Origin of the sequence: Yeguia hominis (assembly GCF_014384705.1) — a bacterium.
Classification (GTDB): Bacteria; Bacillota; Clostridia; order Oscillospirales; family Acutalibacteraceae; genus Yeguia; species Yeguia hominis.
The window spans coordinates 57,672-159,408 of the sequence record NZ_JACRSN010000005.1 but is presented as its reverse complement, the minus strand read 5'-3'; the positions used below and the strand labels follow the sequence as shown (position 1 = coordinate 159,408).

Annotated in this window: 113 protein-coding genes, 1 pseudogene and 1 other annotated feature (1 of these 115 running past the window's edge); of the genes and pseudogenes, 42 read left to right on the top strand and 72 right to left on the bottom strand. The window is 51.5% G+C overall.

The features are described from left to right. Positions 1-179: 179 nt before the first annotated feature. A complete protein-coding gene (locus IAG03_RS05045) occupies positions 180-881 on the bottom strand; it encodes an ABC transporter ATP-binding protein (protein ID WP_249318739.1) in 702 nt (233 codons plus the stop codon). Positions 882-1,131: 250 nt separating this feature from the next. Here IAG03_RS05045 and fba point away from each other — a divergent pair, with 250 nt between their 5' ends. From fba to spoVAD, 3 genes are all read left to right on the top strand, one after another. After that, a complete protein-coding gene (gene fba / locus IAG03_RS05040; RefSeq protein ID WP_249318738.1) occupies positions 1,132-2,067 on the top strand; it encodes a class II fructose-1,6-bisphosphate aldolase in 936 nt (311 codons plus the stop codon). Positions 2,068-2,450: 383 nt separating this feature from the next. Continuing rightward, a complete protein-coding gene (spoVAC, locus tag IAG03_RS05035; RefSeq protein ID WP_249318736.1) occupies positions 2,451-2,903 on the top strand; it encodes a stage V sporulation protein AC in 453 nt (150 codons plus the stop codon). Positions 2,904-2,920: 17 nt separating this feature from the next. Further along, positions 2,921-3,937 carry a stage V sporulation protein AD gene (gene spoVAD / locus IAG03_RS05030; protein ID WP_249318734.1) on the top strand — a complete coding sequence of 339 codons (1,017 nt, stop codon included), beginning with the start codon at positions 2,921-2,923 and terminating at the stop codon, positions 3,935-3,937. Between the two features lie 397 nt (positions 3,938-4,334). Here spoVAD and IAG03_RS05025 read toward each other — a convergent pair whose 3' ends face one another. From IAG03_RS05025 to nifJ, 3 genes and pseudogenes are all read right to left on the bottom strand, one after another. Then, a complete protein-coding gene (locus IAG03_RS05025) occupies positions 4,335-5,987 on the bottom strand; it encodes an alpha,alpha-phosphotrehalase (RefSeq protein WP_249318731.1) in 1,653 nt (550 codons plus the stop codon). A 223-nt stretch (positions 5,988-6,210) separates the two neighbouring features. Then, a pseudogene (locus IAG03_RS05020) lies at positions 6,211-7,402 on the bottom strand (IS256 family transposase). A gap of 233 nt (positions 7,403-7,635) precedes the next feature. Continuing rightward, positions 7,636-11,190: a pyruvate:ferredoxin (flavodoxin) oxidoreductase gene (gene nifJ, locus IAG03_RS05015; RefSeq protein WP_249318729.1), complete on the bottom strand. Its 3,555-nt coding sequence runs from the start codon at positions 11,188-11,190 to the stop codon at positions 7,636-7,638. 456 nt (positions 11,191-11,646) lie between these two features. On the opposite strand from nifJ, the gene IAG03_RS05010 reads away from it, so the two are divergent. Together IAG03_RS05010 and IAG03_RS05005 are read left to right on the top strand one after the other, a co-directional pair. After that, the gene (locus tag IAG03_RS05010; protein WP_249318728.1) at positions 11,647-13,101 is read left to right on the top strand and encodes a hemolysin family protein; all 1,455 of its coding nucleotides are present in this window, start codon (positions 11,647-11,649) and stop codon (positions 13,099-13,101) included. 7 nt (positions 13,102-13,108) lie between these two features. Beyond that, entirely contained in the window at positions 13,109-13,786 is a 678-nt protein-coding gene (locus IAG03_RS05005; RefSeq protein WP_249318726.1) for an HAD family hydrolase, read from the top strand. A gap of 354 nt (positions 13,787-14,140) precedes the next feature. Here the strand turns inward: IAG03_RS05005 and IAG03_RS05000 are convergent, their stop codons facing one another. Next, the gene (locus IAG03_RS05000) at positions 14,141-15,538 is read right to left on the bottom strand and encodes a D-alanyl-D-alanine carboxypeptidase family protein (protein ID WP_249318725.1); all 1,398 of its coding nucleotides are present in this window, start codon (positions 15,536-15,538) and stop codon (positions 14,141-14,143) included. Between the two features lie 155 nt (positions 15,539-15,693). Between IAG03_RS05000 and IAG03_RS04995 the strand changes: the two genes are divergently transcribed. Continuing rightward, positions 15,694-16,353, top strand: coding sequence for a metallophosphoesterase (locus IAG03_RS04995; RefSeq protein ID WP_249318724.1), 660 nt, complete (start codon positions 15,694-15,696; stop codon positions 16,351-16,353). A 6-nt stretch (positions 16,354-16,359) separates the two neighbouring features. Here the strand turns inward: IAG03_RS04995 and IAG03_RS04990 are convergent, their stop codons facing one another. Both IAG03_RS04990 and rsmA read right to left on the bottom strand, forming a co-directional pair. Next, positions 16,360-16,551 carry a hypothetical protein gene (locus tag IAG03_RS04990; protein WP_249318723.1) on the bottom strand — a complete coding sequence of 64 codons (192 nt, stop codon included), beginning with the start codon at positions 16,549-16,551 and terminating at the stop codon, positions 16,360-16,362. Between the two features lie 58 nt (positions 16,552-16,609). Continuing rightward, a complete protein-coding gene (rsmA, locus tag IAG03_RS04985; RefSeq protein WP_249318722.1) occupies positions 16,610-17,491 on the bottom strand; it encodes a 16S rRNA (adenine(1518)-N(6)/adenine(1519)-N(6))-dimethyltransferase RsmA in 882 nt (293 codons plus the stop codon). A gap of 191 nt (positions 17,492-17,682) precedes the next feature. On the opposite strand from rsmA, the gene IAG03_RS04980 reads away from it, so the two are divergent. Then, a complete protein-coding gene (locus tag IAG03_RS04980; RefSeq protein ID WP_249318721.1) occupies positions 17,683-18,177 on the top strand; it encodes a deoxycytidylate deaminase in 495 nt (164 codons plus the stop codon). Here IAG03_RS04980 and gnd read toward each other — a convergent pair whose 3' ends face one another. Continuing rightward, positions 18,178-19,629 (bottom strand): decarboxylating NADP(+)-dependent phosphogluconate dehydrogenase, encoded by a 1,452-nt coding sequence (gnd, locus tag IAG03_RS04975; RefSeq protein ID WP_249318720.1) that lies wholly within the window; start codon positions 19,627-19,629, stop codon positions 18,178-18,180. Positions 19,630-19,818: 189 nt separating this feature from the next. On the opposite strand from gnd, the gene IAG03_RS04970 reads away from it, so the two are divergent. The 6 genes from IAG03_RS04970 to IAG03_RS04945 all read left to right on the top strand — a co-directional run bounded on the left by IAG03_RS04970 (position 19,819) and on the right by IAG03_RS04945 (position 23,008). Further along, complete coding sequence (locus tag IAG03_RS04970) at positions 19,819-20,265, top strand: YaiI/YqxD family protein (protein WP_249318719.1); 447 nt, start codon at positions 19,819-19,821, stop codon at positions 20,263-20,265. Then, on the top strand, positions 20,262-20,753 hold the full coding sequence (locus IAG03_RS04965; RefSeq protein WP_249318718.1) for a SprT-like domain-containing protein: 492 nt from the start codon (positions 20,262-20,264) through the stop codon (positions 20,751-20,753). The genes IAG03_RS04970 and IAG03_RS04965 overlap by 4 nt, the downstream gene beginning before the upstream one ends. After that, entirely contained in the window at positions 20,750-20,977 is a 228-nt protein-coding gene (locus IAG03_RS04960; protein ID WP_249318717.1) for a DUF1653 domain-containing protein, read from the top strand. Before IAG03_RS04965 ends, IAG03_RS04960 begins: the two co-directional genes overlap by 4 nt. Beyond that, positions 20,974-21,576 carry a prolyl-tRNA synthetase associated domain-containing protein gene (locus IAG03_RS04955; RefSeq protein WP_249318716.1) on the top strand — a complete coding sequence of 201 codons (603 nt, stop codon included), beginning with the start codon at positions 20,974-20,976 and terminating at the stop codon, positions 21,574-21,576. The genes IAG03_RS04960 and IAG03_RS04955 overlap by 4 nt, the downstream gene beginning before the upstream one ends. After that, positions 21,573-22,142, top strand: a complete 570-nt coding sequence (locus tag IAG03_RS04950) for an HDIG domain-containing metalloprotein (protein ID WP_249318714.1) — start codon at positions 21,573-21,575, stop codon at positions 22,140-22,142. The genes IAG03_RS04955 and IAG03_RS04950 overlap by 4 nt, the downstream gene beginning before the upstream one ends. 125 nt (positions 22,143-22,267) lie before the next feature. Then, the gene (locus IAG03_RS04945; RefSeq protein ID WP_249318713.1) at positions 22,268-23,008 is read left to right on the top strand and encodes a MerR family transcriptional regulator; all 741 of its coding nucleotides are present in this window, start codon (positions 22,268-22,270) and stop codon (positions 23,006-23,008) included. Positions 23,009-23,245: 237 nt separating this feature from the next. Here IAG03_RS04945 and asnA read toward each other — a convergent pair whose 3' ends face one another. The 10 genes from asnA to IAG03_RS04895 all read right to left on the bottom strand — a co-directional run bounded on the left by asnA (position 23,246) and on the right by IAG03_RS04895 (position 34,012). Then, the gene (gene asnA, locus IAG03_RS04940; protein ID WP_249318742.1) at positions 23,246-24,259 is read right to left on the bottom strand and encodes an aspartate--ammonia ligase; all 1,014 of its coding nucleotides are present in this window, start codon (positions 24,257-24,259) and stop codon (positions 23,246-23,248) included. After that, positions 24,259-25,695 (bottom strand): sugar transferase, encoded by a 1,437-nt coding sequence (locus IAG03_RS04935; RefSeq protein ID WP_249318711.1) that lies wholly within the window; start codon positions 25,693-25,695, stop codon positions 24,259-24,261. Before IAG03_RS04935 ends, asnA begins: the two co-directional genes overlap by 1 nt. A 15-nt stretch (positions 25,696-25,710) precedes the next feature. Further along, positions 25,711-25,896: a hypothetical protein gene (locus tag IAG03_RS04930; protein WP_249318710.1), complete on the bottom strand. Its 186-nt coding sequence runs from the start codon at positions 25,894-25,896 to the stop codon at positions 25,711-25,713. A gap of 75 nt (positions 25,897-25,971) precedes the next feature. Then, the gene (argF, locus tag IAG03_RS04925; protein WP_249318709.1) at positions 25,972-26,877 is read right to left on the bottom strand and encodes an ornithine carbamoyltransferase; all 906 of its coding nucleotides are present in this window, start codon (positions 26,875-26,877) and stop codon (positions 25,972-25,974) included. A 12-nt stretch (positions 26,878-26,889) separates the two neighbouring features. Further along, a complete protein-coding gene (locus IAG03_RS04920) occupies positions 26,890-28,065 on the bottom strand; it encodes an aspartate aminotransferase family protein (protein WP_249318708.1) in 1,176 nt (391 codons plus the stop codon). A 94-nt stretch (positions 28,066-28,159) separates the two neighbouring features. Beyond that, on the bottom strand, positions 28,160-29,017 hold the full coding sequence (argB, locus tag IAG03_RS04915) for an acetylglutamate kinase (protein ID WP_249318707.1): 858 nt from the start codon (positions 29,015-29,017) through the stop codon (positions 28,160-28,162). A gap of 32 nt (positions 29,018-29,049) precedes the next feature. After that, complete coding sequence (gene argJ, locus IAG03_RS04910; RefSeq protein WP_249318706.1) at positions 29,050-30,267, bottom strand: bifunctional glutamate N-acetyltransferase/amino-acid acetyltransferase ArgJ; 1,218 nt, start codon at positions 30,265-30,267, stop codon at positions 29,050-29,052. A 16-nt stretch (positions 30,268-30,283) separates the two neighbouring features. Then, positions 30,284-31,327: an N-acetyl-gamma-glutamyl-phosphate reductase gene (gene argC, locus IAG03_RS04905; protein WP_249318705.1), complete on the bottom strand. Its 1,044-nt coding sequence runs from the start codon at positions 31,325-31,327 to the stop codon at positions 30,284-30,286. Next, on the bottom strand, positions 31,311-32,696 hold the full coding sequence (gene argH / locus IAG03_RS04900; RefSeq protein WP_249318703.1) for an argininosuccinate lyase: 1,386 nt from the start codon (positions 32,694-32,696) through the stop codon (positions 31,311-31,313). Before argH ends, argC begins: the two co-directional genes overlap by 17 nt. Before the next feature lie 89 nt (positions 32,697-32,785). Further along, on the bottom strand, positions 32,786-34,012 hold the full coding sequence (locus IAG03_RS04895; RefSeq protein WP_249318702.1) for an argininosuccinate synthase: 1,227 nt from the start codon (positions 34,010-34,012) through the stop codon (positions 32,786-32,788). 393 nt (positions 34,013-34,405) lie between these two features. Between IAG03_RS04895 and IAG03_RS04890 the strand changes: the two genes are divergently transcribed. Next, a complete protein-coding gene (locus IAG03_RS04890) occupies positions 34,406-34,915 on the top strand; it encodes a flavin reductase family protein (protein ID WP_249318701.1) in 510 nt (169 codons plus the stop codon). 88 nt (positions 34,916-35,003) lie between these two features. After that, the gene (locus IAG03_RS04885; protein WP_249318700.1) at positions 35,004-35,879 is read left to right on the top strand and encodes a PHP domain-containing protein; all 876 of its coding nucleotides are present in this window, start codon (positions 35,004-35,006) and stop codon (positions 35,877-35,879) included. Between the two features lie 100 nt (positions 35,880-35,979). Here the strand turns inward: IAG03_RS04885 and hflX are convergent, their stop codons facing one another. From hflX to IAG03_RS04720, 33 genes are all read right to left on the bottom strand, one after another. Continuing rightward, entirely contained in the window at positions 35,980-37,218 is a 1,239-nt protein-coding gene (gene hflX, locus IAG03_RS04880) for a GTPase HflX (RefSeq protein ID WP_249318699.1), read from the bottom strand. Between the two features lie 750 nt (positions 37,219-37,968). Continuing rightward, positions 37,969-38,313: a 50S ribosomal protein L17 gene (gene rplQ / locus IAG03_RS04875; RefSeq protein WP_249318698.1), complete on the bottom strand. Its 345-nt coding sequence runs from the start codon at positions 38,311-38,313 to the stop codon at positions 37,969-37,971. Positions 38,314-38,362: 49 nt separating this feature from the next. Continuing rightward, on the bottom strand, positions 38,363-39,316 hold the full coding sequence (locus IAG03_RS04870; protein WP_249318697.1) for a DNA-directed RNA polymerase subunit alpha: 954 nt from the start codon (positions 39,314-39,316) through the stop codon (positions 38,363-38,365). 66 nt (positions 39,317-39,382) lie between these two features. Continuing rightward, positions 39,383-40,009: a 30S ribosomal protein S4 gene (gene rpsD / locus IAG03_RS04865; protein WP_249318696.1), complete on the bottom strand. Its 627-nt coding sequence runs from the start codon at positions 40,007-40,009 to the stop codon at positions 39,383-39,385. Between the two features lie 29 nt (positions 40,010-40,038). Further along, positions 40,039-40,446 (bottom strand): 30S ribosomal protein S11, encoded by a 408-nt coding sequence (rpsK, locus tag IAG03_RS04860; protein WP_249318695.1) that lies wholly within the window; start codon positions 40,444-40,446, stop codon positions 40,039-40,041. Between the two features lie 19 nt (positions 40,447-40,465). Continuing rightward, positions 40,466-40,834 carry a 30S ribosomal protein S13 gene (rpsM, locus tag IAG03_RS04855; RefSeq protein WP_249318694.1) on the bottom strand — a complete coding sequence of 123 codons (369 nt, stop codon included), beginning with the start codon at positions 40,832-40,834 and terminating at the stop codon, positions 40,466-40,468. A 195-nt stretch (positions 40,835-41,029) separates the two neighbouring features. Next, positions 41,030-41,143: a 50S ribosomal protein L36 gene (rpmJ, locus tag IAG03_RS04850; RefSeq protein ID WP_068749336.1), complete on the bottom strand. Its 114-nt coding sequence runs from the start codon at positions 41,141-41,143 to the stop codon at positions 41,030-41,032. 88 nt (positions 41,144-41,231) lie between these two features. Beyond that, on the bottom strand, positions 41,232-41,450 hold the full coding sequence (gene infA, locus IAG03_RS04845) for a translation initiation factor IF-1 (RefSeq protein ID WP_249318693.1): 219 nt from the start codon (positions 41,448-41,450) through the stop codon (positions 41,232-41,234). 296 nt (positions 41,451-41,746) lie between these two features. Continuing rightward, positions 41,747-42,499: a type I methionyl aminopeptidase gene (map, locus tag IAG03_RS04840; RefSeq protein WP_249318692.1), complete on the bottom strand. Its 753-nt coding sequence runs from the start codon at positions 42,497-42,499 to the stop codon at positions 41,747-41,749. Next, the gene (locus tag IAG03_RS04835; protein WP_249318691.1) at positions 42,499-43,137 is read right to left on the bottom strand and encodes an adenylate kinase; all 639 of its coding nucleotides are present in this window, start codon (positions 43,135-43,137) and stop codon (positions 42,499-42,501) included. Before IAG03_RS04835 ends, map begins: the two co-directional genes overlap by 1 nt. Positions 43,138-43,165: 28 nt before the next feature. Further along, positions 43,166-44,488 (bottom strand): preprotein translocase subunit SecY, encoded by a 1,323-nt coding sequence (gene secY, locus IAG03_RS04830; protein WP_249318690.1) that lies wholly within the window; start codon positions 44,486-44,488, stop codon positions 43,166-43,168. Between the two features lies 1 nt (position 44,489). Beyond that, a complete protein-coding gene (gene rplO / locus IAG03_RS04825) occupies positions 44,490-44,930 on the bottom strand; it encodes a 50S ribosomal protein L15 (protein WP_249318688.1) in 441 nt (146 codons plus the stop codon). A 19-nt stretch (positions 44,931-44,949) separates the two neighbouring features. Further along, the gene (gene rpmD, locus IAG03_RS04820; protein ID WP_249318687.1) at positions 44,950-45,129 is read right to left on the bottom strand and encodes a 50S ribosomal protein L30; all 180 of its coding nucleotides are present in this window, start codon (positions 45,127-45,129) and stop codon (positions 44,950-44,952) included. A gap of 12 nt (positions 45,130-45,141) precedes the next feature. Beyond that, complete coding sequence (rpsE, locus tag IAG03_RS04815) at positions 45,142-45,639, bottom strand: 30S ribosomal protein S5 (RefSeq protein WP_249318685.1); 498 nt, start codon at positions 45,637-45,639, stop codon at positions 45,142-45,144. Between the two features lie 14 nt (positions 45,640-45,653). Continuing rightward, positions 45,654-46,013, bottom strand: a complete 360-nt coding sequence (gene rplR / locus IAG03_RS04810) for a 50S ribosomal protein L18 (protein ID WP_249318684.1) — start codon at positions 46,011-46,013, stop codon at positions 45,654-45,656. Positions 46,014-46,026: 13 nt separating this feature from the next. Beyond that, complete coding sequence (gene rplF, locus IAG03_RS04805) at positions 46,027-46,572, bottom strand: 50S ribosomal protein L6 (protein WP_249318683.1); 546 nt, start codon at positions 46,570-46,572, stop codon at positions 46,027-46,029. 17 nt (positions 46,573-46,589) lie between these two features. After that, the gene (rpsH, locus tag IAG03_RS04800) at positions 46,590-46,988 is read right to left on the bottom strand and encodes a 30S ribosomal protein S8 (RefSeq protein WP_249318682.1); all 399 of its coding nucleotides are present in this window, start codon (positions 46,986-46,988) and stop codon (positions 46,590-46,592) included. A gap of 26 nt (positions 46,989-47,014) precedes the next feature. After that, positions 47,015-47,200: a type Z 30S ribosomal protein S14 gene (locus tag IAG03_RS04795; RefSeq protein ID WP_249318681.1), complete on the bottom strand. Its 186-nt coding sequence runs from the start codon at positions 47,198-47,200 to the stop codon at positions 47,015-47,017. Positions 47,201-47,214: 14 nt separating this feature from the next. Further along, on the bottom strand, positions 47,215-47,754 hold the full coding sequence (gene rplE, locus IAG03_RS04790; RefSeq protein WP_249318680.1) for a 50S ribosomal protein L5: 540 nt from the start codon (positions 47,752-47,754) through the stop codon (positions 47,215-47,217). A 13-nt stretch (positions 47,755-47,767) separates the two neighbouring features. Next, the gene (rplX, locus tag IAG03_RS04785) at positions 47,768-48,088 is read right to left on the bottom strand and encodes a 50S ribosomal protein L24 (protein WP_346726103.1); all 321 of its coding nucleotides are present in this window, start codon (positions 48,086-48,088) and stop codon (positions 47,768-47,770) included. 15 nt (positions 48,089-48,103) lie between these two features. After that, entirely contained in the window at positions 48,104-48,472 is a 369-nt protein-coding gene (gene rplN / locus IAG03_RS04780) for a 50S ribosomal protein L14 (RefSeq protein WP_249318679.1), read from the bottom strand. Between the two features lie 13 nt (positions 48,473-48,485). Then, positions 48,486-48,743 (bottom strand): 30S ribosomal protein S17, encoded by a 258-nt coding sequence (rpsQ, locus tag IAG03_RS04775; protein WP_249318677.1) that lies wholly within the window; start codon positions 48,741-48,743, stop codon positions 48,486-48,488. Positions 48,744-48,761: 18 nt separating this feature from the next. Continuing rightward, on the bottom strand, positions 48,762-48,968 hold the full coding sequence (rpmC, locus tag IAG03_RS04770; RefSeq protein WP_249318676.1) for a 50S ribosomal protein L29: 207 nt from the start codon (positions 48,966-48,968) through the stop codon (positions 48,762-48,764). Further along, positions 48,968-49,393: a 50S ribosomal protein L16 gene (gene rplP, locus IAG03_RS04765; protein ID WP_249318675.1), complete on the bottom strand. Its 426-nt coding sequence runs from the start codon at positions 49,391-49,393 to the stop codon at positions 48,968-48,970. The genes rpmC and rplP overlap by 1 nt, the downstream gene beginning before the upstream one ends. A gap of 2 nt (positions 49,394-49,395) precedes the next feature. Beyond that, complete coding sequence (gene rpsC, locus IAG03_RS04760) at positions 49,396-50,061, bottom strand: 30S ribosomal protein S3 (protein WP_249318674.1); 666 nt, start codon at positions 50,059-50,061, stop codon at positions 49,396-49,398. 16 nt (positions 50,062-50,077) lie between these two features. Beyond that, the gene (rplV, locus tag IAG03_RS04755; protein WP_249318672.1) at positions 50,078-50,413 is read right to left on the bottom strand and encodes a 50S ribosomal protein L22; all 336 of its coding nucleotides are present in this window, start codon (positions 50,411-50,413) and stop codon (positions 50,078-50,080) included. A 23-nt stretch (positions 50,414-50,436) separates the two neighbouring features. Further along, the gene (gene rpsS / locus IAG03_RS04750) at positions 50,437-50,712 is read right to left on the bottom strand and encodes a 30S ribosomal protein S19 (RefSeq protein WP_249318671.1); all 276 of its coding nucleotides are present in this window, start codon (positions 50,710-50,712) and stop codon (positions 50,437-50,439) included. 25 nt (positions 50,713-50,737) lie between these two features. Then, positions 50,738-51,571 (bottom strand): 50S ribosomal protein L2, encoded by an 834-nt coding sequence (rplB, locus tag IAG03_RS04745; RefSeq protein ID WP_249318670.1) that lies wholly within the window; start codon positions 51,569-51,571, stop codon positions 50,738-50,740. 34 nt (positions 51,572-51,605) lie between these two features. Next, entirely contained in the window at positions 51,606-51,896 is a 291-nt protein-coding gene (rplW, locus tag IAG03_RS04740; protein WP_249318668.1) for a 50S ribosomal protein L23, read from the bottom strand. Further along, positions 51,896-52,519, bottom strand: a complete 624-nt coding sequence (gene rplD, locus IAG03_RS04735; RefSeq protein WP_249318667.1) for a 50S ribosomal protein L4 — start codon at positions 52,517-52,519, stop codon at positions 51,896-51,898. Before rplD ends, rplW begins: the two co-directional genes overlap by 1 nt. An 18-nt stretch (positions 52,520-52,537) precedes the next feature. Further along, positions 52,538-53,170, bottom strand: coding sequence for a 50S ribosomal protein L3 (gene rplC / locus IAG03_RS04730; RefSeq protein ID WP_249318666.1), 633 nt, complete (start codon positions 53,168-53,170; stop codon positions 52,538-52,540). 72 nt (positions 53,171-53,242) lie between these two features. Next, entirely contained in the window at positions 53,243-53,554 is a 312-nt protein-coding gene (rpsJ, locus tag IAG03_RS04725; RefSeq protein ID WP_249318665.1) for a 30S ribosomal protein S10, read from the bottom strand. 419 nt (positions 53,555-53,973) lie between these two features. Further along, a complete protein-coding gene (locus IAG03_RS04720; protein WP_249318664.1) occupies positions 53,974-54,966 on the bottom strand; it encodes a Gfo/Idh/MocA family protein in 993 nt (330 codons plus the stop codon). Positions 54,967-55,213: 247 nt separating this feature from the next. Here IAG03_RS04720 and IAG03_RS04715 point away from each other — a divergent pair, with 247 nt between their 5' ends. Together IAG03_RS04715 and IAG03_RS04710 are read left to right on the top strand one after the other, a co-directional pair. Beyond that, complete coding sequence (locus IAG03_RS04715) at positions 55,214-55,894, top strand: response regulator (protein WP_249318662.1); 681 nt, start codon at positions 55,214-55,216, stop codon at positions 55,892-55,894. Beyond that, the gene (locus tag IAG03_RS04710; RefSeq protein ID WP_249318661.1) at positions 55,884-57,344 is read left to right on the top strand and encodes a sensor histidine kinase; all 1,461 of its coding nucleotides are present in this window, start codon (positions 55,884-55,886) and stop codon (positions 57,342-57,344) included. The genes IAG03_RS04715 and IAG03_RS04710 overlap by 11 nt, the downstream gene beginning before the upstream one ends. A gap of 151 nt (positions 57,345-57,495) precedes the next feature. Here IAG03_RS04710 and IAG03_RS04705 read toward each other — a convergent pair whose 3' ends face one another. Further along, positions 57,496-58,458 (bottom strand): carbohydrate kinase family protein, encoded by a 963-nt coding sequence (locus tag IAG03_RS04705; RefSeq protein ID WP_249318660.1) that lies wholly within the window; start codon positions 58,456-58,458, stop codon positions 57,496-57,498. Positions 58,459-58,701: 243 nt separating this feature from the next. On the opposite strand from IAG03_RS04705, the gene IAG03_RS04700 reads away from it, so the two are divergent. Genes IAG03_RS04700 through mscL form a run of 10 tightly spaced genes read left to right on the top strand, consistent with a single transcriptional unit; the run spans position 58,702 to position 66,139 of the window. Continuing rightward, positions 58,702-59,772, top strand: a complete 1,071-nt coding sequence (locus tag IAG03_RS04700) for an FAD:protein FMN transferase (protein ID WP_249318659.1) — start codon at positions 58,702-58,704, stop codon at positions 59,770-59,772. Between the two features lie 3 nt (positions 59,773-59,775). After that, positions 59,776-60,153 carry a NusG domain II-containing protein gene (locus IAG03_RS04695; protein ID WP_249318658.1) on the top strand — a complete coding sequence of 126 codons (378 nt, stop codon included), beginning with the start codon at positions 59,776-59,778 and terminating at the stop codon, positions 60,151-60,153. A gap of 12 nt (positions 60,154-60,165) precedes the next feature. Then, complete coding sequence (locus IAG03_RS04690; RefSeq protein WP_249318657.1) at positions 60,166-60,687, top strand: Gx transporter family protein; 522 nt, start codon at positions 60,166-60,168, stop codon at positions 60,685-60,687. A 14-nt stretch (positions 60,688-60,701) separates the two neighbouring features. Next, positions 60,702-62,051, top strand: coding sequence for an electron transport complex subunit RsxC (rsxC, locus tag IAG03_RS04685; RefSeq protein ID WP_249318656.1), 1,350 nt, complete (start codon positions 60,702-60,704; stop codon positions 62,049-62,051). Positions 62,052-62,061: 10 nt separating this feature from the next. Further along, positions 62,062-63,012: an RnfABCDGE type electron transport complex subunit D gene (locus tag IAG03_RS04680; protein WP_249318655.1), complete on the top strand. Its 951-nt coding sequence runs from the start codon at positions 62,062-62,064 to the stop codon at positions 63,010-63,012. After that, positions 63,002-63,553 carry an RnfABCDGE type electron transport complex subunit G gene (locus IAG03_RS04675; RefSeq protein WP_249318654.1) on the top strand — a complete coding sequence of 184 codons (552 nt, stop codon included), beginning with the start codon at positions 63,002-63,004 and terminating at the stop codon, positions 63,551-63,553. The genes IAG03_RS04680 and IAG03_RS04675 overlap by 11 nt, the downstream gene beginning before the upstream one ends. Position 63,554: 1 nt before the next feature. Then, on the top strand, positions 63,555-64,253 hold the full coding sequence (gene rsxE, locus IAG03_RS04670; protein ID WP_249318653.1) for an electron transport complex subunit RsxE: 699 nt from the start codon (positions 63,555-63,557) through the stop codon (positions 64,251-64,253). Continuing rightward, positions 64,250-64,843 carry an electron transport complex protein RnfA gene (locus IAG03_RS04665; RefSeq protein WP_249318652.1) on the top strand — a complete coding sequence of 198 codons (594 nt, stop codon included), beginning with the start codon at positions 64,250-64,252 and terminating at the stop codon, positions 64,841-64,843. The genes rsxE and IAG03_RS04665 overlap by 4 nt, the downstream gene beginning before the upstream one ends. 16 nt (positions 64,844-64,859) lie before the next feature. Further along, positions 64,860-65,693: an RnfABCDGE type electron transport complex subunit B gene (locus tag IAG03_RS04660; protein WP_249318651.1), complete on the top strand. Its 834-nt coding sequence runs from the start codon at positions 64,860-64,862 to the stop codon at positions 65,691-65,693. Beyond that, positions 65,690-66,139 (top strand): large-conductance mechanosensitive channel protein MscL, encoded by a 450-nt coding sequence (gene mscL, locus IAG03_RS04655; protein WP_249318650.1) that lies wholly within the window; start codon positions 65,690-65,692, stop codon positions 66,137-66,139. The genes IAG03_RS04660 and mscL overlap by 4 nt, the downstream gene beginning before the upstream one ends. Positions 66,140-66,428: 289 nt before the next feature. On the opposite strand, the gene IAG03_RS04650 is transcribed toward mscL, so the two are convergent. The 14 genes from IAG03_RS04650 to IAG03_RS04585 form a co-directional block, all read right to left on the bottom strand. Beyond that, positions 66,429-67,184: an exodeoxyribonuclease III gene (locus IAG03_RS04650; protein WP_249318649.1), complete on the bottom strand. Its 756-nt coding sequence runs from the start codon at positions 67,182-67,184 to the stop codon at positions 66,429-66,431. A 57-nt stretch (positions 67,185-67,241) separates the two neighbouring features. After that, a complete protein-coding gene (locus IAG03_RS04645) occupies positions 67,242-68,555 on the bottom strand; it encodes a pyrimidine-nucleoside phosphorylase (RefSeq protein ID WP_249318648.1) in 1,314 nt (437 codons plus the stop codon). Then, positions 68,542-68,976: a cytidine deaminase gene (locus tag IAG03_RS04640; RefSeq protein ID WP_249318647.1), complete on the bottom strand. Its 435-nt coding sequence runs from the start codon at positions 68,974-68,976 to the stop codon at positions 68,542-68,544. The genes IAG03_RS04645 and IAG03_RS04640 overlap by 14 nt, the downstream gene beginning before the upstream one ends. A gap of 4 nt (positions 68,977-68,980) precedes the next feature. Continuing rightward, entirely contained in the window at positions 68,981-69,703 is a 723-nt protein-coding gene (gene deoD / locus IAG03_RS04635) for a purine-nucleoside phosphorylase (RefSeq protein WP_249318646.1), read from the bottom strand. 714 nt (positions 69,704-70,417) lie between these two features. Then, on the bottom strand, positions 70,418-70,684 hold the full coding sequence (locus IAG03_RS04630) for a spore coat protein (RefSeq protein ID WP_249318645.1): 267 nt from the start codon (positions 70,682-70,684) through the stop codon (positions 70,418-70,420). Positions 70,685-70,696: 12 nt separating this feature from the next. Beyond that, the gene (locus tag IAG03_RS04625; protein ID WP_249318644.1) at positions 70,697-70,885 is read right to left on the bottom strand and encodes a spore coat protein; all 189 of its coding nucleotides are present in this window, start codon (positions 70,883-70,885) and stop codon (positions 70,697-70,699) included. Between the two features lie 85 nt (positions 70,886-70,970). Next, positions 70,971-71,342 carry a type II toxin-antitoxin system PemK/MazF family toxin gene (locus IAG03_RS04620; protein WP_249318643.1) on the bottom strand — a complete coding sequence of 124 codons (372 nt, stop codon included), beginning with the start codon at positions 71,340-71,342 and terminating at the stop codon, positions 70,971-70,973. 217 nt (positions 71,343-71,559) lie between these two features. Next, on the bottom strand, positions 71,560-71,982 hold the full coding sequence (locus IAG03_RS04615; RefSeq protein ID WP_249318642.1) for a hypothetical protein: 423 nt from the start codon (positions 71,980-71,982) through the stop codon (positions 71,560-71,562). Between the two features lie 103 nt (positions 71,983-72,085). Continuing rightward, positions 72,086-73,618 (bottom strand): NAD(P)H-hydrate dehydratase, encoded by a 1,533-nt coding sequence (locus tag IAG03_RS04610; RefSeq protein ID WP_249318641.1) that lies wholly within the window; start codon positions 73,616-73,618, stop codon positions 72,086-72,088. 101 nt (positions 73,619-73,719) lie between these two features. Beyond that, a complete protein-coding gene (locus IAG03_RS04605; RefSeq protein ID WP_249318640.1) occupies positions 73,720-74,244 on the bottom strand; it encodes a DUF6106 family protein in 525 nt (174 codons plus the stop codon). Between the two features lie 107 nt (positions 74,245-74,351). After that, a complete protein-coding gene (argS, locus tag IAG03_RS04600) occupies positions 74,352-76,043 on the bottom strand; it encodes an arginine--tRNA ligase (RefSeq protein ID WP_249318639.1) in 1,692 nt (563 codons plus the stop codon). Next, positions 76,031-76,471 carry a YwiB family protein gene (locus tag IAG03_RS04595; RefSeq protein ID WP_249318638.1) on the bottom strand — a complete coding sequence of 147 codons (441 nt, stop codon included), beginning with the start codon at positions 76,469-76,471 and terminating at the stop codon, positions 76,031-76,033. Before IAG03_RS04595 ends, argS begins: the two co-directional genes overlap by 13 nt. A 20-nt stretch (positions 76,472-76,491) precedes the next feature. Continuing rightward, on the bottom strand, positions 76,492-77,322 hold the full coding sequence (murI, locus tag IAG03_RS04590) for a glutamate racemase (protein ID WP_249318637.1): 831 nt from the start codon (positions 77,320-77,322) through the stop codon (positions 76,492-76,494). A gap of 98 nt (positions 77,323-77,420) precedes the next feature. Further along, the gene (locus tag IAG03_RS04585) at positions 77,421-78,491 is read right to left on the bottom strand and encodes a D-alanine--D-alanine ligase family protein (RefSeq protein ID WP_249318636.1); all 1,071 of its coding nucleotides are present in this window, start codon (positions 78,489-78,491) and stop codon (positions 77,421-77,423) included. A 329-nt stretch (positions 78,492-78,820) separates the two neighbouring features. On the opposite strand from IAG03_RS04585, the gene IAG03_RS04580 reads away from it, so the two are divergent. From IAG03_RS04580 to IAG03_RS04515, 14 genes are all read left to right on the top strand, one after another. Next, a complete protein-coding gene (locus IAG03_RS04580) occupies positions 78,821-79,612 on the top strand; it encodes a DUF7674 family protein (RefSeq protein ID WP_249318635.1) in 792 nt (263 codons plus the stop codon). A gap of 414 nt (positions 79,613-80,026) precedes the next feature. Continuing rightward, complete coding sequence (rpmG, locus tag IAG03_RS04575; protein ID WP_249318634.1) at positions 80,027-80,176, top strand: 50S ribosomal protein L33; 150 nt, start codon at positions 80,027-80,029, stop codon at positions 80,174-80,176. Positions 80,177-80,190: 14 nt separating this feature from the next. Continuing rightward, a complete protein-coding gene (secE, locus tag IAG03_RS04570; protein WP_249318633.1) occupies positions 80,191-80,421 on the top strand; it encodes a preprotein translocase subunit SecE in 231 nt (76 codons plus the stop codon). Positions 80,422-80,481: 60 nt separating this feature from the next. After that, positions 80,482-81,003 carry a transcription termination/antitermination protein NusG gene (nusG, locus tag IAG03_RS04565; RefSeq protein ID WP_249318632.1) on the top strand — a complete coding sequence of 174 codons (522 nt, stop codon included), beginning with the start codon at positions 80,482-80,484 and terminating at the stop codon, positions 81,001-81,003. Between the two features lie 251 nt (positions 81,004-81,254). Then, positions 81,255-81,680 (top strand): 50S ribosomal protein L11, encoded by a 426-nt coding sequence (gene rplK / locus IAG03_RS04560; protein ID WP_249318631.1) that lies wholly within the window; start codon positions 81,255-81,257, stop codon positions 81,678-81,680. Positions 81,681-81,742: 62 nt separating this feature from the next. Beyond that, on the top strand, positions 81,743-82,438 hold the full coding sequence (gene rplA, locus IAG03_RS04555; RefSeq protein WP_249318630.1) for a 50S ribosomal protein L1: 696 nt from the start codon (positions 81,743-81,745) through the stop codon (positions 82,436-82,438). A 46-nt stretch (positions 82,439-82,484) separates the two neighbouring features. Continuing rightward, positions 82,485-82,630: a sequence feature (ribosomal protein L10 leader region), on the top strand. Between the two features lie 42 nt (positions 82,631-82,672). Further along, complete coding sequence (rplJ, locus tag IAG03_RS04550; protein WP_249318629.1) at positions 82,673-83,209, top strand: 50S ribosomal protein L10; 537 nt, start codon at positions 82,673-82,675, stop codon at positions 83,207-83,209. Positions 83,210-83,246: 37 nt separating this feature from the next. Then, positions 83,247-83,627, top strand: a complete 381-nt coding sequence (gene rplL, locus IAG03_RS04545) for a 50S ribosomal protein L7/L12 (protein ID WP_249318628.1) — start codon at positions 83,247-83,249, stop codon at positions 83,625-83,627. Between the two features lie 499 nt (positions 83,628-84,126). Next, positions 84,127-85,533 carry an MBOAT family O-acyltransferase gene (locus IAG03_RS04540; RefSeq protein WP_249318627.1) on the top strand — a complete coding sequence of 469 codons (1,407 nt, stop codon included), beginning with the start codon at positions 84,127-84,129 and terminating at the stop codon, positions 85,531-85,533. Positions 85,534-85,558: 25 nt separating this feature from the next. Next, a complete protein-coding gene (locus IAG03_RS04535; protein ID WP_249318626.1) occupies positions 85,559-86,953 on the top strand; it encodes a DHHW family protein in 1,395 nt (464 codons plus the stop codon). 30 nt (positions 86,954-86,983) lie between these two features. Continuing rightward, positions 86,984-88,771 carry an HAD-IIIC family phosphatase gene (locus IAG03_RS04530; RefSeq protein ID WP_249318625.1) on the top strand — a complete coding sequence of 596 codons (1,788 nt, stop codon included), beginning with the start codon at positions 86,984-86,986 and terminating at the stop codon, positions 88,769-88,771. A gap of 3 nt (positions 88,772-88,774) precedes the next feature. Then, positions 88,775-89,044, top strand: coding sequence for an acyl carrier protein (locus tag IAG03_RS04525; protein ID WP_249318624.1), 270 nt, complete (start codon positions 88,775-88,777; stop codon positions 89,042-89,044). Positions 89,045-89,056: 12 nt separating this feature from the next. Then, positions 89,057-90,274 carry a cofactor-independent phosphoglycerate mutase gene (locus IAG03_RS04520; RefSeq protein WP_249318623.1) on the top strand — a complete coding sequence of 406 codons (1,218 nt, stop codon included), beginning with the start codon at positions 89,057-89,059 and terminating at the stop codon, positions 90,272-90,274. A 359-nt stretch (positions 90,275-90,633) separates the two neighbouring features. Continuing rightward, positions 90,634-91,824 carry an IS256 family transposase gene (locus tag IAG03_RS04515; protein WP_249318622.1) on the top strand — a complete coding sequence of 397 codons (1,191 nt, stop codon included), beginning with the start codon at positions 90,634-90,636 and terminating at the stop codon, positions 91,822-91,824. Positions 91,825-92,329: 505 nt separating this feature from the next. Here the strand turns inward: IAG03_RS04515 and IAG03_RS04510 are convergent. From IAG03_RS04510 to IAG03_RS04490, 5 genes are all read right to left on the bottom strand, one after another. After that, positions 92,330-95,191, bottom strand: a complete 2,862-nt coding sequence (locus IAG03_RS04510) for an alpha-mannosidase (protein WP_249318621.1) — start codon at positions 95,189-95,191, stop codon at positions 92,330-92,332. Positions 95,192-95,223: 32 nt separating this feature from the next. Continuing rightward, positions 95,224-95,898: a D-lyxose/D-mannose family sugar isomerase gene (locus tag IAG03_RS04505; RefSeq protein ID WP_249318620.1), complete on the bottom strand. Its 675-nt coding sequence runs from the start codon at positions 95,896-95,898 to the stop codon at positions 95,224-95,226. Between the two features lie 98 nt (positions 95,899-95,996). Beyond that, on the bottom strand, positions 95,997-96,839 hold the full coding sequence (locus IAG03_RS04500) for a carbohydrate ABC transporter permease (RefSeq protein ID WP_249318619.1): 843 nt from the start codon (positions 96,837-96,839) through the stop codon (positions 95,997-95,999). 3 nt (positions 96,840-96,842) lie between these two features. Next, positions 96,843-97,760, bottom strand: a complete 918-nt coding sequence (locus tag IAG03_RS04495; protein ID WP_249318618.1) for a carbohydrate ABC transporter permease — start codon at positions 97,758-97,760, stop codon at positions 96,843-96,845. A gap of 47 nt (positions 97,761-97,807) precedes the next feature. Further along, positions 97,808-99,196 carry an extracellular solute-binding protein gene (locus tag IAG03_RS04490; RefSeq protein ID WP_249318617.1) on the bottom strand — a complete coding sequence of 463 codons (1,389 nt, stop codon included), beginning with the start codon at positions 99,194-99,196 and terminating at the stop codon, positions 97,808-97,810. Positions 99,197-99,571: 375 nt separating this feature from the next. Between IAG03_RS04490 and IAG03_RS04485 the strand changes: the two genes are divergently transcribed. Continuing rightward, positions 99,572-100,849: an ROK family protein gene (locus tag IAG03_RS04485; RefSeq protein ID WP_249318616.1), complete on the top strand. Its 1,278-nt coding sequence runs from the start codon at positions 99,572-99,574 to the stop codon at positions 100,847-100,849. Positions 100,850-100,894: 45 nt separating this feature from the next. Here the strand turns inward: IAG03_RS04485 and IAG03_RS04480 are convergent, their stop codons facing one another. Continuing rightward, positions 100,895-101,737, bottom strand: partial view of a glycoside hydrolase family 38 N-terminal domain-containing protein gene (locus IAG03_RS04480; protein WP_249318615.1) — the 3' portion only. It continues 1,986 nt past the right edge of the window; the window shows 843 of its 2,829 coding nt (coding positions 1,987-2,829); its start codon lies beyond the right edge, outside the window — the gene reads right to left on this strand; it ends in the stop codon at positions 100,895-100,897.

Here is a 101,737-nt window from a genome sequence, read left to right as displayed (position 1 = left end):
CCGCAGAATCAAGGCAAAGCTAAAGGGCTTGCCGCCTGCAATTCACAGACAGCAAGCCCTTTCGGCTGCTTGAACATTTTTTACTTCAGAATATTGTCTAACTTTTTGGGGTCACTTCACTTTGCGCTTTTGCCGGGTTTTCTTTGATTTTAAGGGGCCATGCTGACCGCTATTCCGGTTCACAGGGAAACCGCCTCCAGCTTCCCATCACAGATCCGCACCATTCGGGACGCACGCGCCGCCACTTTGGGATCGTGCGTAATCATGACGATCGTATGCCCTCCCCGATGAAACGTTTCCAACATTTGCATGACATCTTCCCCGGTTTTGGAGTCGAGATTTCCCGTCGGTTCGTCTGCAAGCAGGATTTTGGGCTGCGCCGCTACCGCGCGTGCAATGGCAACCCGCTGCTGCTGACCGCCGCTCATCTGATTCGGGTAATGTTCCATTCGGCTTTCCAGGCCAACTGCCGCCAGCGCCTCCTGTGCCAGGCGTCTTCGTTCCCGACGCGGTGTTCCCCGATAAAGAAGCGGAAGCTCTACATTTTCCTCTGCACTGAGTTCCTGCACCAGATTAAATCCCTGAAAAATGAACCCGATTTCCCGGTTTCGGATTTCTGAGAGCTGTCGTTCTGTCAGATCCGCCACACAATGTCCCTCCAGCCAATACTCCCCTTCGTCCGGCACATCCAGACATCCAAGCAGATTCATCAGCGTCGATTTTCCGCTGCCAGACGGCCCGATGATTGCCAAAAATTCCCCTTCTGCAATCTGCAGGCTGACTTCGTCAAGCGCGCGAATCACCTCATTGCCAACCATATATTGTTTTACCAAATCTTTCATCTCAATCAGCGCCATCCACACACCCTTGCTTTCCTTCATTTTCTAGTGTTACCATCTCCCAAAACGCCGCATTCTATACCGGATTTGTCCTGTCTTTCCGCTCAGAACGCCCAGATGTGTCCGCCGCGTATTCTGCATTCTGTATATTTTTACGGATTTTTTGGGAATGCTTGATTTTACCATGAATCGTGCTATAATAAGGGCGATGGATATCTATTTTTATACATGATAACCGATTCGGTTACATGTTCCATGCGTTCTGCGCATAAAAAGAAAGGAGATCGACATTATGCCACTGGTAAACACCACAGAAATGTTCAAAAAGGCATACGAAGGCGGGTACGCGATCGGCGCGTTCAACGTCAACAACATGGAAATCATCCAGGGAATCACCGAGGCTGCAAAAGAGCTGAATGCCCCGCTGATTCTGCAGGTTTCCGCTGGCGCCCGGAAGTATGCAAACCAGACCTATCTGCGTAAACTTGTGGAAGCCGCTCTGGAAGAAACCGGCCTTCCGATCGCACTGCACCTTGACCACGGCGACAGCTTTGAGCTCTGCAAAAGCTGCATCGACGGCGGTTTCTCTTCTGTCATGATCGACGGTTCTCACCTCAGTTTTGAGGAGAACATTGCGTTGACCGCTAAGGTTGTGGAATATGCACATCCCCGCGGAATCACCGTTGAAGGCGAACTCGGACGTCTTGCCGGTATCGAGGATGCCGTCAACGTTTCTGCGGAAGACGCTTCTTACACCAATCCTGCTCAGGTTCAGGAATTCGTTGAGAAAACGAACGTTGACTCTCTCGCAATTGCAATCGGCACCAGCCACGGCGCTTACAAATTCAAACCCGGCCAGAAACCGCAGCTCCGCTTTGACATTCTGGAAGAAGTCTCCAAGCGTCTGCCTGGCTTCCCGATCGTTCTGCACGGTGCTTCCTCTGTTCCGCAGAACTTCGTCAAGATCATCAACGAGAACGGCGGCAAAATGCCGGATGCAATCGGCATTCCGGAGGACATGCTCCGTCAGGCAGCTCGTATGGCCGTCTGCAAAATCAACATCGACTCCGACCTGCGTCTTGCAATGACCGCTTCGATCCGTCAGCACTTTGTGGAGCATCCGGATCACTTCGATCCGCGTCAGTATCTTGCTCCGGGCCGCGCTGCGATCAAAGAGCTTGTTAAGCACAAGATCGTGGATGTTCTCGGCTGCGACGGCAAAGCCTAATCGCACGGAACAATCTTTTTGCATTTCAAAACCGCCCGTCCCTTTTACAGGGTCGGGCGGTTTTTTCATGCTGTCTTGCAGGTTCTTTGCCTTTTCGGACTTTTCCAAACGCGAGGAAGAAATTCACAGTTCGAAAAAATTTTCCTTTGCAGCTTAACATTTGACGGCACCCCCCACATGTACAAAAAATTAAAGTCCGGGAACATATCCAGACATGTTAAAAACGAACATTATTCTGGCAACTGTACAAAAATCGATTCCGGATTGTCAAAAAGTGCTTGCGCAAAAATGAATGAAAAAAGTCTGCCCATCAAACAGCTTGTAAGCCCGGAATAAGCGCTGCTATTTTTAGCAATAATAAGGACAGATCTTTTGCAAAGGAGATGCATCACTTGAACGTAACACAGCGCGAATATGCGGAAATGACAAAACAGGCCTCCCCAAACTCTTCTGTCCTGAAAGACTGTCTGATGGCCTTTCTGTTTGGCGGCGCAATCTGTACCCTTGGGCAGGCGCTTTTCACTCTGTATCAGCAAACCGGACTGGATGAAAAAAGCGCACGGGGCGCTGTTTCCATCAGTTTAATTTTGATTGCAGCCGTTCTCACGGCGCTGAATATCTTCGACAATATCGCAAAATACGCCGGTGCCGGTACGCTGGTGCCGATCACCGGATTCGCCAACGCGATGGTTGCTCCGGCAATCGAATTCAAAACCGAAGGCTTCATTCTTGGAGTCGGCGCGAAGATGTTTGCCATTGCCGGACCGGTTCTCGTGTACGGAATTTCCGCCTCCGTCGTATATGGCATTATCTTGTACGTGATCAGCCTGTTTTAAGGGAAGGAGGAGCCAATTTGCCGAAACGACAGGGAAAATATACCCTTCTGCTGCCTTCCAAGCCTTCTATCATTGGTTCCGCTGCCGTTGCAGGAAAAAAGGAAAAAGAAGGCCCCATGGGCACCTATTTTGATTTGTGTTTTCAGGACACCACTTTAGGAGAAGAAAGCTGGGAAAAAGCGGAAGCGCGGATGCAAACTGAAGCGGTCAACCTCGCCATCCAGAAGGCCGGCCTGACCAATGCTGCAATCCAGTATATTTTTGCAGGCGATCTTCTGAACCAGTGCATTTCTTCCTCCTTTGGGCTTCGCGGGCTGGGAATTCCCTTTCTTGGCCAGTACGGCGCCTGCTCGACCATGGCGCAAACCATTTCCCTTGCTGCGCTGCTGGTTGACTGCGGCGCCGCCAATCACTGCGCTGCCGTCACTTCCTCGCACTTCTGCTCCGCTGAACGGCAATTTCGATTTCCGCTTGAATACGGCGGGCAGCGCACGCCTACCGCGCAATGGACGGCAACCGCTTCCGGGTCCGCCATTTTAGGGGCACATCAGACGGACACGCCTTTCGTTGCCGCAATGACCATCGGCAAAATTACAGATCTCGGGATTAAAGATGCCGCTAACATGGGAGCCGCCATGGCGCCCGCTGCCATGCAGACGCTGCTTGACTTTTTGAATGACACGCATACAACGCCCGACGACTACGATCTGATTCTCACCGGAGACCTCGGTTCTGTCGGCGCCGCGCTGCTCAAAGAGCTTCTTACAAAAGAAGGCGTTTCCCTCTCCTCGAACTACAATGACTGCGGTATCCTGATTTATGATGCACAAAAGCAGGATGTCCATGCAGGCGGTTCCGGGTGCGGCTGTTCTGCCGCAATTGTCTGTTCCTATTTGTTTCAAAAAATGCGTGAAGGCGCTTTCCGCAACGTTTTATTTTTGGGAACCGGCGCATTGATGTCCCCAACCTCCTCCCAGCAGGGAGAGAGCATTCCCGGAATTGCACACCTTCTGCAGTTCCGGATGCCTTCCTGAATCATCACGGAAATCGGGCAGCTAATCTCAAAATTTTGGCACCCGAACCCATTGCAACCATACGCCGCAGGTCTGCGAAATCTCTTCTCCCACACCCAGGTGCGAAGCTTCCACATCTGGGTGTGGTTTTTGCATTCTAAAAGTTAAGTCGGCTAATTTCGGCAAGCCGGCCGCTATAGCGGTCGGTTTCGGAATATTTTGTATCACGTCTATGCGTTTATGCCCCCCAGCTTACGCCGGGTTCCAGCCCTGCCTTTTTCGCGGCTGTCACCGCTTCTGTGTCCAAAACAGTCCGGTGTACTCGCCTCTTATACCGGATGTCCGGTTTTATGCCGCACCCGGTTTTAGTTCCATAAAAAATTCCGGAGACAGCAGGTTCTGTCTCCGGAATAAGCGTTTATTGCTTTTTGTAAACCAGTGCCTGATAAGGCTGCAGATTCATTTGCGGCGTCAGCGGGACCTCCGGATAGTTGGAGATGAGCAGATCCCAACTGCCATCCTCCGGAACCGAATACGCAACCGGCTCTGCGGTCAGATTCAGGATGACCAACAGTTTTTCCGCATCCGTTGTCCGTGTATAGCAGTACACCTGCGGATGCTCCGGATCCAAATCTTTGAACTCGCCGTATACAATCGCCTCATGTGCATGGCGGTTGCGGATCAGCTGTTTATAATAGGATAAAATGGAATCCGGATCGTGAAGCTGTGCCTCCACATTGATTTCTTTGTAATTGGGATTGACCATAATCCACGGGTCGCCCTCGGTAAATCCGGCATTTTTGCCTGCCGTCCACTGCATCGGCGTACGCGCGTTATCCCGCGTAATTTCAAGAAGCAGCGGGAATTTTTCCGCAACATCCACGCCTTCTTCTTCGAATTCCTTGATCTGATTGACTACTTCGATATCGCGCAGATCTTCCCGGCGGAACGGGCAGTTTGTCATGCCGATTTCTTCGCCTTCGTAGATATACGGCGTTCCCTGCATGGTGTGCAGCATGGTCGCCAGCATTTTCGCGCTTTCTTTCCAGTATTTCCCGTCATCGCCAAACCGCGAGACCTGCCTTGGCTGGTCGTGGTTATTGAGGTACAAACTGTTCCAGCCGCGATTTGCAAGGCCGTACTGCCATTCATCCAACGATTTTTTCATTTTTTTCCAGTCGAGCGGCACGCGGGACGCGTACTTGCCATTCGGGTCGCGATCCAGACGCATATGGTCGAACTGGAATACCATATTCAGTTCTCCGCGATCCTCTCCGACATACAGCGCTGCCTGATCAGGCCCGATACCCGGCGCCTCACCGACGGTCATGATATCGTATTTCGAGAGAACCTCTCGGTTCATTTCCTGCAGATAATCGTGCATTTTGGGACCATCAATAAAATATTCTTCCGCGAGTTTATTTTTAATTCCGGTATTCGGGAACCCCGGTACCTTGGAATACATATTGACAGTGTCCATCCGGAATCCGTCGATCCCCAAATCGCACCACCAACGCATATTTTTAAAGACTTCCCCGCGTACAACCGGATTTTCCCAGTTGAGGTCGGGCTGTTTTTTGGAAAACAGATGCAGATAATACTGCCCTGTCTCAGCATCATACTCCCACGCCGAGCCAGAAAAATGGGAACCCCAATCCGAAGGCGGACCGCCGTTGACCGGATCTCTCCAGATATAATAATCCCGATACGGATTGTCCTTGGATTTCCGGGACTCCACAAACCACGGATGCTCATCGGAGCTGTGATTGACTACCAGATCCATCAGCACCTTGATTCCGCGCTCGTGCGCCATGTTCAGAAATTCTTTAAACTCCTCCAACGTGCCAAATTCCGGATTGATATCATAATAGTCGGAAATGTCATACCCGTTATCATCCATCGGAGACCGATAAATCGGGCTGAACCAGATCACATCAATTCCGAGATCTTTGAGATAATCCAGATGCTGCATAACCCCTTTGCAGTCACCCAGGCCGTCTCCATTGCCGTCCGCAAAGCTGCGCGGATAAATTTGATAAACAACCGCTTCTTTCCACCAGGCCTTTTTCACGTCGAGAACCTCCTTTGCAGTTTCAAATGAAATGTTGATACTTGAATTATAATGCATCTGTTATGATAGTTCTTGCATCATTCTCTGAATTTATTGCACAATTCTATCAATATCAAGATTCTATGTGATAAATGCGGACTTTCCTGGAGATCGGCATTCCCTATCGGATGGGTACTGTCAAGAATTATGCGCAAAAAGGTTTGCAGACTCCGGCTGAATGAAGTCAGCCGGCAATAGGGACGTCGTTCAAAGCCGCCTCTAAGTGCTTCATATTCATGTATTTCTTGTTGCCCCGCTGCGTTCCCGCCGCATGACGCAGCCTTGCACAGACCAGCATCAGCGCAGAGTTCCCATCGGGGAACATTCCCGCCACACGCGTCCTACGGCGGATCTCACGGTTCAGCCGTTCGATCACATTGTTGGTGCGGATACGCGTCCAGTGCTCGCTGGGAAAATCACAGCAGGTCAGCGTTTCCTCGATGCCGTCCTCGACCTTCTTGGCAGCCTCCTTCAGCTTCATTGTTTTAACTCGGCAACAACAGCCTTTGCCTTCTCGCGGGAGGCTTTCTTGCCCTCCTGGGCGCGGATCGCCTTGAGCATTTTCGCTGCAATTTTGACCTTTGATTTTGGCACAACAGAGAAAACATTGCGGTAGAAATGCACGATGCAGCGCTGGTATTTGGCATCTGGAAATACTTCGCCCACGGCCTCCAGTATCCCCATGCATTTGTCGCCGACGAGGAGCTTTACGCCGTCTAGACCCCGCCCGCGCAGCCACTGGAAGAAGCTGACCCAGCTGGCCTTGTCCTCTTTCATCCCCTCGGCAGCGCCCAGAACCTCACGAAACCCGTCCTCATTCACGGCAATTGCCGCCAGAATGGCGACATTTTCGTATTCTCCGCCCCAGTTGCGGCGCAGGCAGATGCCGTCCACGTAGACATACGGATACCGTCCGCCCTGCAGTGGCCGGTTCCGCCAGTCCTCAATGTGGACGTAGGCTTTCTTGTTCAGTTCGCTGACGGTGGCATGCGAGACCTTGCTGTCCCACAGAGCCTCGGTGATGTTCTCCACACGGCGCACGGAAACGCCTGCCGGGTACATCTCAATGAGGGCCTCCTCCACGCTGCTCTCCCGGCGGCGATACCGCTCGATGATGGCCGTCTCGAAGGACACGCCCTTGCGCCGCGGCATATGGAGCGTGACATCGCCGGAGGTCGTGGTGAGGCAGCGGTCATAGTGGCCGCTGCGATAGCCTTGACGGACCTCGCTGCGCTCGCAGCGGGCCGCCTGCGTCAGAGACTCCGCCTCCTTTTCCAGTAGCTCATTCAGGGTTTCTTCCGCGCTGCTTCGGACCAATTCCTTGATCTGACCCTTGATTAGAGTTCCTCATTTAGCTGTACAATTTTCTCGGACATCGTTTGCTGTCTCCTTTCGAATGTTTGTGTTGTGACTTCATTCTGCCAGAGCCTGCAAGCGATGTCTTCTTTTATCCTCTTTTCAATTTGCGCAACTTTTCTTACCTTATCATCAGATGTGATCGGGTTTCGGCAACCGCCTCGCCGTGCTGCCTATGGGTACGCGAAACCGTTTTGCGCGCAAAAAAGCGGCTGTCCACACAGGGACAGCCGCTTTTGCTTGTAAAGAACTCTTATTCGCTTGCCTTCTGGACAAGTTCTTCGTACCGCTCTGCAGCCACTTTCTCGGCCTTTTCGAACAGCTTCTCTGCACGCTCGGGGAACGAACGGGTCAGAGAGTTGTAACGGACTTCGCCCATGATGAAATCACGATAGCTTGCCGTCGGCGCCTTGCTGTCGAGCTGGAACGGATTGAGACCTTCGTCCTTACGGCGCGGATCGTAACGATAGTTGTTCCAATATCCTGCCGCAACAGCCTTCTTCTCTTCTGCCATGGAGATGCCCATGCCGCCCTTGATACCGTGGTTGATGCACGGTGCATAAGCGATGATGATGGACGGGCCATTGTAGCTTTCTGCCTCATGGAAGGCCTTGATGCACTGATTCATGTCTGCGCCCATTGCAACATGTGCAACATAGACATAACCGTACGTCATGGCGATTCCGGCCAGATCCTTTTTCTTGATGCTCTTACCGGTTGCTGCAAACTGTGCAACAGAGCCGATCGGCGTAGACTTAGAAGCCTGTCCGCCTGTATTGGAGTAAACCTCTGTATCGAACACGAGAATGTTGATGTTCTCGCCGGAAGCCAGCGCATGGTCCACGCCGCCGAAGCCGATATCATATGCCCAGCCGTCGCCGCCGAGGATCCACATGGACTTCTTCGCAAGATAATCTTTGTCAGCCAGCGTCTTCTTCGCAAGCGCGCCAACCTCGCAGCTGCAATCTGCAACCTTCTCGAGCGCTTCAATGAGTGCCTTTGCCGGTTCGCGGTTTGCCGTGCTGTCGGTCATGGTTGCAAGATAGTTCTCGCAAGCTGCCTTCAGATCTTCTTTGTCTGTTTTTTCAACGATTTCCTTGATATAGTCAGCCAGTCTTGCGCGGATTGCATTCTGTGCAAGCGTCATACCGAGGCCGTACTCTGCGTTATCCTCAAAGAGGGAGTTTGCCCAAGCAGGACCATGGCCTTCTTTATTTACGGTGTACGGTGTTGCCGGAGCGGAACCAGCCCAGATAGAGGAGCATCCGGTTGCGTTGGCAATATACATCCGATCGCCGAACAGCTGCGTTGCCAGCTTTGCATACGGAGTTTCACCGCATCCGCCGCAAGCGCCGGAGAATTCAAGCAGCGGCTGCTTGAACTGGCTGCCCTTGACCGTCGTCTCTTTGAACTTCTCGTTGACTTCCGGTTTGACCGGGAGCTTGTAACCATAATCGAAAACATCCTGCTCGCCGCGCTGCGAATCAAGCGGTTTCATGACGAGCGCTTTCGCACCCTTCTTGCCCGGGCAGACCTGTGCGCAGGAACCGCAGCCGGTGCAGTCGAGCGCCGATACGGTCATCGCAAACTTCATGCCCGGCATACCGGTCATGTTGGTTGCCTTCGTGCCTGCCGGCGCTGCCGCCAGCTCTTCCTCTGTCATTGCAACCGGGCGGATAACCGCATGCGGGCAGACATAGGAGCAGAAGTTACACTGGATGCAGTTTTCAGGCTGCCATTCCGGAACGTCAACCGCGATACCGCGTTTCTCATAAGCAGCCGAGCCTTGCGGCGTCGTGCCGTCCACATAATCCTTGAATGCAGAAACCGGCAGATCCTTGCCCTTGAAGGAGTTGACCGGATTGAGCACGTTGTTCACGTAATCAACCACATCCTGACGGTCGCCGGTTGCTTTCACAACGACGTCGTCATCCGTGCAGTCTTTCCAGGATGCCGGAACATCGACTTTTACGAATCCGGAAATTCCGCGGTCGATTGCAGCGTGGTTCATCGCAACGATCTTCTCGCCCTTCTTGCTGTAGGACTTCGTTGCTGCTTCCTTCATGAAGCGAACTGCATCGTCAACCGGAATGATGTTGGCAATTTTGAAGAATGCAGCCTGCAGAATCGTGTTGATACGACCGCCGAGGCCGATTTCCTTACCAATTTTAATACCGTCGATCGTGTAGAAGTTGATATCGTTCTCTGCGATATACTTCTTCATTTTGCCGGGCAGGTGCTTGTCGAGTTCTTCCAGATCCCAAGCGCAGTTGAGCAGGAAGCTGCCGCCCTTTTTGAGGTCTTCAACCATATCGTATTTGCCGATGTATGCCGGGTTGTGACAGGCGACAAAGTCCGCATGGTTGATATAATAGGTGGATTTAATCGGCTTATTGCCAAAACGGAGGTGAGAAATCGTCAGACCGCCGGATTTCTTCGAGTCATAATCGAAGTAGCCCTGTGCGTACATATCGGTGTGGTCGCCGATGATCTTGATGGAGTTCTTGTTCGCACCGACCGTACCGTCTGCGCCGAGTCCCCAGAATTTGCAGGAATGCGTGCCTGCCGGGATGGTGTTCGGCTCATGATCGACATGCAAGGAAAGATTCGTAACGTCGTCGACGATACCGATCGTGAAGCGCTTCTTGGCATCTGCAGCACCCATGTTGTCGAAAACCGCAACGATCTGTCCCGGTGTGGTATCTTTCGAGGAGAGGCCGTAACGTCCGGTGTAAACCGGGCATGCGCCAAACTTCGTGCCGTTGAGCGCTGCCAGTACATCGAGGTACAGCGGCTCACCGATGGAACCGGGTTCCTTTGTACGATCCAGTACGGAAATGTACTTGACGGTATCCGGCATGACATCGAGCAGGTACTGTGCAACAAACGGACGATACAGACGGACCTTGATCAGGCCGACCTTCTGTCCGGCTGCATTCATGAAGTCAATTGCTTCTTCTGCGCAATCGCAGACGGAACCCATCGCGATGATCACTTTTTCCGCGTCGGGTGCGCCGTAGTAGTTGAAGGGTTTATAGTCTGTCCCAATTTTCGCGTTGATCTTGTTCATGTAATCGACGACAACGCCGGGAATTGCATCATAATAGCTGTTGCAGGCTTCACGTGCCTGGAAGAAAATATCACCGTTCTGAGCAGAACCGCGCAGCACCGGATGCTCCGGATTGAGCGCGCGGCGGCGGAATGCATCCACTGCATCCCAATCGAGCAGCTCGCCGAGATCTTCATAATCCCAAGTTTCAATTTTCTGAATTTCATGCGAGGTACGGAAACCGTCGAAGAAATGCAGGAACGGCACACGGCCCTTGATGGCTGCAAGGTGTGCGACCGCGCCGAGATCCATAACTTCTTGCGGGCTGTTTGCACACAGCATCGCATATCCGGTCTGCCGACATGCATAAATATCGGAGTGATCTCCGAAAATGGAAAGTGCATGGCTTGCAAGCGCACGAGCAGAAACGTGAATGACGCTCGGCAGCAGCTCACCGGCCATTTTATACATATTCGGAATCATCAGGAGCAAGCCCTGAGACGCCGTGTACGTTGTCGTCAACGCACCGGCTGCGAGAGAACCGTGAACCGCACCGGCGGCACCCGCTTCAGACTGCATTTCCGTCACGCGGACTTCTCTGCCAAACAGGTTCTTTCTTCCGGCAGCAGCATACTTGTCGGTTTCATCTGCCATCACAGAAGACGGCGTGATGGGGTAGATCGCAGCAACGTCCGTAAACGCATAAGAAACATGCGCGGCGGCGCTGTTACCATCCATGGTTTTCATTTTCCTAGCCATTATGATAGTTCCTCCTTTTGGGATGAATGATGGGTGAAACTCCGCACAGACCACATCGTTTTTAATCGTTTTTAGACGTGCGGGGCATTTTTGTACCACTGAATATATTAACACTTTTTCTTAAAACTGTAAAGCAAAACCGCGTATTTTCTCCCTGTACATTTTATGCTTTCTTTGACCGCCCAAAGACCGCCCAAATTCTATCGCTTTCGATCGCTGCTTCAGAATCGGCTTTTCCGGACAAAAGTCGGCGGATAGAACGGCTTGTGCCCGTTTAAAACGCGCGCACGCCGCCGGATCCTTTCGTACTGCTTCAGAAAAGAGCGCACAGATTTGACATTCCTATGGCAGTTACGATATAATGGCATCATTCAGATTGGCTGCGGTTTACCAGCCTTTTCGCGCCTTTTCAAGGCATGAATTCCGCAACAGTAATTTTTGAAAGGGGAACACCAAATGTCATCCGATCCTGACGGCAGTATGTGTCTCATGCTGCACACCCTGCGCAACCAAACAACCTCGGCCGCGTCCGGTGAAGGCACAAACCTTCTGCTCTCGATCCTTCTGCTCATCCTGCTCATTTTTCTCAATGCCTTCTTTGCCTCTTCGGAAATCGCCATTATTACGCTCAACGATAGCAAAATCCGAAAAATGGCCGAAGACGGAGACAAGCGGGCCGCAAAAGTTTTAAAGCTCACAAAAAACTCCAGCCGGTTCCTCTCCACCATTCAAATCGGCGTCACGCTCTCCGGATTTCTGGCTTCGGCCTCGGCTTCGCAGAGTTTTGCCGAAATGCTGGCTGACACGCTCACGTTTTTGCCCTTCAGCCGCTCTACCGTGATGGGCGTTTCTACCGTCATCATCACCATTTTACTCTCCTACTTTTCTCTTGTTCTGGGGGAACTGGTCCCCAAAAAAATTGCCATGCAGAAAGCAGAGGCGCTTTCTTTCCGGGTTGCCGGAGTTTTAAACGGCCTCGCCGCCGTGTTGCGTCCCTTCATCGGACTGCTGTCTGCCTCAACGAATTTTGTGCTGCGTCTGCTCGGAATTGATCCGAATGCATCGGAACAAACCGTTACAGAGGAAGAAATCCTCATGATGGTCGATGTCGGAGAAGAAAAAGGGGTTATCGGTGAAAGCACAAAGGACATGATTGAAAACATTTTTGACTTTCATGATACCACTGCCGACGAAATTATGACGCATCGTACCGATGTCACGGCAATTGAAGATACCGGAACCATCGAAGAGGCTGTACAGCTTGCCATCGACGGCGGATATTCCCGGATTCCGGTCTTCCACGAAGATCTCGACAATATTCTCGGCATCGTTTATGTCAAAGATCTGCTCAAATATATCGGACATCCTGTTGATGAAAACATTCGCCTAACCGATGTCATGCGCAAAGCCTATTTCATTCCGGAAAGCAAGCGCTGCAGCGAGTTGTTTACCGAGATGACCGAACACAAGGTTCAAATTGCAATTATTGTCGACGAATACGGCGGGACAGAAGGCATTATCACGATGGAAGACCTGCTCGAATCGATTGTCGGCAACATCCAGGATGAATACGACAACGAGGAAGAAGAAATTCGGCAGGTCAACGAAAACGAGTTTACCGTCGAAGGCACTACGCCGATCGACGAGGTTTCCGATCTGCTCGATACAGAATTGCCGGAAGGCGACTACGACACGATCGCCGGACTTGTCGTGGAAACGCTCGGAAGGATCCCGCTTCCCGATGAACACCCCTCCGTGACGTGGGAAAATCTCACCTTCACGGTCGAAGAAGTCGAAGATCGCCGCGTTTCCAAAATTCACATTGTTGTAACCCCCATAGAATCGGAAGACAACCCGGAAGATCGTTCCAAAGAGGATCGGGATACCCGTTCCGGAAAGAAAAAAGGATGAACCATTCATGATAAAAGCCGTTGCATTTGATATGGATGGTCTGATGTTCGACACAGAAGCGCTGATGATGAACGCGTGGCACGCTGTCGGAAAACGGGCCGGATATGAGATCCCGCCGAGAGTCGTCAAAAAGACGATCGGCCTGAACGCCGAAACCACCCGGTTGATTTTCCGGGACGAATACGGGCCGGACTTCGATTATACCGGGCTGCGAAACCAGCGGATTGAATGGGTCGCGGCATATATTGCAGAGAATGGGATTCCGGTAAAACAGGGACTTCCGGAGCTGCTCCAATATCTGCAAGACGCAAATATTCCCTTTACGGTAACAACCTCCAGCTCGCAAAGCCGGACAGAATACAATCTGGAGATCGCCGGACTGCGCGCCTATTTTACGAAGCCCCTTGTCTGTAACGACGCTGTCAAAAACGGTAAACCCGCTCCGGACATTTACCTCAAAGCCGCTGAAGTCTTACAGGTCTCTCCGGAAGACTGTATCGCGTTGGAGGATTCCCCCATGGGAATCCTGTCGGCACACCGTGCAGGACTCAAACCGATCATGATTCCGGATCTTGTACAGCCAAATGCCGAAACCCAAAGTCTTTTATACCGGCAGTTTGCTTCCCTTTCGGAAGTGATTCCCTTTTTGGAGTCCGAAACTGCAAAACCACAGCTCCGATTTTAAAATCGGAGGACATCAAAGAGGCGCCCTATAGCCCGCTTCTTCTTTGATCCTGCAGGAAGCACATGACCGGCGGACTTTCCTGGACATTTTAACTGTACCGCAGACATCCTACATCACAAAATTGAGACGGACGCCACATGGAAACACTCCTTGGCGTCCGTCTTTTTTGGTTTCCAACCGATCTGGGTTCTTCCCCTTTTCTTTCAAACAAATTATTTGCTGCCATGAATCTCAAAAAAATGCAGTACACAGGCGGAAAACATCCGCCCTTATTCTGCTTCATTCCTATCCGTTTCTCACTCCCATAAAAAATTTCAGCCCTAAATCCTATCCGGATTCAGGGCTGAAAATTTCTTACCGGCGCGGCTGTCCCGGCGGATTCCGACGTCCGGAAACCGGCTCGTCATGATACCGCCGCATGCTGCGCATCCGCTTCTTTTTGCGGTTATAGAGCAGCGCAAGGACAACATAAAGCAGCAGCAGGAAAATAACAATGGCGATAATACTGACAAACCAGTTGGAGGAAAGAATGTCCCGCCCGATATCCAGTGTGTGCAAAAGCTCGCTGCGCTCCACCGATTCGGTTGCAACCAGATTTACCGTTGCCAGCGTCTGGTCGGCATATTGCATGGTCAGCGTCCCGAGGACCTCTCCCTTTTTAATCGGTGCCTCCACGCTCTCCGGAAGATCGACCGTGTACAAAATGCTGCTGTCCTCTACGGACGAGGGCATAATGGCGGAATACCCTTCCTCTGCCGCAACCAGCATCGAATCTGTGTTCCAGGCAAAGTCGACCTTGACTTCGCCCTTTGCCTCTCCGGTTTTGACAAGGGTTTTCAGTTCCAGATTTTCAAACGCCCACTGATACAGCGCTTTGGAATCAATCATTTCTCCGTGTTTTGAAATGCTGTTTCCGTCAGCGTCCACGCTGGGTGCGCCAAGCGCCACGCACAGATAGCTGTATCCGCCCTGCACCGCTGTCGAAACGAGACAGTAGCCCGCCTGGTCATGAGAACCGGTTTTGATTCCCTTTGTGTACGGATAATAGTATTCGCCGCCGTCTGCGTTTTGATCCAGCATCCGGTTTGTCGTGTACACGGTACGAGCTTCCGAAAGGTTGGTTGCCGGCAGCGTGTAGGTCACCTGATCGGTAATCTCAGAAAAATACGGCAAATTCATCGCATACTGCGTAATGACCGCCAGATCCCGCGCGGTTGTATAGTGATTTTCGTCGTGCAGGCCATGCGGGTTCATAAAATGCGTATTTTCACAGCCCAATTCCGCCGCCTTTTCGTTCATCAGATTGACGAATTTCTGCGGATCGCCGTCACCGACATAATAGGCAAACGTCAGTGCCGCATCGTTTCCGCTCGGCACCATCATCATATTCAGCAGCTGAAGCGCCGTCAGCTTTTCCCCAACCAAAACGCCGCTCATAGAACTGCCGGTCCCCAGCAGATCGTCCTCAACCTGCTGCGGAATGGTAATCACGGTTCCCTCGACATCGCGAATCTGTTCATATGCGACGATATACGTCATAACTTTGGTAATCGAAGCCGGTTCCATTTTTTTATCCGGGTCTTTTTCGCTGACCAACGTACCGGTATCCAGATTGATTAGCAAATACGATTGGCTATAGGTATCGATTCCGGTTTCGAACCCGGCGGCATGTACCGGAGCCGAATCCGCCAAAAACCATCCAGCGCACAGGCAAAAAAGCAGGATAAAACTCAAAAATCGTCTTTTTCTCATGGAACTTTTCCTCCAAATATGGTATGATCATTCTAATACAAAGAAATTCAGTGCTTTTGAAACAACGTTCAATGGCATGCCCTATAAAAACATCTGCGCCAATACGCCTGCAATCGCATTTTGGGATCTGCATACAGGGAAAGGGGTCGTTTTTCTTGATTCATGTAACAGGAGATCTGCACGGAGATATCCGCCGGTTCGACGCACCGGCTGTCCGCCGGTTGAAAAGCGGAGACAGCCTGATTGTCTGCGGAGATTTCGGCTTCATTTGGAACGGCGACGAGGCCGAACAAAAAGTTTTGCAAAAGCTGCAAAAGAAAAAATATCAGATTTTATTCGTCGACGGGCCGCATGAAAATTTCGACCTGCTGGAGCAGTACCCTGTTGAAGAATGGAACGGCGGAAAAGTCCACCGGATTGCCGAAAACATCCTGCATTTGATGCGCGGAGAGGTCTTTCGGATCGAAGGACGCCTGATCTTCGCATTTGGCGGCGGCGAAAGCCAAGAAAAACATTTCCGGATTGATGCCGGAAAATGGTGGGCGCACGAAATGCCGTCGCTGGCAGAAATGAAAAACGGTGTGGAAAATCTGCAGAAAAACAACTTTGCCGTAGATTATATCATCACACACAGTCCCTGTCCGGGCGTAGGCGGGTTCCAGTTCAAGCAGAATGAGTCCACGCTGGATCTGTACTTCGAAGAAATCGAAAAATCCGTGCGGCACCGCAAGTGGTTTTTCGGATCCACCCACATCAACCGCCACTATACCGCCCGCTGCGAAAGCGTCTTTGATGCGGTAATTCCGCTGCAATAATCCGAACTATGCATCCTTTCCCCAAAAATGGAGCGCCGCGATCAGGCCGCAGACAGAAAGCACAATCGCAGCCGCAGAAAATGCCACGCTGATTTTTTCATACCCGAACGGTCCAAATGCCATTCCGACCAAGGAAAGAATCAGGATCAGCGCAAACAGAAACAACAAGATTTTCAGCATCAGCTCTTTGATTTGCATATCGGATTTGCCCTCAATTCTTTTTCAAATTCCATGCTTTTCAGCCGGGCGCAGCCCATCACACCGCGCCGTTTTGCGAACGAAACGCCGGGGCCAATGCATTGGCAAGTGCGGCAAACTGTTCCAGCGAAAGCTGTTCCGCCCGGGCGCCGGCCGGAATTTCCGCTTCGGCAAGCGCCTTGGAAACCGGCTCTTTGGCAAGCGCCAGCCCTGCTGAAACCGCATTGAGCGCCGTTTTTCTGCGCTGCCCGAACGCCGCTTTGACTACGCGGAAAAAAAGCTGCTCACTGACAACCTGTACCGGCGGCGTTTTCCGAATTGCCAGGCGAATCACCGCCGAGTCCACATTTGGCGCAGGACAAAAGCTGCCCCGGGATACCGAAAATAAAATTTCAGGCTCCGCATAATACCGCACTGCAGCGCTCACTGCGCCGCACGCACGCTCTCCTGGCGCCGCACAAAGCCGGGCCGCCGCTTCTTTTTGTACCATTACGGTAATGGAATCGATGGGAAGCCGCTCTTCCAAAAGCCGCATAATCACCGGAGATGTAATATAGTACGGCAAATTTGCACAGACAACTGCCCGCATTCCCGGAAATTCCGATGCAAACAACGCTTTGAGATCCAGTTTCAGGATATCTCCTTCGATCACCTTGATATTTTCCTGTCCTGCAAGCGTCTCTTCGAGGACCGGAAACAGCCGGCGATCCAACTCCACTGCAACCACTTTGCGGGAAACCTTGCCGAGTTCTTTTGTTAAAACGCCAATTCCAGGCCCGACCTCCAGCACACCGGTCTCCATGTCCGCGCCGCATTGTTGTGCCATTCGCGGACAGACTGAAGGGTTCACCAGAAAATTCTGGCCCAGCGCATGCGAAAACTGAAATCCATGCCGCTGCAATACTTCTCTGATGACGGATCTGTCTGAAAGTCGGTCCATAAAATGCCTCCCGCTGCCGATGCAGTTTCTGCCTTTCAGTATACCATCAAGCCCGGAAAAAGTAAAGGACGGCGCTGCTGTACCCGAACAGAACGTTGACTTCCTTCCCAAAATTTTTTATGATAGTTTTTTAAGCGGTTACCGCTTTTTTGATGCATATCCATTTTAACCCCCTGAAAGGAGCATTCTCCATGAGCCTTACCAGAAGAGATAAAGAAAATTACTACCTGGACATCGCAGAAACCGTTTCCGAACGCGGAACATGCTTACGCCGCAATTTCGGCGCCATTATCGTCAATCACGATGAGGTGATTTCCTCGGGATACAACGGCGCGCCGCGCGGACGGAAGAATTGTATCGACCTCGGCCGGTGCATCCGGGTCGAACTGAAAATTCCGCGCGGAGAGCGATACGAGGTCTGTCGCTCTGTACACGCGGAGGCCAATGCCATCATCAGTGCCGCACGCAATGACATGATCGGTGCAACGCTGTACCTGGTTGGGATTGATTGCGAAACAGGAGAATACGTCGAAGACGCATCCTCCTGTTCCATGTGCAAGCGTCAGATTATCAACGCCGGAATTGACCGCGTGATCGTTCGCCTGAATAAAAATGATTTCAAATCCATCTCTGTTTCGGAATGGGTTGAACATGATGAATCCCTGGACGGTGTTTTCGGCTATTGATTACGCATTATACGTCGACGAAACCGCACCCTGCGCGCTCTCGCCCGTCCAGTCTGTGTGAAACGCTTTTCCGCGCGGCGCATCGATGCGTTCATAGGTATGGGCGCCGAAGTAGTCGCGCTGTGCCTGTAAAAGATTGGCCGGAAGCCGTTCGGAGCGATATCCGTCGTAATAGCTGAGCGCTACGGTCATCGCCGGAGCCGGAACACCCTGCAGCATCGCTGCTGCACAGACTCTGCGCCAGCCGTCCTGCGCCGCTTCAATCCGCGCCCGGAAAGAATCATCCAGCAGTAGGTTTTCCAGCTCCGGATTGCGGTCGAACGCCGCCTTGATATCTCCCAGAAACGCACTGCGAATGATACACCCGCCGCGCCACATCAGCGCGATATTGCCATAGTGCAGATTCCAGCCGTATGCCTTTGCAGCGGCGCGCATCAGCGTGTAGCCCTGCGCATAGGAAATCAGCTTTGCGGCATACAAAGCATCCTTTAAATCCCGAACAAACGCTTCCCTGTCCTGGGGAGGCGTTTTTTTCGGCCCGGAAAGCACCTTCGACGCCCGGACCCGCTCTTCTTTCATTGCGCTCAGGCAACGGGCAAAAACCGCTTCTCCGATCAGCGTCAGCGGCACGCCTTCTTCCAGTGCGGCAATTCCTGTCCATTTTCCGGTTCCCTTCTGACCTGCCGCATCCAAAATATGGTCGAGCAGCGGTGCCCCGTCCGTATCTTTCTTTTGCAGAATGTCTGCAGTAATTTCAATCAGGTAGCTGTTCAGGTCTCCGCGGTTCCACTCCGCAAATACGGCCTGCATCTCTTCCGGCGTCATGCCGAGCCAATCCTTCATCAGGGCATACACTTCGCAAATCAGCTGCATATCTCCATATTCAATTCCATTGTGCACCATCTTTACAAAATGGCCCGCACCGCCTTCTCCGACCCATTCGCAGCAGGGCGCGCCGTCGGCTTTGGCACAAATGGCCTGCAAAATCGGACGAACCGCCGGCCATGCTTCCGGAGAACCGCCCGGCATGAGAGAGGGACCCTTCAGCGCGCCTTCTCCGCCGCCTGAAACGCCGGTTCCAATATAGAGCAGCCCCCGGCTTTCCAGCGCTTTTACCCGCCGTTCTGTGTCCGGAAAATGGGAATTCCCGCCATCGATCAGAATATCTCCGGCGTCAAGATACGGCAGCAGCTTTTCAATGGTCTCATCGACCGGCGAACCTGCTTTAATCATCATCATGATCTTCCGCGGCCGCTTCAGCAGAGAGGTCAGCTCTTCGAGGGAATGTGCGCCCAAAAAACGCTTCCCATTTCCGCGTCCGCTGAGAAAACGATCCACGGCGCCTTCCGCAATATCATACACTGCAACCGAAAATCCCCGGCTCTCGATGTTCAGGGCCAGATTTTCGCCCATCACGGCGAGGCCGATCATCGCAATATCTGCGTTCCCCATGTCTTTCCTCCTTGACATTTTGATCCATTTGGTTTTTTACGGCTTTTCCTCTTTTGGAAAACCATCATTCAGCTATTTATTATAACATTCCCGCCCGGATTTGCAAATGTACAATCTTTTCTTTATAATAAGGACAAGCGGGTTCGTGGTTTCCTTCCTAGACCTGTCCGAAGAAGGGGTGAACTTTTCATGCAGCTTTTGATTGATGCGGACGGCTGCCCTGTAGTGGATCTTGCAATTACGGAAGCAGTTCGCTTGCAGATTCCCTGTACGCTTGTCTGCGACACCGCGCATCAGTTTGATCGCCCGGGCGTCCGAACGATCGTCGTCTCCAAAGGCGCCGACAGCGCCGACTTTATGCTGGTCAATCTCGTGCATCGCGGAGATCTTGTCGTCACACAGGACTATGGGCTTGCCGCCATGTGCCTTGCGCGCGGTGCGTTCGTAATCAATCAGGACGGTATGCGGTATGATGACCAGAACATCGACGCGCTTCTTTTGGCGCGGCATACAGCGAAAAAAATCCGCATGTCCGGCGGACGGCTGAAAGGTCCGAAAAAACGCACGCCGGAGCAGAATGTACGGTTCCGGGAAGCACTGGTCCGGATGCTCTCCGAAACGAAGCGCACGCCATGAACCAACCGGATGCCCTTCTTGCCCTGGTCATCCGGCAGGCCCGAAGTCTCGGGATTCCGCTTGCCGCCAAAATCGACCCGCATGTTCAAATCAACACCCGTGCACTCCGGCGATTCGGCCGCTGTCTGCGGGAGGGAAACTATTATCGGATCGAACTTTCTGCGAGACTGCTCTCCGGATCCGAAGCGGCCTGCTGCACCGTGCTTGCACATGAACTGCTGCACACCTGCTATGGATGCATGAATCACGGAACGCGCTGGAAACGATATGCCGCACGAATGCAAGCGGCATTCGGCTATCCGATTTCCTGTACCACTACGGATCTCGCGCTTGGGACAAAAGCCCCAGCCGCCAAATACATCGTCCGCTGCACAGTCTGCGGAAAAAGCATTCCCCGTTACCGGTCATCCCCTTTGACCCGGCATCCGGAGCGCTATCGCTGTGCGTGCGGCGGGACACTTTCTGTAACGAAAGAAGGATCTTTATGAGCCAGATCACGCCGGGGATTTACCGGCATTTCAAAGGCGGCATGTACCGTGTGCTCGGTATGGCCCGCCATTCCGAAACCTTGGAAGAGCTGGTCGTTTACCAGTCGCTTGCCGACGGCGCGTTTTGGGTACGTCCGGCAAACATGTGGGACGAATTTCTGGAGCGGGACGGCGTCCGCCTGCAGCGGTTTACCAGAATTGCAGAAGGAGATGACGCGCGATGAGCGATTTTTTTCTTGATCCGGTCTTATATACCGGCCGCCCGGCATCCAACGCCGGACGCCTCCCAAAAGAGCTCCGCTGCTATGATCTTCTGGAACAGCTGCACATTCCTTTTCAGCGGGCGGATCATTCTCCGGCTGACACCATCGCCGAATGTGCGGCAGTGGAACAGGTCATCGGGCATGGAATCTGTAAAAATCTCTTTCTGTGCAACCGGCAGAAAACCGCCTTTTATCTGCTGGTCATGCCTGGCGAAAAACCTTTTCGCACCAAACAGCTCAGCCACCAAATTCAGTCCGCACGCCTTTCCTTTGCAAGTGCGGAAGCGCTGCTGCAATATCTTGACCTGACACCCGGATCCGTCAGCATTCTGGGCCTGATGAACGATCCCGACCACCGCGTTCAGCTGTTAATGGATCGTGACGTCGCACAGGCGGCATATTTTCGCTGTCATCCCTGTATCAACACCTCGTCTCTCGTGATGCGAACCTCTGACCTTCTTGACCGATTTTTGCCTTATACCGGGCATCGCCCGATTTTTGTAAATCTGACCGCCGAACCCGATTCCGGCGAGCCTGAAAAAAGGAGTCCTGAAAAATGAATCTCAACATGGAAACCGCAAAAACCATTCTCGCAAAGTACACCACAGAACCGCACCTCTTCACCCATGCCATCGCTGTCAGCGGTGCGATGGGCGCAATGGCCCGCCATTTTGGGGAAGATGAAGAGCTCTGGCGCGCTGTCGGCTATTTGCACGATGTCGACTATGAACAGTATCCTGAAGAGCATTTGCAGCACACGGAAGAAATGCTGTCAAAGGAGGGCATTGCGCCGGAATTCATCCGCGCCATTCTTTCCCACGGCTATTCCATCTGCACAGACGTGCTGCCCGAAACCAATTTGGAGAAAAGTCTCTTCATCGTGGATGAGCTGACCGGTATCATCCACGCCTGCGCGCGGATGCGCCCGCTCGGCATCACAGATCTGACTGTAAAAAGCGTGATGAAGAAATTCAAGGATAAAAAATTTGCTGCCGGCTGCGACCGGGCTCTGATTACCAAAGGCGCTGAAATGCTCGGCATGGATGTTCCTGAAGTGACCGGCCTGTGCATCGAAGGCATGAAACCTTTTGCGGCAGAACTGGGACTGCTTCCCAAAGCGGAATAAATCCGGTAAATTTCTGGCATCCGCCTTTCTGAAAATTTTTTCAAAAAAAGGATTGACTCTGACGTTACGGCATCGTGTATGGTAATGGTAAGGACAGAGAGAACCAAAAAAGGAACGTGCCGGATATGAAACTAACCGTAAGTGAAGTCGCCAAACAGATGGGCGTCAGCGTGCGCACCCTGCACTACTATGATGAGATCGGCCTTCTGAACCCCGCTGGGACAACAGCTGCCGGATATCGATATTATGGCAGCGCAGAACTGGCCCGTCTGCAGCAGATTTTGTTTTACCGCGAGCTTGCGTTTCCGCTCAAAGAAATTGCCCATATTCTCTCTCGTCCCGATTATGACAGCCGGCAGGCACTTCGGCAGCACCGGGAGCTTCTCCTGCTTCAGCGCCGCCACATTGACAGCCTGCTGCGTCTTGTCGATGAAACATTAGGAGAGATCGAGATGCATCCAATGAAAACAACCGCGGAATCGCTTTCCGCCGTCAAAAAAGCCTATGCTGAAGAAGCCCGGCAGCGCTGGGGAAACACAGACGCCTACCGTAAAAGTGAAGAAAAGCGGCGCGGAAGAACCGCAGAGGAAGAATCCCGTGTCAGCGCCGAAGCAGACGCGATTTTCGCCGCATTTGCCAAAGCTGCAAAAGCGGGCGTATCGCCGGACACGCCGGCTGCACAGGAGCTGGCCGCACGCTGGCAGGCGCATATCACACAGTACGAATATCCCTGCACAAAGGAGATTCTAGTCTGCCTTGCAGACATGTACACCGGAGACGAACGGTTTCGGCAAATGCTGGACCGTTACGGAAAAGGGACTGCTGATTTCATGGCCGCCGCGCTTCATGCTTACTGCGGTCAATAACCTCTTTGCCTGATTTAGGGGCATCCGCAACGTTCATTTCCTATCTCAGGGTGTGTGGATTTGTCCGGCGGCGCGTTTGGCGGCTCTTTTTACAATTCCGCGACCCCTTTGGGTGACGTCCGCCCAGAAGGTGATCTTTTTCTTTTTCTGCATATCCTGCCCTATTGCAGCAAAAAAGCTGTGTTCTGGAAGCAACCAGAGCACAGCTTTTCTTTATTATTTTTTGGCAGAAAGCATTTACAGCAGCACCACGCCGACCTTCTCACAGGCTGAACGGGTTTCTGCATCCCAGACAGAGGCCTGCACCTGCCCGATATGCGCTTTTCCGAGCAGCAGCATGCACAGGCGGGACTGGCCGATTCCGCCGCCGATGGTAAGCGGCAGTTTTCCCTCCAGAAGCATTTTGTGGAACGGCAATTCCCGACGATGGTCGCAACCGGCAATATGAAGCTGACGGTCCATTGCCGCCTCGTCTACCCGGATCCCCATCGAAGAGACCTCAAATGCCTGACCTAAAACATCGTTCCAAAAGAGAATGTCTCCGTTGAGTGTCCAATCGTCGTAGTCCGGTGCGCGTCCGTCGTGCGGAATGCCGGAGTGCAGTTTCCCGCCGATTTGCATCAGGAATGTTGTCCGGTGTTCCCGAAGATAGGCGTTTTCCCGCTCCTTCGGAGAAAGCGCGGGATAAAGATCCTCCAGCTCCTGCGTGGTAATAAAAGAGATTTCCCGGTCAACCGGCTTGACAAAAGACAGCTGCGGAAACACCGCACACAAGGTCTCCTGCGTGCTGCAAATTGCATCCACGATTGCGCGGACTGTTTTTTTTAGATATTCCGCGTTGCGCTCCTCCCGCGTGATGACCTTTTCCCAGTCCCACTGATCCACATATACCGAATGCAGATTGTCCAGTGCTTCATCCCGGCGGATGGCATTCATATCCGTATAAAGGCCATGTCCGGGGAAGAAATCATACCGGTAAAGCGCCATGCGCTTCCATTTTGCAAGTGAGTGTACGACCTGCGCGTTGCCGCCGGTTGCCGGAATATCGAAGGAAACCGGACGCTCCACGCCGTTCAGATCGTCGTTTAAACCGGTGGCCGCATCGACAAACAGCGGCGCAGACACCCGGCGCAAATGCAGCGCACCGCCAAGCTTATCCTCAAACAGACGTTTTAAAAGGCCGATCGCCTTCTGCGTTTCATAAAGGCTTAAATTGTCCCGATAGCCCTCCGGGATGACAGTATGGTTCATCATTGTCCCCTCCGTTCCGATGGTGTTTCTTCCGCATGTTCTGATTGTTCGCTTTGCTGCCGATCCTTTGCGATTTCCGCCTGAACCTGCTTGATTTCTTTCACGCTTTCCTGATCAAATCCCTCTGTACTTTCCTTGATAAACATGACCTTTAACGTGGAAAGCAGCAACCGGAAATCCATCAGCAGCGATGCATTTTCGATATACAGCATATCCATCTTGACCTTTTCTTCAAAGGTCGTGTTGTACTTGCCGTAAATCTGCGCATATCCGGTAAGTCCGGCCTTTACGCGCATCCGGTAGCTGAATTCCGGCATCAGACGGCAGTATGCGTCCACATTTTCAATCCGCTCCGGACGCGGTCCGACCAGCGACATGTCGCCTTTTAAAATATTAAAGAGCTGCGGCAGCTCGTCAATCCGGGTACTGCGCAAAAATTTCCCGACCGGCGTAATCCGGCTGTCGTTCGGGGAAGAAAACTCCGCGCCGTTCTTTTCCGCATCCACAACCATACTGCGAAATTTGATCAGCGTAAATACCTTTTGATTGCGCGTGTAGCGTTTCTGCCGGAAGAATACCGGACCGCCGTCGTGCGCTTTGATTAAAATCGCAGCCAACAGCATCAGCGGAGAAGAAAGGATAATACCCAGCAAGGAAACCAAGATATCCATCAGCCGCTTCATCGCAAGCTGCTCAATCGTAAACGTCCGGTTTTTGCAGAGATAGACGAGCGAATCGCCGATCTGTGTTTCATGCGCTTTGTTGAGCATAATATCCTGCATTGTCGGCACAATAAACAGGCGCTTGCTGTGCTCAAAGCAATACGTCATCAGCTGCAGCCGCAGGATCGGATCGATGTTGCCGATAATCACCGCCGAGTACCGGTCAATCCGCTCTACCAGCAACTCATACCCGAGCGATTCGCTGCAAACCGAGCAAATCTTGTAACGCTCTTTGACCCGGCCAAATTTTTTGACAATGGAAAGTTCCTTCTCCGTGCCGGCGCAGATTACAATGCACTCGCGTGCCGGATACAGAATGAAATAGACCTTGTTGGCCTGCAGATAAATCAGCATGCACAGAAGGGACTGCACCAGCGTCAGCAACAACATCGGGATCGGGTTCATCATTCCGCGCACAATCAGCGAAACGACAAAATAGGAGATCACATTCGTAAACGTGGCAGAGAGAATATAGGAAAAAACCAGTTCCCGAAGCCGGAGAATTCCAATCCGAAAGCCGCCGTAGGTCACGGTAAAGGCCAGGAACGTAAAGACATAGAGAAGCGCCAGAATATAATTCCCTTTATAGTGATAGATGGACTTTTCATAATACTGCATCAACGTGAGCATATAGGTAATCAGCGTAATTGCAATAATCAAAACTTTGTGAAGAAAGATAATTCCTTTTCGAAAGTTTCGGAATAAACGTTTCATGGTTTTCCGTCCTTTTTATAAAAAGCGAACAGGAAGTCCGCAGAGATAGAAACATTGTATCACTTGCGCTCTTTTTTGTAAACTAAAATCCGGGATTTCACCTGCTTTTCTGGAAAAAGCATCCCATTGCCCGTGTTTTTCTGGAGATTTTTGGATTTTCAAAGCGTCACCCGCTTCTAAAAAAGCCGGAAACCCCAACATGCAGACGCTCTGCAAATGGAAGTTTCCGGCAGCTGTTTTCGGGTTGCCAACTTTTTTAATTTGTTTCGTCTCCGTTTAGTCGCGCATCAGTTTTACAAGAACTGCTTTTTGCGCGTGGAGACGGTTTTCCGCTTCTTCAAAGATCTCATCTGCATGTGCTTCAAAGACCTCTGCCGTGATTTCTTCCCCACGGTGCGCCGGCAAACAATGCAGCACCATCGCATCTTTTTTCGCCGCCTGCATAATTGTGTCGTTGATCTGGTACCCTGCAAATGCAATTTTCCGTTTTTGCGCCTCTTCCTCTTGCCCCATGGAGGCCCAGACGTCCGTCACAACAACGTCTGCATCCTTCGCAGCTTCTACAGGAGAATCCGTTATTGCAAAGCCCGGCATCGACTCTGCGAAAGAGAGAATCGACGTATCCGGCCGATATCCTTCCGGACACGCCACGGAAACCCGCATTCCCGTTTTCAGTCCGCCGACAATCAGGGAGTGCATCATATTGTTGCCGTCCCCGATGAAGCACATTTTCAGTCCCTCGAGGCTTCCCTTAAATTCCCGAATCGTCATCAGATCTGCAAGCACCTGGCACGGGTGGCAAAAATCTGTCAATCCGTTGATGATCGGGATACTTCCGTACTGCGCAAGCGCCTCTACTTCTTCCTGCGCAAAGGTGCGGATCATAATACCGTCGAGATACCGCGAAAGCACACGCGCCGTATCCTGCACCGGCTCTCCGCGTCCGATCTGCATGTCCCCAGCCGAAAGGAACAGTGCCATTCCGCCGAGCTGATACATTCCGGTCTCGAAAGAAACCCGCGTACGGGTGGATGATTTTTCAAAAATCATGCCCAGCGTTTTACCTTTGAGGTAATGGTGTTCAATATTATGCTTTTTTTCGTATTTCAGCTGGTCCGAAAGATTTAAAATATTCAGGATTTCTTCTTTCGACAGATCCAGCAGCTTGAGTAAATGCTTCATGACAACGCCCTCCTAGTTTTTTAAAACAGATTCCAAAATTGTGAGGCCGCGGCAAAGCTCTTCATCAGAAATTGTCAGCGGCGGCAGGAAGCGCAATTTATCTTTTGCCGTTAAGAGAAGCAAGCCCTGTGCTGCACACTGCGCAACTACCGTTTTGGCCTCTTTGGTTTTCAACACCGCGCCCAGCATCATACCCATTCCGCGCACGTCGGCAATTTCGTCCATAGCTTCCAGCTTTTCTCGCAGAAACGCGCCTTTTTCTTCAACCTGCCGGAGAAACGCCGGATTGGAAACCCTCGCGAGCACTTCCAGTGCGCCTGCGCAGACCACCGGGTTTCCGCCGAATGTTGAGCCGTGCGTACCGCCGGTCATCACCGCATCCAACTTTTCTCCGCAAAGGCAGGCGCCGATAGGCAATCCGCCGCCAAGGCCTTTTGCAGAAGTGAGAATATCCGGTGTCACGCCGAATTTCTGAAATGCATAAAGCGCGCCGGTCCGCCCCACACCGGTTTGTACCTCATCGGCGATCAAAAGCAGCTCGTTTTCCGTGCAATATGCGTGTAAAGACTCCACAAATGCCTGCGAAAGCGGAATCACACCGCCTTCGCCCTGAATAAACTCGATCATCACCGCGCAGGTATTTTCTGTCACACAGGCCGAAACCGCTTCCATAGTGGGCGCTTCTGCGTACCGAAAGCCTTCTGTAAACGGTGCGAAATTCGTATGCAGGCCGTCTTGTCCGGTTGCCGCAAGCGTCGTCACAGTGCGTCCATGGAAGGAATTGCGGAGCGTTACAATTTCCCCCCGTTCGGCGCCGTAGGTGTCATGGCTGTATTTTCGCGCGAGTTTAATGGCACATTCATTTGCCTCTGCACCGGAATTGCCGAAAAACACTTTGGAAAATCCGGTCAGCTGACACAGCTTTTCGGCAAGCGCTGTCTGAACCGGGCTATAATAAAGATTCGAAATATGCTGAAGCGTCGCCGCCTGCTGTGATACCGCCTTTACCCAGCCTTCATCACAATAGCCCAGCGAATTGACGCCGATTCCGCTTGTAAAATCCACGTATTCCTTGCCGTCGCAATCCTTTGCCACTGCGCCTTTTCCCGAAACCAGCGCCACCGGAAACCGACCGTACGTCGGCATAATATTGGCGGCCTCCTGCTGTTTGATTTCCTCGAACCGCATGTCTTTTCCCTCCTTGAAGATTCACTGGGACAAATTCTTTGATTCTGCAGGGCAACCCTGCCCTTATCGTTTCCCGCTTCTGTGAAAATCTGATTCAGCAGAGCATGGTTCCGATTCCTTCATCTGAAAACAGCTCGATCAGAATGGAATGCGGAATTCTGCCGTCCAGAATATGCGCCCGGCTGACACCGCGGCGCACCGCTTCCACACAGCAGTCTATTTTCGGAATCATGCCGCCGCTGATGATTTTCTGACGTTGCAAGGCCGGAACCTCGCTGACATTGACAACCGAAATCAAGGTGTTTTCGTCCTCCTTTTCCCGGAGCAGTCCGCGGACATCCGTCATGAGAATCAGCTTTTCCGCACCGAGCGCCGCCGCAATCTGAGCCGCCGCAATGTCGGCGTTTACATTGTAAACCTCACCCTGATCCCCGCCTGCAACCGTCGCAATCACCGGCACATAGCCGTTCGCCGTTGCATCGCTGATGATCTGGGTGTCCACTGCTGCAATCTCTCCCACGTAGCCGAGATCCTGTTCTGCCTGCAGTTTTTGCGCTTTCAGCATTCCGCCGTCAAGGCCGCAAAGCCCGATTGCCCGGCCTCCATGGCTCTCCAAAAGCTGCACCAGTGCTTTATTGACCTTTCCGGCCAACACCTGCTGGACAATCTCCACGGTTTCTTCGTCTGTATAGCGCATTCCTGCAATAAATTTCGGCTCCTTGCCGATCCGTCGGAGCATCTCGCTGATTTCCGGCCCGCCGCCGTGTACCAGGACCACATTGATCCCGACAAGCTGCATCAGCACGATATCGCGCATAACGGCATCCTTGAGTTCCTTGTTGATCATCGCATTGCCGCCGTATTTTACGACAATGGTTTTTCCTGCGTATTTCTGAATGTATGGCAGCGCCTGCACCAAAATATTGGCTCTGTCAATATTGGAAATCTGCATGACATCCTCCTGCTTTCCGTTTCCATTCCGGATCAGGTCCGGTAATCGCCGTTGATCTTGACATAATCGTACGTTAAATCGCACCCAAACGCTGCCGCGCGAGCCTCCCCGTCATGCAGCGTAACCAGAATATCAATTTCGTCTTCTGAAAGAATTTTTTTCGCAACATCCTCATCAAACGGAATTCCCGCGCCGTCCTGACAGACCTGCAAAGCGCCTGCCTCAGAACGGAACGCAACATCCACACCCGAAACATCAACCGGCGCGCCGGAATATCCAATTGCGCACAACACCCTACCCCAGTTGGCGTCGGAGCCAAACATCGCCGCCTTGACAAGGCTCGATGCAATCACCGCCTTCGAAACCGTAACCGCAGCTGCATGGTCTTTCGCGCCGGTTACCCGGCACACCAAAAGCTTTGTCGCGCCTTCCCCGTCTTTTGCAACCATTCTCGCAAGCCGGATGCACAGCAGCCGCAGCGCATCTACAAAAATGGCATACGCCTCTCCGGGTTCGGAAATTTCCGGATTCTCCGCCATTCCGGAGGCCAAAATCGACACCATGTCGTTCGTCGAAGTGTCGCCGTCGATACTGACCATATTAAAACTCTCATCCACCGCATGGTGCAGTGCCTTGTCCAGCATTTCAGGCGAAATCGCAGCGTCCGTCGTCAGGAAGCAAAGCATCGTCGCCATGTTTGGATGAATCATGCCGGAGCCCTTCGCAATTCCGCCGATTCGCACCTTTTTTCCGTCAATATCCGCTTCTACCGCAGCCTCTTTCAGCATGGTGTCCGTCGTCATAATCGCACGTGCCGCCAGAGAAGATCCGTCCGCAGAAAGCTGCGCCGCAAGCGGCCCGACTGCCCTCACAATCGGCTCAATGGGTAAAATCTCTCCGATGACGCCCGTCGATGCAACAATGACGTCCTCCGGCGCAATTTTGAGCGCCTGCGCCGCAAGCTCGCACATCTTCCACGCCTTTTCTTCGCCGTCCGCATTACAGGTATTCGCGTTTCCACTGTTGCAAATTACCGCCCGCGCTTTTCCGTCGGCAATGTTTTTCCGGGTCACCGCAATCGGCGCGCCCTTGACAAGGTTCTGCGTATAAACTGCAGCAGCTGCACATTCCTTCTCCGCCAAAATCATCGCCAGATCGGGTTTTTCCTTGTTTTTCCGGATTCCGCAGTGAATTCCGGACGCTTTAAAGCCTTTTGCGGTTGTGACACCGCCCGAAATCGTTGCAATCATGTTTCTTGCCTCCCCGTTAAAATGCCGGCGGAACAAGCTGTAAGCCCGCCGTTTCTTCGATTCCCATTGCGAGGTTCATATTCTGAATTGCCTGTCCGGCCGCACCCTTGACCATATTGTCAATTGCAGAAACCGCAATCAGCAGCCCTGCACGCAGGTCGAGGTGCAGCGAAAGGTCACAGTAATTGGAGTACCAGACGTTCCGGATGTTGGCGACGCTTCCCTCCGGCAACAGGCGAAGAAAGGTCTCGCCGCCGTACGCCTGCGTATACACCTCGCGAAGGGTTTCCATCGTAACCCCGGGGGCCAAGCGCGCATAGCAAGTTGCCAGGATTCCGCGGTTCACAGGCAGCAAATGCGGCACAAACGTCATCGTAATTTTCTGTCCGCTGATTTTGGAGAGCGTCTGCTCAATTTCAGGGGTATGCCGGTGCGCCGCTACCTTGTATGCCGTAAACGACCCACTACACTCCGCATAATGCAAATTCTGGGCAAGACCGCGTCCTGCGCCGGTCACGCCGGACTTGCAGTCCGCAATGATGCCATCGGGCTGAATGAGGCCGTTCTGCAGTGCCGGAACCAGTGCAAGCGGCACCGCAGTGGTATAGCAGCCCGGATTGGCAATAATCCGCTTTCCGCGGATTTCTTCCCGAAACAGTTCAGGAAGGCCGTATACCGCGCGGGCATGAAGTTCCGGGAACCGGTAATCCCCGCCATACCAGGCGTGATACTCCGATTCTTCCTGTAAACGGAAATCCGCACCGAGATCGATAAATAATTTTCCAGCCTGGTCGCATTTCTCCGCAATATCCTGTGAAAGCCCATGCGGCAGTGCTGCAAAGACCGCGTCGCTCTCTTCAATTACCGCATCCTGCTGCATACATGTCAGGTCACACAGGCCGCGGTATGCCGGATAGACCTCGCTGAGTTTTTTTCCTTCAAAGCTCACCGAACCGACTGCCGAAACCTTCGCCATCGGATGTCCTGCAAGCAAACGAACCAGTTCCGCACCTGCGTACCCGGTTGCACCTAAAATTCCAACTTTAATCGGTGTTTTCAACGTTGAGCACCTCCTGTACCCGTTTTATCTGCTGCCGAACCTTTTGCGGTGCGGGACCGCCTTCCGACGTCCGCCCCGTCACACAAGTTTCCAGTGAGATTGCATCGTAGACATCCGGCCCAAACTGCGGGCAAAGCGCCTGATATTCTGCAAGCGGCAGCGTTTCAAGTGTCTCACCCGATGCAATACACATCGCGACCAGCTTTCCGGTAATCTTATAAGCATCGCGGAACGGAATTCCTTTTCCGACGAGATAATCCGCGCAATCTGTCGCATTGATAAAGCCCTTTGCGGCCGCTGCGCGCATCGTTTTCGGGTGCACTCTCATCGTCGCTACCATCGGAATAAACGCGGTCAGGCACATCCGAAGCGTGTCCACTGCGTCAAAAATGGCCTCTTTATCCTCCTGCATATCCTTGTTATAAGCAAGCGGAAGCCCTTTGAGCATGGTCAAAAGTCCCATCAGGTCCCCGAATACCCGTCCGGATTTCCCGCGTACCAGTTCGGCAATATCCGGATTTTTCTTTTGCGGCATGATGCTCGATCCGGTCGAGAAGGCATCGTCCAGTTCAATAAACCGGAATTCCCAGGAGCACCACAAAATGATTTCTTCTGAAAAACGGGACAAATGCACCATCGCAAGCGAAATTGCAGCCGCCAGTTCCACACAGAAATCCCGGTCTGCAACGCCGTCGAGGCTGTTTTGCGTAACGCCCGAAAATCCAAGCAGACGCGCCGTCATACCGCGATCAATCGGATAGGTTGTCCCTGCAAGTGCGCAGGATCCGAGCGGAAGCTGATCCATCCGTTTTACCGCATCCTGCAGACGTCCGATATCCCGCAGGAACATTTCTGCGTACGCCATCAGGTGATGCCCAAATGTGATCGGTTGTGCGCGCTGCAAATGCGTGTATCCCGGCATTACCGCATCCGCATAGGTCTCTGCCTGGTTGCAAAGCACGCCGATCAATTCACGAAGTTGGGAAATCAGCCCGGCCGCCTCTTTTTTCAGTGTCAGACGGACATCCAGCGCCACCTGATCGTTCCGGCTGCGCGCCGTATGCAGCCGTTTTCCGGCGTCTCCGATACGCGCCGTCAGTTCCCCTTCCAGAAAGGTGTGGATATCCTCGGCTTCCGGATCTATTTGCAGCGTACCGGCGTTCAGATCTTTCAAAATTTCCTCGAGACCTGTGCAAATCTGTTCCGCTTCTGCTTCTGTGATGATCCCGCACGCACCGAGCATCGTCGCGTGCGCAACACTGCCCTGAATATCCTCTGCATACATCCGGCTGTCAAAGGAAATGGAGGAATTAAAATCATTGGTCGTCTTGTCGAGTCCTTTTTGGAACCGTCCTTCCCACAACTTCACGTCGGATTTCCCCTTTTTTCAATCAATTCAAAGTACCACAATTCGCGCGCCCCGTTTCCGGAGCACGCGAATAAGCGTTTGGTTCGGTTTTATTTTTGATTCTGCTGCTTTTTCTGGGCCTGCACCTTGATCGGCAGTCCAAAGAGGTTGATAAAGCCGCCTGCATCCTTCTGATCGTAGACCTCATCCTCATCGAATGTCGCAATTTCTTCATCATAGAGCGAATACGGCGAGGTCACGCCTGCGTCGATGATGTTGCCCTTATAAAGCTTGAGTGTTACATCGCCGGTAACGGTCTCCTGCGTGCTGTCCACAAACGCAGAGAGTGCTTCCCGGAGCTGCGTGAACCACTGCCCAAAATAGACCAGCTCTGCAAATTTAAGTCCAATCTGCTGTTTATAGTGATAGGTGTCGCGATCCAGGCAGAGCTCTTCGAGCTTATTGTGCGCATGATAGAGGATCGTGCCGCCCGGGGTCTCATAAACGCCACGGGATTTCATGCCGACCAGCCGGTTTTCTACGATATCTGCCAGACCGATGCCGTTTTCTCCGCCGAGTTTGTTCAGGGCTTCCACCATCTCTACGCCGCTGAGCTTTTTGCCGTCAAGCATGGTCGGAACGCCCTTTTCAAAATGCAGGGTGATGTAAGTCGGCTTGTCCGGCGCTTGTTCCGGAGAAACGCCGAGTTCCAAAAAGCCTTCCTTGTTGTACTGCGGCTCATTTGCCGGATTCTCAAGATCCAGCCCTTCGTGCGAAAGATGCCACAGGTTCTTATCCTTCGAGTAATTGGTCTCCCGATTGATTTTAAGCGGAATTTGATGCGCTTCCGCGTATTCAATTTCTTCCTCACGAGACTTCAGATCCCAAATTCTCCACGGTGCAATGATTTCCATATCCGGCGCAAACGCCTTGATCGTCAGTTCAAACCGTACCTGGTCGTTGCCTTTTCCTGTGCAGCCGTGGCAGATTGCATCCGCGCCCTCTTTCTTTGCGATTTCCACAATCCGCTTTGCGATAATCGGACGTGCAAAGGAGGTTCCCAGAAGGTATTTGTTTTCATAGACCGCGCCGGCTTTTACAGTCGGATAGACATAGTCCTGTACAAATTCTTCCTTCAGATCTTCGATGTAAAGCTTGGACGCACCGGTTTTAATTGCCTTTTCTTCCAGACCTTCCAGCTCCGTGCCCTGTCCAACATCTCCGGAAACTGCGATGACCTCGCAGCCGGGATAGGTTTCCTTCAGCCACGGAATAATAATGGAAGTATCCAGTCCGCCGGAATACGCCAAAACAACTTTTTTAATCTCTTTTTTCATCGCATATATCCTCCTATCAAATTCTGATTTGTCGTATGTGATAAGTATATTATACACTCATTTCTCCTAAAATCAAGTGTTTTGTGAATATTTATTCATTTTAATCGTTTCTCATAAAAACGCGGGGTCTTTTTTTTGATTCTTGTGCCGTTTCTATTTTTACCGCAGAAATTCTCTGCCGCACTGTACATTTCTGCATGAAAATCTTTTAAAAATCATCCTTTTTTGCCGCTTTGGTATTTATGAATATACAGAATATTCACATCTGCAAATTTCTTTTATCGGGAGCGGTTGCCGCACACTCTTGTAAATTCCGCTTTTTTGTATTATGATGAAACTAGATTTTGAAGGCTCGTTTTCTTGATATCATTTTGAAATATGCAGGCGGTTTTTATGTCATCCTTTCAAAGTATTCCCGCCGATTCTCTTTCCTTAAATCCATTCACTTCTATTGGAAAAGACTGGATGCTGATCACAGCCGGAGACGCTGCACAGTACAATACGATGACCGCCTCCTGGGGCGGTCTGGGCTTTCTGTGGAATAAACCGGTTTCCTATATTTTTATCCGGCCACAGCGCTACACCAAAGAATTTGTCGACACGCAGCCGCGGTATTCTCTTTGCTTTTTCGATGACAGCTGGCGCGACATGCTCAATCTCTGCGGCACAAAATCCGGGCGTGAGATCGACAAAGCCAAGGAAACCGGCATCACGCCTGTCTTCACGCAGTCTGCCCCTTATTTTGCGGAAGCACGTTTGGTGCTGATCTGCAAAAAACTCTTCTGCCAACCGATGGAGGAACAGGCTTTTTTGGATCAAAATCTTCTTCCGCGCTTTTATCCGGAACACGACTTGCATACGCTCTATGTCGGTGAAATTGAAACAATCCTGGTACGGAAGTAATTGCGTATCCCCGGTTTTGACTCCATAATTCCGCTTGTTTTCGAAACATGATTTATACGCGCATTGCCGAGGAAGGAAGGCGCCTATTATGAAACAGCTCTTATTTGACGAAACATTGCCACGTTACAAAGGCAATTTGCACACCCATACCAACCGCTCCGACGGCGTCAAAACACCGGACGAAGCGATTTTCGCCTATCGGAAAGCCGGTTATGATTTTTTAGCCATTACCGATCACCGTCTCTATTCTCCCGGCTGTGAACTGGACGGGTTTACGCTGCTCGGCGGAACCGAACTCGACTGCAATGATTTTTCCACCCGGCGTGCCTGGCACATCATCGGAATCGGAATCAAAGAGCCGGTTTCCATCGTAGATGGAACGCCTCCTGACGTCCTCGTCCAGAAAATTCACTCTGCCGGCGGGCTCGCTGTTCTGGGGCACCCCGCATGGTCCCTGCTTTCGCCGCAGGATCTGCTTTCTCTGCCCGGATGCTTTGCCACTGAGCTGTACAGCGGCATTTCCGAAGCCTACGGCGGACGCGGTGATTCTTCTATTCTCTGTGATATCGCTGCAGCACACGGCTACCGCGGCTTCCTACTCGGCGTTGACGACGCACATTTCTATGACCGCGACGCATTTCAAAGCTGGATCGTTCTCTCTTCCCCTTCTTTAAAAACTGCCGATCTTTTGGAAAGCCTCCGCGCAGGCCGTTTTTACGCCTCGGAGGGACCGGATATTCGAAGCATTTCCATTGAGGATCACGTGATTACTGCGGAAACTTCCCCCTGTACACGAATTGCTTTCTTTACGGATACATTTTGGAAAGCCGATCGCCTGACACTGGGGCAAAATCTTCAAAGCGCTTCCTGCGTGCTCACACCGCGCGACCGCTATGTCCGCGTCGAATGTACCGATGCAAACGGCAAGCGTGCATCCAGTCAGTATTTTGCGCTGACAGAATAACGGATCAAACCGCGATCCCGATCGTCATATTATATCGTCAAATTTCGCAAACAAAACGCACAAGGCCTGCAGATGGTTTTCCGCCATCCGCAGGCCTTGTTTATTGTCGATAGGCTTCCGTCTCTTCTGCCAGCTGCGGCGGCAGCTGTGCTTTCATCCAAAGACCGTCCGCCCGGTATTCTTCCTGTAAAATCACGCCGATTTCTCGAATTTTGGCCGCAAGACCACTTTTCGAAAACGGCAGCAGCAGTTCTGCCTGCACGGGACCAAGCTGCAAAATTCGCTCGACTTCTTCCAAAAGAGCCGGAATTCCGTCTCCGGTAGCGGCACTGATGCGCACACCGTTTCCAATCATCGGAAGCGTCTCAAGTTCCGGAACCAAATCACATTTGTTCAGCACCGGCACTACCGGCGCCGTACAACCCAGTTCGATCAGCAAATCTTTTGTAACCTCCAAATGCAGCTGCGCCTCTCCGCTGGCCGCATCGCATACATTCAAGATCAGGTCTGCCTGCGCGGCCTGTTCCAATGTGGAACGGAATGCGGCAACCAGATGGTGCGGCAGCCTGCGAACCAGTCCGACTGTGTCGATCAGCATGACTTCTGCACCGTGCGGCAGGCGAAGCGCACGCGCGGTGGGATCCAATGTCGCAAACAGCATATTTTCCGCCAGAACGCCCGCATCGGTCAGCGCGTTCATAAGCGTACTCTTCCCGGCATTGGTGTAGCCCACGAGCGCCACCGTCCGGACGCCGTCTTTCTTTCGTCTTTGTACGGCGCGTCCCCGGCGCTCTTCGACCTCGCGCAATTTTTCCCGCAGTGCCGCAATCCGGCGGCGGACATGACGCCGGTCTGTCTCCAGCTTTGTTTCGCCCGGTCCGCGCGTTCCAATTCCACCGCCCAGTCTGGATAAGGCTGTCCCTTTTCCGGAAAGGCGCGGCAGCAAATATTGCAGCTGTGCCAGTTCCACCTGTAACCGGCCTTCACGGGAACGCGCACGCAGCGCAAAAATGTCCAGAATCAGCATCGTGCGGTCAATCACCCGCACGCCTGTCGCCTTCTCGATGTTTCGGATCTGTGTCGGCGACAATTCACAATCAAAAATCACCAAATCCAAATGATGCGCCTGCACCAATCCCGCGACATCATCGAGGAATCCCGACCCCACACAGGTTGCTGCATCCTTCGACGGCCGTTTTTGCAGCATCGAGCCAAATGGCACTGCACCGGCACTGCGCGTCAGCTCATAAAGCTCCGCAAGCGACGCTTCCGCATCAAATTCTCCAGTATCCACGGTAACTAGCAGCGCGCGCTCCTGTTCCTCTCGATTCTCGTACAATCCGTTCCACCATTCCTCTCCCTGTTTTCCTTCGCGATTGCTCTTGTACTATCTATCTTTGCACGAATCCTTCTGAAATACCCGGTCTGGTTTTCTGTTGACCGCTTTTCCGCGTCACGTCCAACATCTGCATTTCCTGCGCATCAGCGCGCGGAAGTCCGATCCGCTTTTGCAAATCTTTGTCTCATGGTTTGTTTCTTGCATTTCGATCGATCTTATTCGGCACCCTCTCGGCGCACATCCAAAAATTGTGCCGTTTCGCTTAGGGGCCAACGGCACCGTAGCATGCTTCGCTCCTACATCCATGCCGAGAAACACCTGAATCGGCCTTCGAAAATCGCGAATTAATTTCCGCAGCTGTATCTGTTTTATGCGCGTTCACGCCATGAGATCCTTCCTGCTTCTCATTGTATTTGCGAATTTCGATTCTGTCAAGATTGTTCCTTGCCCGTCCACAGCAACCACATATTTTCCACCACATGATGGTCCAAGATGCGCTTCGCTGTATCAAGTCTTCGGCTAAAAGGTGTCAGACCAGACACCGCCTCGTAAAAAACATTCATTTTTCCGCACCGCCTTTCAAGGAAGCGATAGAAATACATTTGCTCTGCGGTTTGCCGCATTACAAAGCCGCAACGCCGACTGCAACTTACTTTCCCCCGCGGTTCCGCCGTCCTGTTTTGTTCGGATATAAAAAACTCCGCCCGCTGCATAACACAGCGGACGGAGAAAAACGATTCCATCTGAAAATCAGTCGACCAGTTCGATGATTGCCATTTCAGCAGCATCGCCGCGGCGCGGTCCGATTTTGGTGATGCGGGTATAACCGCCGGTGCGGTCCGCATACTTCGGCGCAATTTCCTTAAAGAGTTTGACAACAACGCTCTCTTTGGTCACAAACGCCATGACCAGCCGCTTATTGTGGAGGGTATCCTCCTTCGCAATTGTAATCATTTTTTCCGCAAGGGAACGGACTTCCTTCGCGCGAGTGACGGTCGTTTCGATTTTACCATTCTCTAAGAGAAATGTTACCATCGCTCTGAGCATGGCCGTCCGGTGCGCGGTGTCCCTTCCGAGTTTTCTCGTTCCGGGCATTTCTATCACTCCATTCGGTTAAATCAATCTGGTTTACGAATAAGCGTGCTTATTCGTCATCCTTGCGCAGGTTGAACCCCAGCGACGCCATCTTGCAAATGACTTCTTCGAGGGATTTTCTGCCCAGGTTACGGACCTTCATCATATCGTCTTCCGTCTTATTGATGAGATCCTGAACCGTACTGATTCCAGCACGCTTCAAGCAGTTAAACGAGCGGACCGAAAGATCCATCTCCTCAATGGTCATCTCCAGGGCCTTTTCCTTGCTCTTGTCGTCCTTTTCCACCATAATCTCTGTGCTGCTGCCCTTGTCGGACAAGTCCACAAAGAGATTCAGATGTTCTGTCAGAACCTTTGCAGCAAGGGAAACGGATTCCTGGGCGCTGATGACGCCGTTTGTCCATACTTCCAGCGTCAGTCGGTCATAATCAATGCTCTGGCCGACACGAGTGTTTTCCACATTGAAATTCACCTTGAGCACCGGGGTATAGATCGAATCCACCGGCAATTCGCCGATAATTCCGGCAGGCATGTTTTCCTTATTGCGCTCTCCCGAAACATAACCGCGCCCGCGGTTGAGCGTAATTTCCATATACAGTTTTGCGCCCTCGCCGAGTGTCGCAATATGCAAATCGGGATTTAGGATTTCGACCTCACTGTCGCACTTTATGGAGGCTGCCGTTACATCGCAGGGACCTTCCGCGGCGATTTCCACCGTCTTTGGGCCATCGCAATGCAGTTTTGCAATGAGCCCCTTGATATTCAGAACGATCTCCGTAACGTCTTCCTTGACACCCGGAATTGTGGAAAATTCGTGCAACACGCCGTCAATCTTGATGGACTGAACGGCAACGCCGGGAAGGCTGGAAATCAGGACACGGCGCAGACTGTTTCCCAACGTCGTACCGAATCCCCGCTCAAGCGGTTCCACGACAAATTTTCCATACGTTCCATCCTGCGAAAGCTCTTCCGTTTCAATTTTCGGCTTTTCTATCTCAATCATTCGCGAACCTCCTTCACACAATCATGCAAAGCATCTTGGTGTTATGCTGCCATTTACAGTCAGGCATTACTTGGAGTACAACTCGACGATGAGCGTCTCATCCACTTCAAGATCAACATCCTCACGTACAGGAGACGCGATGATCTTTCCCGCGAACGCGTCGCGGTTTACTTCGAGCCACTTCGGAACCGGACGGGAAGCATTCTCTTCCAGAACAGCCTTAAACTTCTCAGAAGAACGGCTGTTTTCCTTAATTCCGATGACATCGCCTTCCTTGGTCAGGTAAGACGGAATGTCCACACGGCGGCCGTTTACGGTGAAATGTCCGTGTACAACAAGCTGGCGTGCTTCTGCACGGGAGCTTGCCCAACCCAGACGATAGACAACGTTGTCCAGACGGCTCTCCAGAATGAACAGGAGCTCATCACCCGTTTTGCCGGGCTTCTTCGTTGCCATCTCATAATATTTGTGGAATTGGCTTTCCAAAACGCCATAGTAACGTCTGGTCATCTGCTTTGCACGCAGCTGAAGTCCATATTCCGAAGTCTTCTTGCGGCCCTGGCCATGCTGTCCCGGAGCATAGGCACGACGGGTAACTGCGCATTTGTCCGTATAGCATCTTGCACCCTTCAGGAACAACTTTTTGCCCTCGCGGCGGCACAGTTTGCATACAGCATCCGTATATCTTGCCATAATAGATGGTACCTCCTAATCAACTAAAATCAGACACGTCTTCTCTTCGGAGGACGGCATCCGTTATGCGGAATCGGCGTTACGTCTTTGATCATGCTGACTTCAAGACCAGCAGCCTGCAGTGCACGAATCGCAGCTTCACGACCGGCGCCCGGACCCTTGACGAAGACTTCAACGCTCTTCATACCATGCTCCATTGCAGCCTTTGCTGCGGTTTCTGCAGCAGTCTGTGCGGCAAACGGCGTGGATTTTCTGGAGCCGCGGAAGCCGAGCTCTCCGGCGCTTGCCCAGGAAACTGCGTTGCCCTGTGTATCCGTGATGGTCACAATGGTGTTGTTAAACGTGGACTGGATGTGCGCAGCACCGCGTTCAATATTTTTACGCTCGCGGCGTCTGCGGACTGCGGTTGTTTTCTTACCGCCTTTTTGTGCTGCCATTTGTCAAATCCCCTCCTGCTTACTTCTTCTTGTTGGCCATCGTCTTTCTCGGGCCTTTGCGTGTACGAGCGTTCGTCTTAGAGCGCTGTCCGCGAACGGGCAGTCCCTTGCGATGACGCACACCGCGATAGCAGCCGATTTCGATGAGCCGCTTGATGTCAAACGCGATGTCGCGGCGGAGATCGCCTTCCACGTTGCAGTTGTGGTCGATATATTCTCTCAGCTTTGATGCGTCGTCTTCAGAAAGGTCGCGGACACGGATGTCCGGGTTGACGCCCGTTGCCTTGCAGATGTCGCTGGCAGTCTTTCTTCCAATTCCGAAGATATAGGTTAATGCGATTTCGATCCGTTTATCCCTTGGCAGGTCGATACCTGAAATACGCGCCATATCTGGCTGCACCTCCAAAATTTCAGTGTTAGCGCCACAAAGTGGCCTGTTTGAAACCTAAACATGTGCTGCAGAAGCTTTTTTAAGGTTTTCCGGAACCCTCTTTGCAAAACACAGGATATTCGCTGTTTCGGAAGGTCCGTCCTCATTTCCCATTTCGGAAAATTCAAAACGCCCGCAGCACGGACGCAGGACTCAGCCCTGGCGCTGCTTGTGTTTCGGGTTCTCGCAAATCACCATAATTCTGCCTTTACGCTTGATGATTTTGCATTTCTCGCAGATTTTCTTTACAGAAGGTCTGACTTTCATGTGGATGTCCCTCCTTTGAGAAGTTTAAATCCGTTCGATGGCCGAACCGGTCCGAAATGAACCGATTGGCCGGGAATTGTTGTTGTTCTTACTTGGAACGCCAAGTGATTCGGCCTCTTGTCAGGTCGTACGGCGACATTTCCACCGTAACTTTATCTCCGGGAAGGATGCGGATAAAATTCATACGCAGCTTTCCGGAAATATGTGCCAGAATCGAATGGCCGTTTGGAAGCTCTACCGTAAACATCGCGTTCGGCAACGCTTCCTTGACGATGCCCTCAAGTTCAATTACGTCCTGTTTTGACATTGGAAAACCCCCTTTTCCGTTGGATCGTTCTGCCCGCAATACGCACGCAATGCGCGACGCACTGCACGGTTTGTTTGAATCTCTTCCTGCGGCAGAACCGTATTCGTTGCTGAAAGGTGGATGTATTTCTTTCGTTTCGGGTGTTCCATCGGCCTGCGTTTTCCATCGCAAATTACTGCATAGGGAAATTCAGACCGGAGCACGACGAAGAAACATCCTTTGTCACGCCCTGCTTTCGACCGGACGATCTGTCCGCTTGCAAACTCCATTTTCTGCTCCTTTGCAAATTGCCGTTCTCAGTCCGGCAAGGTCATAATCACCGGGCCGTCTGCGGTAATTGCTACCGTATGCTCAAAATGGGCGGATAATGCGCCGTCCGTTGTCACAGTCGTCCAACCGTCGGACAGTACTTTTACCTTGTGACTGCCTGCGTTCACCATCGGCTCGATGGCGATCGTCATTCCCGGTAACAGGCGCACACCTCTTCCGGGTGTGCCGTAATTGGGTACGCTGGGCTCCTCGTGTAGCTTCGCGCCTACTCCGTGGCCGACAAAATCGCGTACCACCGAGTAACCGCGCGCTTCGACATACCGCTGTACTGCGCTTCCGATATCTCCAATCCGATTTCCCGCCTTCGCCTGCGCAATGCCTTCATAAAGACTCTCTTCCGTTGCCTTTAAAAGCCGCTGCGCGTTTTCAGAGATATCCCCGCAAGGAAATGTTCTCGCATTATCGCCGTGAAACCCTTCAAAGAAAGCACCGACGTCTACGCTGACAATATCGCCTTGCTTCAGCTTTGTTTTGTGATCCGGTATGCCATGGATGACCACCTGGTTGACCGAAATGCAAGCGCTTGCCGGAAACCCGCCGTATCCGAGGAAAGAAGGAGTGGCTCCTTCTCCCTCGATATAGCGCCGGATCAGGCGATCGATCTCCCCGGTGGTCACGCCGGGCTCAACCGCCTCTCCCGCGAGCTTCAGCGCTCTTGCTGATATTCTCGTTGCCAGTCTCATTGCTTGAAGCTCCCGACTGGTTTTGATTACAATCATCATTCCGCCTCAACCGCAGCAATAATCTGCGCCGTGATCGCAGCGATTTCTCCGCGACCGTCTACAGAAAAGAGTTTCCCCTGTTTCTCGTAGTAGGCTTTCAGCGGCTCTGTCTGTTCGTGATAGACGTTCAAACGAGCCTTTACGGTATCCGGATGATCATCCTTGCGCTGAACAAGGGTGCCTGCACAGAGGTCGCATTTGCCTTCTACCGCCGGCTTTTTATAAAGAAGGTGGTAAGAGGCGCCGCAGCTTTCGCAGACACGGCGGCCGGACATCCGGTTGACGATCGATTCGTCCGGAACATCAATGTCGATGACCTTGTCGATACGAACGCCCATGCTGTCCAGCGCCTCGGCCTGCGGGATGGTTCTCGGGAATCCGTCCAGGATAAACCCGTTCTGGCAATCGTCCTTTGCGAGCCGCTCGCGGATAATCCCGATCACAACGTCATCGGGAACGAGTTTGCCCGCATCCGTATACGCTTTTGCCTTAAGACCCATCTCGGTGCCGCTTTTCAGCGCTTCGCGGATAATATTACCCGTGGAAATTGCGGGAATGGAAAAATGCTTGCAGATTTGCTCTGCCTGTGTGCCTTTGCCGGCGCCAGGTGCGCCAAGCAAAATCAGATTCTTCATGTTTGCGCTCCCTTTCCTGCTTCCGGAATTAATCCAAGAAGCCCTTGTAATGGCGCATCATCATCTGAGATTCGATCTGCTTTGTGGTTTCCAAAGCAACACCAACCAAAATGATGATCGAGGTTCCGCCCAGCATCAGGCCGTGCATGCCGGTGATGTTGCTGTAAATAATCGGAAGCAGTGCGATAAACGCAAGGAAGAGTGCTCCGATCAGCGTAATCCTCGAAAGAATCTTCGCGATGAAATCCGAAGTCGGACGGCCCGGACGAATACCCGGAATCGTACCATTATTCTGACGAAGATTATTGGCCATTTCTACCGGATTATACTGAATCATAATATAGAAATATGCAAACAGGATAATCAGGATGAAATACAGCACGGAATACAGCCATCCGGTGGTGGAGAACGCGTCAAAAAAGCCTTTCCAGAATCCCTGCTGCACCTTGTAGCCCATGAAGAACTCGATGGTGCTCGGGATAGACAGGATCGAACTTGCGAAAATAATGGGCAGCACACCGCTCATTCCGACCTTGATCGGAATATGGCTGCTCTGGCCGCCATACATTTTGCGCCCGACAACACGTTTTGCGTATTGTACGGGAATCCGGCGTTCGGAATCGTTCATAAATACGATTACCCAGATCACGACAAGGAAGATGATCACAAACAGCGGCACGAGGAAATAGAACTTGCCGTAGTTTGTCGGATCGCTTGCCGCTGCATTCAGGTACGAGCCGAGCTGACCGATTGTGGTCGGCATGCGGGCGATGATACCTGCAAAGAGAAGGATCGAAATTCCGTTTCCAATGCCCTTCTCATTGATCTGTTCGCCGAGCCACATCAGAAGTGCGGTTCCGGCGGTGAACACCGCAATGATTACAATTGCGGAGAATACCATCGAAAATCCATTGTTAAAGAGCGTGATATCGCTGTTCTTCAAATAGAAGTAATAAGCGGTACCCTGAATCAGGCCGAGGACAACGGTCGAATACCGCGTAATCGCAGCAAGTTTCTTCCGGCCTTCTTCGCCTTCCTTGCTCAACCGCTCCAGCGGCGGAATCGCCACAGTAAGCAGCTGGATAATGATGGAGGCATTGATGTACGGCGTAACACCCATCGCAAAGAGCGTCGCCTGCGAGAACGCGCCACCGGTGAGCATATTCAGATAGCTGAGCATGCCGCCGCCGTCGCCGTTCACCGTTTCCATCAGCTGCCGCAATGACTCGACATCCAGGAACGGAACCGGAATTACGGAACCGAACCGGAAAATGACGATAATCAAAAGGGTGAAAAGGATCTTTTTTCTCAGATCCGGGATCTTCCAGGCATTCCGTATTGTTTTAAACAATTCAGATCACCTCAGCCTTCCCGCCCGCAGCTTCAATTTTTTGTTTCGCAGCTTTGGAGAAAGCACTCGCTTTCACGGTCAGGCTTTTGGAAAGGTTGCCGTTTGCCAGAATTTTTACGCCGTCTCCGGCCTTTTTGATGATTTTTGCGTCGAGAAGCGCCTGTACGTCGACAACAGCACCGTTCTCAAACTTCTCAAGCGAACCGAGGTTCACTGCGACGATCTCAGAAGCAAAGATGTTGTTGAATCCACGCTTCGGGAGACGTCTCTGCAGCGGCATCTGGCCGCCTTCAAAGCCCGGACGCATGCCGTGTCCGGCTCTGGCTTTCTGACCCTTGTGGCCCTTTCCAGCGGTTTTTCCCCAACCGGAGCCGTGGCCTCTGCCAATCCGTTTTCTGTCCTTTACGGAACCCGGGGTTGCAGTCAGTTCATGCAGTTTCATTTTTGTTGCACCTCCTTGTTTACGCTTTTGTGACCTCAACAAGGTGACTGATTTTGTTAATCTTCCCCAGTGTCGGGGCGTTGTCCGGCTGAACGGACGCATCACCTATTTTGAAAAGACCAAGTGCATGCGCGGTTGCAATCTGATCCTTTTTCGAACCAATCAGGCTTTTTACAAGCTTTACATTGAGCTTCTCCATGTTGCAACCTCCTTACAGAATCTCTTTGACGGACTTTCCGCGGATCGCGGCAACTTCTTCTGCTGTACGCAGCCGAGAAAGTCCTTCCAGAGTCGCACGGACAACATTGCACGGGTTATTGGAGCGCAACGCCTTTGTCCGGATATCGCGGATTCCGGCACTCTCAACAACCGCACGAACCGGGCCGCCGGCGATAACACCGGTACCAGGAGCAGCCGGCTTCAGGAGCACACGGCCTGCGCCGAAAGCACCAATAATTTCATGCGGGATCGTGCTGCCGCGCAGCGCAACCTTCATGAGGTTTTTCTTCGCGTCCTCAATTCCCTTGCGGATCGCATCGGGAACCTCGCCCGCTTTTCCGATTCCAAACCCGACGGTGCCGTTTCCGTCTCCAACAACAACCAGCGCCGCAAACTTAAAGATACGGCCGCCCTTGACGGTTTTGGAAACACGGTTGATCGCGACCACGCGTTCTTTTAAATCCATAACGGATGCGTCAATCTTCGGCAAAAGTATTCCTCCTCTCAGAACTTGAGGCCGCCCTCACGGGCGCCTTCGGCCAATTCTTTGACACGGCCGTGGAAAATATATCCGCCGCGGTCAAATACGACCTCTGTGATTCCTTTGTCGGCCGCGCGCTTCGCGATCATTTTGCCGATTTCGCGGGCTGCGTCCTTGTTTCCGCCATTGCCGTCAAACTCTTTGTCCAGCGTAGAAGCCGAGCAGATCGTTACGCCCTTGACATCATCGATCAGCTGAGCGTAAATGTTCTTGGCGGAGCGGAATACGTTCAGGCGGGGACGCGCTGTTGTCCCGGAAATCTTTCCGCGGACTCTGCGGTGACGTCTCAGCCTTGCTTTGTTTGTATCAGCTTTATTCACCATAATTTCTCACTCCTTATTTCGATCCCTTGCCGGCCTTGCCTTCCTTGCGGCGGATAACTTCGTCAACATACTTAATACCCTTGCCCTTATACGGCTCCGGCGGACGTTTCTCGCGCACCTGCGCAGCATACTGTCCAACCTTCTGCTTGTCGGGTCCGAGAATCACGATCTTGTTCGGATTCGGGCACTCGATGGTGATGCCGTCGATTTCGCTCATCACAACCTGGTGCGAATAACCGAGGTTCATGACAAGATCCTTGCCCTGCTTCTGTACACGATAGCCGACGCCGTTGACATCCAGCTCTTTTTTGAAGCCTTCTGTTACGCCGACAACCATGTTGTGAATGAGCGAACGGGTCAGACCGTGCAGTGCACGGTTTTCCTTTTCGTCATTCGGCCGCGTTACAAGAATCTCGTTGCCCTCAACTTTGACGGTCATGTTCTTGTGGATCTTCTGGGTGAGTGACCCCTTCGGGCCTTTCACCGTGATTTCGCCTGCATCAAGTTTTACATCGACGCCTGCGGGAATATTTATGGGTTTTCTTCCAATTCGCGACATTACTGCACCCCCTTATTTTACCAGATAAACGCGAGTACTTCACCGCCGATGTTCTGACGGCGCGCTTCACGATCGGTCATAACGCCTTTTGACGTCGAAACAATTGCGATACCAAGGCCCTTCATGACCTTCGGCAGCTCTTCAGCGCCGGAATAGATCCGCAGACCCGGTTTGGAAACACGGCGCAGACCCTTAATCACCGGAGTCTTGCCCTCGCCGTATTTCAGCGCGATTTTGATCATGCCCTGCTTTCCGTCCTCCGTTACCGTGAAGTTCTTCACGTAGCCTTCGTCCACAAGAATCTGGCAGATTGCCTTCTTCATATTGGAAGCAGGCACTTCAACGGAATCATGCTTCGCAGAATTCGCGTTGCGGATACGGGTGAGCAAATCAGCGATTGTATCTGTGATTTGCATGCTGTTACCTCCTTTTCTGCGTTCAATTACCAGCTGGCTTTCTTTACGCCCGGAATCTCACCTTTATAGGCGAGTTCGCGGAAGCAGATACGGCAAATGCCGAACTTACGGAGATAAGCATGCGGCCTGCCGCAGATTTTGCAACGATTGTATCTGCGGGTCGAGAACTTCGGCTCTCTCTGCTGCTTGATTTTCATTGATGTTTTGGCCACTTGTCTTTCCCTCCTTACTTCGCGAACGGGGCGCCCATGAGCGCAATCAGTTCTCTGGCTTCCTCGTCGGTGTTTGCGGTTGTGACGAAGCAGATATCCATCCCGCGAACCTTGTCGATTTTATCGTACTGGATCTCCGGGAAGATGAGCTGCTCACGGATGCCCATGCTGTAATTGCCACGGCCGTCAAAGGAGTTCGGGTTGATTCCTCTGAAGTCGCGCACACGGGGCAGCGCGATATTGAAAAGCCTGTCGATAAACTCATACATCCGGTCGCCGCGCAGCGTAACCTTTACGCCGATGTTCATTCCCTCACGGAGTTTGAAGTTTGCGACCGATTTGCGCGCCTTGCAGACGACCGGTTTCTGACCGGTGATCGCTGCGAGATCCGCGCTGATTGCGTCGATAACCTTCGAGTTGTCTTTCGCCTCGCCGGCGCCGACGTTGATGATGATCTTGTCGATCTTCGGAATCTGCATCACGCTCTTGTATTCGAATTTCTTCATCAGAGCGGGCGCAACTTCCGCCTTGTAAAAATCTTTCAGTCTCGCCATCTTGCTTCCTCCCTTACAGCGACTCGCCGCATTTTACGCAAATGCGGTCTTTCGTGCCGTCTTCATAAATCTTATGGGCGACACGGGTCGGTTTGCCGCAGCGGGGGCAGAGTACCTGGACTTTGCAGGCATAAATGGCGCTTTCTGCCTTAATGATGCCGCCCTGCTCGCCCATCTTGCGGGGCTTTACATGCTTCGATACCATATTCCGGCCTTCCACGATGACTTTGCCCTCTTTCGGGCTGACTGCAAGGACCTTCCCCTTCATGCCGCGGTCACGGCCGCTCATGATGATGACGGTGTCCCCTGTTTTCACATGGACTTTATTATTCACAGTAAGCACCTCCCATCAAAGCACTTCGGGGGCAAGGCTCAAAATTTTGAGGTAATCTTTGTCACGGAGCTCTCTCGCTACCGGTCCAAAGATACGTGTGCCCCTCGGGTTTTTGTCGTCTTTAATGATGACGGCCGCATTTTCATCAAAGCGGATATAGGTACCGTCATCGCGGCGAACGCCAAAAGCGGACCGAACGATCACAGCTTTGACCACATCGCCTTTTTTTACAACGCCGCCGGGCGCTGCCTTTTTTACGGAAGCAACCACAACGTCGCCGATATTGGCATACCTTCTGTTGGTACCGCCCAGAACGCGGATGCACATAAGCTCCTTTGCGCCTGTGTTGTCGGCAACCTTAAGGTAAGTTTGCTGCTGAATCACGATGCATTCCTCCTTATTTTGCCTTCTCTACGATTTCGACGAGACGCCATCTTTTATCCTTCGAAAGCGGGCGGGTCTCCATCACGCGGACGCGGTCGCCAATTCTGCACTCGTTCTTTTCGTCGTGCGCCTTCAGCTTCACGGTACGCTTGATAATCTTTTTGTAAAGCGGATGCCGGACGCTGTCCTGAATCGCGACTACGATGGTTTTATCCATCTTGTCACTGACTACGCGGCCGACAGCAGTCTTTCTCATAGTTCTCTCGCTCATCATTCATCCTCCCTTCCCTTACGCACGTGCGCCGTCGCCGGCTTTGTTCTCATGAAGAATTGTCTTGACTCGCGCAATATCCTTCTTCACGGCAGAGATGCGCATCGGGTTGTCCAGCTGGTTAATGGCGAGCTGGAAACGGAGGTTAAAAAGTTCAGCTTTGAGGTCTTTCAGTTTCGCTTCGAGTTCTTCATTTGTGAGCTCACGGATTTCCTTGGCCTTCATTACTGCTCACCCCCCGTTTCTTCCTTTTTGATGAATTTGCATTTAACCGGCAGCTTGTTTGCAGCCAGACGCATTGCTTCGCGTGCGGTCTCCTCCGGAACACCGCCGATTTCAAACATCACACGGCCGGGCTTTACAACGGCTACCCAGTACTCAGGGGAACCTTTACCGGAACCCATTCGAGTTTCAGCCGGCTTCTCGGTGATCGGTTTATCCGGGAAAATCTTGATCCAGACTTTTCCGAAACGCTTGCAGTAACGCGTCATCGCAATACGGGCGGCCTCGATCTGGTTCGAAGTAATCCAGGACGGCTCCAGCGCCTGCAGGCCGAAATCACCGTATGTCACCTTGTTTCCGCGCAGGGCCTTACCTGTCATGCGGCCGCGGTGTACTCTGCGGTATTTTACACGTTTAGGCATCAGCATAATTACTTGGCGCCTCCTTCCCGACGGGGCTTGCGGTTGTCTTGAAGGACCTCGCCCCTGTAGAGCCATACTTTCACGCCGATGCGGCCGTAAGTGGTCGCGGCCTCGGCGAATCCATAATCGATATCCGCGCGCAGCGTCTGCAGCGGGATCGTACCGTCGTGGTACTGTTCCGTACGTGCAATTTCAGCGCCGCCAAGACGTCCGGCAACCTGGGTTTTGATACCCTTTGCGCCGAGCTTCATCGAACGGCCGATGCACTGTTTCATAGCACGGCGGAACGAAATGCGCTTCTCAAGCTGCTGTGCAATATTTTCTGCAACGAGCTGTGCGTTGAGATCCGGCTGTTTGATTTCCACGATGTTGATCGCAACCGGTTTGCCAAGCATTTTTTCGCACTGCAGGCGAAGTTTCTCAATTTCAGAACCGCCTTTGCCGATTACCATGCCGGGCTTTGCGCAATGGATATGAATGCGGACGCGGGATGCGTCGCGTTCAATTTCAATCTTCGGAACACCAGCCGGTGCAAGCTGTTTCTTCAGCGTTTTGCGCAGGTTGTAGTCTTCAACAAGCGTGTCGCCGAATACGTTGTCCTTCGCGAACCAGCGGGAATCCCAATCTTTGATAACACCCACTCTAAGGCCGTGGGGATTGACTTTCTGTCCCATAATTTACCTCCTCCGCTTATTCTTTTTCCTTGAGCACAAGGGTGACGTGCGACGTTCTCTTCAGGATCCTGTATGCGCGTCCCTTTGATGCCGGGCGGATTCTCTTGAGGATCGGGCCAGGACTTACAAAGCACTCTGCAACATAAAGCTTCGTCACATCCATGTTGTGATTGTTCTCGGCGTTTGCAATTGCAGACTTCAACAGTTTTTGTAAATCTTCGCATGCAGCCTTCGGGGTATGCTTCAGAATCGCCATAGCGACATTAGCAGGCTTGTTGCGAATCAAATCCAGCACAATTTCAACCTTGCGCGGGGAAATACGGGCATATTTCAAATGCGCCCTTGCTTCCATGCTGTACACACTCCTTTCGGCCGTTATTTACCAGATGTTTTGCTTCCGGCGTGCCCTCTGAACGTTCTCGTCGGGGCAAACTCACCGAGCTTGTGGCCGACCATATCTTCAGTAACATATACCGGAACGTGTTTGCGTCCGTCGTGGACAGCGATGGTGTGTCCAACGAAATCCGGGAAGATCACGGAAGCCCTGCTCCAGGTCTTGACGATTCTCTTCTCGCCGGCCGCGTTCATTTCTTTAATCCTTTTCAGCAGCACCGGCTGTACAAAAGGACCCTTTTTAATACTTCTGCTCATAATTCAAAGCTCCTTTCCGCACGCCTTATTTGCCGTTTCTGCGCTTCACGATATATTTATCGGAGCGGTTATGATGCTTACGCGTCTTGTATCCGAGGGTCGGTTTGCCCCACGGCGTTACAGGACCCGGACGGCCGATCGGGCTCTTGCCTTCACCGCCGCCGTGCGGGTGATCGCACGGGTTCATAACAGAACCGCGCACGGTCGGGCGCCAGCCCATGTGGCGTTTCCGGCCTGCTTTACCGACCTTGACGTTTTCGTGGTCGATGTTGCTGACCTGGCCGATCGAAGCGATGCATTTATCCGGAACATTCCGCAGTTCACCGGACGGGAGGCGGAGCAGCGCCATGCCGTTTTCTTTTGCCATCAGCTGTGCCATGTTACCAGCGGAACGGGCGATCTGTGCGCCTTTTCCGGGATACATTTCCACATTGTGGACAAAGGTACCGGTCGGGATATTTGCAAGCGGAAGGGTGTTGCCCGGCTTGATGTCCGCGCCCGTGCCGGAAACAACTTTGTCGCCGACTTTCAGGCCGTGCGGCGCTGTGATATAGCGCTTCTCGCCGTCTTCATATTCCACAAGCGCGATAAACGCGGAGCGGTTCGGATCGTATTCGATCGTCTTGACCGTCGCAGCCATATCGAGCTTCTGGCGTTTAAAATCGATGATCCGGTATTTCTTGCGGTTGCCGCCGCCACGGTGGCGAACCGTAATCCGGCCATAGCTGTTGCGCCCGGACTTGTTCTTGAGCGACTTGAGCAGGGATTTCTCGGGACCGCCCTTGGAAAGACCCGAATAGTCCGTAACTGACATATTCCGTCTTCCGGGAGTCGTCGGTTTATAGTTGATAATAGCCATTTCGATTTCACACTCCTCTTACTGGATTACGGAATTAGATCATGCCCTCGAAGAACGGGATCGCCTTGCTGCTTTCCGCAAGCGTCACAATCGCTTTCTTCCAGCTTCTTGTGTAGCCCTGGCTTCTTCCCTGGCGGCGAAGATGTCCGCGGACGTGCATGGTATTGACCTTCTGAACCTTTACGTCAAAGAGCGCTTCCACCGCATGGGCGATATCAATCTTTGTCGCATCCTTGGCAACCTCAAACGTATATTTCTTCGCGCCGATGCCGGCCATGGATTTTTCAGTAATGATGGGGCGGATGATGATATCCTGTGCTGCCATTATGCATACACCTCCTCGATCTTCGCCACAGCATCCTTCACGACGATGAATTTGTCGGCGTTGAGGATATCGTAGACGTTCAGGGTGTTGACAAGCGCAGTCTTCACGCCGGGGATGTTGCCCGCAGAAGCGATGACCTTCTTGTCGTTTTCGGAGAGTACGATCAGCGCCTTTTTCTCAGAGCCAACTGCTTTGAGCATCGCGGCGATCTTCTTTGTTTTATACTCATCCATGCTGAGGGAATCCAGCACGATCATCTCGTTGTCGCGAACCTTGGAAGAGAACGCGGACTTCATCGCGAGACGGCGAACCTTGCGGTTTACCGTGTAGCGGTAACAACGGGGCTTCGGCGCAAATGCGATGCCGCCGTGCGTCCACTGCGGAGCGCGTGTGGAGCCCTGGCGAGCACGTCCTGTGCCCTTCTGTCTCCACGGCTTTTTGCCGCCGCCGGAAACTTCGCTTCTTGTCAGCGCGGACTGTGTGCCCTGACGCTGGTTCGCAAGATAATTCTTTACCAAATCGTGCATGACGGAGACATTCGGCTCAATGCCGAATACGGCGTCGCTGAGGTTCATTTTCTCAACTTCCTGGCCGTTTATATCCAATACTGCAATTTCAGGCATTCTAAGTTCCTCCTCTCCTTATGCTTTCACACTGTCGCGGATGACGACGATGCCGCCGTTCGGACCCGGAATCGCGCCTTTGATGGCGATCAGGTTGTTTTCAGCGTCAATCTTGACAACCGTCAGATTCTGTACGGTCACTTTCTCCGCGCCGAGGTGCCCAGCCATTTTGAGGCCCTTAAATACACGGGAAGGGCTGGAGCACGCACCGTTGGAACCGCCGTGACGGCCAACCGGGCCGGTACCGTGCGTTTCCTTCAGGCGGCCAAAGTTCCAGCGCTTGATCACGCCGGCATAACCCTTACCTTTGCTCACGCCGGTGACGTCTACCTTGTCGCCGTTTGCGAAGACGTCCGCCTTAATGAGGTCGCCCACATTGTAGCTGTCGATGTTTTCCACTCTCAGTTCACGCAGTGTTCTCTTCGGCGCAACGTCCGCTTTGTCAAAATGACCTTTCAGCGGCTTGGTTACCTTGTGCGCCTTCAAATCGCCGTAACCGATTTGAATTGCTGCGTAGCCGTCGTTTTCCACCGTTTTCTTCTGCGTTACTGCGCAGGGGCCGGCTTCTACGACTGTTACGGGAACGACTTTCCCGTTCTCGTTGAAAATCTGCGTCATGCCGATTTTCTTGCCAATAATACCTTTTTGCATTGTGTTACCTCCTGTTTCGGTTATTGGTTGACGCATTCACGCCAACATGACCTCGTCCGCAAGCGAACAAAATCAGAGCTTGATTTCGATCTCTACGCCGGCGGGGAGTTCCAGACCCATCAACGCTTCTACGGTTTTGTTGGAAGGTCTGAGGATGTCGATAAGTCTCTTGTGCGTACGCATCTCAAACTGCTCACGGCTGTCTTTGTACTTATGAACAGCGCGCAGAATGGTGATGATCTGCTTCTCTGTCGGCAGCGGCACCGGACCGGAAACCCTTGCGCCTGTGCGCTTTGCCGTCTGAACGATCCGCTCTGCGGAACGGTCGACAAGCTGATGATCGTACCCTTTGATTCTTATCCTGATTTTTTCTTTGACTGCCACGTTCATCGCCTCCTTAAAATGTTGGCGGGCGGCGTTTTTTACGGAACACTGTGCCGGGTGTTTCTTAATCCGGCATAAAAAATCCGGATAGGCTTGTCTACCGACAAGCGCATCCGGGTTTTGTTCCTGAAAAACGTCCGGACAAGCAGAAAACACAGCGGATCACGCACGCAAAAAGGGTTGCGCGGATATCACATTCTCTGCACGTCCAAAGATTTTCGCCCGGTTTAAAATCGGACATACTCCACGGAAAAACCGGCCGCTGATGGGCCGCAACCTCCCGCTTCATCGCATATCTGTCGCAGTCGTGCCTAATTATCTTATCACAAAGGCATGCATATTGCAAGTGTTTTTTTTGAATTTTTTCCGCTTTTTATCGGACTTTTTTCGACTAGAACCACAGGGCGAAATTTTTCTCTTTATCGGTTGTCTTCCGCATAAAAAATTCCGTTTTGATACCGAATTTTTTGCATCAGGCCCACAAGGCGCACCGTTTCGGCAAGCGGCATAACCGGTGAGTCGCAGATTCCGGCGCCGATCATATCGGCAGCATGCATAAACTGATAATGATGCCCCTCATTCTCCGGCGCATAGCTGTATTCTTTCACACCGGTTTTCTTTCCGTACACCGTAAAGTGCGTAGGATGATAGTATTCCGGAATTACGACGCTTCCTTCCGACCCGAAAACGATTGCCATATCCTGATTTGCGCAGTCAAACGCACCCATCAGCTGCGCTGTCGCGCCGCCGGAATACTGGAGCTGCACGGCAATGTGCTCATCCACGCCGGTCGGCGCCAGCGTACAGACGCTTTGCACCGACTCCGGTTCCGATCCGAGCAGCATCGAACAAAAAGAAATCGGATAAATGCCGACATCCAAAAGCGCACCGCCCGCCAAATTTCTTGCATACAGCCGATCTTCCAGCCCGACCGCACTTTTAAAGGACATACTTGCCGTCACGTGGCGAATTTCTCCGATCACCTTTTCCTTTAAAAGCAGCCGGCGCAAATCATACATTGCAGGAAAGAACCGCGTCCACATGGCCTCCATCAGAAACACGCCGTTTGCCTTTGCACAATCCGCCATTGCCTGCGCTTCCGCTTCCGTTATGGCAAACGTCTTTTCGCACAGCACATGTTTTCCGTGTTCCATGCAAAAGATTGCGTTCTCCATATGGAAGTTATGCGGTGTTGCGACATAAACCAGATCCACTTCGGGACACGCCACCATTTCCTCATAACTCATGGCGTATTTTGCGTGATATTCCGCCTGCGCTGCTTTGGCGCGTTCCGGAGAGCGCGAGGCCATCCCGATCAGCGCGCAGTTCTCTGCATTGTGAAAGTCCTGCATCACCCGATGAACAATCCGTCCCGGCCCCATCATGGCGACGCCTAATTTCCCATCCTGCATGGTTTCTGCTCCTTTCTATGCACACAAGTTCTTTTTTTCATTATATACAGTTTCTTTCTTCAAACGCAAGATGAAAATCCGGTTTGTACACTGTATTTTTCAGCCATTGACGGGCTTTGCGGCAAATCGTATAATAAATTGCAGAAAAAACATCCGGGATCTCTTTCCGGAAACTCGTATTTGTCACCTAACATTCACAAAGCCGGCGTACGGTAAAGACATTGGACACGCTGAAGGAGGGATTTCTGTGTATCATCTGCTTGTTGTCGATGATGAAGAAAAAATCCGTGCATTAATTCGAAAGTATGCCGTTTTCGAGGGCCATACCGTAACGGAGGCTGCCAACGGCATGGAGGCCGTCACACTTTGCCGTGCACGGCCTCACGATTTCGATCTGATTATCATGGATGTCATGATGCCGGAACTGGACGGATTTTCTGCTGTCCGAGAAATCCGCAAGGTCTGTTCCGCGCCGGTCCTGATGCTTTCCGCACGCGGAGAGGAATACGACCGTATTCATGGATTTGAACTCGGCATTGACGACTATGTGGTCAAGCCGTTCTCCCCAAAGGAACTGATGATGCGCGTGAGCGCCATTATGAAGCGGACGCACGCAAAGCAAAATTCCGATCAGCGAAACGTCGTGCATTACGAAGGGCTTTCCATCGATTTCACCGGCCGGATTGTAGAAGTCGACGGCGTGCGCGTCGATCTTTCCCCGAAAGAATATGATCTGCTGTTTTACATGGCCTCTAACCGCAACATCGCCCTGACACGGGAACAGCTCATCACCAACGTCTGGGGATATGATTTCTACGGAGACGACCGGACGCTCGACACCCATATCAAACTGCTGCGCAAGCGGCTTGGGCCATACAGTAAATTTATTGTCACACTTCGAGGAGTGGGGTATCGTTTTGAAGCATAAAAATCGAATTGGAATCCGGTGGCGCGTGTTGGGAAGCTTTGCCCTGTTTACCGTCATTATTCTGGCGCTGCTCTGGATCTTTCAGACCTCTTTACTCGGCGCCTTTTACCGAAACATCAAGATTCGGGAAATTCGCTCTGCAGCCACAGAGCTTGCCGGCTCCATCGACCAGGAGGACCTCTCTCTGCTGGCGGAAGAGCTTTCTGCGCAAAAACAGATCAATATTCTGATCACGACGGACTACGGAAAAACCGTGGCCAGCGCCAAATGTTCTCCAAACAGCGTCATTCATAATGGCTGGTCCATTCAATACGCCGCCATTTATGCGGAAACCGCGCAGAACGGCGGAATGGTTTTTCAGCAGTACAACACCATGACCCATGGCGCCCCGCAGGAAAGTTCGCCCGAAAACATGGTGCTTGCCAAAACGCTGACCACACAGGACGGCAGTCCGCGCCTGATTCTGCTTCATTCCAATCTGACGCCCGTCGACGCCACTGTCAACACCTTGCGCGTACAGCTTTGCTGGATTACCGTCGTGATGCTTCTGCTCTCTTCTTTGCTTGCATTCTTTTTAACCTCCCGGATTACCCGCCCGATTGTGCGGATCAATGACGCCGCAAAAATTCTGGGCACCGGCAATTACAATGTCATTTTTGATGAATCTGGGTACCGGGAGATCTCTGAACTTGCACATACGCTTAACTACACCGCCCGGGAACTCGGCAAAGTCGAATCTCTGCGCCGAGAGCTGATTGCGAATGTCTCACACGATCTGCGAACGCCGCTGACGATGATTTCCGGTTACAGCGAAGTGATGCGGGATATTCCCGGTGAAAACACGCCGGAAAACATTCAGATTATTATTGACGAAGCCAAACATCTGACCGGGCTTGTCAACGATATGCTGGATCTTTCAAAGCTGCAGTCCGGTACGCAGACACTCAGCATTTCCCGTTTCTGCCTGACCGATACCCTCCGGGAAATTGTAAATCGCTATCAAAAAATGGCGGATTACGACTTTCAGTTTGAATCTGACGGAACTTATATGGTCGAAGCCGACATTCTGAAAATTTCACAGGTTATCTATAACCTGATTAACAATGCCATCACGCACAGTGGGGAACGGCACTGCATCACGGTCCGGCAAAGCCTGCACGATCATGCCGTCCGGGTAGAAATTATCGATAAAGGACCTGGCATTCCCCCGGAACAGCTCGGAGAAATTTGGGATCGCTACTATAAAGCCAACCGTAACGGCGAAGCGGCGCGAATGGGAACCGGCCTTGGGCTTTCTATTGTAAAGGCCGTTTTGGATCTGCACAATGCAGCCTATGGCGTGCAGAGTGAAGTCGGAAAAGGCAGCGACTTCTGGTTTGAGCTGCCTTGTGCGCCATCTGAGCCGAAGCCCTTGCCGCCGGAAACGCCGGACGCTTCAGCCCAGACCTAAACCGCCGCGATTCTGTTCACGAAAAAAAGACCGCCTGCCCCCACGGTTTCGAGGAATCGGCGGTCTTTCTGTTTGTTCTAATTTTTTATTTAAGGAAGCAGATTCCCATACATAATCGCTTTCGGACAGGAATCGACGTCCTTTCCGCAGGTCAGTTTTTCTGCTGCATCAGCGCATAAGCTTCTTCCGGCTTCGGGATGCTCGGAATTGCACCGTTCTTTGTTGTAGAAAGTCCGGCCATCGCATTGGCAAACTCGCAGATTTCAGCAAGCTCTGCCGCAGTTAGGTCTTCCGGATTTTTGCCGCTGTCCAGCACCTTGCTCATCGCAGTGCCGCCGAAAATATCGCCTGCTCCGTTTGTATCGATGGTCGGCAGCTCAATGAACGACGGGGAAAAATCGTAGACATTCCGGTTGCAGTAATAGCAGCCCTTCTTTCCGCAGGTCAAAAACACCAGCTTGACGCCGCAATCGGAAAGCAGCCATTTGGCGCCGTCCTCCAGCGAACCGTCATAGAGCATTTCCAGCTCTTCTTCGCTGATTTTTACAACATCGGCATGCTGGACACCCCAGCGCATCTGCTCGACTGCATCCGCTTCCTGTTTCCAGAGCGGCGGACGGTAGTTGGGGTCAAAGCTGATCCAGGCGCCGGATTTGCGTGCAATTTCAATTGCGGATCTGGTTGCGCTCCGCGCGGGATCATCGGTCATAGAAATGGTTCCAAAATGGAAAACCCGCGTATGCGTCAGTTTTTCCGTATCCAGTTCTTCCGGCGTCAGCATCATATCCGCACCCGGCTTGCGTGCAAAGGAAAAATTGCGGTCTCCGTGTTCATCCAGCGTAACAAAAGCCAGCGTGGTAAACACCGACGCATCCTCAATCACACTGCTGACGTCCATACCGGCGTCGGAAAGCGTCTTTTTAATCTGCGTACCGAAAGTATCCTTTCCGACTTTTCCGATAAACGCCGTTTTCTTTCCGCAGGCTGTAAGAGCTGCCAGAAAATTTCCCGGTGCACCGCCCGGAATCGCGTGCAGGATGGAATTTCCCGCTTCACTGACGCCTTTGGGGGTAAAGTCAATCAAAAGCTCCCCTAATGCTACGACATCATACATCTGCTACTCCTCCTTCAAGTGCCGAATAGAGCACATTTCTTTTTTCAGTATGCATATTCATAGTAACACAAAACCCACTAAAAAAGAAGTCCCGAAAATGAAATTCTGCAAATTTGTAAAATGCCCTGTACAGCCTTTTCGTTTTTTGCTTTTTATGGTATGATGGAAACAGCAAAGGGCAACATCGCAAATTTTCCTGTTTATCCGCCCTGGTTCATTGGGTAATTTTTCCGGAGGATTTCCATGCAAAAACACTTTTCAGTCCGACGTGCAAAAATTTGGACTGCGGTACTGGCCGTGGTCTTTTTGTTTTGTCTGATAATCGTTTTGGTAATTCGCGGCGGCGCATTTTCAAAAACATATACTGCAACCGGCTATGTGATGGGGTCTTATATGCAGCAGACCATCTACAGCCGAGACGGCGAAGCTGCTGCTGCAGACGCACTAACCCGGGCTGCCGAAACAGAGGCGCTCATCTCGTGGCGTGTGGAAGATTCCGACATTCAGAAGCTCAATGCTGCGGCCGGAATTTCTGCGGTTCCGATCCATGACCGGACGCGCTCTATTTTAGCAGCCGCACTGGATGTCGCCGAACAGTCCGGCGGCGCGTTTGATCCCACCATTCTTCCGGTCAGTTCTTTATGGAATTTTGACGGAGAGGTTCATGCCGTCCCCAGCGCAGACCAAATTTCCAAATTTCTGCCCTGCGTTTCTTACCAGAATCTGACGCTGTCGTCGGATCAGGCTTTTTTGCAAATAAACGGCAGTGCCGTTGACCTTGGCGCTGCCGGAAAAGGCGCTGCCTGCGACGACGCGATTGCCGCCTACCGCGAACAAAACGCAGCCGGCGCGGTAGTCTCTGTCGGCGGAAGCATCGGCCTCTATGGGCAAAAGCCGGATCATACCGTCTGGACCATTGCCGTACGGGATCCGCGCGGAGAAGATCTCTCCGCGCAGCTCGGTACACTGGATCTCCCCCTTGGAAAAACAGAATCGCTCTGCATTTCGACCTCCGGCAGCTACGAAAAAGCCTTCACACAGAACGGCGTCACATATCATCATCTTCTGGACCCCAAAACCGGATACCCGGCCAAAAGCGGACTAGTCTCTGTGACGGTTCTGCATGAAAGCGGACTTTACTCCGATCTTCTTGCGACTGCCTGCTTCATTCTCGGCGTGGACGCAGGCTGTGATTTATTAGAGACTTATGGGGCCAGTGGGATTTTCGTCACAGAAAGCGGAGATGTTCGGCTTTTTGGCGAGCTTGCCTTTACGCTTACCGCCGAAGGATACCACCTGATCGGAGAGAGATGAGCGATGCGGACACTTTTTCGGAAGTCGGACCTTTTTCTGTTATTGAGTTTACTTTTTACCGTATTCTTGTTATTATTAATACTTATAAAGCCCAAACAAAGCGCTTGCGCTGCCGTAATTGAACAAAACGGCAATTTGGTGCGGGAAGTGGATTTATCCACCCTGAAGGCCACCGAAACACTTGCGCTTCATGGAGATTTTCAGATTCGCCTGCTGCTGGAGCCAGATGGGGTTTCCTTTCTTTCTTCCGAATGTCCAGACCAAACCTGTGTTCGGACCGGAAAACTGACCAGGCCGGGGCAATCCGCAGTCTGTTTGCCTGCCCGGGTTTCTGTCTATTTAAAAGGAAGCAGCCAAACCCAGGACGCAATCACCGGTTAGGAGGAATGCCTTTTGTCAAACGGACGTCTTCCTAAAACCAGCCCGTTTTCCGCATCGTTTCTTGCGCTCAACGGTCTGCTCGGCGCGTTGGCGCTCGTGCTCTCTGCACTGGAAACGCTGCTGCCCGCAATGCCGTTTTTGCCGCCCGGTGCAAAGCTTGGCCTCTCCAATCTTGCTACCATGTATGCTGCAGGCTGTATCGGCCTTTTTCCCGCGCTTTGTATTGCTGTGATGAAAGGACTGTTTGCCGGTCTGCTCCGCGGAATAACCGCGATGCTGATGAGTCTTGCCGGCGGCATTTGCAGCACGCTTATCATGTGGGCTGTTTCCCGGCGTGATCGATTCGGCATGATCGGCGTCGGTATTTTGGGCGCACTGGCACATAATGCCGCGCAGCTTTTGGTAGCCTGGGCGCTGACTTCGGCCGCTGTTTTCTGGTATACGCCCGTTTTAATTTTGTTTAGCTTACTGACCGGCACCGTCACCGGCGTTCTGCTCCGGGTTGTGATGCCGTTGCTCAAGAAACTTTCATAAAAGGAGGAAAGAACATGGAATCTGGATTTCCCTCCAAGCCGTATAAAATTCACGGCGGTGCAAATGTTCCACACCACAAAAACACAAGCCGGCTTCCATCCGTGACGATGCCCGCGCCGAAACAGGTTGTTATTCCCATGCAGCAGCATGCCGGCGCACCCTGTACTCCGCTTGTAAAAAAAGGGGACCACGTCTATCGCGGACAAAAAATCGGCGACAGCAGCGCCTTTATCAGTGCGCCGATTCATGCAAGCGTCTCCGGCACCGTCTCGGCGATCCAGCAAGTGATGCTGCCCGGCGGGCAGGTCTGCGACGCCATCGTCATCGACTCCGACGGATTCATGGAATCCTCTCCGGATCTGACGCCCCCCATTGTCAGCAATACGGCGGAATTCACCGCTGCAATCCGGGAATCCGGTCTTGTCGGGCTCGGCGGCGCCGGGTTTCCTGCGCACGTAAAGCTCAATATTCCGCCGAATAAGAAAATCGACACCATCATCATCAACGCGGCGGAATGTGAACCTTATGTCACCTCTGACCACCGCGAAGCGATTGAAAGTCCGCGCGCTGTTCTGGAAGGCATCTACGCGCTTAAAAGCATTCTCAATATCAACCGCGTTATCATTGCCGTAGAAGACAACAAGCCGGACGTCATTGAGGCTTTGAAAAAAATCGCGGATAATACCGATCACGATCCAAACAACGAGGTGCGGATTCTCCCGCTCAAATCGAAATATCCGCAGGGCGCCGAAAAAGTGCTGATTAAATCCTGCACAAACCGCGAAGTACCGCCGGAGAAGCTTCCGGCAGACGTTGGGTGCCTTGTGATGAATATTACTTCGGTCGCATTCCTTGCAAATTATCTCAAAACCGGCATGCCGCTTGTTTCCAAACGAATCACGGTAAGCGGGCCGGCAATTGCCTCCCCGAAAAACGTCATCGTGCCGATTGGCACACGAATTTCCGATCTGATCGATTTTTGCGGCGGATATGCGCTTCCGCCGAAAAAACTTCTCATGGGCGGCCCGATGATGGGGCTTGCCATTACCGACGATCAACTTCCGGTTTTAAAGCAAAACAATGCCATCCTCGCTTTTGGAGAAAAGGATGCCGTCCTGCCGAAGCCGACCGCCTGTATCCGGTGCGGACGCTGCGTTGCCGGATGCCCGATGAATCTTGTCCCGACCATGCTCGAAAAATATGCAGAGCAGAAAGACCTCGAAGGGCTGGAAGCCTACGGCGCCATGGTCTGTATGGAATGCGGCACCTGTGCGTTTAACTGTCCGGCAGGCCGGCGGCTGGTGCAGGCCATTCGTCTTGGAAAAGGCCTTTTGAAGGCTGCGGCAGCAAAAAAGAAAGGATGAGTGGTATCGTTTGGATAAATTGATTGTTTCTTCTTCGCCCCACCTGCGAGAGGGAATCACAACCCGCCGCATTATGCTGAACGTCATCATTGCACTGATTCCTGCCATCATCGCATCTGTCGTGATTTTTGGCCCGCGCACGCTTCTGGTTTTGGGCGTCTCTGTCCTCTCGTGTGTATTGAGTGAATACATATCCCGAAAAATCATGAAGCGCGACAATACCATCGGGGATTTGAGCGCGATTGTGACCGGAATTTTGCTCGCTTTTAACCTGCCGGTTTCCATCAACCTTCTGATAGCAGCGTTTGGCGGAGTTATCGCCATCGTCGTTGTCAAACAGCTTTTCGGCGGCCTCGGGCAGAACTTTGTCAATCCTGCGCTGACCGCGCGTATTATCCTGATGAACTCTTTCCCCACAAAAATGACCACTTGGACCGGCGCGTTTTCCTATCTCAGCCAGACCGACGCCACGACTACCGCGACGCCGCTGAGCATTTTAAAAGAAGGCTCCGGCGAGGCACTCCCGGATCTGATGGAACTCTTTATCGGGACGCACAGCGGTTGTCTCGGGGAAACCTGTGCCTTTGCACTGATCATCGGCGGAATTTATCTCATCGTACGCCGGATTATCAGCCCGGTCATTCCGCTTTGTTACCTCGGAACCGCTGCTGTGATTTCTCTGATTGCCGGACGAAATGTTCTCGTGGACCTTCTGACCGGCGGACTGCTTCTCGGCGCAATTTTCATGGCAACCGATTATACCACCTCGCCCATCACCCGGAACGGACGCATTCTTTTTGCAGTCGGATGCGGATTCTTAACCATGATGATTCGAATTTTCGGCGCTCTGCCGGAAGGTGTTTCCTACTCGATTATCCTGATGAATATTCTGGTTCCGCTGATCGAACGAGCAACCCGCCCGAAGCCTTTCGGAAAGGAGCGTGCGCATCGTGAAGCTTAATGGAAAAGAGGTTCTCAGGCCGACGCTGGTTCTGTTCCTCATCTGCTTACTGACCACGCTTGCGCTTGCAGGCACCAATCTGCTCACAAAAAACCGCATTGCACAGCAGGAGCTTCTCGCAGAGGAGGAATCCCGCCAGGTCGTTCTGCCGCAGGCGGAAGTCTTTGAGGAAACAGACGGGTATGTGATCGGCAAAACAGACAGCGGAGAAACCGCCGGATATATTTTTGTAACCGAAGCCAAAGGCTACGGCGGCACCATCAAGGTGATGACCGGTATTTCTTCAAACGGCACGGTAACCGGCGTCAAGATCCTCTCTCACAGCGAAACCGTCGGACTCGGCGCTAATGTAGAAAAGGACAGCTTCCTTTCTCAGTACAACCAGGCCCTGCCGCAATCCGGGTTTTCGGTTATCAAAGGCGCTACTGCCGGAGACGGACAGATTTCCGCTGTAACCGGCGCGACGATCTCCAGCAACGCCGTCACAAAGGCTGTAAACGAAGCGCTCACGCAGTATTCGGCAATTTCGGGAGGTGAATGAGATGGCGAAACCGCTTTTGAAAGAATTTACCAAAGGTTTGATTAAAGAAAATCCGGTGCTCCGGCTTGTACTCGGCGTGTGTGCAACGCTGGCCGTAACGACCGCTGCAAGCAACGCGATTGGAATGGGAGCCGCTACGACCTTTGTCCTTGTCTGTTCCAATGCCGTCATCTCTGCGCTGCGGAAGGTTATTCCGGACAAAGTTCGAATTCCTGCGTTCATCACCATCATTGCAGGATTTGTGACGATTGTGCAGCTTTTCATCAAGGCGTTCTCTCCGGATCTCGACAAGGCGCTGGGAATTTATCTGCCGCTCATTGTCGTCAACTGCATTATCCTTGGACGTGCAGAAATGTACGCAAGCAAAAACCGTCTTCTCCCTTCGATTTTAGACGGTCTCGGCATGGGAGTCGGATTTACGGCTGCGCTGCTCTGTATGGGGATTATCCGCGAATTTTTCGGAGCCGGTTCTCTCTTTGGCTTCCCCATTCTCTCCCGATTTATGGATCCCATTTTGATCTTTATTCTTCCGCCGGGCGGATTCTTTGTCTTTGGCATTCTGATTGCCATTGCCAACAAGCTTGCCGGAGACGGCAAAAAGGCTGAACTCGGCGGCTGTGACGCTTGTCCGCTGTGTGGAAACTGTTCCAAGCTGGCCGGCAAGCCGGACGCGTCTTGTGAAAAGGAGGATGAGATATGATTCCAGGACTTGTATCCATCTTTCTCGCCGCAATTTTGACAGAAAACTATATTTTAAGCAAGTTTTTGGGAATCTGCCCCTTCCTGGGAGTTTCCAAAAAGCTCAATACCGCAGTTGGAATGAGCCTTGCCGTTACGGTCGTGATGGTGATCTCCACCGCGGTTACCTGGCCGCTTTACACTTATGTGCTGGTTCCGCTGCGTCTCGAATATCTGCAAACCATCGTCTTTATTTTGGTTATCGCCGCACTGGTACAGCTGCTGGAAACCGCCATGCGCAAATATATGCCGCCGCTCTATCAGTCACTCGGCATCTATCTGCCGCTGATCACGACAAACTGTGCCGTTTTAGGTGTTACCATGCTGGTCATCGAGAAGGGGTCTGCCGATCCTACCTTTGGATATCTCCAATCCCTTGTCAATGCATTCGGATCGGGCATCGGCTTTCTCGTTGCGATGGTCATTTTTGCAGGAATCCGGGAACGGTTTGAAAAGAATGACGTTCCCGCGTTTCTCAAAGGTCTGCCGATCACACTGATTGCAGCTTCCTTGGTCGCGGTTTCATTCCTCGGATTCCAAGGCATCGTATAAGGAGGGAAGATCTGACATGAATGAAATTTTGATTCCCGTCCTGATTGTTGCCGGAATCGGCCTGATTGCCGGAATTTTGCTTGCAGTCGCCTCGATCATCATGGCTGTTCCGAAAGACGAAAAAGCAGCAGCTGTTCTGGAACTTCTGCCCGGCGCCAACTGCGGCGCCTGCGGGTACTCCGGATGCAGCGGTTATGCCGAGGCGCTCGCCAAAGGGGAGGCCAAGCCCGGCCTTTGTTCCCCCGGCGGCGCGGAAACTGCTTCTAAAATTGCTGCGCTGCTTGGAGAGGGCGATGTCGCGGTGGAATATCACGCCGCACTGGTTCACTGTACAGGCAGCTACGATTACACCACAGACAAAATGATTTACGACGGCCTGGAAAGCTGTGCGGCGGCGGCCCAGCTTTCCGGCGGCACTGCAAGCTGCCGATTCGGCTGTATGGGTCTTGGAGACTGCGAAAAAACCTGTCCCTATCACGCGATTACGGTATGCAACGGACTTGCCGTCATCCATCCGGCCCGCTGCCGAGGCTGTTCCCTCTGTGTTGCGGCATGTCCCAAAAAACTGATTTCCCTTGTTCCGGTCAAGCCGCAGGCTGTCGTCCGGTGCGCAAGCTGTGACAAAGGCGCCGTTACAAACAAGGTCTGCAAAATCGGCTGCATCGGTTGTATGAAATGCACGAAGGTCTGTGAAACCGGCGCGATCAAAGTCGAACAGTTTCACGCGTCTGTGGATCCGCAAATCTGTACGGCCTGCGGAAAATGTGTAGAAGCCTGTCCGCGCAATTGTATTTCCCTGCTGTTTGCCCAGGCTGTGTCCCATACAGAAACGGATGATTGTACAATATGAAAAAGTTCATCAAAGAATTCGGCGCCTTTATCAATCGCGGCAATGTCTTTGATATGGCTGTCGGCGTGATCATTGGTGCTGCGTTCGGAAAAATTGTCACCTCGCTCGTTGAAAACATCATTACGCCTGCAATCTCGATGATTACCGGGAAGGTCAATATTGCTGCTCTGGCCGTCACCCTTCCTGCAAAAGCGGCGGACGGAACTCCAATCGTACTGGCATACGGCGCATTTTTGCAGTCCGTTATCGATTTTCTCATCATTGCACTGTGCATCTTCTTTATGATTAAAGCCATTGGAAAACTGCATCTGAAAAAAGAGGAAGAAAAAGAAGCCGCGCCTGCGGAACCGACAAAAGAAGAAGCCCTTCTGACGGAAATCCGCGATCTTCTCGCTGCGCAAACCGCCTCTTCTGACGCAGATGACGCAGACTCTGCGCAGGGATAACACCTTTGAAAAGCGAATTACAAGTAAAAAAGGACTTGGATCCTGCTCCGTGCAGATTCCAAAGTCCTTTTCTCTATTTATAAAGCCGGCCATTGTTCCTTCCGCCATTTGCGGCCCGATTCCTAAACCGGGTCGGCGCGGTTTCGTTTCCGTCCCCTGACTTTTAGCTGCCAGTCATATGCTCTCTATCGGGGGCCTTACGCCTTTTTGGGGAAAACAGGCACTGATCCATCTGCTTTCCGGCAAACCGCCTTACCCGATCCGGTCTTTGCTTTCGCATCGCCGCCGCTTACTCCTCCAAAAGAAGCCCGATCGGACAATGATCGCTTCCCAGCATATCCGCATAAATCAGGCTGTCCTTTAGCTGCGGCCGCAGACGCTCCGACGCCAAAAAATAGTCGATCCGCCAGCCGGTATTCTTTTCCCGCGCATGGTACATGTAACTCCACCAAGTATAGGCATCCCGCTTCTCCGGATAAAACACCCGAAATGTATCGAGAAATCCGGAGGCCAGCAATTCCAGCATTTTCCCGCGTTCTTCATAGGAGAACCCAGCATTTCCGATATTGCTCTTCGCATTTTTTAGGTCGATTGGAAAGAGCGCCACGTTCATATCTCCGCAAATAACGACCGGCTTCTTTCGGTCAAGTGTTTGCAGATATGTACGGAACGCGTCTTCCCAGGCCATCCGGTAATCGATCCGTACAAGGTCACGCTGCGCATTGGGCGTATAGACCGTCACGAGGTAAAACTCCGGAAATTCCAGCGTGATGCTTCTGCCTTCTCCGACGTGCTCCGGATCTCCGATATCGTACGAAACCGAAAGTGGTTCCCGTTTGGAAAAAACAGCCGTCCCGGAATATCCTTTTTTCTCCGCCGAATTCCAAAACTGCAGGTAACCGGGAAGCGATTCTGTAAATTGTTCCTGCTGCATTTTGGTCTCCTGCAGACAAAAAACGTCTGCATTCTCTGCATAAAAGAAGTCCAGAAATCCCTTTCCGATACAAGCCCGCAGGCCATTCACATTCCAGGAAATCAGTTTCATCCTATTTCCCTCTTTTCACTGAATTTTTCACATGGAATTCCCGCAGGATTCCGTTTTCTATTCGGACTTTGCAATCCGTTTTAGAATCAGAGGCCGGCGTTCCGGCTGCTGCGATCCAATCTGATAGGCCGACCGCAAAAGGGGTTCCGCTTCCGCTACAAAACGTTCCTCGGCAGTCTCCATTACCGCCAGCACCTCCCCGGCACGCACTGCGTCTCCCGTTTTCCGGAGCAGCCAAATTCCGGCACTGTGGTCTATCAAATCCTCTTTTTTGATCCGGCCTGCGCCGAGAATCATGGCGGCTTCCCCACAGGCTTCCGCGTTCATATGGGTAATATACCCGTCTCTGTCCGAAAATAATTCGTGTTTTACCGGCGCGCGGGAAAAGGTTTCGGGATGCTGCAGATAGGACGCATCTCCGCCCTGCGCAGACACCATATCGCAGAGTTTTTGCAGCGCCGCACCGCTCTCCAGTGCCTTGCGCGCCGCCGCCCTGCACGATTCGATGGTATCCCCGGCACCGGCAAGCAGCGCCATATTCGAGGCAAGTTCCAGGCAGAGCACGGTCAGATCCTGCGGGCCATGGCCGCGAAGCGTCTGACAGACCTCCAAAATTTCCAGTGTATTGCCGATCGCATTCCCGAGCGGGACATCCATATCGGTTACCAGCGCAATGGTTTCCCGACCGACAGAACGTCCGATTTCCACCATTTCCCGGGCTAACATCTCTGCATCCTGCTGCGTTTTCATAAATGCGCCGCTTCCGGTCTTGACATCCAGCAGAATTTTATCCGCACCGGCGGCAAGCTTTTTGCTCATGATGCTTGAGGCAATCAGCGGAATACTTTCTACCGTAGCCGTCACGTCCCGCAGTGCATAGAGCTTTTTGTCTGCGGGATCCAGGTTGCCGCTCTGCCCGACGACACTCAGTCCGGTCTTCCGGACCACATCAAAGAATTCCTCCCGGCTGAGTGCTGTACGCAAGCCGGGGATGGATTCCATTTTGTCTACGGTACCGCCCGTGTGTCCAAGACCCCGTCCGCTCATCTTGGCCACCGTCACCCCGAGCGCAGCTGCAATCGGCGCTGCAATCAGCGTCGTTTTGTCGCCGACGCCGCCGGTGCTGTGTTTGTCGACTTTGATTCCCGGTAAACTGGAGAGATCCACCGTATCGCCGGAATGCTCCATCGCCATAGTGAGCGCAGACGTCTCGCGCCGGGTCATGCCGCGGATGCAAATCGCCATCAGCAACGCGGTGATCTGATAATCCGGGATGCTCCCATCTGTGACGCCGGAGATGAAAAACTGAATTTCTTCCTTTGTCAGTTCTTCCCCTTCCCGCTTTTTCGCAAGAATTTCATACATTCTCATGCTGACTTTCCCCTTTCAGGCTTCCCGATCCAAAGGCCATCGGTAACAGTTCGCAAAACCGCAAAACTGTCCAATGTTCTGCCGAATCCGGCAGAATAATTTGAAAATCGGGCCCGCAAAACTCCGCCATGACCTGACGGCAAATGCCGCAGGGCGGACATGCCGCATGCGGATCCTCTGTTTCCTGTGCCCCAACAACCGCAATTGCGGTAAAGTCCCGTTTTCCTTCACTGACCGCCTTTACAAATGCGGTGCGCTCTGCGCAAATCGTCGCAGGATAGGAGGCGGACTCCACATTGCAGCCGGTATAGACGCTTCCGTCTGCACACAAAAGCGCCGCGCCGACTGCAAAGCCGGAATACGGGACATAGGCCTGGCGTCGTGCCGCAAAAGCCGCCTGCACAAGTTCTTTCTGTTCCACAGGCTCACCCTCTTTCGCACACAACGTCCAGTGCAGTTTCGATCATTTGCGCAAAGCCGGTTTCCCGGGCTTCTGCCGGAAGACCTTCTCCGCGCAGCGGACAATCGGAAACCGTCAGCATACACAGCGCGCGCTTTCCAGCCCGTGCGGCATTCATATAGAGGGCTGCCGCTTCCATTTCCACTGCAAGGACACCCATTTTCTGCCACACAGAGAGATCGTTTGCGTCTTCAACATAAAACAGATCGGAGGAAAGCACATTGCCGACCCGATAGGGAATTTCTTTTTTCTCTGCGCATGCCGCTGCTTTTCTGAGGAGGGAAAAATCCGCAATCGGCGCAAAAGTGCCCGGCAGATGGAACTGCGCTCCATAATGGGAATCCGTGCATGCGCCAGCAGCTAAAATCACATCCCGCAGCGCAACCTCTTCTGCAATTCCTCCTGCAGAACCAACGCGGATCACGGTTTCGACATCATAAAAATGAAACAGCTCATACGTATAAATCCCAATGGAGGGCATGCCCATTCCGCCACCCATCACAGAAACCGGCGTTCCCTGGTAGGTGCCGGTATATCCGAGCATATTCCGGACCGTATTGAAGCAGCGCACCTCCGACAGATAGGTCTCCGCAATAAATTTTGCCCGCAGCGGATCTCCGGGCATCAGGACAGCCGGTGCAATTTCTCCGTATTTTGCGCCGTTGTGCGGCGTAGGCGTTTGAGACATAAACGTCCTCCTTTCGAGATGGTTCCTAACATTTTTGTTGCGAGCCAAATTTCGGGCTCGCTCTCATTATTGCCGCCGCGCCGTGTGCAGCACGGCAAACATTGAGGTTATTATGCTCCTGCAAAATGTTCTCAATCGGCAATGCGGCGCATTGACCGGCGGCCTTGCCGCCGCGCCGTGTGCAGCACGGCGAACATTGAGGTTATTATGCTCCTGCAAAATGTTCTCAATCGGCAATGCGGCGCATTGACCGGCGGCGTTGCCGCCGCGCCGTGTGCAGCACGGCGGACATTGAGGTTATTATGCTCCTGCAAAATGTTCTCAATCGGCAATGCGGCGCATTGACCGGCGGCGTTGCCGCCGCGCCGTGTGCAGCACGGCGAACATTGAGGTTATTATGCTCCTGCAAAATGTTCTCAATCGGCAATGCGGCGCATTGACCGGCGGCCTTGCCGCCGCGCCGTGTGCAGCACGGCGGACATTGAGGTTATTATGCTCCTGCAAAATGTTCTCAATCGGCAATGTGGCGCATTGACCGGCGGCGTTGCCGCCGCGCCGTGTGCAGCACGGCGAACATTGAGGTTATTATACTATACCCCACGCAAAACTACAATTTGAAAGCGAAAAAATTTTCATTTGCCCCCTGAAAAGCACGGCAGCAAAAAGGCCTCCCCTTGCAGGAAATCCTGCAAAAGAAGGCCTTTTTCTGTTCGGTTATGGCTTTGCGTTTTCAAATTTTGTTTTGGCCTGCTGAATTTTATCCTGCTCTGCCGCAGGCGTTTGGTACCATCCCTGCTTTTTCATTTCGTCAAACACCTCTGCCTGAATCTTGTGTTCGTCGTTGAGCATGCGCATAAACGCATCCCGCACATTAGGGGTCGCACATTCATTCGCAAAGGTATTGTAGCCATCCGTGATATGCTTTTGTGAAGACAGCAGGTCGTCAAACAAATCCCGTTCCTGAAAGTTTGTCTCGTTCATGTTCCTTCTCCTTTACTGATTCTGCAGCATGGAATACAGCGCCTCATAGTGGGTTTTGTGTTTGCCTGCAATCGCTTCACATTTCTGCCGAAGCTGCGGGTCGCTGCATAACTCTGCATACATCCGGCATTTTGCCACCAACAGCTTTTCACTGTTCAGCTGATCCTCAATTGCAGTCAGTTCCTTTGCAGTCAATGCCATTTTCAGTCCTCCTTTTTTCTTTATCTTGTCCGTGTCCCCGCGCAATATGCGCCTGTGTCAGAAAACTTTGCGTTTCGGATGCAGCTTATGTAGCTCTCCGGAAACGCTCTCCCCCTTCTAATCCAAAACTGACCGATAAAGCCTGATCGACCTGTGCCATGGCGCTCCGATCCAAACGGCCCATTCGTTCTTTTAAACGATGCTTATCGATGGTCCGCACCTGCTCCAGCAAAACAATGGAATCTCTGGACAGCCCGGAATCGGATGCATTTAGCGAAATGTGGGTTGGAAGGTTGGCCTTTGCGCGTTGACTGGTAATGGCAGCCGCAATGACGGTCGGACTGAACCGGTTTCCGATGTCGTTCTGAACGATCAATACCGGGCGGATTCCTCCCTGTTCCGATCCGACAACCGGGCTTAAATCTGCATAATAGATATCGCCTCTTCTGATATTCACGCCATTCACGCTCCGAATCATTTGGGTATCTGGAATCGATAAACGGTTCCGCTGTAACTATTGTTACCGCAAACCAACATGTTTAATCACGCCGGAGAAAAAATCCGTGTTTCCTGATACCCCATAGTATTACGGCTGCGAAGCGGTTGACTCTGCATGCAAAAATCCCGCAGATTTCGGTTGCGTTTCGAAAATCTGCGGGATTTTTCATGTGAATTTATGAGGCGCTTTCCGGCGTTCCGGCATCCGGTGTCTGAAACACAAATTGTTCTCCGGAAACGGTCACCGACTGCAGCGCACCCGTGCCGTCTGTCTCCAGCAAAAATGCAGTTCCGTCAGAAAGCGTGCCGGAAAACCCGGATTCTGTTTGCGTCAGCGCGCCGGCCGAAGCGGTTTCCAACACTTCCAACAGCATGCCGGCCGGGCCAGGCAGCGCAGGAATTTCCGCAGAAAGTGCTTCGTACTGAAGGGTATTTCCCGAAAGGAAGCAAAAGCCTCTGAGCGCCTCCGGATCTGTAACTGTCAGAGACGTTTGCTGCGGGTCCCTGCTTAGGATCCCACGAAAGGTCCCTGCTTCTGTTTCCCACACGACCGGGCATTCCGAAAAAGTCAAAATCGGCTCTGCCGGCGGTGCGGGCACATCCGGAGCCGCCTGGCATGCGCCCCCAAAAAGCAGGATCCCCATGGCACAAAAACAAATTTGGCCTCTGCGCCGGATGCTTTTCCAAAAGAAGTTCAAACCATCATCTCTCTACCGCAAGAAAGATTTCCGGCAGCAAGTTCACAAGATCGGTCGGCAGCATCGCGTGTTCCGAATAGCGTTCTGCACAGCGGTCGCCAGCGAGGCCATGCAGATAAGCGCCTGCGGCGGCGGCAATGGTGGGATCCATTCCTTGGGCCAAAAGCGCAGCGATCATGCCGGCAAGCACATCTCCGCTGCCGCCTTTTGCCATACCCGGATTTCCGGTCGTGTTGAGAATAAGTTCCCCGTCCGGCGCGGCAATCACCGTTCCTGAGCCCTTGAGCACCACGACGGCATGCAGCTGCTGTGCAGCTTTCGCCGCGCAGTCGATTCGATCTTTCTGAACTTCCTCTGTGCGCAAATCCATCAGCCGAGCCATTTCGCCCGGGTGCGGCGTAAGCACCACCGGAGCCTTGCTGTTTGCTACCATATCTATGTTTTCCGAAGCAAGATTTATGCCATCCGCATCCAAAAGAACCGGGCAAACCGCCTCACGCAGAACCAATTGGAGCAATTCGCGTGCTGCAGGACGTTTCCCGAGCCCGCAGCCGATCAGCACCGCCGTTGCTTTGGAAAGCGCCATGCGGATTTCTTCTCTGCACTCCGGCAAAAACGCGCCGTCCGCATCCGTCCGATAAAGCGTAAAGACAGGTTCTGTCAGACGGGAAGAGACAATCGGATAAATCGATTCCGGCAACGCCATCTGGACAAGCCCCGTGCCGCATCGAAGCGCCGCAGCGCCCGCCATCACCGCGGCGCCTGCCATTCCCACGCTTCCGCAGATACAAAAAAGTTTTCCGTAATCGCCTTTGTTGCTGATCGCCGGGCGCGGCGGAAACAGCGCTTTGATTTCCGGCACCGAATAGACGGAAAGCGCCGGACGGAATCCGGCAATCATCTGTGCTGGAATTCCGACGGAGGAAACCACCACTTCCCCGCAGAAGTCCCGGCCAGGTGCAAGCACATGAACCGGCTTATAGGTGGAAAAGGTCACCGTATAATCCGCACAGACACATTCTCCGAGCACCGCGCCGTTGTCGCACTGCGCACCGCTGGGCAAATCGAGAGACACCCGAACCGCGCCCGAAGCATTCATTGCCCGGACAAGCGAAATCAGATCCGCCGGAATGCTCCCGTGAAACCCAAAGCCAAACAGGCCGTCTAAAATATAGTCCGCAGCGGCAAGCAGCTGTTCAGCCGTTTGTGCGCTTTCGCGGTAGTCAATCACATAAACGTCCTGCGGCATCACTGCAAATGCTGCTGCCGCAAGACCGGACGCAGGCCGTCCCTGCGCCAGAATGACCGTAACTTTTACGGAAAGTTCCGTCAGCAACCGTGCGCAAACATATCCGTCGCCGCCGTTATTGCCCTTTCCGCAAACAATCACAGCCCGTTTTCCCAAAAGATCAAATTTTTTCCGCATCAGACGAACCGCTGCCGCACCGGCATTTTCCATCATACCGGACAGCGGAATCCCGGCCGCCGCCGCTTTTGCCTCCAACGCGCGAATCTGTGCGCCGCTCAGTACTTTCAACACGGCTTCCCCCTTTATCCTGCTTTTTGTTCTGCCGAACAATCCTATTTTAAAATCGAAACGCCCTGCCGGAAATCCAGCAGGGCGTTTGGGTTCCTTCGTTATCCTCTTCCGAATGCGTCAATCCGCGCCTGCCGCTGAAGGAAGGGCTTGATTGCTTCCAACACGCGCTCCTCCGGATTAAATACGACCAGAATATGTCCGGTTTTCTGGCTGCGGCACGTAATATACCAGCAGTCGCGGCCATCTTCATATTCCCCGACAAAGTACCGGTTGTCAAAGTTGCGGTGCTGCAGCTTTGCCGCATTATATTTTCCCATTTCTTCCGCGTTTTTCACATCAAACGACACAACACGCTTCCGGCGCTGCCGATTGATGATCTTGTCCACGGTCAGGTCGCCGTTGGTCACACTGTATTCAAACTCAAGGTTCCGCGCCATGATCAGCCGGAATGCACCGTACAGTGCGCCGATTGCCACGAGAAACGCAATTCCGCCGACATAGCCGGATAAAATCATCACACTCAGAAATACAACCACAGCTGCAAGGAACGAAATTCCGACCATGATTGCGTAATCTTTTGCGCCAAAGCGTCTTTTTACAATTTGTTCTACAAAAATATCCATCAAGGCACCTCCGAGATTTGAATCCGCAAGTATATGCAAGTATCGATTTAAGTATAGCATACGAAAATTCGCTTGACAATGAACCGTCTGTAAATTTTCCCCAGATTTCACATCGTTTCCGGCGCAGAAATATTGAACATCTTCAGCACGTTTTCAATTACAGTCCGCGTCGCAACGCAGAGCAGAAGGCGCGCATGCAGAAGGCCGTCCTCCTCGCCTTTGACACGCTTGGCATTATAAAATTTATGGAACAGCGTCGCAAGCGTAATGACATAGCGGGTAATCCGCGCCGGGTCATAATCCTTTGCCGCTGCAACGATCTCGTCTGTATAGGATGCAATATGCCGGATCAGTTCCGTTTCTTCGGACGAATCCAGTTTTGCAAGCTCTGCATCCGTACAATCCCGGAAGGAAATCCCGTCCTTTTCAAGCGCACGCAGAATGCTGCAAATTCGGGCGTTTGCATACTGGACATAGTAGACCGGATTCTGCGCATCCTGCTGCACGGCAAGATCCAGGTCAAAATCCATCTGCGCATTTGCTTCACGCATGTTAAAGAGGAACCGGGCGGCATCCACCGGCACTTCGTCAAGCAGATCAGCCAGCTGAATCGCCTTGCCGGTCCGCTTGCTCATCCGGACAACTTCTCCGTCCCGCATCAGGCGCACCAGCTGCATCAGAACGATATCCAAACGTGCCGGATCGATGCCGATTGCGTGCAGGGCATCCTTCATACGGGCAACATGGCCGTGATGATCCGCACCCCAGATATCGATGCATTTGTCGAACCCGCGCGTCTCGAATTTGTTGCGGTGATACGCAATATCTGCCGCAAAATAGGTCGGCATTCCGTTTTTCCGGATCAGCACCTCATCCTTTTCCGCGCCGAATTTCATCGCATTGTACCAGAGCGCGCCGTCTTTCTCATAGGTCAGGCCCTTATCGCGCAGAATTGCAATGGTATCTGCGACTTCTCCGTCCTTGTGCAGCCGGCTTTCGAGGAACCACTCGTCATACACGATCCGGTATTTGGCCATATCTGCTTTCATTTTTTCAATATTCTTCGGCAAAGCGTAGGCAACCAGCGCCGCCCTGCGGGTTTTCTCATCCTCGGCAAGGTACTTGTCCCCGTAAATCGCTGCAAATTCTTTTGCACGGTCGAGGATATCTTCGCCGTGGTAACTGTCTTCCGGCAATTCTACCGCATCGCCGCGATAAATCTGCTGGTACCGAATATCCAGCGAAAGGCCGAATTTTTCGATCTGATTTCCTGCGTCATTGACATAAAATTCCCGCCAGACATCATATCCTGCCGCATCTAAAACGGCCGCAAGACAATCTCCCAGCGCGCCGCCGCGGGCATTTCCCATATGCATCGGACCCGTGGGGTTTGCAGAGACGAACTCTACCATAACGCGTTTGTGTGCGCCGTAATCGCTGTGTCCGTAGGTTTCTTTGCACATAAGGACGTCTTTGAGCACATCCCCGTAGAATTTCCGCTGTAAAAAGAAATTGAGGAATCCCGGCCCGGCAATTTCTACCCGCTCAAAATAAGAACCCGAAAGATCCAGATGAGAGGCGATTGCCTCTGCAATTTTCCGGGGGGCTGTCCGGAAAGCGCGCGCACCAACCATCGCCGCATTGCACGCCCAATCTCCGTGCGCACGATCCGCCGGAACCTCCAGCGCAAACTCCGGCAGATCTGCCTGCGGTAAGGTACCGTCAGCAATTGCCGCTTCCATAGCCGCACGAACCGCACCGCGCAGCGCTTCTGTCGCTGTTCCAACTAGTTTTGACATGATTCCTGTCCTGCCTCCTTGACTGTGACCGATATTTCATTGCGGCTCGAAAGGCTCGCATTGATATCCAGCGTATAGTGAATTTTCAGGTCCCCGCCTTTTTCACAGAGACGCGTTTGCACATCGCTTGTAAAAACCCCGACCATCAGGCTTCCGTAGCCGGTGTCGTACTGACAAAGATGCCGTTTTCCCGCCTCTAAAACCAGACGCGTGGCATCGCCTGAATGCATCAGTGTGACTTTCCCGTCTTTTTCTACTTTGAGGATCGACGTCCGGGGCTTTTCCTCACTGTCCGCATATTCTTTGTAAACGATAAACCGCTTGTCCCCTTTTTGCACATAGGAACCCAGCGTTGTCAAATTGATTTCTCCGGTTTCACCGTCCATCTCCTGTTTGCCGGTGATGGAAATCAAAAAATTTTCCAGCATTTTTCCACCTCAATTCCGGTTCACGCAGGATACCGGTCGATATCAATAAACCGGACAGCGGCATCGACCGCATGGCCGAGACAAATATCCGCCATAGACTGGAAGCCATCCACCTGATCGCTGACAAAAAACTGATGGCATGGGGACGCACCCTCTCCGCAGAGCTGCCCGTTTTCCCGCAGCATTTCCACACAGTGCAGAGCCGCTTCGCGTCCGCTGTTGATCAGCGTCACGCTGTCGCCCATCACAGCCGCGATGCTTTCCTGCAAAATCGGATAATGCGTGCATCCCAAAATCAGCGTGTCAATTCCTTTTTCATCAAAATAGTGCAGATACCGCTCTACCACCAGCCGCACCATCGGATCTTCCGGCGCAATCACACCGTTTTCCACAAACGGAACAAACAGCGGACACGCACAGGAATACACTTCTGCCTTTGGATCCAGCGCCTTGACATGCCGTTCATAAGAGCCGCTGGAAACCGTGGCCTGCGTCCCGATCACGCCGATCTTTCCGGTTTTCGTAACCCGAATGGCAGCCTCTGCCGTGGGGCGCAGCACACCGGTAAACGGAAGCCCGCAGGCATCCCCGATCTCACTTGCAACAGAACTGACCGTTCCGCACGCCGCCAAAATCATTTTGACCCCATTCGTCTTTAAAAAAGCGATATCCTGCCGGGTGTATTTGCGGATGGTTTCCGCACTTTTGGTTCCATACGGAACGCGTCCGGTATCGCCAAAATATACTATGCTTTCCTGCGGCAAAACCTGCATCAATTCCCGTACCGCAGTCAGGCCGCCCAGTCCGGAGTCAAATACCCCGATTGGCCGGTTATCCATTCCGATCACCATCTTCACGCTCAGCCGGAATCGTTTGCTGTTCCGGGCTGCATTCAGTATTCTTTTCCGATTGCCAGCATCTTCCTAAAACTGCAAGGGTTCCTGTACAATTACGCCTGTGCCAAAGCAATCAGCCGATCGATCAGCTGCGAAAACGACACGCCTGCAAAGTTCCACAGCTTTGGGTACATGCTGATATTCGTAAAGCCGGGCAGTGTATTGATTTCATTGAGCAAAACCTTTCCATCCTGCTTCCGGACAAAGAAATCCACCCGCGCAAGCCCGCTGCAACCCAGCAGACGATACGCACGGACTGCAATCCTGCGGATTTCCTCCATTGTTGCATCGTCCAGACGCGCCGGAATAAACAGCTGAGAAGTCCCGCTCTTATACTTATCATCATAATCATAAAACGCGGCAGATGCTCCGATTTCACCGACCGGAGAGGCTTCCGCATCCCGATTTCCAAGCACCGCGCACTCTACTTCCTGGCCTTCAATGCCTTCTTCTACAACAATCTTTGCGTCTTCGCGCGCCGCCTTTTCCACCGCTGCGTCAAGCTCTGCCATGGAAGAAACCTTACTGATCCCAACGGAAGAGCCGGCATTGGCGGGTTTTACGAAAATCGGGAACTGCAGCCGCGCCTCAATTTTCCGGCGAATCACCGCGGCGGGCTCGGGGTTATTCAGATACCGGTCCGCATAGAACCAGAGATAATGGGTCTGCTCAATATTCGCAGCGGACAGCAGCGTGTGTGTAACCGCCTTATCCATGCAGACCGCCGAAGCCAGCGTTCCGCATCCGACGTAGGGAATACCGCTCAGTTCAAATAGTCCCTGAATTGTTCCGTCCTCGCCGTTTTTTCCGTGCAAAACCGGGAACACCACATCAATTTTTTCAATTTCCGCCTTGCCGTCGCGCAGCACACAAAGCCCATGCACGCTTTTATCCGGCGAGAGGAATGCCGGGCAGCAGGAGGCGTCCTTTTCCCAACTGCCGTCCGCAATCGCGGCGCTCGGCCCATCATAACGAAGCCAGCGGCCGTCTTTCGTGATTCCAATACACACCACGTCGTATTTTTCCCGCGGAATATTTTCGAACACGGAAACAACAGACCAGCAGGAAACCTCATGCTCTGAAGACTGTCCTCCGAAAATCAGCGCAATTTTCTTTTTTTCCATTTTTACTGCCTCCTTGATTCGCCAATCATTCTATTCTATGTAAAAGTTCCCCGTAATTTTCTTTTTCTGCACAACCGCATAGAAAACCATTTTAAATTATCATATCACATCCCGGGAAGCGGTGCAATGTGAAGTTGCAGGATCCATGCAAAAAAATCGGAATCTGCGCCATTTAAGCTGCCTTACGGAGCATCTCCTTATGAAAGCAATGAAAACTTTGACAAATAGCCGGTTCTGTTGTATGATAAATTTGATTCTTTCAAAATCGGTTTCTATGCGCCGCTCCTAGCTTAGAAGCGGCCTGAATTTTTGTGCAGGAGGGATTATTTTTGGAATCGAATGCATTTGAACGGATTGCCGAAAAACTTGAGGAAACCCTTTCCTCGCAGGAATTCAAACGTGCGGAGGATTTTACCGAAGAAAACGGACGCGCCGCCCTGTTTACCAGCGAGGCAGTCGCTTACAGCGTTTTATATAATGAAAAGTCCAAACGGTTTGAGCTGCGGAGCGCGCCGTTTTCGGACGGAGAAGCCGGAGACTGGAAAACCGTTTCCGTATGGCTTTTTGATCCGGAAACAGACAGCGCCGCCGACGCGGACAGCATCGCAAATGATTTTTCTGATACCGTCAGCGCCAAAAAGCGCACAGAGATGGTTCAGCAGGTCCGCAAAAAGAAACAAAAAGGCGAAGGCAGCACCTCGGATCCGGTGTTTTTCTACAACCGGCTTGTCGGGATTTTTCCGGAACTGCGCGATGAAATCAGCCGCGAAAAAATTGAATACGGACAAGTTCGACCTTTTTCCTTTGCCAAGGAAAAGGTCCTGCCGAAAATTTCCGGTTTGGTCTCTGCCTATCCGGATTCGGATGTCTGCAAAAAGCTTTGCAGCCTGATGGGAGATATGTATCAAAACGGTGATCTCGACACACGCTCTGTCGTGACCATTGTCCTTTTAAATGGGCTTGACGATTCTGCTTTCGCAGGTATTGAAAACCAGCTCAGCGATGAACTGAAAACAGCGGCCGCCGCTGCAAGAAAGCTGCGCGGAAAAAAGATTAAGCCGGAAAAGAAGAAAAAGCCCCGCAAATTTACCGCTGCTACGCTCAACGACATGCGGAAATAAACAGAAACGCCGGCTTTGCGTTTCTGCATGATTTTTGAACTTGCTAAGCGCCTGCTTTTCGGGATATCCTGTTCGAAAAGCAGGCACTGCCGATCTTTCTCCGGGATTTTTGTTTGCACGTTCAAATTCGCCATCTGAACAATCCGCCTTGGAAACGGCCTAAAAACAGGAAAAACGTTGATTTTTCACTTGACCTTCCGCGTCAAATGTGGTATCATTGTTACACCTCGTTTTGGGGCTGTTTTTTTTGCGCTCTTTTTATCGGGCAAATTTCTTGAATTTCCGGGGAATTTTTTCATTTTAAAAGGCGCTGTAAAACGCTTCATTGGCAGAATTGCAGCGAGGGAGGATCGCCTTTCCCCAAAAACAGAAAGGCAAAAATTCCGAAAACGGTGACAATTAGGAGGTGCCGTAATGAGAGTGAAAATCACAATGGCCTGCACGGAATGCAAACAGCGCAACTACAACACCATGAAGAACAAGAAAAACAACCCGGACAGGCTTGAGATGAACAAGTACTGCAGATTCTGCAGGAAACACACTGTCCACCGGGAGACGAAGTAATCGGAGGAAACAACATGGCAGAAGAGAAGAAAAAGGGAGCAGTTTCCCGCAGATTCAGCGCCGCTACAAAATTCTTCCGTGACTGCAAGGCTGAGATCAAAAAAATTGTCTGGCCGACTCCGAAAGCAACATTTCGAAACATGGGCGTCGTTCTGGTGGCAATGATCATCATCGGCTTGTTCATTTTCGCTTTGGATACCGGTTTTGGCGCACTCTTAGGCCTTATTATGGATACCGCAGCGTAAAAAATCGTCTGTAAACTGCAATCACAGCCGCTGTCCGCGGCATTCGGAGGAAACAAAAGTATGGCTGACGATGCAAGATGGTACGTGGTCCATACCTATTCCGGGTATGAGAACAAGGTCGCTTCCAATCTTGAAAAAATGGTTGAAAACCGGCAGATGCACGATCTGATCCATGAAATCCGTGTCCCGACAGAAACCGTAACCGAAATCAAAGACAACAAGCGTCGTGAAGTGGAACGCAAAATTTTTCCGGGTTATGTGCTGGTGAAAATGGTGCTGACAGACGACTCTTGGTATGTCGTTCGGAACATCCGCGGATGCACAGGATTTGTCGGTCCCTCTTCCAAGCCGATTCCGCTGACAGATGAAGAGGTTGCCCGACTCGGTGTGGAACAGAACAACGTGGAACTTTCTTATGATGTCGGAGATTCGGTTCATATCATCGATGGTCCGCTGGACGGCTTTACCGGTACGGTAGAAGAAATCGATGTGGAAAAGAATCGTGTGCGTGTCATGGTTTCCATGTTCGGACGTGATACGCCGGTTGAATTGGAACTCAACCAGGCAGAACCTGCTGAATAAGAAGCAGGGCTGTTGTGTTCGCATGAATTTCTGCATTCAACAGATTTTGAATGCAAAACGGTCTGCTCCTGTGTATGGTTTTTATCACACAGAACGCCGTTTTCCGGAATCGATTTTCCGGACACGTTGGTAAGAAATGGTAAAAAGCGGCAAGGCCGCTCTTTATAAGGGGTCGGTTCGGCCCCTGTGGGAGGAGCGGAAAAAATCTCTTCCGTTCCGCCATTTACCACGAATTTTGGAGGTGCAAGAAAATGGCGCAAAAAGTAACGGGCTTTATTAAGCTCCAGATTCCGGCCGGAAAAGCAACCCCGGCTCCCCCGGTTGGCCCTGCGCTCGGCCAGCACGGCGTCAACATCATGGCGTTTACAAAAGAGTTCAACGAGCGTACCAAAAACGACGTGGGACTGATTATCCCTGTTGTGATTACGGTCTATGCTGATCGTTCCTTTACGTTTATCACAAAGACCCCGCCTGCGGCAGTCCTTCTGAAGAAGGCTTGCGGCCTTGAGACAGCGTCCGGAACCCCGAACAAAACCAAGGTTGCGAAGATCAGCCGTGAACAGATTCAGAAAATTGCCGAGCAGAAAATGCCGGACCTCAACGCAGGAAGCATTGAGGCTGCCATGAGTATGATCGCCGGGACCGCACGCAGCATGGGTATTGAAGTGACAGACTAACCACACCCGGGTGGGAGGAACCCCATGGTCCGATTTTTACCACTCAACAGGGAGGAAAAGCTATGAAACACGGTAAAAAATACGTCGACAGCGCAAAGCTGATCGATCGCAGCAAATTTTATGATACCAATGAAGCGTTGGAGCTCTGCGTAAAGACCTCTACCGCAAAATTTGATGAAACCATTGAAGTTCATGTCAAGCTCGGTGTTGACGGCCGTCATGCTGACCAGCAGGTTCGCGGCGCGATCGTTCTGCCGAACGGGACCGGTAAAAATGTCCGCGTTCTGGCGATCTGCAAAGGCGACAAGGCAGATGCCGCTACAGCAGCCGGCGCAGACTTTGTCGGTGCGGAGGACATGATTCAGAAAATCCAGGGTGAAGGCTGGATGGACTTTGACGTTGTTGTCACAAGCCCGGACATGATGGGTCTTGTTGGCCGTCTTGGTAAAGTGCTTGGTCCGCGCGGCTTGATGCCGAACCCGAAGGCCGGCACCGTTACGATGGACATCGGCAAAGCGGTTCATGACGCAAAAGCCGGTAAGATTGAGTACCGTCTCGACAAAACGAACATCATCCACTGCGCAATCGGCAAAGCTTCTTTCGGCGCAGAAAAGCTTCAGCAGAACTTTGACACATTGCTTGACGCAATTGTCAAGGCAAAGCCTGCCGCTTCCAAGGGTCAGTATGTCCGTTCCTGCGTGGTTGCTTCCACGATGGGCCCTGGCATCCGTATTAACCCGAACAAAGTTGGCGCCTAAGTTTTAGGCTGCTTTCCCCTCTTGACTTTTCAGGAGATCATGCGTATAATAAAAATGCTGTTTTCCAAAGACAGCAGGCGCATTGCTCAAATGGGATGATTCCCGGCCTGCCGAGGAAAGCGTATACGGAATCAACCTGTATTCGTATACCCTTCCCACGGTGCTGTGTGGGAAGGGTATTTTGGTATACACTTCCAATACGGCGGATTCTAGTATTATGGAGGTGAATGTATTTTGCCAAGCGAGAAAATTCTGGAACAAAAGAAACAGTATGTCGCTGCTCTGTCGGAAGAGCTCAAGTCTGCTTGCGTCGGCGTGATTGTCAACTACAAGGGCATCACCGTTGCAGACGACACAAAGCTTCGCCGCGATCTGCGCGCTGCCGGCAACACCTACAAGGTTGTCAAGAATACGCTTCTCGGCCGTGCCCTTAAGGACGCTGGTGTAGAAGGACTCGACAGCTATCTCGAAGGAACGACCGCTATCGCCTATCATGACAGCGATTATGTTTCTGCCGCAAAGGTTCTGACGAAGTTCGCTGATACAAACAAGACTTTCGAAGTAAAGGTCGGCTTTGTTGACGGGGATATCGTCGATGTCGCAGGGGTCAAAAACCTCGCAGAACTTCCCTCGAAAGAGGTTCTCGTTGCAAAAGCTTTGGGCGGACTCAATGCACCGATTTCCGGCTTTGCAACCGTGCTCAACGGCACACTCAAAGGCCTCGTAGTCGCGCTGAATGCGATTGCTGAGAAACAGGCTGAAATTGCCTGAACAATTGAAAAAATTTGAATTTATGGAGGATATTACAATGTCTGATAAAGTCGTAAAACTGATTGAAGATGTCAAAGCTCTGACCGTTCTGGAACTCTCTGAACTCGTAAAGGCTCTCGAAGAGGAATTCGGCGTTTCCGCTGCTGCTCCTGTTGCTGTTGCTGCTGCTCCTGTTGCTGGCGCTGCTGCTCCGGCTGCTGAAGAGAAGACCGAATTTGACGTCATCCTGAAGAGCGCTGGCGCAAACAAGATCCAGGTCATCAAGGTTGTCCGCGAAATCACCGGCCTTGGCCTGAAAGAAGCGAAAGCTCTCGTTGACGAGGCTCCGAAGGCTGTTAAAGAAGCGATCTCCTCTGACGATGCAAACGCAATCAAAGCGAAACTCGAAGAGGCTGGCGCAGAAGTCGAAGTTAAATAAGATTTCTCAAAAATGCAAATCCCGGCAAACAAATCGTTTGCCGGGATTTTTTTGTCCTTTTTCTGGTTAAACTTTTTTCAGTTTCGCTCTTGCTAACGGCGTGGATTCCGTCTTCCCCACTTTTTCTGCTTTTTAATTCTCAAGGCACCTTATAAAGCATGACCGTCCCCGCACAAAATCTCGGCTGAAAATCACACTGCATCAAAATGTATGCAGCCTTTTTCTCCGTTATTGCTGTTTGATCCGATTGATGCAAGGCATTTCTGCCGCAGTTTTTGAATCATTTGTATTTTTTAAGACGATTGTAATCTTTCTTTATGGGTTTGAGCATTTACTTAAATTCTGAAATATGGTATATTGATAGTGTTTCCTTTTTTTGAAACACTTTTGATCCGGAGCGCACGAATCCGGATATTGCAAAAGAATATCGCAATAAAAGTTGTATTGGGAATGGTTTTCAAATCGTAAAGATAAAGGCGTTAAAGGGTGGTTAGGTTCGATGGTCTTTTCCGATCTGTTTTTTCTATATTTCTTTTTGCCGCTATGTTTGCTGTGTTATGTGCTCAGCAAAAAACTGGTGTACCGAAATGTTGTTTTGATTGTCTTTTCTTTGATTTTTTACGCATGGGGAGAACCGCTCGGCGTCTTTCTCCTGCTATTGAATGCACTGATCAATTATCTATGCGGACTTGCGATTGAAAAATACCGCGGCGCCGGCGGTGCAAAAATTGCACTGGCTGTCGCGCTTGTCATGGATCTCGGCATTCTCGGCGTCTTCAAGTACAGCGCATTTTTTGTAAATAATCTGAATTTAATTTTGCCGGTCGATCTGCCGGTGCCGAAAATTGCCTTGCCGATCGGCATCAGCTTTTACACGTTCCAGGCACTTTCCTATATCATCGACTGCTATTGGGGCAAAGTGGAAGTTCAAAAAAGCTACGCAAAGCTTTTGATGTATATTTCGCTGTTTCCGCAGCTGGTTGCAGGACCGATCGTCCGTTACAGCACCATTGCAGAGGAAATTGATTCGCGCAGCGTTTCGCTGGAAGATGTCAATGTCGGCGTCAACCGCCTGATCATTGGGCTTGCAAAAAAAGTTATTTTGGCAAACAACCTCGGCACCATTGTCGAAGCATTTTTTGGGAAAGCCGACATCAGCGGTCTTTCCGTTCTCGGCACCTGGTACGCTGTTGTGGTCTATGCTTTACAGATCTATTTTGACTTTTCGGGGTATTCCGACATGGCAATCGGCCTTGGGCGCCTGTTCGGGTTCCACTTTAATGAAAACTTTAACTACCCGTTCATCTGTCGGAGCGTCACGGAATTTTGGCAGCGCTGGCATATCTCTTTAAGCACCTGGTTCCGCGATTATGTCCTGTACATTCCGCTCTTTGGCCGCCGCCGGAAATATGGCGGACTGTTTCTTGTCTGGTTCTGTACGGGCCTTTGGCACGGCGCGAACTGGAACTATATCATCTGGGGCCTGTATTTTGGCGTCTTTATTGCACTCGAACTCCTAATTACCAAAAAACGGCTTGACCACGCACCGGGCGCTTTGATGCATCTGTACAACAAACTGGTTATTATCGTAGGTTTCGGCATTTTCTATTTCGAAGATATGGGCAAGCTCGGCGATTTCTTTAAAAACCTGATTGGTGCAAACGGAAACGCATTTACGGATCCGATTTTTGCGAGTTCCTTTGCAAACAATATTTTTCTCGTACTGGCCGCCCTCATTTTCAGCCTGCCGGTTCTCCGAATTGTCCGGCAGCTCGCGGAGCGTTCCAGACGGGGAATGCTTATTCACAGCACGGCAACTGTTGTCTGCAACGTTGTACTGTTACTAGTATGCAGTATTATGCTGGTCAACGCAACCAATAACCCCTTCCTCTATTTCCGGTGGTAAGGCAGCAGGAAAGGAAGCACAACTGATGAGAAGAAACCGAATTCAAAAACGTTATAAACAAAGAGTTAATCTGGTGTTGCGGATGCACTTTGTCAATGTTGCCGTTCTTCTGCTTTTATTTGTCGGAATTACGCTCTTTCTCCTGGTCGGCAAACGTCCGACCGAATCCCTCATCGAAAAGCGGAAATTGGCAGCCTTTCCAAAACTGACGGTGTCTTCGCTGTTTTCCGGAGAGTTTACCGACGGCGTCTCCGATTATTTTGATGATACGGTTCCCGGAAGGGACATTTTTAAAAAATGGACAAGCGCCCTGCTTTTGCTGCGCGGATTCCGCCAAGACGATGTCGTGATTTACGGCGGCACCGGTCCGCAGGCCCAGGAAGCCGAAACGGCAAGGCCCAGCAGCTCTGAAGGAACGGATGTTTCGAGCGCTGCCCCCTCTTCCGCGCCTTCTTCGGAGAGCACCTCGTCAGAGAGTACGGTCAGCAGCGAAAGTTCCAGCAGTTCGGAACCGCAAAACACGCCTGCGCCGGATGCAAACGGAAAATTTGAAGCCGGCGGCAGCATCCTGGTTGTCGGTGATCGGGCTATGGAGATGTTCTTCGGTCTGGATGATGTCACCGAAAACTATGCCAAAACGATCAATGCCTATCAGGCGGATCTCGGCGACAGCGTCAATGTCTACGAGATGACCATTCCGGTCTCCGTCGCCTATTATATTCCGGGAAATTATGCAAATATGACCATTGACCCGAAGGTTCGGATCGATCAAATCGGCGGCCTTCTGGATGACAACGTTCACCATGTTGACATTTACGGGACGCTTGCGGAACACAAAGACGAGGACATTTATTTCCGTACCGACCATCACTGGACGCTGCTGGGCGCCTATTACGGCGCAAGCGTGTTTGCGCAGCAAGCCGGCGTTCCATTCCCGGATCTCTCCAGCTATGACAAAGAGGTTTCAGAGGGTTACGTGGGCACAATGTACGCCTTTACGCAGGACCCGGTTCTGCTCAATCATCCTGAAGACTTTGTGATGTACAAGCCGCAAAACACTTATTCGGTCAAATATTACAGCCCTTCCTACGAAGAACTTGACCGCGGCAACACGCTCTTTTTTGATACGGATGTCAGCAATCTTTATGCGTCCATTATGGGCGGCGATGAAGTCATCACCGAAATTCAGACGGATGTGAAAAACGGACGCAAGCTTGTGATGTTTAAAGACAGCTTTGGAAACGCGATGGTTCCGTTCCTGCTCAACTCTTTTGAAGAAGTTTGTGTCGTCGATATGCGGTATTTTGAACGCAATGCAATCGACTACATTCAGGAAAAAGGCGCTACCGACGTCCTGTTTGCGGATTGTGTCTTCACCGCGTGCGGCGGAAACCGTGCCGAAGAAATCCGCACCCAGTAAAAAATCCCATTCAAAATGGAGGAAGCAGTCATGGAAGGTTTGGCATATCCGTTCGATGGTGCCTGGATCTTAAAACACCGAAAAAGCATCCGCCGGCAGCTTCTCGCAGACGGCCGGCCGCGCATTTCCAAGAGAATTGCGGTGCTCGGCGGTTCCACCACCAACGATATTGTATCGGTACTGGAACTATTTTTGCTGGACAACGGCATTGAACCCACTTTTTATCAGTCTGAGTATGCGCAATATTGGCAAGATGCCATGTTTGGGAACCCGGAACTTCATTCGTTTGCGCCGGACATCGTGTTCATTCACACTTCTTTGCGCAATATTCAGGTTCCGTTCCCGAAAATGACCGATACAGAAGAAGCGGTAAACGCTGCCCTTACGCAGCAATATCAGCATTTTGAAACCATGTGGGAAAAGCTCGCGGAAACCTATCACTGCCCGATTATCCAAAATAATTTTGAATTGCCGTTTTATCGGCTGCTTGGGAATCGGGATGCCAGCGACTACCGCGGCCGCACCCGGTTTGTGACCCGTCTGAATGAACAGTTTTATACCTATGCACAGACGCATCGCAGTTTTTATATTCACGACATCAACTTTCTTTCTGCAAGCTACGGACTGGCAGCCTGGTCGGATCCATCGTATTGGTATCTTTATAAATATGCGTTGTGTGTACCTGCGATTCCGGAGTTCAGCTACAATCTCTGCAATATCATCAAATCCATCTTTGGCAAGAACAAAAAAGCGCTTGCACTGGATCTCGACAACACGCTTTGGGGCGGGATTGTCGGTGATGACGGCGTAAACGGAATTGAAATCGGGCAGGAAACCCCGCAGGGACAGGCTTACTGGGAATTTCAGAATTACCTCAAGACCCAGAAGGATCTCGGCATTCTCCTGACCGTCTGCTCGAAAAACGACGAAGAAAATGCAATTGCCGGACTCAATCATCCGGACGCGCCGTTAAAACCGGCCGATTTTACGGTAATCAAAGCCAATTGGGAAAATAAAGCGCAAAACATCGCACAAACCGCGCAGGAGCTTCAAATTTTGCCGGAAAGCATCGTCTTTGTCGACGACAATCCGGCTGAACGGGCTATTTTCCGAGACTTCCTAAAATCGACCGCTGTCCCGGAAGTCGGAAGCGTCGAAACCTATATCCCCATTTTGGATCGCTCCGGCTTTTTTGAAGTGACAACCTTTTCTGAGGAAGATTTGAAACGCGGGGAAATGTATGAGGCGAATCTTGCGCGTGCGCAGGCTGAGCAGCAATTTGCCGACTACAATGACTACCTGAAAAGCCTGCAGATGACGGCCATTATCCGGGATTTTGAGCCGATGTACCTCCCGCGGATCACACAGCTGACAAACAAGAGCAATCAGTTTAATCTGACGACACGCCGCTATAACACAGAGGAAATGCAGCAGGTGTTTGAAGACCCGAATGCAGTCCGGCTCTACGGAAAACTCCTTGACAAGTTTGGAGACAATGGAATCGTTTCGGTCGTCATCGGACACAAAGAATCCGATGTCCTGCACCTCGACCTCTGGCTGATGAGCTGTCGTGTGTTAAAGCGGGATATGGAATTTGCCATGATGGATCAACTCGCAGAAATCTGCAAACAGCAGGGCATCCAAACGATTCGAGGATATTATTATCCAACCGCAAAAAACAATATGGTTCGTGAGTTGTACCGTGATTTTGGTTTTACACTGGTAGCAGAGGATGCCGACAAAAATACCATTTGGGAGCTTGCAGTTTCGGACTATACAAAGAAAAATTTTGTCATAACAGTAAAAACGGAGGAATAAAACATGACACAGGAAGAACTTTTTGCGCGTCTGAACACCGTGTTCCGCGATGTCTTTGACGACGACCAAATTACCGTTACCCCGGAAACAACTGCTGCGGATATCGAGGACTGGGACAGCCTCAATCATATCACCCTGATTTCCGCTGTGGAGGACGAGTTCCATGTCCGCTTCACGATGGGAGAGGTTTCAACCATGAAAAACGTCGGTGAGATGGCAAAAATCATCATGGAACGCGCAAAACCGGAAAAGAAAAAAAGGAAATTTTTCTAAGGAGAACCCAGTATGAAATACATTGTCATTTTAGGAGACGGCATGGCCGACCGTCCGGTACCGGAACTCGGAAACCGGACACCGCTGGAAACCGCCGAAAAGCCCCATATGGACCGGCTTGCACAGCACGGAACCGTTGGTCTTGTGAAAACCATTCCGGACGGCATGCCGCTTGGATCTGACACCGCAAACCTTTCCGTCATGGGATACAATCCGCGGATTTACTACAGCGGCCGTTCTCCGCTGGAAGCGGTGAGCATGGGCATTCCGCTGGAGGACGATGACGTCACCTTCCGGTGCAACCTGGTCACCCTTTCCGACGAGGCGGACTATACGCATACCACCATGGTCGATTATTCTTCCGACGAAATTACAACAGAGGAATCCACGCAGCTGATTCACGCGCTTGACGACGCGTTTCGGCAAGAAAATCTGCGGCTTTATCCGGGTATCAGCTATCGGCACTGCCTGGTGCTGAAACACGCCAAAATCGGAACCACCTGCACGCCGCCGCACGATATCAGCCTCAAGCCGATCAGCGGGCATCTGCCCTCCGGTGAGTACGGCCAATTGCTCTATGATCTGCAGTGCCGTTCCAGAGAGATTCTGCGTGACCATCCGGTCAACCGGGCAAGAATTGCGCGCGGGCTGCATCCTGCAACCTCCTGCTGGTTCTGGGGAGAGGGAACCCGTCCCCGCCTGGACCTGTTCGAAAAGAAATTCGGCGTCAAGGGCGGCGTGATCTCTGCGGTTGACCTGATTAAAGGAATCGGAATCTGTGCCGGTTTAAAAAGCGTCGATGTCCCGGGCGCAACAGGAAACGTCAATACAAACTTTGCCGGAAAAGCGGACGCGGCGCTGGAACTTCTCCGCAATGGCTGTGATTTTGTCTATGTCCATATGGAAGCACCGGACGAATGCGGACACCGCGGCGAAGTACAGAACAAGGTCACTGCGATTGAGCGAATCGACCGCGATGTCATTGGCCGGATGCTGCAGGGGCTGGAGGGAGAAGAATTTTCCATGCTCATCATGCCGGATCACCCGACGCCGCTTTCTGTACGGACCCATACCGGAGATCCTGTCCCGTTTGTCCTGTATCGGAGTACTGAAGAGGGCAAAACGCCTGCCCCCCGGTATACGGAAGCCGAAGCCGAAAAGACCGGACTCTTTGTGCCGGAAGGCTGTCAAATGATGAACCGGCTTTTCCAGCAGGAGGCACAGGCTTAAAAAACTGGCTGCGCTTTCCGGAATGTTTTCCTTTTCGCAACTTGCACCGAACGATTCATTTCATCATAGCAACCAATTGAACGGGTGGTTTGTACCGCCCAATAAGGAGCTATTCCGGACCTTTCGCAAAAAAAATTCTGAATTCTATATTCCACGCAAAGACAGCCGCTTATTTGCGGCTGTCTTTTTGCTTCTTTCTTCTTGGCGCCCATGGACGTGTCTTTTTTCTATTCCCCCGGTACTGTCAAGATAAGGTAAGAAAAGTTGCGCAAATTGAAACGAGCAAAAAAGAAGACATCGCTTGCAGGCTCTGGTAGAATGAAGTCACAACACAAACATTCGAAAGGAGACAGCAAACAATGTCCGAGAAAATTGTACAGCTAAACGAGGAACTAATCAAGGGGCAGATCAAGGAATTGGTCCGAAGCAGCGCGGAAGAAACCCTGAACGAGCTGCTGGAAAAGGAGGCGGAGTCTCTGACGCAGGCGGCCCGCTACGAGCGCAGCGAGGCTCGTCAGGGCTATCGCAGCGGCCACTATGACCGGAACCTCACCACGACCTCCGGCGATGTCACGCTCCATATGCCGCGGCTCAAGGGCGTGTCCTTCGAGACGGCCATCATCGAGCGGTATCGCCGCCGGGAAAGCAGCGTGGAGGAGGCCCTCATTGAGATGTACCTAGCTGGCGTTTCCGTGCGCCGTGTGGAGGACATCACCGAGGTTCTGTGGGACAGCAAGGTCTCGCCCGCTGCCGTCAGCGAACTAAATAAGAAAGCCTACGTCCACATTGAGGACTGGCGGAACCGGCCTTTGCAGGGCGGACGGTATCCGTATGTCTATGTGGACGGCATCTACCTGCGCCGCAACTGGGGCGGAGAATACGAAAATGTCGCCATTCCGGCGGCAATTGCCGTGAATGAGGACGGGTTTCGTGAGGTTCTGGGCGCTGCCGAGGGGATGAAAGAGGACAAGTCCAGTTGGGTCAGCTTCTTCCAGCGGCTGCGAGGCCGCGGGCTGAACGGCGTGAAGCTCATCGTTGGAGACAAGTGTATGGGGATGCTGGAGGCCGTGGGCGAAGTATTCCCAGATGCCAAATACCAGCGCTGCATCGTGCATTTCTACCGCAATGTTTTCTCCGTTGTGCTCAGATCCAAGGTTAAGATGGTAGCGAAAATGCTCAAGGCGATCCGCGCGCAGGAGAGCAAGAAAGCCTCCCGCGAGAAAGCACGAGCTGTCGTTGCCAAGTTAAAAACAATGAAGCTGAAGGAAGCCGCCAAGAAGGTTGAGGACGGCATCGAGGAGACGCTGACCTGCTGTGATTTTCCCAGCGAGCACTGGACGCGTATCCGCACCAGCAATGCGATCGAGCGGCTGAACCGTGAGATCCGCCGCAGGACGCGTGCGGCGGGAACGTTCCCCGACGGGAACTCCGCCCTGATGCTGGTCTGCGCGAGGCTTCGCCACGTGGCTGGAACCCAATGGGGCAACAAGAAGTACATGAATATGAAGCATCTGGAGGCGGCTTTGAACGACGTCCCTATTGCCGGCTGACTTCATTCAGCCGGAGTCTGCAAACCTTTTTGCGCATAATTCTTGACAGTACCAAAAAACAAACCGGGAGAGCGTCGTACTTTTCGGGCTGAGCAAAGAGCAGATCAAAAAACTTGTCAAGCGCTAAGCCTGACCGTGAACGACGGGTATGTACCGCAGCTGAAAAGGCAGTCGGTGATCAGATCGATGAGCCACTGATCTGATCCCCGACTGCCAAAAGCGCTGTAACCAAGCCTGCGGCTGCCACGCCGATGGCTGGAACGCCACGCGTCGACATGGCAAAATAGAATGCAGCATCCCAACCATTTGCGTATGATGCGTAAGCTTGTTCTGCTCCCGCAGGTGCGTTGCCGTAAGCCATATCGGATTACCGGATCGGTGGCGATATGGCGGCCTTGCTGGCAACAGATACCATGCAGGAGGCCGGCGCCATACATCTGAGAAGCATGTCCCAAATATTGGTTTTTCGTTCCAGCATCATTCATTATTCCTAAAAGGCTGTCGCTTAAAAGGAAATCCTGATGGTTGCAATCTGATAAGCCTTCAAATTGAGCGCCAAACGATTGCCGTCAATCTTGTCATCCAGTGAGGAGGTCGGCTCTTCATGCAGATTTGCAAGGCTCGCCGAACGCAGAGGCTGATCGAACTGAAGTACAACACGTCCGGCTACGCCGTCCGGCTCATACAGGCGCAAAACAATTTCCTTCGCCTTTCCACATTCCGGCGCTTTCATTCCGGAAACAATTGCATTTCCTTCCGCTACTTTAAAATAGCTGTTCTGCAGCGCAAGATTGCCTTCGTGCGGACAGGCGGAAAGAATAGTCACCGGCAAATTATAGCTCTGAGACATGCGGATCATCTCACTGCCCCGCAATACCTCTGTAAAAAATCCCACCTTGAAATTAAAATGATAAATTCCATTTTCCGGATAAGGATCCGGATCAAAAGCGGAACGCAACAACGGAAGAGAAATGGAGTTCTCATCGCACCGGAACCCATATTTTGACTCGGTCAATACCATCGTCATCCGCGTTTCATCAGAATTAACTGCCGCTACAAAGCTATTGGCCGGCATATCAACACCGGCCCCCTGCCGGTCGATCATTCCAAATGGAACGTCGCAACGATAAGAGTCGCAGGGATATGCCAACGGCAGGTAAAAGCTGAGTTGAGGCACACCGGTATCCTGCGTTCCAACTTCATGCCAATCGCAGATTACCTGATACCGCAGAAACCGTTCATTGTCGTCCAATGAAACGGTCACATCTAATTTGGAATTTGAGAAAGCGGCATGATAGGTAACTGAATTTCTCAGCACGCCATAGGAAGCTGTTATCTCCATATTCCGATTGATGGCTTCAATATGCTTGTAACGTCCGATAAACCATGCCGACATCTCGGACCGCCATTCGTTCACCGCTTTATGGTTTGCCTCCCAAATGAACCGGAAAACACCTGCCGGACGTTTTTGGTCAGCCAGTTCCGCGCCCGTATTCTTATCAACAATGGATTGGATACTGCCGTCTTCGCGTCCTAAGGTCACACGGATCAGATCGTTTTCCAGCACAAATTCTTCCTTCTGCTGCTGGCGACGCTCCCACCAATAGTCGATTGGGACATCCTTTATCTCTGCCTCAGAGAGTACATAAGTAGCATAACCGCAGGCCGGCACCTTCACCTTCACCAGAAGCCGCAAATATTTATGCCACCAATATACGTTAAATCCTTGGTCTATCATCTGCGATGGTACGACGTTACCTTCTGCATCCTTTACTTGGATTCGCTTGGTATCTCCATACCATTCCCACAACAGGATTTCTACGACCTCCTCCCGTTCATGTGCAGCCGGGTTAAAAAGATGAAAAATTCTCGTTTTTCCTAAGCCGCGTTCAATTTGGGAAGAACCTGCTCCGGCTCCATATGCGCGCGTCAGGGTGACATTATCCATATTTTCCAGCTCATCTCCGGCAAGTGCACTGGTATCAATCCGGTCAACAATCTTTTTCAGTGCAAGCTTCCGCTTGCTGCCAGTGATAGCGCGAACTCCCTGGTAAAGCCCCAATGCATAATGGCGGGTATCCGCAACGCCAGAACCGGTAATAATATCATGGAACTGGTTAAATAGTACGTCCTGCCATGCTTTCTGAAAATCAACCGCAGGATAACGGACACCCTCTAAAGACAGAAGGGTTTGATAAACCTCCGCAGAATAAAGCTCATTTTCCGATTTGCGGTTCCCCTCTTTATTTTCGCTTTGTGAGCTGAAGCATCCGTCAAAAATATAGTTGAGCTCTCCCGTTACAACCGGAAGCTTATCCTTCTCTTTTTCCACTGCTGCAAAAAATTCATGATAAGTTCCCATCCGGATTGTTGGGAAGATCGGCCATTGGTTCATGTCCAACAGCCGTTCGATATCCCGTCTGGTCGGCCCGCCGCCGTGGTCCCCGACCCCGTACACCCGCAGGCTTGTTTTAACTCCCGATTTCTGAGACAGATCAAAAGCATGCAATGCCATCAGTTCATCCACATTCGTAAAGTAGAAATTTGCTTCCCGGTTGACCAGCACCTCTGCGCCAGACGGCCCGACCCAACGATATAGCTGTTCCCCGGAGCCTTTTCCGCGACAGTGATAATAATATTTGATTCCTGCCTCGTTGAGCATCTCCGGAACAAAGCGGCTATGTCCAAAGGTATCCGGTTCAAAATCTATGGAAAGATAGCCCTCCGGCAGGTCAAACAATTTGGTCAAATAAGCTTTGGCATAGAGCATCTGCCGCGCAAGGCTTTCACCGCTCGGCATGTTCTTATCACATTCTACCCAAGTAGCCGCAGTGACCTCCCACCGGCCCTCCTTGACGCGCTGTTTAATCTCCTCCAGCATTTCTGGGTCGTAATCTTCGACAATTTTATAGACGGATGCCTGCGACTGTGAAAATTTGTATTCTGGATATTCATTCATAATATCCAACATCGTACGCAGCGTATCCAATACAACGCCAACCGTCTCATCCCAGCCCCACTGCCAGTTCATATCAATATGAGCATGCGCTGCACAGATAATCTGATAGCTTTTTGCTTCCGCCTGAATCGGCATCAGAATTTTTTCAGCCTTTTCCACCGCTTCTGGTGTAATCAAGCCGGTTTTTTGGCAGTCTGCTATAATCGACTGCTCTGCCGCACGAATCAAGTCATGATATTTCCCATCTAATGATTTGGAAATCAGGTAAGCAAGCTTCATTTGTCCAATGATTCGATCACGATAGTAATCCACCCGACGCTTTTCAGCCACATCTGTTACATTTTTTCGCTCCTGATACCCATTTTTCGGAGCCGGATCACCGACAATATCCAATAATTTTTCCAGCATTTCAGTTCTCCTTTAATAAGATGACTGCAAACTCAGCGCGGATATTCGTTACAAAGCAGATATAAAGGTGCCTCGTCCTCTATGATCTCTATAAAACGGCTGGTTTGGTCATAAAAACGATTATCCGTATTGTCATCATTTGTCATGGAAACCTCTCCCAACAGTGTTTTTCCATATCCCTTTTCCGCCCAAAACTTATGATAGAGCTTTGGTGTCACGCTGATACTTTCTCCAGGCTTCAGCCGAACAATACTCCCCGCCTCATAGGTCTTGGAAATCCCGTCAATCGAAACGGAAACAGGCGTATCGGCAAACTTTTCGTCCGGGGTAGAATTATAAAGCTGGATCAGTAAATTTCCGCCGCCGCGGTTGATAATGTCCTCCATTTTATACCAATGAAAATGGAAGGGCGTAACCTGATCCTCGGCGGAAATCATAATTTTTTCTGCATACGGCTTTTTGTAACGGTCATTGTTCAGCACACCGTTGCGCAGCGTAAAGCTGCTAAAGCCATATCTCTGGAAATCTCCGTAACCAAAATCAGTCACATCCCAGCCCAGCATGGCATCCTTGATCTCTTGGCAGACGTCGGTCTGGTTTTTCCATTGTCCTAGAGTCCAATAGGCAAAAGGAGGTAGGTTAAATTTGAGCTGCTTTAAAAATTCCAGGGAAGATTTGATTGTTTTGTTAATTTCAGAACGTTTCATTTGTGTTGCACTCCGGTTCTCTCAGAATAAATAATTAATAATTCAAAAAAAGGGTTGGAACCTACGCCCGCCAACGGGGTATGGCTCTAAGACCCCGATCATCCTTTTACCGCCCCTGCCGTCAAAGCTGACACAATATATTTCTGCAGGAAAACAAACAGAATGACAGTCGGCAAAATTGTCAGCACGCTGGCTCCCGCCAGATAATGGGTCGTAATCTGGTTCAGCTTGGACTGCAAATTAACCAGCGAAGCAGCCACCGGCATTTTGCTCGGGGTATCAATCATAATATATGGTACAATAAACTGCGACCAGCTTGTGATGAAGATCAGCAGAACTCCCGAGAACAGCCCTGGAATGATAACCGGAAGCAAAATCTTAGTCACAGTCTGCAGCCGTGTGCAGCCGTCAATCGTCGCGGCTTCATCCAATTCGACCGGGATCGTATCCAGGAAGCTTTTCAAAAACCAAACCTGAAATGGCGATGCAATCGCAATATAAATCAACGTCAGTCCAACCAATGAGTTTAGCAGTCCCAGCCTTGAAAAATACCGATACAGCGGAATCACGACCACAAGCGGTGAAACCATTTGAAACATCAGGACAAAAAACTGGAGCTGCTTGGAGCCGCGGAATTTCATCCGTGAGAAGCAATAAGCGGCAGGAAGCGCAATCACGATTGTCCCTACCATCGTCACCAGCGTCACCTTTAGGGAATTCCAGACTCCCTGCAGAATATTCACCTGTTCAATCAAATATTGGTAATTCTCCCACGCAAACGATTCAGGGAACAATGCCGGCGGGATTTTATAAAGCTCCGGTACTGTTTTTAAGGAAAGAGATAAAACCCACAGAATTGGAAACAGGAAGAAGATTGCAACAAGGATATAGAATATGTACAGAAAAATTTTAATCGTTCGTTTTTTATGCCGAATATTCATCTTCTACTCCTCCCTGTTCATTTTGATATACAGAATGCCAAAGCAAACATTAATCAGCAGCAGTATTACCGCCACTGCACATCCCTTTCCTAAGTCGAGCTGTTGGAAAATAGTTCGATAGGCGCTTAACACCAGTACCTCCGTGCTTCTTCCTGGCCCGCCTCCTGTCAGCGGCATAATCATATCAAAGGTGTTGAAGGTATTGATGATGTTCAAAAGCAGGTTAATCATGATAACCGAACGCATCGACGGAATCACAACACTGACAATTTTCCGAAATCCGCTTGCTCCGTCAACATCTGCAGCCTCCAAAATATCCATAGGGACGGTTTTAATCCCTGCATAGAGTAGGATCATGCTCTGTGCGGTGCCGCGCCAAACATTGGCTATGGAAATGGAGAGCAGCGCAATTTTCGGATCGGTTAGGAAAGCAACAGCATCCAAGCCAATTAGAGACAGTAGGTAATTCAGAATTCCTGAGCCCGTTTCGGCATACATAATTTTCCAGATAATACCGATTGCAACCCCAGGAATTGCCCAAGAAATCAATGAAATCGTTCGGGTAATGACAGTTCCATGCAGATGTCTCCTCTCGCCGTTATCTACCGAAAAGGCAATCAAAAAGCCCAGCAGAAACTGAAAAATCACACTGAAGGCTACAAAGAAAAAGGTTACGCCCAATACGCCAAGGAAGGCCGAATCCTGAATTACCCTCAGATAGGAATTAAAGGTAAAATGATAGTCACTTGATGTCATAGAAGCATCAGTAAAGCTCATCTTTAATACGTCTAGAATTGGAACAAGAAAAAAAGCACACAGGAAGAATAAAAGGGGCAACAACCAGAGGATCGGCCTCTGGTTGTTGAATACATTTTTTCTTCTGATCTGTGCGGATTTCTCAATTATAGTTGCATTTCTCATTATTTCATCCCCACTACAGACAATAAAGAAACCCCAAACAATTTAGATTAGTTTGTCTTGGAATACTCCTCGTCTACATTTTTGGCCATCGTTTCCAAGGCCTGTTCTGGTGTTGCATTGCCGTTGATGACATCGGCAACCGCAACCTGAAGCTCAGTGGAAATGAAGTTGTAAATAGTAGCTGCCGGTCTTACATGGCCATATTGGAAAAGATCTCTGAAAGCCATTGCGTTCGGGTCATCTTTAAACCGGTCTGATAAATCATAGCTGGTTTCGCGGCAAGGAAGGTTTCCGCAAGCGGTTGTGTAATCCACGTTTCCTTTGTCACTAATATAAGTATCAATTGCAAACTGTGCGGCAAGCTTTCTCTTAGTTTCATCCTTTGTAAATACGCCGCAAGTCCAGCCGCCGCAGCAGGTCGACGGGTCAGAACCGCTGACCACCGGAATGTTTGCGATTCCATATGTTTCATTGAAAGTGTCCTGCCCGAGGATCGCGCCAATCTGGGTCGCAAGCCAACTTCCACCGACAAACATTGCTACTTTTCCGGTTGCAACATCTTCGTTCATGTCACCGTCCGTCATAAATGAGGTCACACGAGTCGGTGTAATGCCAGTATCAATTGTTTTCTTCAAGAAGTTGAACAATCCAAGCATCGCTTCCTTGTTCTTGCCCTGGTCAAATGCCGGTGCACCGCTTTCGTCCAGCAGCTCTCCACCCTGTGCCCAGAACCACGGCAACATATCACAGCTTGTTGTTTCGTTCTTGCCGGCTGGATAGAGGAACATGTACCCGTCCTTGGAGAGTTCCTCCATTGTAGAAATCAGCTCGTCCCAATCCTTCGGCGGATTTTCCACTACAGCCTTCTGATAATATAGCGCTCTGACGTCGGTATCATACCACATCGCCAAGACTTCATCCTCCGGCTTCATCATTTCCTGCGCAAACGGGAACCAGGAATCAAGCGAAATATTGTTTTCTTCCAGAACATCGGTTACCGGCTGCAGATAATCGTAGTAATGCGGCAATACAAAACTGTCTACAGACGCTAAGTCAGGAGCATTGCCGGCCGCCGCCTGTGTGAGCAACTTTGCCATTGCATCGTTGATCTGTGTACTCTGTACTGTGATCTGGATTTTCACTTCCGGATGCTCTTTGACAAATTTAATTGCAGATTCTTTAAAATAATCTGCTACCGGCTGGTTGGTGGAGTCAAAGCCCTCCTGCGGAAGCCAGGTCAGTTCGATGGTAGCATCATCATACCCCACACTGTCACTGGTTACAGTCGGTTCTCCTTTTGCCGAGGTTCCGTCTCCTCCAGAGGCGCTGCCATCCATATTGCTTGAACTGCTTGAACTGCTTGAGCTGCATCCTGTTATGGCCACGGACGCCATTAACAAGACTGCCAAAATGGAACTCAAAAACTTCTTCTTCATAAAAAAATCTCCTTTCTGTTTGTGATCGTCTTTGTTCTCCGCAATACATATTCCTTGACATCCCCCACATCAATCCGGCAAAAGCAGACATTTCCGCCCTGCTGATTTTCCGCCTCCATCTGGAGCACTTTTCATGCAAATCTTCTCTGGAAAAGTATGGGCAAAAGTCATGCTTTTCAGCTTAATTTAAAATCTTAAACAAAAACTATAAGCATTTTTCTGCCATTTAATTCTCCATATAGCATGAATGTGCATTGATGTTTTGGCAAGTTAATGGATTTAATATGTATTTTGCACTATTAGTAAAACACATTTACTCTGTAAAGTCAATATTAATTCGTAAAAAAAAATGTACAAATCAAAGCTTTTTGTTTTGTGAACTTTTTGTATATAACAGCCCTAGATTTTTTAACGATTTCTATTATAATAAAATTAGATTTAGAAAGAGGTGTCGCTATGAGCGCAACACATGTCAAAAACATGCAGTTTTTACGAAAGTCCAACCGCGCTACGATTATCAAGCACTTGGCTACACAGGGTCCATCCAGCCGAATTGAGCTTTCATCTCAACTCGGACTGACAAAAATGGCGGTCAGCAATATCGTTGCAGAAATGATAGAGGAAAAGCTCATTACAGAATCCGGCCTTCTCACCAATGGACAGGACAAAAAATCGCCCTCCTCGGGAAGAAAGCGTACTGCCCTTTCACTGCTTCCGTACAGTATTAATGGAATTGCAATCTGGATTACCCGTTTTCAGCTGCACTGTCTTGCAATCGAGATAACCGGACAGATATTCTGCCATCTCTGCAAAGAAATCCCCCAAAATGCAGACAATCAATTTGTGGTGCGTACTCTGTGCGCGATGATATCCAACATTTTAGAGATTCATTCAGATAAAAATTTCATCGGCATCGGGATTGCCTCAATTGGTCCGTTAGATATACAACAGAAAAAGCTGCTCGCCCCTCCAAATTTCTACGAGATCAAAGACTTAGAAATCGGCCGGATTTTAGAAGAACAGTTTCAATGCCCTGTTTTTCTTGACAATGATATGAACGGAATTGCCCTGGCAGAGCAACTTTATGGAATTGGGAAAGAAATGACGGATCTTGTATATGTCGGGTTCGGCAGCGGCGTCGGTGCTGGTATAATTGCAAATGGAAAAATTCTGCACGGAAGAGGCGGATATGCCGGTGAGCTCGGGCATGTTTCGATTAACCCAGAAGGGGAACGGTGCTCCTGCGGACAGCGCGGTTGTTTGGAACTTTATACGGGCCTTTCTACCTTTCTCAAAAACTGCAACGTCAATTCCATAAAGGAGCTGCGCCGTAAAATGGAAGCAAACCCGGTTCCGGAGCTTATTTCCAATAATCTTCTCGCGTTCCAACGTGCGGTTCAAAAGGCACTCATTAGTGTTGCTAACCTGTTTGATCCGGAAATTATCATTGTGGGAGACCAGATGCTTCCCATGATGATCCCCATGCTTCCAGAAATTGAAGCATATATGAATACCCACATGTTCCATCATGGCTTTCGGAATATTAAGCTGGTACAAAGCAGCTTTGGCAGCAGGGCGCCATTGATTGGAGCCGGAGCCATCCTCTTTCAGAAGATTTTCAGTTCTGAAATCAGCATTCCTTCTAATAATTAAAATCCGTGATTTCCAATTGGAAATCACGGATTTTTCCGAGCCGCTCTACTTTCCCAAGGTAAGCAGCAGCGTTCTCATGGTGTTCGGCTGAAGGGTAAGATTCACCTTGTCTCCAATTATATCCAGTGCTCTCATCGGGTTCTCCATGATGTCAGCATCATTGGCTGCGGCAACCGTCAAATTCCTGAATCGCAGTGTTGCCTCTTCCGCTCTGTTCCCTGTATGGTACAGCCGCAGGACAAGCTGATTGTCTATACCGCTTTCCGGCATCTTGACGGCCGACACCCTCACATTGCCCTCGACTTCCAAAAAGCTATCTTGAAGCTGGAGATCGCCCTGATGTGCAGTATTGGACAACACATAAACGGGATGGGCAATCAGCGCGCTCTGCTCCATCAACTCCATATCGCTTCCCGTCCGGCAGACCGCCAGCGCAATGAGTGTGTTGTGAATTCCAAATTCCGGATAACGGTCAGGGTCATAGGAAGAATGCAGCAACGTAACCGTCATTTTATTGTCATAGCCGCGATAGCCGTATTTGTTGTCTGTCAGCATCGCAAGTCCTGCTTCGTTTGGATTCACCGCATAGATGAAGCTGTTTCCTGGAACGTCATGCGCAAGCGCCGGCCGGGTGATCGTGCCGCATGGTACGTCATATTTGTAAGCATCCGCCGTATAGGAAAGCGGCACGACAAAGCTGATCTGCGGCATCCCTTTTTCTTTGCTACCCACCTCTAGCCAATCCATTGTGGTGAAAAATTTCAGCATTTTGCTATTCTTTTCCAGGGAAACCGTAACAGATAATTTCGACTGCATAAAGGTCAGATCATATTGAATCGACTGCATCACTTCGCCGTTTGTAATGGTATTGATACAAACAGGATAGAC

What these genes read in the sequence shown, in the direction of transcription:
- IAG03_RS04605 (WP_249318640.1), bottom strand. Translation starts at nt 74,244, where the DNA reads ATGGATATTTTTGTAGAACAAATTGTAAAAAGACGCTTTGGCGCAAAA.
- rplC (WP_249318666.1), bottom strand. Translation starts at nt 53,170, where the DNA reads ATGCAAAAAGGTATTATTGGCAAGAAAATCGGCATGACGCAGATTTTC.
- IAG03_RS04645 (WP_249318648.1), bottom strand. Translation starts at nt 68,555, where the DNA reads ATGAGAATGTATGAAATTCTTGCGAAAAAGCGGGAAGGGGAAGAACTG.
- fba (WP_249318738.1), top strand. Translation starts at nt 1,132, where the DNA reads ATGCCACTGGTAAACACCACAGAAATGTTCAAAAAGGCATACGAAGGC.
- IAG03_RS04720 (WP_249318664.1), bottom strand. Translation starts at nt 54,966, where the DNA reads ATGCAGGATGGGAAATTAGGCGTCGCCATGATGGGGCCGGGACGGATT.
- rpsM (WP_249318694.1), bottom strand. Translation starts at nt 40,834, where the DNA reads ATGGCGCGTATTTCAGGTATCGACCTGCCAAGGGATAAACGGATCGAA.
- IAG03_RS04980 (WP_249318721.1), top strand. Translation starts at nt 17,683, where the DNA reads ATGAGCCTTACCAGAAGAGATAAAGAAAATTACTACCTGGACATCGCA.
- IAG03_RS04500 (WP_249318619.1), bottom strand. Translation starts at nt 96,839, where the DNA reads ATGAATATTCGGCATAAAAAACGAACGATTAAAATTTTTCTGTACATA.
- rpsC (WP_249318674.1), bottom strand. Translation starts at nt 50,061, where the DNA reads ATGGGACAGAAAGTCAATCCCCACGGCCTTAGAGTGGGTGTTATCAAA.
- IAG03_RS04540 (WP_249318627.1), top strand. Translation starts at nt 84,127, where the DNA reads ATGGTCTTTTCCGATCTGTTTTTTCTATATTTCTTTTTGCCGCTATGT.
- infA (WP_249318693.1), bottom strand. Translation starts at nt 41,450, where the DNA reads ATGTCAAAACAGGACGTAATTGAACTTGAGGGCATCGTCAAGGAAGCG.
- IAG03_RS04970 (WP_249318719.1), top strand. Translation starts at nt 19,819, where the DNA reads ATGCAGCTTTTGATTGATGCGGACGGCTGCCCTGTAGTGGATCTTGCA.
- rpmC (WP_249318676.1), bottom strand. Translation starts at nt 48,968, where the DNA reads ATGAAGGCCAAGGAAATCCGTGAGCTCACAAATGAAGAACTCGAAGCG.
- IAG03_RS04625 (WP_249318644.1), bottom strand. Translation starts at nt 70,885, where the DNA reads ATGGCATTGACTGCAAAGGAACTGACTGCAATTGAGGATCAGCTGAAC.
- IAG03_RS04665 (WP_249318652.1), top strand. Translation starts at nt 64,250, where the DNA reads ATGATTCCAGGACTTGTATCCATCTTTCTCGCCGCAATTTTGACAGAA.
- rpsS (WP_249318671.1), bottom strand. Translation starts at nt 50,712, where the DNA reads ATGAGCAGAAGTATTAAAAAGGGTCCTTTTGTACAGCCGGTGCTGCTG.
- IAG03_RS05010 (WP_249318728.1), top strand. Translation starts at nt 11,647, where the DNA reads ATGTCATCCGATCCTGACGGCAGTATGTGTCTCATGCTGCACACCCTG.
- nusG (WP_249318632.1), top strand. Translation starts at nt 80,482, where the DNA reads ATGGCTGACGATGCAAGATGGTACGTGGTCCATACCTATTCCGGGTAT.
- rpsQ (WP_249318677.1), bottom strand. Translation starts at nt 48,743, where the DNA reads ATGAGCGAGAGAACTATGAGAAAGACTGCTGTCGGCCGCGTAGTCAGT.
- IAG03_RS05045 (WP_249318739.1), bottom strand. Translation starts at nt 881, where the DNA reads ATGAAGGAAAGCAAGGGTGTGTGGATGGCGCTGATTGAGATGAAAGAT.
- IAG03_RS04945 (WP_249318713.1), top strand. Translation starts at nt 22,268, where the DNA reads ATGAAACTAACCGTAAGTGAAGTCGCCAAACAGATGGGCGTCAGCGTG.
- IAG03_RS04920 (WP_249318708.1), bottom strand. Translation starts at nt 28,065, where the DNA reads ATGCGGTTCGAGGAAATCAAACAGCAGGAGGCCGCCAATATTATGCCG.
- rplB (WP_249318670.1), bottom strand. Translation starts at nt 51,571, where the DNA reads ATGGCTATTATCAACTATAAACCGACGACTCCCGGAAGACGGAATATG.
- IAG03_RS04520 (WP_249318623.1), top strand. Translation starts at nt 89,057, where the DNA reads ATGAAATACATTGTCATTTTAGGAGACGGCATGGCCGACCGTCCGGTA.
- IAG03_RS04890 (WP_249318701.1), top strand. Translation starts at nt 34,406, where the DNA reads ATGTCATCCTTTCAAAGTATTCCCGCCGATTCTCTTTCCTTAAATCCA.
- IAG03_RS05000 (WP_249318725.1), bottom strand. Translation starts at nt 15,538, where the DNA reads ATGAGAAAAAGACGATTTTTGAGTTTTATCCTGCTTTTTTGCCTGTGC.
- rsxE (WP_249318653.1), top strand. Translation starts at nt 63,555, where the DNA reads ATGGCGAAACCGCTTTTGAAAGAATTTACCAAAGGTTTGATTAAAGAA.
- IAG03_RS04695 (WP_249318658.1), top strand. Translation starts at nt 59,776, where the DNA reads ATGCGGACACTTTTTCGGAAGTCGGACCTTTTTCTGTTATTGAGTTTA.
- IAG03_RS04525 (WP_249318624.1), top strand. Translation starts at nt 88,775, where the DNA reads ATGACACAGGAAGAACTTTTTGCGCGTCTGAACACCGTGTTCCGCGAT.
- rplF (WP_249318683.1), bottom strand. Translation starts at nt 46,572, where the DNA reads ATGTCGCGAATTGGAAGAAAACCCATAAATATTCCCGCAGGCGTCGAT.
- rplO (WP_249318688.1), bottom strand. Translation starts at nt 44,930, where the DNA reads ATGAAACTGCATGAACTGACTGCAACCCCGGGTTCCGTAAAGGACAGA.
- rplL (WP_249318628.1), top strand. Translation starts at nt 83,247, where the DNA reads ATGTCTGATAAAGTCGTAAAACTGATTGAAGATGTCAAAGCTCTGACC.
- IAG03_RS04530 (WP_249318625.1), top strand. Translation starts at nt 86,984, where the DNA reads ATGGAAGGTTTGGCATATCCGTTCGATGGTGCCTGGATCTTAAAACAC.
- IAG03_RS04535 (WP_249318626.1), top strand. Translation starts at nt 85,559, where the DNA reads ATGAGAAGAAACCGAATTCAAAAACGTTATAAACAAAGAGTTAATCTG.
- argJ (WP_249318706.1), bottom strand. Translation starts at nt 30,267, where the DNA reads ATGATTGCAACGATTTCGGGCGGTGTCACAACCGCAAAAGGCTTTAAA.
- IAG03_RS04990 (WP_249318723.1), bottom strand. Translation starts at nt 16,551, where the DNA reads ATGCAAATCAAAGAGCTGATGCTGAAAATCTTGTTGTTTCTGTTTGCG.
- IAG03_RS04870 (WP_249318697.1), bottom strand. Translation starts at nt 39,316, where the DNA reads ATGATTGAGATAGAAAAGCCGAAAATTGAAACGGAAGAGCTTTCGCAG.
- IAG03_RS04965 (WP_249318718.1), top strand. Translation starts at nt 20,262, where the DNA reads ATGAACCAACCGGATGCCCTTCTTGCCCTGGTCATCCGGCAGGCCCGA.
- IAG03_RS04950 (WP_249318714.1), top strand. Translation starts at nt 21,573, where the DNA reads ATGAATCTCAACATGGAAACCGCAAAAACCATTCTCGCAAAGTACACC.
- rplD (WP_249318667.1), bottom strand. Translation starts at nt 52,519, where the DNA reads ATGCCTGAAATTGCAGTATTGGATATAAACGGCCAGGAAGTTGAGAAA.
- IAG03_RS04700 (WP_249318659.1), top strand. Translation starts at nt 58,702, where the DNA reads ATGCAAAAACACTTTTCAGTCCGACGTGCAAAAATTTGGACTGCGGTA.
- rpsD (WP_249318696.1), bottom strand. Translation starts at nt 40,009, where the DNA reads ATGGCAAGATATACGGATGCTGTATGCAAACTGTGCCGCCGCGAGGGC.
- rplE (WP_249318680.1), bottom strand. Translation starts at nt 47,754, where the DNA reads ATGGCGAGACTGAAAGATTTTTACAAGGCGGAAGTTGCGCCCGCTCTG.
- IAG03_RS04895 (WP_249318702.1), bottom strand. Translation starts at nt 34,012, where the DNA reads ATGAAAAAAGAGATTAAAAAAGTTGTTTTGGCGTATTCCGGCGGACTG.
- spoVAC (WP_249318736.1), top strand. Translation starts at nt 2,451, where the DNA reads ATGCATCACTTGAACGTAACACAGCGCGAATATGCGGAAATGACAAAA.
- IAG03_RS05005 (WP_249318726.1), top strand. Translation starts at nt 13,109, where the DNA reads ATGATAAAAGCCGTTGCATTTGATATGGATGGTCTGATGTTCGACACA.
- nifJ (WP_249318729.1), bottom strand. Translation starts at nt 11,190, where the DNA reads ATGGCTAGGAAAATGAAAACCATGGATGGTAACAGCGCCGCCGCGCAT.
- gnd (WP_249318720.1), bottom strand. Translation starts at nt 19,629, where the DNA reads ATGGGGAACGCAGATATTGCGATGATCGGCCTCGCCGTGATGGGCGAA.
- IAG03_RS04885 (WP_249318700.1), top strand. Translation starts at nt 35,004, where the DNA reads ATGAAACAGCTCTTATTTGACGAAACATTGCCACGTTACAAAGGCAAT.
- argB (WP_249318707.1), bottom strand. Translation starts at nt 29,017, where the DNA reads ATGCAGATTTCCAATATTGACAGAGCCAATATTTTGGTGCAGGCGCTG.
- IAG03_RS04930 (WP_249318710.1), bottom strand. Translation starts at nt 25,896, where the DNA reads ATGTTGGGGTTTCCGGCTTTTTTAGAAGCGGGTGACGCTTTGAAAATC.
- IAG03_RS04935 (WP_249318711.1), bottom strand. Translation starts at nt 25,695, where the DNA reads ATGAAACGTTTATTCCGAAACTTTCGAAAAGGAATTATCTTTCTTCAC.
- rpsK (WP_249318695.1), bottom strand. Translation starts at nt 40,446, where the DNA reads ATGGCAGCACAAAAAGGCGGTAAGAAAACAACCGCAGTCCGCAGACGC.
- rplV (WP_249318672.1), bottom strand. Translation starts at nt 50,413, where the DNA reads ATGGAAGCAAGGGCGCATTTGAAATATGCCCGTATTTCCCCGCGCAAG.
- IAG03_RS04835 (WP_249318691.1), bottom strand. Translation starts at nt 43,137, where the DNA reads ATGAAGAATCTGATTTTGCTTGGCGCACCTGGCGCCGGCAAAGGCACA.
- rpmG (WP_249318634.1), top strand. Translation starts at nt 80,027, where the DNA reads ATGAGAGTGAAAATCACAATGGCCTGCACGGAATGCAAACAGCGCAAC.
- IAG03_RS04660 (WP_249318651.1), top strand. Translation starts at nt 64,860, where the DNA reads ATGAATGAAATTTTGATTCCCGTCCTGATTGTTGCCGGAATCGGCCTG.
- deoD (WP_249318646.1), bottom strand. Translation starts at nt 69,703, where the DNA reads ATGTCTCAAACGCCTACGCCGCACAACGGCGCAAAATACGGAGAAATT.
- IAG03_RS04960 (WP_249318717.1), top strand. Translation starts at nt 20,750, where the DNA reads ATGAGCCAGATCACGCCGGGGATTTACCGGCATTTCAAAGGCGGCATG.
- IAG03_RS04955 (WP_249318716.1), top strand. Translation starts at nt 20,974, where the DNA reads ATGAGCGATTTTTTTCTTGATCCGGTCTTATATACCGGCCGCCCGGCA.
- rplR (WP_249318684.1), bottom strand. Translation starts at nt 46,013, where the DNA reads ATGGTGAATAAAGCTGATACAAACAAAGCAAGGCTGAGACGTCACCGC.
- rsxC (WP_249318656.1), top strand. Translation starts at nt 60,702, where the DNA reads ATGGAATCTGGATTTCCCTCCAAGCCGTATAAAATTCACGGCGGTGCA.
- map (WP_249318692.1), bottom strand. Translation starts at nt 42,499, where the DNA reads ATGATTGTAATCAAAACCAGTCGGGAGCTTCAAGCAATGAGACTGGCA.
- rpsH (WP_249318682.1), bottom strand. Translation starts at nt 46,988, where the DNA reads ATGCAAATCACAGATACAATCGCTGATTTGCTCACCCGTATCCGCAAC.
- IAG03_RS04505 (WP_249318620.1), bottom strand. Translation starts at nt 95,898, where the DNA reads ATGAAACGTTCTGAAATTAACAAAACAATCAAATCTTCCCTGGAATTT.
- IAG03_RS04515 (WP_249318622.1), top strand. Translation starts at nt 90,634, where the DNA reads ATGTCCGAGAAAATTGTACAGCTAAACGAGGAACTAATCAAGGGGCAG.
- IAG03_RS04595 (WP_249318638.1), bottom strand. Translation starts at nt 76,471, where the DNA reads ATGCTGGAAAATTTTTTGATTTCCATCACCGGCAAACAGGAGATGGAC.
- asnA (WP_249318742.1), bottom strand. Translation starts at nt 24,259, where the DNA reads ATGAACCATACTGTCATCCCGGAGGGCTATCGGGACAATTTAAGCCTT.
- rplA (WP_249318630.1), top strand. Translation starts at nt 81,743, where the DNA reads ATGAAACACGGTAAAAAATACGTCGACAGCGCAAAGCTGATCGATCGC.
- rplW (WP_249318668.1), bottom strand. Translation starts at nt 51,896, where the DNA reads ATGGCAGCACAGGATATCATCATCCGCCCCATCATTACTGAAAAATCC.
- rplP (WP_249318675.1), bottom strand. Translation starts at nt 49,393, where the DNA reads ATGCTGATGCCTAAACGTGTAAAATACCGCAGAGTACACCGCGGCCGC.
- IAG03_RS04490 (WP_249318617.1), bottom strand. Translation starts at nt 99,196, where the DNA reads ATGAAGAAGAAGTTTTTGAGTTCCATTTTGGCAGTCTTGTTAATGGCG.
- IAG03_RS04510 (WP_249318621.1), bottom strand. Translation starts at nt 95,191, where the DNA reads ATGCTGGAAAAATTATTGGATATTGTCGGTGATCCGGCTCCGAAAAAT.
- argF (WP_249318709.1), bottom strand. Translation starts at nt 26,877, where the DNA reads ATGAAGCATTTACTCAAGCTGCTGGATCTGTCGAAAGAAGAAATCCTG.
- mscL (WP_249318650.1), top strand. Translation starts at nt 65,690, where the DNA reads ATGAAAAAGTTCATCAAAGAATTCGGCGCCTTTATCAATCGCGGCAAT.
- IAG03_RS04495 (WP_249318618.1), bottom strand. Translation starts at nt 97,760, where the DNA reads ATGAGAAATGCAACTATAATTGAGAAATCCGCACAGATCAGAAGAAAA.
- murI (WP_249318637.1), bottom strand. Translation starts at nt 77,322, where the DNA reads ATGGTGATCGGAATGGATAACCGGCCAATCGGGGTATTTGACTCCGGA.
- rplQ (WP_249318698.1), bottom strand. Translation starts at nt 38,313, where the DNA reads ATGCCCGGAACGAGAAAACTCGGAAGGGACACCGCGCACCGGACGGCC.
- argS (WP_249318639.1), bottom strand. Translation starts at nt 76,043, where the DNA reads ATGTCAAAACTAGTTGGAACAGCGACAGAAGCGCTGCGCGGTGCGGTT.
- rplK (WP_249318631.1), top strand. Translation starts at nt 81,255, where the DNA reads ATGGCGCAAAAAGTAACGGGCTTTATTAAGCTCCAGATTCCGGCCGGA.
- IAG03_RS04630 (WP_249318645.1), bottom strand. Translation starts at nt 70,684, where the DNA reads ATGAACGAGACAAACTTTCAGGAACGGGATTTGTTTGACGACCTGCTG.
- IAG03_RS04650 (WP_249318649.1), bottom strand. Translation starts at nt 67,184, where the DNA reads ATGAAACTGATTTCCTGGAATGTGAATGGCCTGCGGGCTTGTATCGGA.
- IAG03_RS04705 (WP_249318660.1), bottom strand. Translation starts at nt 58,458, where the DNA reads ATGTATGATGTCGTAGCATTAGGGGAGCTTTTGATTGACTTTACCCCC.
- rpmJ (WP_068749336.1), bottom strand. Translation starts at nt 41,143, where the DNA reads ATGAAAGTCAGACCTTCTGTAAAGAAAATCTGCGAGAAATGCAAAATC.
- IAG03_RS04585 (WP_249318636.1), bottom strand. Translation starts at nt 78,491, where the DNA reads ATGGAAAAAAAGAAAATTGCGCTGATTTTCGGAGGACAGTCTTCAGAG.
- secE (WP_249318633.1), top strand. Translation starts at nt 80,191, where the DNA reads ATGGCAGAAGAGAAGAAAAAGGGAGCAGTTTCCCGCAGATTCAGCGCC.
- rsmA (WP_249318722.1), bottom strand. Translation starts at nt 17,491, where the DNA reads ATGGACCGACTTTCAGACAGATCCGTCATCAGAGAAGTATTGCAGCGG.
- rpmD (WP_249318687.1), bottom strand. Translation starts at nt 45,129, where the DNA reads ATGGAGAAGCTCAATGTAAAGCTTGTAAAAAGCCTGATTGGTTCGAAA.